The organism is Leptospira soteropolitanensis, assembly GCF_026151655.1.
Taxonomy (GTDB): Bacteria; Spirochaetota; Leptospiria; order Leptospirales; family Leptospiraceae; genus Leptospira_A; species Leptospira_A soteropolitanensis.
The window spans coordinates 1-115,343 of sequence record NZ_JAMQPN010000008.1 but is presented as its reverse complement, the minus strand read 5'-3'; the positions used below and the strand labels follow the sequence as shown (position 1 = coordinate 115,343).

106 protein-coding genes and 1 tRNA gene (1 of these 107 running past the window's edge) are annotated in these 115,343 nt (G+C 37.9%); 53 read left to right on the top strand and 54 right to left on the bottom strand.

Features of this window, described 5'->3' with window-relative positions:
- On the bottom strand, window positions 1–1,340 hold the 5' portion of the coding sequence (locus tag ND811_RS15680) for a hypothetical protein (protein ID WP_265352888.1). The gene continues 232 nt to the left of window position 1, outside the view; only the first 1,340 of its 1,572 coding nucleotides appear in the window; it begins with the start codon at window positions 1,338–1,340; its stop codon lies off the left edge, out of view.
- A complete protein-coding gene (locus ND811_RS15675) occupies window positions 1,340–3,409 on the bottom strand; it encodes a TonB-dependent receptor (protein WP_265352889.1) in 2,070 nt (689 codons plus the stop codon). The genes ND811_RS15680 and ND811_RS15675 overlap by 1 nt, the downstream gene beginning before the upstream one ends.
- Window positions 3,410–3,491: 82 nt before the next feature.
- Here ND811_RS15675 and ND811_RS15670 point away from each other — a divergent pair, with 82 nt between their 5' ends.
- Entirely contained in the window at window positions 3,492–4,493 is a 1,002-nt protein-coding gene (locus ND811_RS15670; RefSeq protein WP_265352890.1) for an adenosine kinase, read from the top strand.
- Between the two features lie 2 nt (window positions 4,494–4,495).
- Here ND811_RS15670 and ND811_RS15665 read toward each other — a convergent pair whose 3' ends face one another.
- A complete protein-coding gene (locus ND811_RS15665; RefSeq protein ID WP_265352891.1) occupies window positions 4,496–4,894 on the bottom strand; it encodes a response regulator in 399 nt (132 codons plus the stop codon).
- Entirely contained in the window at window positions 4,891–6,402 is a 1,512-nt protein-coding gene (locus ND811_RS15660) for an ATP-binding protein (protein ID WP_265352892.1), read from the bottom strand. Before ND811_RS15660 ends, ND811_RS15665 begins: the two co-directional genes overlap by 4 nt.
- 32 nt (window positions 6,403–6,434) lie before the next feature.
- On the opposite strand from ND811_RS15660, the gene ND811_RS15655 reads away from it, so the two are divergent.
- Genes ND811_RS15655 through pheS form a run of 7 tightly spaced genes read left to right on the top strand, consistent with a single transcriptional unit; the run spans window position 6,435 to window position 14,066 of the window.
- Window positions 6,435–7,364 (top strand): ABC transporter ATP-binding protein, encoded by a 930-nt coding sequence (locus ND811_RS15655; protein ID WP_265352893.1) that lies wholly within the window; start codon window positions 6,435–6,437, stop codon window positions 7,362–7,364.
- Window positions 7,361–8,092 (top strand): ABC transporter permease, encoded by a 732-nt coding sequence (locus ND811_RS15650; protein WP_265352894.1) that lies wholly within the window; start codon window positions 7,361–7,363, stop codon window positions 8,090–8,092. The genes ND811_RS15655 and ND811_RS15650 overlap by 4 nt, the downstream gene beginning before the upstream one ends.
- A 3-nt stretch (window positions 8,093–8,095) precedes the next feature.
- Window positions 8,096–9,967, top strand: coding sequence for a motility-associated ABC transporter substrate-binding family protein (locus ND811_RS15645; protein WP_265352895.1), 1,872 nt, complete (start codon window positions 8,096–8,098; stop codon window positions 9,965–9,967).
- Window positions 9,964–11,037, top strand: coding sequence for a hypothetical protein (locus ND811_RS15640; RefSeq protein ID WP_265352896.1), 1,074 nt, complete (start codon window positions 9,964–9,966; stop codon window positions 11,035–11,037). Before ND811_RS15645 ends, ND811_RS15640 begins: the two co-directional genes overlap by 4 nt.
- Window positions 11,009–11,653, top strand: a complete 645-nt coding sequence (locus ND811_RS15635; RefSeq protein WP_265352897.1) for a hypothetical protein — start codon at window positions 11,009–11,011, stop codon at window positions 11,651–11,653. The genes ND811_RS15640 and ND811_RS15635 overlap by 29 nt, the downstream gene beginning before the upstream one ends.
- The gene (locus ND811_RS15630) at window positions 11,650–13,044 is read left to right on the top strand and encodes a UDP-N-acetylmuramate--L-alanine ligase (protein WP_265352898.1); all 1,395 of its coding nucleotides are present in this window, start codon (window positions 11,650–11,652) and stop codon (window positions 13,042–13,044) included. Before ND811_RS15635 ends, ND811_RS15630 begins: the two co-directional genes overlap by 4 nt.
- Window positions 13,041–14,066, top strand: a complete 1,026-nt coding sequence (gene pheS / locus ND811_RS15625) for a phenylalanine--tRNA ligase subunit alpha (protein ID WP_265352899.1) — start codon at window positions 13,041–13,043, stop codon at window positions 14,064–14,066. Before ND811_RS15630 ends, pheS begins: the two co-directional genes overlap by 4 nt.
- 63 nt (window positions 14,067–14,129) lie before the next feature.
- Here pheS and ND811_RS15620 read toward each other — a convergent pair whose 3' ends face one another.
- Genes ND811_RS15620 through ND811_RS15605 form a run of 4 tightly spaced genes read right to left on the bottom strand, consistent with a single transcriptional unit; the run spans window position 14,130 to window position 17,883 of the window.
- Window positions 14,130–15,656, bottom strand: a complete 1,527-nt coding sequence (locus tag ND811_RS15620; protein ID WP_265352900.1) for a thiolase C-terminal domain-containing protein — start codon at window positions 15,654–15,656, stop codon at window positions 14,130–14,132.
- Between the two features lie 15 nt (window positions 15,657–15,671).
- Window positions 15,672–16,466, bottom strand: coding sequence for a hypothetical protein (locus ND811_RS15615; protein WP_265352901.1), 795 nt, complete (start codon window positions 16,464–16,466; stop codon window positions 15,672–15,674).
- Complete coding sequence (locus ND811_RS15610; RefSeq protein WP_265352902.1) at window positions 16,463–17,602, bottom strand: LIC_10450 family protein; 1,140 nt, start codon at window positions 17,600–17,602, stop codon at window positions 16,463–16,465. Before ND811_RS15610 ends, ND811_RS15615 begins: the two co-directional genes overlap by 4 nt.
- Complete coding sequence (locus tag ND811_RS15605; protein ID WP_265352903.1) at window positions 17,599–17,883, bottom strand: hypothetical protein; 285 nt, start codon at window positions 17,881–17,883, stop codon at window positions 17,599–17,601. Before ND811_RS15605 ends, ND811_RS15610 begins: the two co-directional genes overlap by 4 nt.
- A 122-nt stretch (window positions 17,884–18,005) precedes the next feature.
- Between ND811_RS15605 and rpsT the strand changes: the two genes are divergently transcribed.
- The 8 genes from rpsT to ND811_RS15565 all read left to right on the top strand — a co-directional run bounded on the left by rpsT (window position 18,006) and on the right by ND811_RS15565 (window position 25,704).
- Window positions 18,006–18,281, top strand: a complete 276-nt coding sequence (gene rpsT / locus ND811_RS15600) for a 30S ribosomal protein S20 (RefSeq protein ID WP_265352904.1) — start codon at window positions 18,006–18,008, stop codon at window positions 18,279–18,281.
- 103 nt (window positions 18,282–18,384) lie between these two features.
- Window positions 18,385–18,457: transfer RNA gene (locus tag ND811_RS15595), tRNA-Val, on the top strand.
- A 104-nt stretch (window positions 18,458–18,561) separates the two neighbouring features.
- Window positions 18,562–19,938 (top strand): phosphoglucosamine mutase, encoded by a 1,377-nt coding sequence (gene glmM / locus ND811_RS15590; RefSeq protein WP_265352905.1) that lies wholly within the window; start codon window positions 18,562–18,564, stop codon window positions 19,936–19,938.
- A complete protein-coding gene (glmS, locus tag ND811_RS15585; RefSeq protein ID WP_265352906.1) occupies window positions 19,923–21,758 on the top strand; it encodes a glutamine--fructose-6-phosphate transaminase (isomerizing) in 1,836 nt (611 codons plus the stop codon). Before glmM ends, glmS begins: the two co-directional genes overlap by 16 nt.
- 3 nt (window positions 21,759–21,761) lie before the next feature.
- A complete protein-coding gene (locus tag ND811_RS15580; protein ID WP_265352907.1) occupies window positions 21,762–22,793 on the top strand; it encodes a GlmU family protein in 1,032 nt (343 codons plus the stop codon).
- Window positions 22,794–22,795: 2 nt separating this feature from the next.
- The gene (locus ND811_RS15575) at window positions 22,796–23,701 is read left to right on the top strand and encodes an alpha/beta fold hydrolase (RefSeq protein WP_265352908.1); all 906 of its coding nucleotides are present in this window, start codon (window positions 22,796–22,798) and stop codon (window positions 23,699–23,701) included.
- Between the two features lies 1 nt (window position 23,702).
- A complete protein-coding gene (locus tag ND811_RS15570) occupies window positions 23,703–25,304 on the top strand; it encodes a carboxyl transferase domain-containing protein (protein ID WP_265352909.1) in 1,602 nt (533 codons plus the stop codon).
- 43 nt (window positions 25,305–25,347) lie between these two features.
- On the top strand, window positions 25,348–25,704 hold the full coding sequence (locus ND811_RS15565) for an STAS domain-containing protein (protein WP_265352910.1): 357 nt from the start codon (window positions 25,348–25,350) through the stop codon (window positions 25,702–25,704).
- 43 nt (window positions 25,705–25,747) lie between these two features.
- Here ND811_RS15565 and ND811_RS15560 read toward each other — a convergent pair whose 3' ends face one another.
- A complete protein-coding gene (locus ND811_RS15560) occupies window positions 25,748–26,305 on the bottom strand; it encodes a DJ-1 family glyoxalase III (protein WP_265352911.1) in 558 nt (185 codons plus the stop codon).
- Between the two features lie 123 nt (window positions 26,306–26,428).
- On the opposite strand from ND811_RS15560, the gene ND811_RS15555 reads away from it, so the two are divergent.
- The 3 genes from ND811_RS15555 to ND811_RS15545 are packed head-to-tail and all read left to right on the top strand — an operon-like array spanning window position 26,429 to window position 29,523.
- Complete coding sequence (locus ND811_RS15555) at window positions 26,429–27,598, top strand: trypsin-like peptidase domain-containing protein (RefSeq protein WP_265352912.1); 1,170 nt, start codon at window positions 26,429–26,431, stop codon at window positions 27,596–27,598.
- A 1-nt stretch (window position 27,599) separates the two neighbouring features.
- A complete protein-coding gene (gene ruvB, locus ND811_RS15550) occupies window positions 27,600–28,625 on the top strand; it encodes a Holliday junction branch migration DNA helicase RuvB (RefSeq protein ID WP_265352913.1) in 1,026 nt (341 codons plus the stop codon).
- A complete protein-coding gene (locus ND811_RS15545) occupies window positions 28,606–29,523 on the top strand; it encodes an energy transducer TonB (RefSeq protein ID WP_265352914.1) in 918 nt (305 codons plus the stop codon). The genes ruvB and ND811_RS15545 overlap by 20 nt, the downstream gene beginning before the upstream one ends.
- 8 nt (window positions 29,524–29,531) lie before the next feature.
- Here the strand turns inward: ND811_RS15545 and ND811_RS15540 are convergent, their stop codons facing one another.
- The 5 genes from ND811_RS15540 to ND811_RS15520 form a co-directional block, all read right to left on the bottom strand.
- Window positions 29,532–29,843 (bottom strand): hypothetical protein, encoded by a 312-nt coding sequence (locus ND811_RS15540; RefSeq protein ID WP_265352915.1) that lies wholly within the window; start codon window positions 29,841–29,843, stop codon window positions 29,532–29,534.
- A 4-nt stretch (window positions 29,844–29,847) separates the two neighbouring features.
- A complete protein-coding gene (locus ND811_RS15535) occupies window positions 29,848–31,029 on the bottom strand; it encodes a serine hydrolase domain-containing protein (RefSeq protein ID WP_265352916.1) in 1,182 nt (393 codons plus the stop codon).
- Between the two features lie 73 nt (window positions 31,030–31,102).
- Entirely contained in the window at window positions 31,103–31,516 is a 414-nt protein-coding gene (locus tag ND811_RS15530) for a SufE family protein (RefSeq protein WP_265352917.1), read from the bottom strand.
- On the bottom strand, window positions 31,509–31,928 hold the full coding sequence (locus ND811_RS15525; protein WP_407658914.1) for a hypothetical protein: 420 nt from the start codon (window positions 31,926–31,928) through the stop codon (window positions 31,509–31,511). Before ND811_RS15525 ends, ND811_RS15530 begins: the two co-directional genes overlap by 8 nt.
- Window positions 31,925–32,854, bottom strand: a complete 930-nt coding sequence (locus ND811_RS15520; RefSeq protein WP_322113481.1) for a hypothetical protein — start codon at window positions 32,852–32,854, stop codon at window positions 31,925–31,927. Before ND811_RS15520 ends, ND811_RS15525 begins: the two co-directional genes overlap by 4 nt.
- A gap of 157 nt (window positions 32,855–33,011) precedes the next feature.
- Here ND811_RS15520 and ND811_RS15515 point away from each other — a divergent pair, with 157 nt between their 5' ends.
- The 7 genes from ND811_RS15515 to ND811_RS15485 are packed head-to-tail and all read left to right on the top strand — an operon-like array spanning window position 33,012 to window position 39,299.
- Complete coding sequence (locus ND811_RS15515) at window positions 33,012–33,191, top strand: hypothetical protein (protein WP_004787310.1); 180 nt, start codon at window positions 33,012–33,014, stop codon at window positions 33,189–33,191.
- Between the two features lies 1 nt (window position 33,192).
- On the top strand, window positions 33,193–33,720 hold the full coding sequence (locus ND811_RS15510) for a hypothetical protein (RefSeq protein WP_265361198.1): 528 nt from the start codon (window positions 33,193–33,195) through the stop codon (window positions 33,718–33,720).
- Window positions 33,721–34,335 (top strand): RsmD family RNA methyltransferase, encoded by a 615-nt coding sequence (locus ND811_RS15505; protein WP_265352920.1) that lies wholly within the window; start codon window positions 33,721–33,723, stop codon window positions 34,333–34,335.
- Complete coding sequence (pbpC, locus tag ND811_RS15500; RefSeq protein WP_407658916.1) at window positions 34,313–36,454, top strand: penicillin-binding protein 1C; 2,142 nt, start codon at window positions 34,313–34,315, stop codon at window positions 36,452–36,454. The genes ND811_RS15505 and pbpC overlap by 23 nt, the downstream gene beginning before the upstream one ends.
- A 6-nt stretch (window positions 36,455–36,460) precedes the next feature.
- Window positions 36,461–36,886, top strand: coding sequence for an acyl-CoA thioesterase (locus ND811_RS15495; RefSeq protein ID WP_265352922.1), 426 nt, complete (start codon window positions 36,461–36,463; stop codon window positions 36,884–36,886).
- Window positions 36,883–38,166, top strand: coding sequence for a PP2C family protein-serine/threonine phosphatase (locus tag ND811_RS15490; RefSeq protein WP_265352923.1), 1,284 nt, complete (start codon window positions 36,883–36,885; stop codon window positions 38,164–38,166). Before ND811_RS15495 ends, ND811_RS15490 begins: the two co-directional genes overlap by 4 nt.
- Window positions 38,163–39,299, top strand: a complete 1,137-nt coding sequence (locus ND811_RS15485; protein WP_265352924.1) for an LptF/LptG family permease — start codon at window positions 38,163–38,165, stop codon at window positions 39,297–39,299. The genes ND811_RS15490 and ND811_RS15485 overlap by 4 nt, the downstream gene beginning before the upstream one ends.
- A 132-nt stretch (window positions 39,300–39,431) precedes the next feature.
- Here the strand turns inward: ND811_RS15485 and ND811_RS15480 are convergent, their stop codons facing one another.
- Entirely contained in the window at window positions 39,432–40,877 is a 1,446-nt protein-coding gene (locus tag ND811_RS15480; RefSeq protein WP_265352925.1) for an FAD-binding oxidoreductase, read from the bottom strand.
- 1 nt (window position 40,878) lies between these two features.
- A complete protein-coding gene (locus ND811_RS15475; protein WP_265352926.1) occupies window positions 40,879–41,631 on the bottom strand; it encodes an SDR family NAD(P)-dependent oxidoreductase in 753 nt (250 codons plus the stop codon).
- 51 nt (window positions 41,632–41,682) lie between these two features.
- On the opposite strand from ND811_RS15475, the gene ND811_RS15470 reads away from it, so the two are divergent.
- From ND811_RS15470 to ND811_RS15460, 3 genes are read left to right on the top strand one after another with little or no spacing between them, the layout of a single operon-like run.
- Window positions 41,683–42,183, top strand: a complete 501-nt coding sequence (locus ND811_RS15470) for an NYN domain-containing protein (RefSeq protein WP_265352927.1) — start codon at window positions 41,683–41,685, stop codon at window positions 42,181–42,183.
- A gap of 1 nt (window position 42,184) precedes the next feature.
- Window positions 42,185–43,663: an MBOAT family O-acyltransferase gene (locus ND811_RS15465; RefSeq protein ID WP_265352928.1), complete on the top strand. Its 1,479-nt coding sequence runs from the start codon at window positions 42,185–42,187 to the stop codon at window positions 43,661–43,663.
- 8 nt (window positions 43,664–43,671) lie between these two features.
- Entirely contained in the window at window positions 43,672–44,769 is a 1,098-nt protein-coding gene (locus ND811_RS15460) for a DUF1574 domain-containing protein (protein ID WP_265352929.1), read from the top strand.
- Here the strand turns inward: ND811_RS15460 and ND811_RS15455 are convergent.
- From ND811_RS15455 to ND811_RS15420, 8 genes are all read right to left on the bottom strand, one after another.
- Window positions 44,742–45,338, bottom strand: coding sequence for a hypothetical protein (locus ND811_RS15455; protein WP_265352930.1), 597 nt, complete (start codon window positions 45,336–45,338; stop codon window positions 44,742–44,744). The two genes, ND811_RS15460 and ND811_RS15455, sit on opposite strands and share 28 nt — an antisense overlap.
- Before the next feature lie 52 nt (window positions 45,339–45,390).
- A complete protein-coding gene (locus ND811_RS15450; protein ID WP_265352931.1) occupies window positions 45,391–46,401 on the bottom strand; it encodes a hypothetical protein in 1,011 nt (336 codons plus the stop codon).
- Window positions 46,398–48,299, bottom strand: coding sequence for a FecR domain-containing protein (locus ND811_RS15445; RefSeq protein ID WP_265352932.1), 1,902 nt, complete (start codon window positions 48,297–48,299; stop codon window positions 46,398–46,400). The genes ND811_RS15450 and ND811_RS15445 overlap by 4 nt, the downstream gene beginning before the upstream one ends.
- On the bottom strand, window positions 48,296–50,146 hold the full coding sequence (locus ND811_RS15440) for an adenylate/guanylate cyclase domain-containing protein (protein WP_265352933.1): 1,851 nt from the start codon (window positions 50,144–50,146) through the stop codon (window positions 48,296–48,298). The genes ND811_RS15445 and ND811_RS15440 overlap by 4 nt, the downstream gene beginning before the upstream one ends.
- A 78-nt stretch (window positions 50,147–50,224) precedes the next feature.
- A complete protein-coding gene (locus ND811_RS15435) occupies window positions 50,225–51,532 on the bottom strand; it encodes an LIC11270 family surface protein (RefSeq protein ID WP_265352934.1) in 1,308 nt (435 codons plus the stop codon).
- A gap of 1 nt (window position 51,533) precedes the next feature.
- A complete protein-coding gene (locus ND811_RS15430) occupies window positions 51,534–52,172 on the bottom strand; it encodes a hypothetical protein (protein ID WP_265352935.1) in 639 nt (212 codons plus the stop codon).
- On the bottom strand, window positions 52,144–52,938 hold the full coding sequence (gene truA, locus ND811_RS15425) for a tRNA pseudouridine(38-40) synthase TruA (protein ID WP_265352936.1): 795 nt from the start codon (window positions 52,936–52,938) through the stop codon (window positions 52,144–52,146). Before truA ends, ND811_RS15430 begins: the two co-directional genes overlap by 29 nt.
- Window positions 52,939–52,942: 4 nt before the next feature.
- On the bottom strand, window positions 52,943–53,821 hold the full coding sequence (locus ND811_RS15420; protein ID WP_265352937.1) for a DUF2225 domain-containing protein: 879 nt from the start codon (window positions 53,819–53,821) through the stop codon (window positions 52,943–52,945).
- Window positions 53,822–53,957: 136 nt separating this feature from the next.
- On the opposite strand from ND811_RS15420, the gene ND811_RS15415 reads away from it, so the two are divergent.
- The 3 genes from ND811_RS15415 (at window position 53,958) to ND811_RS15405 (ending at window position 56,402) form a co-directional block, all read left to right on the top strand.
- Entirely contained in the window at window positions 53,958–55,076 is a 1,119-nt protein-coding gene (locus tag ND811_RS15415) for an LIC11274 family protein (RefSeq protein WP_265352938.1), read from the top strand.
- Window positions 55,077–55,252: 176 nt separating this feature from the next.
- The gene (locus ND811_RS15410) at window positions 55,253–55,972 is read left to right on the top strand and encodes a lysophospholipid acyltransferase family protein (protein ID WP_265352988.1); all 720 of its coding nucleotides are present in this window, start codon (window positions 55,253–55,255) and stop codon (window positions 55,970–55,972) included.
- A 115-nt stretch (window positions 55,973–56,087) separates the two neighbouring features.
- Window positions 56,088–56,402 (top strand): 7(1) septoil knot domain-containing protein, encoded by a 315-nt coding sequence (locus tag ND811_RS15405; protein ID WP_135747378.1) that lies wholly within the window; start codon window positions 56,088–56,090, stop codon window positions 56,400–56,402.
- Here the strand turns inward: ND811_RS15405 and ND811_RS15400 are convergent.
- Window positions 56,382–58,382 (bottom strand): LTA synthase family protein, encoded by a 2,001-nt coding sequence (locus ND811_RS15400; RefSeq protein WP_265352939.1) that lies wholly within the window; start codon window positions 58,380–58,382, stop codon window positions 56,382–56,384. The two genes, ND811_RS15405 and ND811_RS15400, sit on opposite strands and share 21 nt — an antisense overlap.
- A 94-nt stretch (window positions 58,383–58,476) precedes the next feature.
- Here ND811_RS15400 and ND811_RS15395 point away from each other — a divergent pair, with 94 nt between their 5' ends.
- From ND811_RS15395 to ND811_RS15375, 5 genes are all read left to right on the top strand, one after another.
- Window positions 58,477–59,922: an acetyl-CoA carboxylase biotin carboxylase subunit gene (locus ND811_RS15395; protein ID WP_265352940.1), complete on the top strand. Its 1,446-nt coding sequence runs from the start codon at window positions 58,477–58,479 to the stop codon at window positions 59,920–59,922.
- A 1-nt stretch (window position 59,923) separates the two neighbouring features.
- Window positions 59,924–60,439 carry an acyl-CoA carboxylase biotin carboxyl carrier protein subunit gene (locus ND811_RS15390; RefSeq protein WP_135744761.1) on the top strand — a complete coding sequence of 172 codons (516 nt, stop codon included), beginning with the start codon at window positions 59,924–59,926 and terminating at the stop codon, window positions 60,437–60,439.
- A 72-nt stretch (window positions 60,440–60,511) separates the two neighbouring features.
- Window positions 60,512–61,999: an Omp85 family outer membrane protein gene (omp85, locus tag ND811_RS15385; RefSeq protein ID WP_265352941.1), complete on the top strand. Its 1,488-nt coding sequence runs from the start codon at window positions 60,512–60,514 to the stop codon at window positions 61,997–61,999.
- A gap of 13 nt (window positions 62,000–62,012) precedes the next feature.
- Entirely contained in the window at window positions 62,013–62,693 is a 681-nt protein-coding gene (gene lsa25, locus ND811_RS15380) for a surface adhesin Lsa25 (protein WP_265352942.1), read from the top strand.
- Between the two features lie 129 nt (window positions 62,694–62,822).
- Entirely contained in the window at window positions 62,823–63,536 is a 714-nt protein-coding gene (locus ND811_RS15375) for a hypothetical protein (protein WP_265368961.1), read from the top strand.
- Here the strand turns inward: ND811_RS15375 and yihA are convergent.
- Genes yihA through ND811_RS15355 form a run of 4 tightly spaced genes read right to left on the bottom strand, consistent with a single transcriptional unit; the run spans window position 63,515 to window position 67,378 of the window.
- Window positions 63,515–64,147 (bottom strand): ribosome biogenesis GTP-binding protein YihA/YsxC, encoded by a 633-nt coding sequence (gene yihA, locus ND811_RS15370; protein ID WP_265352944.1) that lies wholly within the window; start codon window positions 64,145–64,147, stop codon window positions 63,515–63,517. The two genes, ND811_RS15375 and yihA, sit on opposite strands and share 22 nt — an antisense overlap.
- A gap of 5 nt (window positions 64,148–64,152) precedes the next feature.
- Window positions 64,153–65,154: a tRNA lysidine(34) synthetase gene (locus tag ND811_RS15365; protein ID WP_265365536.1), complete on the bottom strand. Its 1,002-nt coding sequence runs from the start codon at window positions 65,152–65,154 to the stop codon at window positions 64,153–64,155.
- The gene (locus ND811_RS15360; RefSeq protein ID WP_265352945.1) at window positions 65,130–65,453 is read right to left on the bottom strand and encodes a tRNA lysidine(34) synthetase; all 324 of its coding nucleotides are present in this window, start codon (window positions 65,451–65,453) and stop codon (window positions 65,130–65,132) included. Before ND811_RS15360 ends, ND811_RS15365 begins: the two co-directional genes overlap by 25 nt.
- Window positions 65,450–67,378 (bottom strand): GAF domain-containing SpoIIE family protein phosphatase, encoded by a 1,929-nt coding sequence (locus ND811_RS15355; protein WP_265352946.1) that lies wholly within the window; start codon window positions 67,376–67,378, stop codon window positions 65,450–65,452. Before ND811_RS15355 ends, ND811_RS15360 begins: the two co-directional genes overlap by 4 nt.
- 246 nt (window positions 67,379–67,624) lie before the next feature.
- On the opposite strand from ND811_RS15355, the gene ND811_RS15350 reads away from it, so the two are divergent.
- Window positions 67,625–69,742: a sigma-54-dependent Fis family transcriptional regulator gene (locus tag ND811_RS15350; RefSeq protein WP_407658913.1), complete on the top strand. Its 2,118-nt coding sequence runs from the start codon at window positions 67,625–67,627 to the stop codon at window positions 69,740–69,742.
- Here the strand turns inward: ND811_RS15350 and thiD are convergent.
- Window positions 69,739–70,539, bottom strand: a complete 801-nt coding sequence (gene thiD / locus ND811_RS15345) for a bifunctional hydroxymethylpyrimidine kinase/phosphomethylpyrimidine kinase (protein ID WP_265352947.1) — start codon at window positions 70,537–70,539, stop codon at window positions 69,739–69,741. The genes ND811_RS15350 and thiD overlap by 4 nt on opposite strands.
- A 1-nt stretch (window position 70,540) precedes the next feature.
- On the bottom strand, window positions 70,541–70,879 hold the full coding sequence (locus ND811_RS15340) for an MGMT family protein (RefSeq protein WP_265352948.1): 339 nt from the start codon (window positions 70,877–70,879) through the stop codon (window positions 70,541–70,543).
- A gap of 73 nt (window positions 70,880–70,952) precedes the next feature.
- On the opposite strand from ND811_RS15340, the gene ND811_RS15335 reads away from it, so the two are divergent.
- From ND811_RS15335 to ND811_RS15325, 3 genes are read left to right on the top strand one after another with little or no spacing between them, the layout of a single operon-like run.
- Window positions 70,953–71,816: a DUF455 family protein gene (locus ND811_RS15335; protein WP_265352949.1), complete on the top strand. Its 864-nt coding sequence runs from the start codon at window positions 70,953–70,955 to the stop codon at window positions 71,814–71,816.
- Between the two features lie 35 nt (window positions 71,817–71,851).
- Window positions 71,852–72,253: a hypothetical protein gene (locus tag ND811_RS15330; RefSeq protein WP_265352950.1), complete on the top strand. Its 402-nt coding sequence runs from the start codon at window positions 71,852–71,854 to the stop codon at window positions 72,251–72,253.
- A 40-nt stretch (window positions 72,254–72,293) separates the two neighbouring features.
- Window positions 72,294–73,505: a porin gene (locus ND811_RS15325; RefSeq protein ID WP_265352951.1), complete on the top strand. Its 1,212-nt coding sequence runs from the start codon at window positions 72,294–72,296 to the stop codon at window positions 73,503–73,505.
- 85 nt (window positions 73,506–73,590) lie between these two features.
- On the opposite strand, the gene ND811_RS15320 is transcribed toward ND811_RS15325, so the two are convergent.
- The 8 genes from ND811_RS15320 to ppk1 all read right to left on the bottom strand — a co-directional run bounded on the left by ND811_RS15320 (window position 73,591) and on the right by ppk1 (window position 84,835).
- Window positions 73,591–76,902: an efflux RND transporter permease subunit gene (locus ND811_RS15320; protein WP_265352952.1), complete on the bottom strand. Its 3,312-nt coding sequence runs from the start codon at window positions 76,900–76,902 to the stop codon at window positions 73,591–73,593.
- Window positions 76,895–77,644 (bottom strand): hypothetical protein, encoded by a 750-nt coding sequence (locus ND811_RS15315; RefSeq protein ID WP_265352953.1) that lies wholly within the window; start codon window positions 77,642–77,644, stop codon window positions 76,895–76,897. Before ND811_RS15315 ends, ND811_RS15320 begins: the two co-directional genes overlap by 8 nt.
- A gap of 1 nt (window position 77,645) precedes the next feature.
- Window positions 77,646–78,653, bottom strand: a complete 1,008-nt coding sequence (locus ND811_RS15310; protein ID WP_265352954.1) for an efflux RND transporter periplasmic adaptor subunit — start codon at window positions 78,651–78,653, stop codon at window positions 77,646–77,648.
- A 1-nt stretch (window position 78,654) separates the two neighbouring features.
- A complete protein-coding gene (locus ND811_RS15305; RefSeq protein WP_265352955.1) occupies window positions 78,655–80,073 on the bottom strand; it encodes a TolC family protein in 1,419 nt (472 codons plus the stop codon).
- Window positions 80,074–80,175: 102 nt separating this feature from the next.
- Window positions 80,176–80,553, bottom strand: a complete 378-nt coding sequence (locus ND811_RS15300; RefSeq protein WP_265352956.1) for a hypothetical protein — start codon at window positions 80,551–80,553, stop codon at window positions 80,176–80,178.
- 264 nt (window positions 80,554–80,817) lie between these two features.
- Window positions 80,818–81,147: a hypothetical protein gene (locus tag ND811_RS15295; RefSeq protein ID WP_265352957.1), complete on the bottom strand. Its 330-nt coding sequence runs from the start codon at window positions 81,145–81,147 to the stop codon at window positions 80,818–80,820.
- 120 nt (window positions 81,148–81,267) lie between these two features.
- Complete coding sequence (locus ND811_RS15290; protein WP_265352958.1) at window positions 81,268–82,680, bottom strand: FAD-binding oxidoreductase; 1,413 nt, start codon at window positions 82,678–82,680, stop codon at window positions 81,268–81,270.
- A gap of 10 nt (window positions 82,681–82,690) precedes the next feature.
- The gene (ppk1, locus tag ND811_RS15285) at window positions 82,691–84,835 is read right to left on the bottom strand and encodes a polyphosphate kinase 1 (protein ID WP_322113480.1); all 2,145 of its coding nucleotides are present in this window, start codon (window positions 84,833–84,835) and stop codon (window positions 82,691–82,693) included.
- 25 nt (window positions 84,836–84,860) lie between these two features.
- Between ppk1 and fliD the strand changes: the two genes are divergently transcribed.
- Window positions 84,861–86,783: a flagellar filament capping protein FliD gene (gene fliD, locus ND811_RS15280; RefSeq protein ID WP_265352960.1), complete on the top strand. Its 1,923-nt coding sequence runs from the start codon at window positions 84,861–84,863 to the stop codon at window positions 86,781–86,783.
- Window positions 86,780–87,742 (top strand): hypothetical protein, encoded by a 963-nt coding sequence (locus tag ND811_RS15275; protein ID WP_265352961.1) that lies wholly within the window; start codon window positions 86,780–86,782, stop codon window positions 87,740–87,742. The genes fliD and ND811_RS15275 overlap by 4 nt, the downstream gene beginning before the upstream one ends.
- On the opposite strand, the gene ND811_RS15270 is transcribed toward ND811_RS15275, so the two are convergent.
- Window positions 87,739–87,954, bottom strand: a complete 216-nt coding sequence (locus ND811_RS15270) for a hypothetical protein (protein ID WP_265352962.1) — start codon at window positions 87,952–87,954, stop codon at window positions 87,739–87,741. The genes ND811_RS15275 and ND811_RS15270 overlap by 4 nt on opposite strands.
- A gap of 75 nt (window positions 87,955–88,029) precedes the next feature.
- Here ND811_RS15270 and ND811_RS15265 point away from each other — a divergent pair, with 75 nt between their 5' ends.
- Window positions 88,030–88,851 carry an HAD family hydrolase gene (locus ND811_RS15265; RefSeq protein ID WP_265352963.1) on the top strand — a complete coding sequence of 274 codons (822 nt, stop codon included), beginning with the start codon at window positions 88,030–88,032 and terminating at the stop codon, window positions 88,849–88,851.
- Here ND811_RS15265 and ND811_RS15260 read toward each other — a convergent pair.
- Window positions 88,825–89,676 carry a class I SAM-dependent methyltransferase gene (locus tag ND811_RS15260; RefSeq protein ID WP_265352964.1) on the bottom strand — a complete coding sequence of 284 codons (852 nt, stop codon included), beginning with the start codon at window positions 89,674–89,676 and terminating at the stop codon, window positions 88,825–88,827. The two genes, ND811_RS15265 and ND811_RS15260, sit on opposite strands and share 27 nt — an antisense overlap.
- Before the next feature lie 112 nt (window positions 89,677–89,788).
- Here ND811_RS15260 and dapF point away from each other — a divergent pair, with 112 nt between their 5' ends.
- Window positions 89,789–90,631 (top strand): diaminopimelate epimerase, encoded by an 843-nt coding sequence (dapF, locus tag ND811_RS15255; protein ID WP_265352965.1) that lies wholly within the window; start codon window positions 89,789–89,791, stop codon window positions 90,629–90,631.
- 116 nt (window positions 90,632–90,747) lie between these two features.
- Here dapF and ND811_RS15250 read toward each other — a convergent pair whose 3' ends face one another.
- Together ND811_RS15250 and ND811_RS15245 are read right to left on the bottom strand one after the other, a co-directional pair.
- Window positions 90,748–91,470 carry a lysophospholipid acyltransferase family protein gene (locus ND811_RS15250; protein ID WP_265352966.1) on the bottom strand — a complete coding sequence of 241 codons (723 nt, stop codon included), beginning with the start codon at window positions 91,468–91,470 and terminating at the stop codon, window positions 90,748–90,750.
- A 1-nt stretch (window position 91,471) separates the two neighbouring features.
- A complete protein-coding gene (locus ND811_RS15245; protein WP_265352991.1) occupies window positions 91,472–91,762 on the bottom strand; it encodes a hypothetical protein in 291 nt (96 codons plus the stop codon).
- Between the two features lie 261 nt (window positions 91,763–92,023).
- On the opposite strand from ND811_RS15245, the gene ND811_RS15240 reads away from it, so the two are divergent.
- Window positions 92,024–92,509, top strand: coding sequence for a DUF4468 domain-containing protein (locus tag ND811_RS15240; RefSeq protein ID WP_265352967.1), 486 nt, complete (start codon window positions 92,024–92,026; stop codon window positions 92,507–92,509).
- Between the two features lie 15 nt (window positions 92,510–92,524).
- On the opposite strand, the gene ND811_RS15235 is transcribed toward ND811_RS15240, so the two are convergent.
- The 4 genes from ND811_RS15235 to ND811_RS15220 form a co-directional block, all read right to left on the bottom strand.
- Window positions 92,525–92,800, bottom strand: coding sequence for a hypothetical protein (locus tag ND811_RS15235; RefSeq protein ID WP_265352968.1), 276 nt, complete (start codon window positions 92,798–92,800; stop codon window positions 92,525–92,527).
- Between the two features lie 43 nt (window positions 92,801–92,843).
- Window positions 92,844–94,412, bottom strand: a complete 1,569-nt coding sequence (locus ND811_RS15230) for an adenylate/guanylate cyclase domain-containing protein (RefSeq protein WP_265352969.1) — start codon at window positions 94,410–94,412, stop codon at window positions 92,844–92,846.
- 13 nt (window positions 94,413–94,425) lie between these two features.
- Complete coding sequence (locus ND811_RS15225; RefSeq protein ID WP_265352970.1) at window positions 94,426–95,811, bottom strand: MFS transporter; 1,386 nt, start codon at window positions 95,809–95,811, stop codon at window positions 94,426–94,428.
- Window positions 95,812–95,878: 67 nt separating this feature from the next.
- Window positions 95,879–97,681 (bottom strand): SpoIIE family protein phosphatase, encoded by a 1,803-nt coding sequence (locus ND811_RS15220; protein WP_265352971.1) that lies wholly within the window; start codon window positions 97,679–97,681, stop codon window positions 95,879–95,881.
- Between the two features lie 409 nt (window positions 97,682–98,090).
- Between ND811_RS15220 and ND811_RS15215 the strand changes: the two genes are divergently transcribed.
- Together ND811_RS15215 and ND811_RS15210 are read left to right on the top strand one after the other, a co-directional pair.
- Entirely contained in the window at window positions 98,091–99,782 is a 1,692-nt protein-coding gene (locus ND811_RS15215) for a methyl-accepting chemotaxis protein (RefSeq protein WP_265352972.1), read from the top strand.
- A gap of 30 nt (window positions 99,783–99,812) precedes the next feature.
- Complete coding sequence (locus ND811_RS15210) at window positions 99,813–100,244, top strand: OsmC family protein (RefSeq protein ID WP_265352973.1); 432 nt, start codon at window positions 99,813–99,815, stop codon at window positions 100,242–100,244.
- Window positions 100,245–100,345: 101 nt separating this feature from the next.
- On the opposite strand, the gene ND811_RS15205 is transcribed toward ND811_RS15210, so the two are convergent.
- Genes ND811_RS15205 through ND811_RS15195 form a run of 3 tightly spaced genes read right to left on the bottom strand, consistent with a single transcriptional unit; the run spans window position 100,346 to window position 103,377 of the window.
- A complete protein-coding gene (locus tag ND811_RS15205) occupies window positions 100,346–100,783 on the bottom strand; it encodes a hypothetical protein (RefSeq protein ID WP_265352974.1) in 438 nt (145 codons plus the stop codon).
- Between the two features lie 4 nt (window positions 100,784–100,787).
- Window positions 100,788–102,053 carry an acetyl-CoA acetyltransferase gene (locus ND811_RS15200; RefSeq protein ID WP_265352975.1) on the bottom strand — a complete coding sequence of 422 codons (1,266 nt, stop codon included), beginning with the start codon at window positions 102,051–102,053 and terminating at the stop codon, window positions 100,788–100,790.
- Between the two features lie 13 nt (window positions 102,054–102,066).
- A complete protein-coding gene (locus ND811_RS15195; protein WP_265352976.1) occupies window positions 102,067–103,377 on the bottom strand; it encodes a 3-hydroxyacyl-CoA dehydrogenase NAD-binding domain-containing protein in 1,311 nt (436 codons plus the stop codon).
- A gap of 608 nt (window positions 103,378–103,985) precedes the next feature.
- Between ND811_RS15195 and ND811_RS15190 the strand changes: the two genes are divergently transcribed.
- Window positions 103,986–104,597: a hypothetical protein gene (locus tag ND811_RS15190; protein WP_265352977.1), complete on the top strand. Its 612-nt coding sequence runs from the start codon at window positions 103,986–103,988 to the stop codon at window positions 104,595–104,597.
- Window positions 104,594–105,097, top strand: a complete 504-nt coding sequence (locus ND811_RS15185; RefSeq protein ID WP_265352978.1) for a hypothetical protein — start codon at window positions 104,594–104,596, stop codon at window positions 105,095–105,097. Before ND811_RS15190 ends, ND811_RS15185 begins: the two co-directional genes overlap by 4 nt.
- Before the next feature lie 211 nt (window positions 105,098–105,308).
- On the opposite strand, the gene ND811_RS15180 is transcribed toward ND811_RS15185, so the two are convergent.
- The 4 genes from ND811_RS15180 to ND811_RS15165 all read right to left on the bottom strand — a co-directional run bounded on the left by ND811_RS15180 (window position 105,309) and on the right by ND811_RS15165 (window position 110,496).
- Window positions 105,309–105,797: a DUF2721 domain-containing protein gene (locus ND811_RS15180; RefSeq protein WP_265352979.1), complete on the bottom strand. Its 489-nt coding sequence runs from the start codon at window positions 105,795–105,797 to the stop codon at window positions 105,309–105,311.
- 342 nt (window positions 105,798–106,139) lie between these two features.
- Window positions 106,140–107,075 (bottom strand): tRNA dihydrouridine synthase, encoded by a 936-nt coding sequence (locus ND811_RS15175; protein ID WP_265352980.1) that lies wholly within the window; start codon window positions 107,073–107,075, stop codon window positions 106,140–106,142.
- Window positions 107,076–107,087: 12 nt separating this feature from the next.
- A complete protein-coding gene (locus ND811_RS15170; RefSeq protein ID WP_265352981.1) occupies window positions 107,088–108,851 on the bottom strand; it encodes a thiamine pyrophosphate-binding protein in 1,764 nt (587 codons plus the stop codon).
- Window positions 108,852–108,879: 28 nt separating this feature from the next.
- Window positions 108,880–110,496 (bottom strand): FAD-binding dehydrogenase, encoded by a 1,617-nt coding sequence (locus ND811_RS15165; RefSeq protein WP_265352982.1) that lies wholly within the window; start codon window positions 110,494–110,496, stop codon window positions 108,880–108,882.
- Between the two features lie 611 nt (window positions 110,497–111,107).
- On the opposite strand from ND811_RS15165, the gene ND811_RS15160 reads away from it, so the two are divergent.
- From ND811_RS15160 to ND811_RS15150, 3 genes are all read left to right on the top strand, one after another.
- The gene (locus tag ND811_RS15160; RefSeq protein WP_265352983.1) at window positions 111,108–111,968 is read left to right on the top strand and encodes a hypothetical protein; all 861 of its coding nucleotides are present in this window, start codon (window positions 111,108–111,110) and stop codon (window positions 111,966–111,968) included.
- Between the two features lie 86 nt (window positions 111,969–112,054).
- Window positions 112,055–114,469, top strand: a complete 2,415-nt coding sequence (locus tag ND811_RS15155; RefSeq protein WP_407658915.1) for an LA_1737 family protein — start codon at window positions 112,055–112,057, stop codon at window positions 114,467–114,469.
- A gap of 6 nt (window positions 114,470–114,475) precedes the next feature.
- On the top strand, window positions 114,476–115,015 hold the full coding sequence (locus tag ND811_RS15150; protein WP_265352984.1) for an NADPH-dependent FMN reductase: 540 nt from the start codon (window positions 114,476–114,478) through the stop codon (window positions 115,013–115,015).
- The last annotated feature ends 328 nt before the right edge of the window (window positions 115,016–115,343 follow it).

The following is a 115,343-nucleotide window of genomic DNA, read 5'->3' as shown; positions in this document are numbered from 1 at the left end:
GGACGAAAGGCTTGGATCGTCTTTGTAAACTTAGAATCCAGAACAGCAGCAAAGCCTAATTCGTCATTTTTAATTTGGAAAGCAAGGATATCGCCGCCAGCAGTTTCTTCTGCAAATAAACGGTTCGGATGAAATTGTCTAGTGGTTAAACGAAAAGCTATGATTCCAGCATCAATTTGTGAAATAAAACCAACTCGGCCTACACAAGAAAAAACCAAGTGAGGTTCTCCAAACAGATTTAGTTTTTGGATTTTGGAACTTGGGTTTCTAAAAGGGAGGGTATAAACTGTTCTAATTTGATTCAAATCCATATCGACTTCAACTAAATAAGAATCTGAGTTAGGTGGTAAATAACCTGATGCATCGTTTCTATCTAATCGTTGTAATAATACAAATAAACTTGATCCTTCTTGAATCATATAGGATGCTTCCACTGAGCTATCAGGAACTCCAGATGTAGAAAATGTTTCCTTTAGGGAACTGAAAGAAACACCACCCACTTTTGTTGCATTGGATCTCGAATAAATAGCCAATTCATCTGAATTGTATAAACTGATAAAATATTTATCGTTCCATACGGAAATGTCTTGTGGGTTCTTCCCTTGTCCTACACTAAATTCCTGTTCAGTTGTAAAGCCAAATTGTGGGTTTAATACTTGGATGTTATCACGATTCAAACGATTGACTATAAACACTCTATCATTGGAATATCGTCCTACTGCATCAGAATGAATTGGGATCGAAGCAGGAAAGGTTGTAAATGAGTTTGGTTCAAACGTTTTGAACCTCCCTCCACTGGCAAAATCAGAAGTCACAACACCTACTGAAGTTGGAGAAGCGGACAAAAACAAAAATTGAAAAAGGTTTGGTTTTTCAATTTCCAATTGCGAACAATGAAGATGAAGAAATAATATGGGAAATATTCGCACTGCATTTAACACCCGCGAAGATTTGTAAATCCAACATCGTTTGGCGAGTAACCGTAATTCGTATAACAACCGCGAAACTTTATGTGTCCAACATCGTTTGGTGAGTAACTGTAATTCGTATAACACCCGCGAAACTTTATGTGTCCAACATCGTTTGGTGAGTAACTGTAATTCGTATAACACCCGCGAAATTTTATGTATCCAACATTGTTTGGTGAATAACCGTAATTCGTATAACACCCTCGAAAGTTTATGTATCCAACATCGTTTGGTGAATAACCGTAATTCGTATAACAACCACGAAAGTTTACGTATCCAACATCGTTTGGCGAGTAACCGTAATTCGTATAACACCCGCGAGGTGGTATATTTTAGCCTTAATTTCAGAAAGCGATGGATTTTGATCAACATTAGAATCGGTAACTCCCTGTAAAATAATAACTGCGACCAGGCAATGGGTATCCCACCAGATCCTCTACGCGTTTGTCCGTTAAATTGCGAACCTCGAATCCCAAAACTAATTCGTTACCTGTTTCTAAGTTTTTATAAGGAATGTATTGAAGATACAAATTCCAAAATTGTCGTGCTGGAAGATATCCTAAATATTCGTTGGTTCTATCTCGAAAATTAGCACCAATGTATTGGTATTCCAATCCAATTTCTCCAAATTCTTTAAAAAGTGCAAGTAGGGCACTACCTTGGCTTTTTGATCGAAGAGGTAGATACTTTCCATTTAATGCCGGTGACTCAGAATAGTTTTTTGCATCTTGGTATGTATAATTAAAGTTAAATTTGATTCCTTTGTTCCAAATCATATTGTGGCTTGTTTCTAGACCCCGAATGAGAGCTTGGTCAACATTTTCAGGCCTAAGAGTAAATTGAGAATTCGGTAAAAACAAAATCATATCATAAATTCGTTTTTGAAAAATGGAAATATCTGATTGGAATTTCCAATTTGTGAATGGTTTCGTGTTAAGATAAAACCCAAAATCTCCGTTTCTACTTTGTTCTGGCCTTAGTTTTGTATTACCTACAATACTGCCTCTTTCTCCAAATAACTCTAAGAAGGTGGGGATACGAAAGTCTTTGCTAATGTTGCCCAAAGTTCCAAATTCTAAATTTTCTTTTTTAATCCAAATGATTTTAATCCCGAAACTTGGGTTGGTAAAAGCTTGTCTAACATAAAAAACATCTGTTAGTAGATCTAGAAGTTGGTTTCGGACACTTGTTTCATCTTTACCAAATCGATCCGTATACCGCTCAAAACGAACTTGAGGGACTAAAAATAATCTGTTGGAAAAAAGCCTGATTTCATCTTGGAAGGTAGCACTTAAAGTGTCGCGACGTTTCTTGGGTTCTTTTCTTTCCGTTTCATGGTTGTATCGTTTTTCATATCGCGTAAAAAATTCTTGCTCTGTTTGGAAAGACGTTCGGAAAATCTGATTGTATTCTAGTAAATATAAAGTGGGTGAGAGTTGAAAACCGTATTGGTTTGTTTTGGTATACGCATTTGGGGTTCCAAAACTAAACTCTGATTTAGGATCAAAAAAATCATCTTTTGAAAAGTTTCCATAGGTTTTTGTTTCTAATGTTAGATTTTGTAGCAGAAATTCATTCGTTTCTGTAGTGATTGCAGAAGAAAGTTTGCTGAATACTCGTTCTACTGCAACAGTTTGTCTGTTTCCCGGTCCAGGTAACCCTTGTTTTCTGTGAATGTAATCATTCAGTAGGTTGATTTTTGTTTTTCCAAATTCAAGAGAGAGATTCCCTGTAAATCCAGTTTTGCGGAATTGGGCATTTCGACGAGTGTCAATCGTATCATCGTAAGTATTAAATAAAACAGTGCCTTTGTTATTGAGATAACTAAAATTTTGGTCGGATGTTTCTTGGAGTGCCTGCACAAAATAAGAACCACTAGCAAATTGGTCCATATGAGTGACAGTTGCCTTTGCAGTTTTAAAACTCCCTCCCATCAAATTGATTCTTGTGATTGGTTTGTCTATTTTTGATTTAGATATTAAATTAATAGATCCTCCAATCGCAGATCCAGAAAAACCTGCTGGAGTTCCTGATTTATAGATTTCAATTTTTTCTAAATTATCAAAGGGAAGGTCTGCTAAATTGATTTCGCCGCCCATTGAATTGTTAATGGGAACACCATTCCAATATATTTTAGATTGGTTGGGATTGGTTCCACGTAAGGATAATGTTGAATAAGATCCAAGTCCTCCATATTGCCTCACTCGGACTCCAGCTTCCCGGTTGAGAACGTCTGCTAAGCTCATATAGCGGGTGTTTGTTTGTGTTAAATCAATTTCTTTTTGAAACCCAGTTGGGTTTTTTGCAAAATTAGAATTTTTTGATTGGGCATCAATCCCTGCTCGAATCTCCACTTCTTTTGTATCTTTGTTTTGAGCAAAAAGGGTAAGAGGGGTCAAACTAAAACAAAGCAGAATTGATAATCTGAAACTGGAAACCATTGAAGAGTATTTTCTCGGTACCTGCCAAACTGAATTAGGAAAATTGCGTGTCAATTCCCTAAAGGAAAAAAGCATTGTCCCCATGAAGCATTACGACGTATTCGGCGTAGGGAACGCCTTGGTAGATATCATTGCCTTTATCAGTCCCAATTTTTTAGAAAAACAAAATATCACTAAGGGTGTAATGACTCTTGTCGATGAATCCAGACAAGGTCAAATTCTTGCTGATCTTCATGATGAAAAGAAAGAACTTCGCTCCGGTGGGAGTGCTGCCAACACGATGATTGCCATTGCAAATTCAGGTGGAACCTGCTGTTACACGGGAAAAGTCACCCATGATACTTATGGTGAATTTTACAAAAAAGATATGGAAGACGCAGGTGTTTTATTTGAAACCAAACCAGATTCAAATGGTCATACTGGAACTTGCGTTGTATTAACTACGCCTGATGCAGAAAGAACTATGCTTACCAATCTTGCGATATCAACATCACTTGGACCAAATGACATCGATGTAGATAATTTAAAGAAAAGTAAATTTGTTTATGTGGAAGGTTATTTGTGGGACGGCGATTCTACCAAAAAAGCAAGTGAACTCACTATGAAAGTCGCTAAAGAAAACAATGTAAAGGTTTCTTTTACTTATAGTGACCCATTTTGTGTAAATCGTTCGCGGGAAGAATTTATTCACCTAACAAAGGAATATGTCGATGTGATTTTTTGTAATACAGAAGAAGGTTTAGCTATTAGCGGTGCAAAAACTGCAGAAGAAGCGGTGACCTTTATTTCCAAACTTTGTCCTTTGGTTTTTATGACTGCTGGTAAAGAAGGAGCTTATGTTGCTGAAAATGGAAAGATAACTTTGGTTCCAGGTTTTCCTGTAAAACCAATTGATACTACGGGAGCTGGTGATGCCTTTGCTGCGGGAGTATTGTATGGATTAACACAAGGTTACTCTGCACAAAAATCAGCACGTTGGGGTAACTATGTCGCTTCTCGCATTGTTTGTGAAGTAGGACCTCGATTGTCTGTTCGTTTGATGGGTAGACAAGACGAAATTTTGGAAGGCTTCAGCGACAAATAAGACTAACGATTTTTTTTTGAGTCTTCCCAGAGAATTTGAATTTTATCGGCGATCTCAAGAGGGGCAAAGGGTTTTTCGATCACTCCGATACCCCCTCTTCGCTGGTATTCCAAAATTTCATTTTTTAAAACGCGTGAAGTAATGAAAGCAACAGGAATTTCTTTGGTTTCTGGAAAAATTTTTAATTCTTCGATTAGTTCCATTCCATTCATTCCTGGCATTAAAACATCTAACAAGATTAAGTCGGGTTGTAAAATAATTGCCTTTTGTAATCCTTCTGGTCCTGTTTTGGCAAAACTTACCTGGTAATCGGAATTAAACTCCAGAGCAATTCGAAGAATTTCTACAATATCTTCTTCATCCTCAACAATTAAAACGTGTCTTAAAATTGATTCTGTCATTGGTTGTATCCAGAAGGAATAGATCCAGGTTTAATAATCGGGAACTCAATAGTAAAAACCGTTCCGTTATCATCAGAGGTAAAAAATATTTTACCTTTCATCGCTTCTACAAACCCTTTCGTGATCGAAAGTCCAAGACCTGAACCCCCCACTAGTTTATCTTTAGGTGGTGCTCCCTGAGCAAACCTATGAAATAACCTTGGTGCAAAATTGGGATCAATTCCTGGACCGTTGTCTTTAATCAATATTTTTGCATGTGTCTCTGAGGGAACTACTGTGATATAAACTTCTGAAAATTTAGGTGTGTATTTCACTGCATTAGAAATTAGATTGGTGATACAGTGATTTAATCTGTCTTCATCCACATAAACAGTAGTTGAAGGAAAGTTTTGATCATAATTAAGTAGTACATGGTATTGTTCTGCAAAAGTTCTCATTCCATCTACAGAACTTTGTAAGATTTCTTCTAATCGATAGATTCTAAATTTAAAATTAATATTACCCGAGTCAAGAGCTTCAATATCAAGTAAGTCTGTAACAAAACGAACGAGTCTTTGAGTGTTTTTGCGACAGATATTTAGAAGGGATTTAGTTTGGTTGGAAAGTTCTCCCGCTACACCTGCAAGTAGTAAATCTATTGACCCTTTAATAGATGTTAAAGGAGTCCTTAGTTCGTGACTTACTAAACTAATAAATTCATTTTTTAAGGCCTCAGCTTTTTTACGTTCGGTGATATTTCGAACGATTGCAAGGACATCTTCTTCACCTGTTTTTGTGAATCTGGCTTCAAAATATTTTTCGCCATCATAATCTTCGATCGAATATTCGTAAGTTTTTGTACCACCAACTTCTAAAACTTGCTCTAGGAGCGATTCTATTTCTGAGATTTTCCTTGTTGGGAATAAGTTTTCCACTCGGGTAAATCTGATATTGCTTTCATGAGAAGAATCCCAACCTTTAAAATCCGGGAATTCTTTGTGGTCAATCACGGTTCCATCTTTTTTAATTCCGTACAATTTGTCCGGTAGGGCACTTAGGATTGCTTTGTTTTTATTTAAAACTTGACTATAGTTATCTCGAGCGTTTTTTTCTGCAGTGATTTCTGTTGCAATGAGGATTGTAAAATTTTCTTGAGGAAAAACTTGCGTTGCAAACCATCCTTTTGATTCTAAAAAGAATTCGTCGGATTGGAAAGATTCTCGGTTTTTGATGGATTCGGATAATTTTTTACCAAATTCGGATTCATCCAAGTTTGGAAACAGATTCCAAATGTTTTGCCCTAACATTTGACTGGTGGTTTTTTCCACCATACTTTCTGCCGCGGAGTTCACGTAGGTATAATTTAGATTCTTGTCCAAAACAAAAACGGCGTTTGCGCGAGTTTCCAGGATTTTGTCGAAGTATTGAGGGACAAATTTGTGCCAATTCTGTTGCAGAAGTTGCTTTGCATCAAAAAAGCTGTCTTCATCCTTGAAAAAGCTTTTGATTTTTTCCAGAAATTCATTCATAGGTGCAGGTATACGAAAACTAAACCAGAGTTATGATTCAAGTCAGCAATTTATCAAAATTTTACGGCGAAAAACGAGCCATCTCAGGGCTTAATTTCAAATTAGAAAAAGGCGAAATCGTGGGTCTTTTGGGACTCAACGGAGCCGGGAAAACCACGACAATTCGAATCCTGACCGGGTATTTGATCCCCAGTGCTGGAGATGCTTCGATTGATGGAAAGTTTATCTTTGACTTCCCTTTGGAGGCAAAACAGAAAATCGGTTATTTACCCGAAACTCCTCCTCTCTACGAAGATATGACCATCACGGAATATCTTCAATTCGTTGGTCGGATCAAAAAGATCGAAGAATCGAAACTTGCTTCAGAAGTGGAAAAGGTTCTTGTAAAAACTAACATTACGGCTGTTAAAGATAAGTTAATCGGTACTTTGTCATTAGGATACCGGAAACGTGTGGGAATTGCCCAAGCAATCCTGGGAGATCCTGAGATTGTGATTATGGACGAACCAATTTCTGGGCTTGATCCAAAACAAATTGTAGAAATAAGAAATTTAATTCGAAGTTTGGCGGGAGATCATACTGTTTTGATCTCAAGTCATATCTTAACTGAGATATATAAAACTTGTGATAAATTTTTATTTTTACACAAAGGAAGTTTGAAACAAGAGCTTTCTTTATCAAGATTAGAGGAAGAAATGAATCGTCTAGCTGGATGGGAGGTTGGCTTATCTGGTAAAGATTCAAGCGAGCTTCTTACATTTGTGAAATCAGTGCTTGGTGGATCAGATACGGTGACCGAACTTGGAACCAACAAAGAAGAAATTCAGTTTTTGGTTCGAACAACAAATCCAAAACAATTTAAAGAATCATTGTTTTCCAAAGCACTCAGTATTGGAATTCAAATTGAATCTTTAAAAAAACAAGAAGTGTCTTTAGAACAGATTTTTATGGAGAAAATATGAACTGGCAAACGGCTGTTTGGATCTATAAAAAAGAATTACGATTATTTTTTGGAACTTATATGGGACCATTGGTCCTCGGAGGAACGGCATTTCTCAATGCACTCTTCGTGATGATTTTAAATTTTAATGGTACTGCCAATTATGAGATAGCAACCTATATTACTTTTATTTCCTTTATGACAACAATACTTATTGCAATGGTCATCATTTCAATGGGTTCCATTGTGGAAGAAAGAAACAAAGGAACTTTGGAATTACTTTTTACATCTCCAGTCACAGATTTGGAAATTGTTTTTGGTAAATTTCTTTTTGGTGTTACTGTTTGTGGAATCATTACCATCTTTATCAACGGACTCTTTCCTTTGTTGTTATACTCTTTTTGGAAAGCTCCGTTTTATATGGTAGCTGCAGGTAGTGTCGGCGTGTTTTTGTTAGGTGTTTTTACCTTCACGATTGGAATGTTTGGATCAAGTCTTGGCAAAAACCAAATGATATCGCTGTTGATTTCGGTGCTCATCATTTTGACACTTTGGGTTGTGGGATATTTTTCACACCTATTTCAGGCAACAACGAGAAAGGTTCTTTTCCACCTACATATTTTTTCACACTTTGCCGCTTTTGCTAAAGGGGTTGTCCCATTGACTGGGATTGTTTTTTTCTTAAGTGGAACATTTTTGTTTTTATATCTTACCGTAAAGGTTTTGGAATCCAGGAGATGGAGGGGTTAGAACATGTTTTTAACAGCAGATAGAATTTTACCTTTCGTAAGTTTATTTTCTCTTTTCGCCTACTTCTTGTTTGATGGTATGGTCGTAGATCCTAAAAGAAGAATTATTTTTTTAGGAGTGATCTTTTTATTTTTGGCTTCCGATACCATTGTTCGTGCCTTTTCTAAGGGCTTACGAAAGGAAGATCAAAATCGTTATATTGCTGCCAGTTTTGGAATCGGAGCTTTTTTGTTTTCCGTTTTGCGGGATTTTTTAGATTTAAAACCGATTTCGGGTTTTAATGAAGAGGTTAGTGCGATTCCAAAAGTAAGGGAGTTTTTACTCCTTTGTGTAGTTTTATTTTCTATCGTATTCCTTCTCCAAATCATCTTACTCGAGATTGGGAAGTCTTCCTTAGAGGCACAAAGTAATTTAGCAAAATCAAAAAGCTCACTTTTACAAAATGCTGTTTTAGGATTTCTATTTGTTCTTCCCATTTTAGTTGCTGTTAACTATTTTGCAATCAAACGAAACTATAACTTCGATTTGAGTAGTCAGGGAAAATTTTCCCTTTCCCAAATTTCCAGAAACCTAATCAAACCAATCGCAAAAGATGTTACTATCACTGCATTTTACCCTCGTCCGTTAGAAGCAGATGGACCCGCAAATGGTGATAAGTTGTCCGCGTTTGCGCTCACTCGAGTTCGCCCCGATATAGAAATACTTTTGGACCAAATTAAAGCCGAAAACTCTCATATCACTGTTCAATTTATTAATGCGGATGTAGAAGTTGATTTATTAAAAGAGTTTGGTCAGGTTTCCAATGGAACCATCTTTGTTCGTTCGAAGAAACAATCTTTACTCTCATCTGGTACTCCTTTTGTGGAAGAGCGTGTTATTGCAAAAGAACCTAAAGATTTAGAGGATCTAGAGCGGAAGTTAGTTGGTGCACTTCTAAACGTCACGACCGAACAGAAAAAGGTTTATTTTACCGTTTCCAATGGGGAAAGATACGGAATGTCTTTTAAAGCTCTGCCGAACGAACAAGTAAACCGATTTGTTTCATCGTTGCAGTTTTTAAATTTTAAAGTAGCAGAGTGGGGATTTGCGCAAGGTTGGCCTTCTAAATTACCAGAAGATGCAGAAATGTTGGTGATTCTTGGCCCAACAGTTCCTTTTTCCAAGGAAGCTAAGGAAGAACTAACCAAATTTGTTCTAGAGAAAAATGGAAAACTTCTTATTACAATGGAGCCGAAAGGCAACGAAGACTTTAGTTGGTTGTTGGCAAGTGCAGGCCTCAAGTTTAAATCTTCACCGCTCATTGAAAGAGATGAAAAACCAGGGTTTGTAGTGGCAAAACGTTTTCCAGACCACAGACTCACTGATTTATTACAAAAAAAAGATATGGGAATTTTATTCCCTTACAGTGGTTATTTGGAAACCGATGCGACTGCCCCATCTCCTCATTCGTATAAGTCTGAAACTTTACTGGAATCTGGTTACGAAGCTTATTCAGATGAAAATAAAAATGGAAAATTAGATCCAAATGAAAAAAGAGAAAGTAAAATTCTCTCTATCGTTCTAACTCCAATGTCCTTAACCAATGATAAAACAGGAAAAATCATTCTTCATACGGGAACTTCTTGGATTACTGATCAGTTCATCCCATATGCCATGAACTCTCAGTTTTCAACTGTATCGATCACAGGTTTATTCCAAGACACGGCTGTTGCAGAAATTCCTCTCAAAAAAGAAGAACTAGATACCATTTCACTTTCCGACAATCAAAAGTTAGTTGCTTGGGTGATTGGTGTATTTTTGTTTCCAGGATTTATTTTGGCAGTTGGATCTTACTTTGTGTATGCTAGACGAAAGAGTTCTATGATTGAAGTATGAAACAGAAAATTAGTTTAGTCATTATTGCTTTTGTTGGATTGTTTTTGCTTTTCTACTGGATGGAAGACCATCCAGAAAATATTTCAGAAACAAATTTTTGGAAAGAAGATTGGAAAGCCATTCGGTTTATCCCACCAAAAGAAGATTGGTGTGGAGTTTTGGAGCCAAAGTTTGCAGAGGAGGAAATGGTTTTACGCAAAATCTCTCGTGGATGGAACTTAGCACCACTATACACAGTAACTTCTACAAAAGACGGAAATAAGGTTTCTTATGAAGCAAATTATAACGTAAAAAATAGTTTTTCAGAATTAAGTGTTCTTAAAACGAAATTGATTGAAAAGTCGACTCCTGAGATCCAAAAATCTTATTGTTTGGGTATGAGTTCCCCTTCTTTATCATTGGCGGAGGAGAATGGTAACGATATTGAATTTCCTAAAGACAAACAGTTGTTTTTCGGTAAAAAGATTGGAGCCGACGAAGGTCGTGTTTCTGTTTTGGTGAATGAAGAAGTCATAGCTCCTTATAACTATTTGATAGAAAAGTTTCGAGCACCTTCCACCAGTTTCCGTGAAAAAATGTATGTTACATTTAACGAAGGTTACCTGAAAGAACTTTCTTTTTCTGGCCAAGTGATCAATGTAAAGGCCGAAAATCGTGCCAAAAAGAACCAATACAATGTGTATGTTAATGATTGGAGTCGAACGACAGGGGAACGCATTGTTCTGCCGCCGGACGTGGGAAACCAATGGGAATCTGTAGTCAAAGGACTAAAAGTTGAGTTTTATTCTGATGAGGTTGGCGCTCCTCAGTTTCCAGAACTCTCCTCTAACCCAGTTCCCGAAGCAGTATTGGATGTAACCCAATCAGAAGGAATCAAATATCGACTTTCCTTTTACCCACTTTGGGAATCTGATTCGGGAAAGTGGAGGCCGGTTCGTAGGGAGCTTGTTCCATATTTTTCAGAATCTATTACTTGGATGAAAGAAGAGTCCTTCCAAAATTTGGTGAATGCCGTCATGAAAGTGAAAAGTGCTTCCCGGTATGAGCGTCCCAACCAGAAAATCCAATAAGGTGCAAAAAGTTTCTACAATCGCATCTCGGATGGAAATGATCCGAGATTTATTCTATTCCCCAATGTCTGCCTTCGAATCCTATTACCATAAAACGGATTTGGGTGGGCGTGATTTGTGGTTGGCTCATCTCCAGCTCATCCTGCTTGCACCGATTGCAAAGTTTTTTGGGAATTTAATCCAAATCCTTTTGTTCAAAGTTTCCACGGTGGATGAAGAAACAAAATTAACCTACACACAGGGGATGTTGACCTTATTCTTTTTTTATTTAGGCTTCTATCTTGTGATTCGGTTGGTTGATAGTTTTCGAATGTACCACCAAATGCGAGATCGAACCAAAGATTGGGAAGGCCCAGAACCGCATGTGTTTATGATTTCCTTTCTTCCTTTTAGTGCCACTGCCATCTTTTGGATTTTTCCTGCACCAATCCCCTTACTCGGATTAGGTGTCGGTTTTTTGTATTCCTTACATTTAGCGTATTATTATCTTTCGCACCGAAGAGAATGGACCTCTTTAGATTTTCTTTTTTTTCTTATGAAAGTGGTTTTGTTTTTTTTGGTTCTTGTTTCAGTTCCTCTATTTATTTACAATCTGGTTAGGACGGTACTCTTTTGAAAATCTTTTTGGTAGGCATTGGTGGAATTGCTATGGGAAATTTGGCCTATATGCTAAAAAATCAAGGTCATGATGTATCTGGTTCCGATCAAAATCTTTACCCACCTATGTCTGATAAATTGATAGAATGGGGTTTGTCACCTAAATCTGGTTATCGTAAAGAAAATGTAAAGGGTGCTGATTTAGTAATCATTGGGAATGCGATCTCTCGTGGAAATCCAGAAGTGGAAGAAGTTCTAAATACTGGAATGGAATACATGAGTATGGCAGAGGCCATCGGAACTTTTTTTCTCAAAGGAAAAAAACCCATCGTGATTTCGGGAACTCACGGAAAAACAACGACTACATTTTTAACTCACTGGATTTTAGAATCCATTGGTCTGAAACCCGGCCTTTTTGTTGGTGGGATTCGTAAAGATGGATTCCCTGGATTTGCTCTTGGAGAAGGAGATTATTTTGTCATTGAAGGGGATGAATACGATTCCGCTTTCTTTGACAAAAGTTCTAAATTTTTACATTACAGACCATATTATTTAGCAATGAATGCTCTCGACTTTGATCATGCGGATATTTTTGCCGATCTTGGTGCCATTAAAACTATGTTCAAACGTCTGTTAAATTTAGTTCCTGGGCGTGGTAAAGTATTCTATTGGAAAGGTTCTCGGAATCTAGTGGAGATCACCAAAGATTACAAACATGCACCTGTGGAATCTTTTGAATTAGGGGATAAAAATTCCATTTTTAAATATGAAAAAGGCATTTTGTCTGAGATAAGGACGAAAACCAAATTAAAGCCAAACTTGATTGGATCACATAATTTTCGCAATGTGGAAGTTGCGGTTCGAATTTGTCTAGAAATTGCTCCGCAAAAAAGAAAAGAAATATTAGAAGCAGTGGAATCATTCCCCGGTGTCAAACGAAGACAAGAAAATCTATTTGTTTCTGATAAAAGCTTGCTTGTGGAAGATTTTGCCCACCATCCCGTGGCCATTCAAGAAACCATAAAGGCTCACAAAGAGGCTTACCCTGGATACAAAATCATTTCCCTTTTCGAACCAAGAAGTGCTACTTCGCATAGAAATATATTTCAAGACGATTTTGCCAAATGTTTTAAAGGAAGTGATGTGAGTATTGTTACTGAAGTCTACCAAGTAGATAAAGTAAACAAATCCCTTCGATTGAATGTCAAAAAATTAGTAAAAGACATCGCAAAGAATACAAAGAAAGAAGCTTTGTATGCGAAAGACCCAAAAGAAATACCTGCCCATTTAAAAAAGATTCTTCCAAAGTTCCAAAAGGAAAAAGTAATCATCCTTGCGATGTCGAATGGGGCTTTTGGAGGAATTTATCCTGAATTAAAATCATTAATCGAATTACGAGAATCTGTATGAGCCTATCCCAAGAAATCGAAGCCTTAGTCAAAGAAGCGGAATCTGTTTTATCTTCTGCCACATCCGAACAAGATTTGGATTCTCTTAAAAACCAATTCATTGGTAAAAAAGGAAAACTCACTTCTGTATTAAAAGGCCTTGCTTCATTATCTGTAGAAGAGAAAAAAACAGTGGGGAAACAGGCCAACGAAGCGCAAAGCCGACTCGAAAGTTTTGTGGAAACCAAAAGAAATTCTTTAAAAGAAAGTTTTTATGAAAACCAACTCAGCCAAGAATTCTTTGATAGTTTACGACCATTGGCAAACAAAGAAAGAGGGAGCCTTCATCCTATTTCTCAAATCCAATATGAAATCGAAGATATTTTTACCTCTATGGGTTTTTCTGTGATGGATGGACCCGAAGTAGAAACCGATGAAAACAATTTTGGTGCTCTGAATTTTACCGAAGACCATCCTGCCCGAGATATGCAAGATACGTTTTATACGGCCGATGGAAACTTACTTAGAACCCATACTTCCGCAATCCAAGTTCGCGCCCTTCGCAAACTAAAACCTCCTTTTCGGATCATTGCCCCTGGTCGTGTGTTTCGGTATGAAGAAGTAGATGCATCTCATGAAAATACTTTTTACCAAGTGGAAGGTATGGTAGTTGGAGAAAATATTTCGGTCGCTCATTTGATTTATACAATGGAAACACTTCTTTCTCGTGTTTTTCGTAAAGAAATTAAAACAAGACTTCGCCCCGGTTACTTCCCGTTTGTGGAACCAGGTTTTGAACTCGATATCAACTGTTTAGTTTGTGGTGGGGATGGTTGCAGTGTTTGCAAACATTCTGGTTGGTTGGAATTACTTCCTTGTGGGCTTGTGCATCCCAATGTTTTGGAAGCGGCAGGACTCGACTCTAAAAAATGGACTGGATTTGCCTTTGGTCTCGGCCTAGACCGTCTTGTCATGATGCGTTATGGAATTCACGACATCCGATATTTCCAATCAGGGAATTTACGGTTTCTAAAACAGTTTTAGTATAGTTAGGTGATAGTTGTCTGAAAGGCTCAAGGTATTAATCCTTGGCCTTTCATATCAATATTAGTCCAAAAGAACCGCTTGGATTTTTCCTTCGATCTCCTGAAATTCTACTTTAGATTTTCCAAGTTCCAATCCTTCTTTGGATAGAATTTCTTTCCCGTCCTTCCCATATAGATTGGTAAGAACCATCTCTCCATTCTCTTTAGTGGAACATACAATGAGATAAGGTGGTTTTTTCTCTCCACCTGGATTGAAATAGATAGTGCTAACGGTAAGGATGGATGCCTTTTCTCCCACTTTGGGGTTTGGAACATTGACTTCCAGAGGTTTTAAAGCTAAAGGTTCTCTCTGTGGTTTTGGTTTTTCTTTAGAAAATAAAACCACCGAATTGATACTATCAATCCCACCATTTCCTCCCAGTAAACTTACGTTAGGTATTTCTTTTAGTTTTTCTGGAATCGGATCAACGGCAAGACCATATTGGCTCGCAATATCAATAAGACCTGTGGCTCCAGAAAGAGCCATCGCCGCTTGGTAGTTTAAAATTCCTCCACCCAGATTGATCGGAATCTCTTTTGTTCCATTAGAAATTTTTCCACTTCTCAGGGCGGTTGCAGTTTCTTTGGGCGAAACTCCAAAATACAATCCTGCTTCATGGATGATCATTCCTGTAAAACAATCGTAAATCCAAGCATATTCAATATCGGATCGGTTGAATCCAGAAGAAGCGACCGCTCTTTCACAAGCAAGAGCGGCAGGACTTTTTAAATCCTTTTTTTGGATGAAGTATTCTGCATGAGCGCTATGGCCAGAACCTGCTAAGTAAATATGTTCGGCATCTTTTTTGATGATATTATTTTCAATTAACTTCTGTTTCATGAAATCAGAAGTGATAAGAGTGGCAAATCCATGATCGGTGACAATAGCGATCATCGGTGTACTGTAAACTCCCGAAAGAGGTTTCTTTAATTGTTTTTCGGTCAGTGGTTTTTGGAATTGGAAAGCTCGTGGATTGGATTCAGCCAAAGTCCGGAAGTATTTTGTGATTTCTTCCAAATCTTCACTAGTCACACCCGTATCAAACATCATTCTTTCACATAACAAAGAATAAAGACCAATCAGCGTGGCTCCGTAAGGCATTTCCCAATCTTTATGGCAAACTGTGGCAGTAAGTCGTTTTAAGTCTGATACTTGTTTGAATACTGATTTGGGAACATCGGCGGCCGCCACAAGGACAACTGCATAAGGATTTGCTTTGACGATGGTGTGTGCCTCGGCAATGGCTCCGCCGACACTAGCCCCACCCAAATCCACTGTATGGCAAGCAAGCCCACCAAACCCCATATCGTTAGCGTCCTTAACGGTAAATCCATACCCTTCTCGGCCAAGAGACTGGGCTTCGATAGAAACAAAATCAGTTAAATAAGGTGCAATTTTTGCGCGATCCGTTCCTAGAAAACCAAAGAGTTTGTCTACAGAACGAAACAGTAAGGAGTGGTATTTTTCTAAAGGAGAGAAATTTTTATAAACTTCCGAATCAAATTCAGATTCGATGGTGTCTGCGACACCGAGTAGAATTGGGTCCATGATGGCACATTAGAATTAACCTTCCATATTCATCAACGCATTCATTCGAAAATCTTGTATGATTTGTTTGCAGCGTTCAGTAATTCGAGTGAGGCTTTCTCCAAATTTTTTACCGCCAAAGTTATTATGCGCATTCGGATATTCCTTTTCATTTACTAGGACAATTAGATCGGGATTGATTCTGTTTTTAGAAACTAGGTCCTGCACCGCGACGATGATATTTTTTAAGGCAATACATCCGTCTTTCAAAAGATTTTGGGAAGCTTTTTCTATGACGATATTGTTCCCATTAGCATCGAGTAAGGTTTTAATGAACTCTTGCATTTTCATGGAAGGTAGGCCACGTCTTGTCATTCCAATTCGTTCCACTTGTAAAACTGCATCTTGTAAAAAAGAATATTCGGGAGTTCCTTTAAAGATATAAATAAGAACAGGAAGTTCTGTTTCTGTAAAATCCAACATCGCTCCGTAAAAATAACGTGTTTCTACTTTGGCGAGAGGATGGAAATCCACCTTCTTGTAATTTGCCAACTTTTCAATAGATTCATCCATGATTCGATTTAAAGTTTGTGCTTTGGCTGCTTCTTTTTTCGCAGCTAGTTCTTGGAACTTTGATTTTAATTGTTCGAGGAATGTTACTTCTTCCGTTAAAAATTTCGTGATGTTGCCACGGAGTTTGAGTATTTGTAAATATCTTTGTTCAAACCCTGATTGGTCGAAGGCTTTTGGATTTAGTTTCCCATGTTCTTTATATTCTGATCTGATTTTTTCTAATATTGCTTTTGTTTCTGCTTCCGACAGTTCTTTCATTTCGATTGTTTCCAGTTCTCTATATCAAGTATGGTTTTATCCAAATCTTGCGCAAAATAAAGGGATGCGTTTTTAGCATCAACATACATCAACTGATTTGCATATTGTAATTGTTTGACCTGAATGTCATTTTTCAGATTTAAAATATTCAATAATTGCAAACTAAGTTTTTTGAAGTCTTTAACTATTGTATCGGAAAGTCTTTGCATTTCAAACAGATGAAGTCTGTTTAATTTTTCTTTATCCGATTCAATAAATTTCATTTCTTCTCTTTTTTCTGCAGGTGCTTTGGAGATATAATACGTAATAGGACGAGGATATGATGTCATTTCTTTGTGAAGATCCACCATTTTGTCAATGGCTTCGAAAACTTGTGCTTCCATTTCACGAGCAAAGTTCCCAACAATATTTTTATTTTCTGAAGGATCTCCAGTAAGTTCAAAAATTCTTGAGGATTGTAAGTTCCGAATGATGGCAGTGACCCTTTCTCGATAGGTAGTTAATAATTTGATGAAATCTTCTATTTGTTGGAAAGCGGTTTTGTCGTTTGACTCTTCTCCCAATGCCACATTTGGTTCCGGGATCGTTTTTTCTTCCGGTTCTTCAGGGGTTGGTAAATCCGGAGTATTGAGTAAACCCGCATGGGAGAAAGTTTCCTGAACGGGAGGTGGTTCCTCTCCTTCGAAAATATTCAAATCCACATCTTCTCTCATTAAATTTTCTTCAGAAGGTAATCCTGTTTTTTCGCTTGGAGCTTCTGAATTTTTTTCAGTGGGACTTGCCTGTGTTTGTGATTGAGAACTAACTAACTTTCCTAAGATTGGATTCGATTTTAAGCCTTCAGAAATTTGTGTCGTAGGATGACTCGCCGCAGAAGTACTTTGGTTCGGAGAAGGTTTGGAAACATCGGTTGAATGAGAATGGGGAGAAGAAGTATGTGGAATTACTTCAAAATGATTGCCGATGAGTTTTAAAATCTCGATTCTACGTGTGTCTTTGTTGAAACGTAGCGCATAGCGATTGTTATCTTTATCGATATATCTTTGTTGGATTTGGGAAATTGATAATTTTATAGGATCGATGTCTGAAATGGACTCAATTTTGATATAATGATATTTTGATTTTTCAGGAGTCACAGTCGCAAAATTTCCAACAAAGCTTCTGTGAAAGCATACGAGAGTAATAGGTTCGGGTCAACTTCCTTCTCCCTAGAAATTAAACTTAAAGTAAAAAAATCATACCGGCTGAGTTCCATACGTTCGTAATGACCAGATTCGCCTTTTTCAAAGGTTCCCGGTTCCATTCCCTCTACTTTTAGCGATAATATAGCCATTTTTGTGACAAGGCCCAAATCCAAATGCCTTTGTTTTAGGATTTCATAGAGTTCCGAATCGATCCAAATGAGAATGGGGAACATAGGTTTCTCCTAGGGATTTGGGTCCTGTAAGGGTAAAATTGGTTCTTATTTTTTTCTCTTTCGCCTTGACCGGCAGAGTGGTACTCAAAAGATAAGTAAAAATTCCTCGTAGGGGACATTCCTTGGCTAATTTAAGATCATCTAAAAAAGACATTCGTAGAACCGCTCGTAGAAAAGAGCGAAATGGTGAAGATCGCACTGAATTGCGCACATACGCACGCCTTCTTCTCAAAGCTATTAAATCTGGAAACAAAACAGAAGCACTTACAGTATTTTCTAAACTTTCTTCCAAGTTGGACAGAGCTGCTAAAACAAAACTGATCCATAAGAAAAATGCGGATCGTAAAAAATCTCGTATGGCTCTTCGTATTAACTCCATCGAGACAAAAGCCGCCTAACAATCGCTTTTAGCTAGAAGGAATGAGGCCACCGATGGTGGCCTTTTTTATTTCTAAATCTTATTTACAAAAATCACAACTCCGGTTTACTGGTCATTACAACGGGCGATTAGCTCAGCTGGGAGAGCAGCTGCCTTACAAGCAGCGGGTCGGCAGTTCAATCCTGTCATCGCCCAAACCGTTTTTCTTCAATCTTCATTTTTATTCCACTTCGTTGACACATTCCAAAAAGCAAAAAGATAGACTTGCAGTGGGAATCCGCGAGCTTTGATAGTATTGTATGCGATTTACGAAAGAGTATGATCTGTCCTCCCTGATGATTTCTATTTCCGGTGTTCGGGGTAAAATTGGACAAGGGTTTGGCTTAGACGAAGCACTGGCATTTTCAAAGTCTTTTGCTTCTATGATGAATGGCGGAACGGCTGTTATTGGACGGGACTCAAGACCAAGTGGCCCTTATTTAGAATCACTTCTCACATCTGCATTGTTAGCTTCCGGGAATTCAGTTTTAACATTAGGTTTGGTTCCAACACCGACTACAAAAGCGGTTGTGAATCTTTCCCGGGCAAATGGCGGAATAATGATATCCGCTTCACACAATCCTATGGATTGGAATGCATTTAAATTCATTTCTAAAAAAGGTTTTTTCTTTTCTGCCGAGGAAAATAAAAAACTTTTATCCATCATTCAAAATGGAACTTATCCCAAAGAACAAATTTTCCCAAAAGGTTATATCGATTCTGGTGAAGATTATATTGATCTACATTTATCTTCTGTTTTAAAACGAGTGAATGTAGCCAAAATCAAAAAGAAAAAATTTACTGTATTTGTGGACGCCGTAGGTGGTGCTGGCTCTTATGTAGTGCCAAAATTTTTACAGATGTTAGGTTGCAAAGTTGTGGCGCATAATTGTAACCCAAATGGTACTTTTCCAAGACCACCAGAACCAACTGCCGCTGCTTTAAAATCGGTAGAACCTTATTTCAAAAAATCCAAAGCAGACATCGGTTTTGCATTAGATCCAGATGCAGACAGATTAGTTTTATTTTCACCTAAAAGAGGTGCTGTCTCGGAAGAATTTACTTTGCCACTAGCACTCATGAATGTTTTATCCACTGTCAAAAAAAAGTCAAAGGTTGTGGTGAACTTATCTACTTCTTTTTTAAACGAAGAAGTAGGATCACGATTTGGAGCCGAAGTCATTCGCAGTAAAGTTGGAGAAGCAAACGTAGTGGAAGAGATGCTTAAAACCAAAGCAGTGTTCGGTGGAGAAGGGAACGGTGGCGTGATTGATCCAACGATTCCCTCTTTTGGTCGGGACACTTTGTCCGGTATTGCACATATCCTAAATTTGATGGCAGAAACTGGGAAAACATTGGATGTTCTCCTCGATGAGTTGCCTTTGCTTTATATGGACAAACAATCTTTTCCTTTGGCAAAGGGTATGTCATTAGAAAGTCTTTATGAAAAATTTCAGTCTGAATTTTCTCCGAAAGTGATTTCTGAGAAAGACGGACTTTGGATGTATGTATCGGATTCTTGGATTCATATACGTCCTTCGAATACAGAACCAATTTTTCGAGTTATTACTGAAACTAAATCCAAATCTGATTTGGAAACTACCTTAAAGAGGGTAAAACAATGTGTGGAATCGTAGGTTATTTAGGAAAAAGAGAGGCGCTCCCTCTCATCATCAAAGGTCTCAAACGACTAGAGTACCGTGGTTATGATAGTGCCGGTGTAGCATTGTTAAATGGCGGTCTTGAGATTGTAAAAAAGAAAGGAAAAGTCGCTGATTTAGAAAAAGAAATTGGTGACAGAACACTCCTTGCGACCTTGGGAATTGGCCATACACGTTGGGCTACTCATGGAGAACCCAACGATAAAAATGCTCACCCGCATACAAGTTCTGATGGAAAACTAGCCATCATTCATAATGGAATTATTGAAAATTACGGTTCTATCAAAAAAGAATTAGAAGGCAACGGGCATAAGTTTAAATCTGATACAGATTCCGAAGTTCTAATCCATTTAATTGAAGAAATTAAAAAACAAAACAATTGTCCTATTGAAGAAGCAGTTCGTCTGGCTTTGAATGAGGTTGTCGGTGCCTATGCGATTGTGATCCTTTCTAAAGATAACGAAAGAACTATGATTGCGGCTAGAAAAGGTTCTCCTCTTGTGATCGGAATCGGTGAAGATGAATACTTTGTTGCTTCTGATGCCACACCTATCATAGAATATACGAACAACGTAACTTATCTAAATGACCAAGAGATGGCTATCATTAAAGACGGAAGTCTTGTGGTAAAAAACTTAGAAAACGTAACTAAAACTCCGTTCATTCAAAAACTAGAGTTGGATTTGGAAGACATAGAAAAGGGTGGATATCCACACTTTATGTTAAAAGAAATCTTTGAGCAACCCAAGTCTGTGCGTGATGCTATGCGAGGTCGACTCGTGTCTCGGGAACATCATTTATTCCTAAGTGGCATTGATCAATACTTGAATCGTTTTTTAAATGCAGATCGTTTGATCCTTGTTGGTTGTGGAACTTCTTGGCATGCAGGCCTTATTGGTGAGTATCTATTTGAAGACCTTGCTCGGATTCCTACAGAAGTAGAATACGCATCCGAGTTTCGTTACCGTAACCCAATAGTTACGGAAAGGGATGTTGTCATTGCAGTTTCTCAATCTGGTGAAACTGCGGATACACTTGCCGCGATTGAACTGGCAAAGTCGAAAGGTGCCCTTATCTTTGGAGTTTGTAACGTAGTGGGTTCTTCTATCGCGCGTGCTTCTCATGCAGGTGCTTACCTCCATGCCGGTCCAGAGATTGGAGTGGCTTCTACAAAGGCATTCACCTCCCAAGTAACGATTCTTACGATGATGGCTTTATATTTAGGATTAAAAAAAGGTTCTATATCGTTATCCGATTACCAAACATTACTTTTGGAATTGGATTCGATTCCAGATAAAGTTTCAAAAATTTTAACTAAAGACGATGACATCCGTAATATTTCGGAACATTTTTACCGTGCATCTAACTTCCTTTATTTGGGGCGTGGGTTCAATTTTCCTGTAGCTCTCGAAGGTGCATTAAAATTAAAAGAAATTTCCTACATTCATGCGGAAGGTTATCCTGCGGCAGAAATGAAACATGGACCAATCGCACTAATTGATGAAGATATGCCTGTAGTGTTTATCGCAACAAAAGATGGTTCTTATGAAAAAGTGATTTCCAATATCCAGGAAGTCAAAGCAAGAAAAGGAAAGGTGATTGCCATTGTAACGGAAGGGGATACGGATATAAAATCAATGTCAGATTTTACGTTTGAAATTCCAAAAACAGCAGATGCATTAGTGCCGCTGCTTGCTGTCATTCCTTTGCAGTTATTATCTTACCATATAGCAATCCTTAGGGGATGTAATGTGGATCAGCCAAGGAATTTAGCAAAATCTGTAACTGTGGAGTAAACAGTGAATCTCTTATTTGACGATTCGAAAAGAAACCCGTCTCTTGAGCCTCTATCGAGATTTCATTCTTTTTTTGAATGGAATCTTGGTGGTGTCAGTTTACTTGAAAAACTAGAGCGCAAATATCCGGGAGCTAAGATTTTTTATAAAGGACCAAATCCGTTCTTTGAGAAATTAATTTTTCAAAGATACCCTCATATTTTACCAGCCAACCTTGATACATACGATTCAATTTATAGTTCTGATTCTTATTTACCTTGGGAACTTTTGGGTACAGTCACTTCTATCATTGAGGACACTCTCAATTTAGAAAAAGATTGGAAGCGATTTCGCCAAAAGTATAAAGCAAAACAAGCAGGGTTTCATATTGTAGGAAAGGATAAACATCTTTATATCCATCCTGGAGCTACCATCTATCCTGGTGTTGTTTTTGATACAACTCATGGACCTATCTTAATAGAAGACGGAGCCAAAATTTCATCGTTTAGTTTTTTAGAGGGCCCACTCTTTGTTGGAAAAAATACTCAAATTGACAATGCTCGTATTACTGGTGGCTGCCTCATTGGAAATCAGTGTCGCATTGGTGGAGAAGTAGAAAATTCGATTTTACTTGATTATACCAACAAACACCATGAAGGTTTCCTCGGACATAGTTTTGTTTCTACATGGGTAAATCTTGGTGCTTTGTCTACGACGAGTGATTTAAAAAATAATTATGGAATTGTGAAATTAAAGATCGGTGATTCGGTAGTCAATACTGGAACCATTAAGTTTGGATCTTTGATAGGACCTTTTACAAAACTTGCTATTGGAGTGATGTCGAATACAGGAACCGTATTTGATATTGCTAGTAACATTGTTGAATCTAGAATACAAGGTTACGTTTCTGCTTTTACTTGGATAAAACACGGCGGACGTTACCGCTTAGAAGAATTTCTTTTTGATACAAAAAAAATCATGGCACGTCGTGGTATGAATCTTTTTGAATTTGAAGAAGAGTATTTAAGAAAATTATACGGAAGTCTTACGGAGTGAACATGACACCCAGTTTGTTAGAACATATCAATTCTGGAAAAACAGTAGAAATTGATGACTTACGTTTTTTTTATTTGGATGAAGGGAAAGGGGAAGAGACGATTCTTCTTTTGCCTGGTTTTCTAACTACTTCATATAACTACCGTAAATTGGTGAATTTGTTATCCACACATTACCGGGTGATTGCACTCGATTTTTTAGGTACTGGATTTAGTGCAAGACCGGACGGGCCTCTATCACATCGTCTCCAAGCTCATTATTTGGCTCCATTTTTGGAAAAGGTAGTTGGTGACAAAAAGGTTCATGTTGTGGCTTTTGATTATGCACTTCCTATTCTCTGTTTTACCTTTAAAGAACATGCAAATCAATATAAGTCTTTATCCATTTTAGGTGGATTTATGAATTTGCCAAAGTTTCGTTTTTATTTCCCACTTCATTTTTTACGTTTACCCCTGCTAGGCGAAGTGTTATCCTTTTTGTTTCGTCCACCGCTGCTTCGGTTAATTTATAAATTGTTTCTTGTGAATAAGGCTCATCAGCTGACTTATGAATGGGAAAAAACCATGTATCACTTGTTATTTGAGGGAAAAACGCGCAAAAACACTTTGGAATTTGTTCGTAACGTAGATCGTTCGACACACGCTCTTCGTGAGATAGAAGAAGGTGCAAAAAATTTTGTAGGTTTACGCCAAATTTATATTGGGGAAGAAGATTTCCGAATTTCTCCAAACCAAACTGAATACATGAAAGAAACACTTAGAACAAGTAGTCTTGTTTTTTTGCCAGCGAAACACCTTCCTATGGAAGAATGTCCTGAAGTGATTTTTGAAAAACTCCATTACTTTGTAGATTCCTTCTCACATAAAAAAACAAAAACCTTTCATTTTAACAAACAGAATAAGGATTAATATGGAACGAATCATCTCCAAGACAAACCCGCAATCTTCAGAATTTGTGTCAAACCGTACTGCATATTTAGAAACCATAGTTCCTATTCGCAAAATTATCGATGACGTGAAGTTAGGTGGCGGGAAGAAAGCTCTCGAAAAACATAAGTCTCGCGGAAAACTAACGGCAAGAGAAAGGATTGCTGAACTTATTGATTCAGGAACCGAGTTTATGGAGATTTGTGGTCTTGCCGGGGAAGGAGTTTATTCTGATCCAGTTCCTTCTGCCGGAATCATCACTGGCATTGGTAAGGTAGAAGGTGTGGACTGTATGATCGTTGCCAATGATGCAACGGTTAAAGGCGGAACTTATTATCCTCTCACAGTAAAAAAACATGTTCGCGCTCAGGAAATTGCTGAGAACAATTCCCTTCCTTGTATTTATTTAGTAGATTCTGGCGGGGCTTTTTTACCCATGCAAGACGAAGTGTTTCCAGATAAAGACCACTTTGGTCGTATTTTTTTCAACCAAGCAAGGATGAGTGCTAAAGGAATTTCTCAGATAGCGGTCGTTATGGGGTCTTGTACGGCAGGTGGAGCCTATATTCCTGCCATGTCTGACGAGTCTGTGATTGTTAAAGGGAATGGGACGATTTTTCTTGGGGGACCACCACTAGTGAAGGCAGCAACAGGTGAAGTTGTCACAGGTGAAGAGTTAGGTGGGGCAGATGTACATTGTCGTATATCTGGTGTAACAGACCATTATGCAGAAGACGACTTTCATGCTTTGGAAATCACTCGTTCTATCATTAAAAACCTAAATTCTAAAAAAGAATCACAACCAAAAGAAACGGAAGAGCCTCTTTATCCCATAGAAGAAATATACGGGATCATTGAAAGAGATTCAAAAAAGTCTTATGATCCAAGAGAAATCATTGCAAGGATTGTGGATGGATCCAGATTTCATGAATTCAAAAAACTATATGCTACAACCATTGTAACTGGGTTTGCCGAAGTATATGGATATCCCGTTGGTATCATTGCAAACCACGGAGTTCTTTTTTCAGAATCAGCGCTTAAAGCATCTCATTTTATTGAACTTTGTGATCAAAGAAGAATTCCACTTTTATTCCTTCAAAACATAACAGGGTTTATGGTGGGAAAAAAATACGAAAATAACGGAATTGCCCGTGACGGTGCTAAGATGGTCAACGCTGTTTCCACTACTACTGTTCCGAAGCTAACAATTGTTACTGGTGGTTCATATGGTGCCGGAAATTACGGAATGTGTGGTCGAGCCTTTGCTCCTGAATTTTTATGGATGTGGCCTAACGCGCGGATTTCGGTGATGGGTGGAGAACAAGCAGCCAATGTACTTTGGACAGTCAAAAAAGACCAAAAGGAAGCCGCCGGAGAACCCATCCAACCAGAGGAAGAATCCATTTTTAAAAAACCAATTTTAGAAGACTATGAAAAGAAGTCTTCAGCAGTGTATAGTTCCGCACGCCTTTGGGATGACGGGATCATTGATCCTGCCGAGACAAGGAAAGTTTTGGGAAGGGCATTGTCAATTCTCAGCAGAAGGAAAGAAGAAAGAAAACCTTTTGGTGTATTTCGAATGTAATTTTTGTCTTTTCATTTCCTTTTGGGGTGCAAACTAATTGCAAATGGTCATCCACGAGAAGTCATCCAATCAAGTCGCGATCATATCCATTGAGGGTGAGGTTGATTTGTACAATGCAAAAGAATTGAAAGACATTCTGGATGAAAAAATACGTAAACACCAATATGAAATTGTTGTGAACTTGGAAAAGGTTCCCTTTATGGATAGTTCCGGAATTGGGACTTTGGTGACTGCCATGTACAAACTAAAAAAATACCACGGAAATCTAAAGGTATGCAGCGTTCATGGATCAGTGGCAAAAGTATTTAAACTTACAGGAATGGAAAGTCATTTAGAGGTATTTGATTCGGAGGAGAAAGCGGTTCTTTCTCTTGTAGAGGAACGAGAGTCCACCGACTAACTAAGATTTTATTTTTTTCCTAGTTATGGAATTAATTTTCATCTTACGGGAGTTGCAAACCAGCCTTAACTTTTTCCATTATCTCTTTTCCTTCTAGTTTCTCAAGAATATACAAAGAAAATTCAAATGCAGAACCAGGGCCGATACTCGTATGAATATTGTTATGTGATTCGATCCTTTTCCCTGTATACATTCCGCCTTTTCCTTTTGCCAAATCGTCTGCAGAGGGGAATGCCGTGTATAAATCTTCTCCTGTAATGATGTCTAAGTGGCGAAGGACATTCGGAGCGGCACAAATGGCACCGATCATTTTCTTAGTAACCTGAAACGATTTTAGAATAGAACTAATTTCCGGATCTTTCATGAGTTGTTTGGTTCCTTCCAATCCACCAGGAAGAAGGATGGCATCGAATTCGTTTGGCACGATTTCTGAAAAAGTTTGGTCAGCCAAGTGGAGAGTCTTTCTTGCCGCAAGGATTGGTTCTTTGGATTTTCCAGCAGTAACCACTTCGACATTTCCTCTTCTCAAAACATCAATCATAATGATGGCTTCCATTTCTTCGAAGCCTGGACAGAGAGGGATAAATACTCGTTTTGCCATAAAAAGACTAGTGCACCTTGGTACAAAATGTTCAAGTTTTTTTGTAAAAAAACGATTCCAAGAAATGAGAACTTTCCTGGAACTTTTGGGGTCTCATATAGTAGGAGAGAGTGTTAATTGTCTATGACTTTAAAAAAAACGAATCCTTTACGTTACTTAGCAGTTGCTTTTAGTTTTTTACTTTTGGGAACATTTTTGTCTCCCATTCTGACTTGCGGAAATTCCTCCGAAAATCCTCTGCAATTGAAAGCAGATGGTGGTGAAAAATTATCCCCAGCCCAAACGCAAGCTGTGGCATTGGAAGATGCCTTCCAAGAAGTTTTTGATAAAGTATCTCCGAGTGTGGTTTCGATTGCCACAGAGAGAACCGTCAATATCCAACAACATCCATTTTCGGGTGATCCTTATTTTGATCATTTTTTTGGACGCCCTGGTGGTGGATCAGGTCGTGTGATGAAACAAAAACAAACGGGACTTGGTTCGGGGATTGTTCTGAACGAAGAAGGTTATATTATGACCAACCACCATGTGATCAAAGACATGGATAAACTCACAGTGAAGTTTAAAAATCAAAAAACCTATGAAGCAAAACTGATTGGCTCTGATGAAACAATGGATATCGCCTTACTTAAGATAGATGCGCCCAAGGGATCTCTTCGTCCCATTGTCCTTGCAGATTCCAATAAAGTCAAAGTAGGAAACTGGGCCATCGCCATTGGGGCTCCACTTGGATTTGAACATTCATTTACTGTGGGAGTTGTTTCCGCGGTGCAAAGAGGAGGAATCGATTCCTCTGGTTTGTCTTATATCCAAACAGATGCTGCCATCAACCAAGGAAATAGTGGAGGTCCACTTCTCAACATCCGAGGCGAAGTGATTGGAATCAATCGTATGATTGCTTCTCAATCGGGTGGGTCCGTGGGGATCGGATTTACCATTCCGATCAACGAAGCGCGTAGGGTTGCTGAAGAAATTAAAACCAATGGGAAAGTCACTCGCCCTTGGATTGGCGTTGGTCTCGATGCCGTCAATGAAGAAGATGTGGACCAACTCAAACTCAAAGACACAAAAGGCGCCATTGTTCGCCAGATCATCAAAGGGTCTCCAGCAGACAAAGCCGGATTAAAACTTTTTGATGTGATTGTGGAGATGGGTGGAAAAGAAATCCAAACACCAGAAGAACTCATTGGTTTTGTCAGATCTTCAAAGATTGGGAAGCGAATTGAGATAAAAATCATTCGAAATAAAAATGAAATCTTGACTTCCATCACTCCAGAGCAGAAACCCAATTGAGGTGAGTTTAAGAGAAGATTGGATACAACCGGGCGAAGATGAACCTAGCCTTCGCCCTACCAAATTATCCGAATTTATAGGACAAAAAGAGGTTTTAGCCAATCTCTCGGTTTATGTGGAGGCGGCTCGGAAACGAAAGAGTCCCCTGGACCACGTTTTAATTTCCGGCCCTCCTGGCCTTGGTAAAACCACACTTGCCAATATCATAGCCAATGAACTTGCCGTGGCATTCACACCCACTTCGGCTCCTGCCATCTCCAAGGGTGCAGATCTAGTTCGGTTCTTAACCTTACTCAAAACCAACGAAGTCCTTTTTATCGACGAAATCCACGGCTTTATCAAAAAACAAGAAGAGTTACTGTATCCAGCGATGGAGAACTTCTTTGTGGATCTTGTGGTGGGGGAAGGAGTGACTGCCAATGCCCTCCAGATCCAACTCCAGCCCTTTACGCTCGTCGGTGCCACGACTCGTTCTGGTCTTGTCAGTGAACCTTTGAAGACAAGGTTTGGAATCCATCTGAAACTTGATTTTTACACTGATGGGGAAATGCAAATCATCGTGGATCGTTCCGCAAAACTTCTCGGTGTTTCTCTTGGGGAAGGGGTTGCCTTGGAGATTGGAAAACGGAGCCGCAAAACTCCAAGGATTGCCAACCATCTCCTCAAACGAGTACGGGATTTTGCAGAAGTGAGAAATGAAACCTCTGTTAGTTTAGCAACATGCCGGTTTGCTTTTGATAGGATGGGTGTGGATCATTTAGGACTCGATGTCGTGGACCGTCAAATTTTAGACATCCTCATCAACCGTTACGGTGGTGGGCCTGTGGGAATTAAACCCATCGCTGTAGTGCTCGGAGAAGAAGAGCGTACTTTGGAAGATACTTACGAACCGTTTCTCGTTCGAGTGGGTCTCATTGACCGGACACCCCAAGGTAGGGTGGCAACGAAAAAAGCTTACGAACATTTGGGAATTGTGTATACTGGAAATATCGGGGAAAATCGCGAAAATGGCCCAACTCTCTTTTGATTTCCGGTTACCTGAAAAAGAAGAAGGGGAACGCAGACTTTTCTTTGCTTTCACCTTTGTTATACTCATAACCTCACTTGTACTCGCACACCTCATCACAAGGAATATGCTTTGGAAGATGTTAGCAGAGGAACAAGCTTCCGAAATGTTAGGGCCAAAAGAACAAGAAAAAATTTACGAAGTTCTTGTGGAACAGCAGTTCATCAATCCAGATAAAAAAGACGAGTACAAAGCTCTCTCTAACAAAGATTCGTCGGGTGGCGGTGGCCTCACGGAAAAACAAGGATTTCATACTCTCACACAATTTCGTGAATTCATTATGGGAAGTTCTGCTTCCACTCCAAGCAAAGCCCAACCCAAATCAGAACAATCTAAGGAAGAAGAACTTTTTGAAGTAGGAATTTTTAAAGCCGATCCAAAAACCAATTCTAATTCCGAAGAAAGTCCGAACCAATCTGCAAGTTCTGGGCAAATGACAAAAATTCCTTTTAACTATCGGTTCCAACAAGACTTTTTATTTCGATGGGATGGGGCTAAAGCTCTGACAATTCCCACCAAACAATTAGCAGGTTATTATTATTTCAAAAACATGTTGAAACGAATTGAAGAATCTTTTGCCCCTCCTGGTGGTGGAAACTATGCATACCGAGATATGGCAGGTGTTGTAGCAAGAGAAGGAATTAAAGAAGGCGAAACTAAAGTTTTATTTATGTTAAGCGAACAAGGCCAAGTGTTGGATGTAAGACTTGTGACTTCACAAGGCCAGGTTGTTGTGGATCAAGCCTGTATGGATTCTATCCGAGGCCAAAATTTTGGCCCCGTCCCAGAAGAAGTCAAAGCCAAAGGACTTATCTTTGGAATTAACTTCATTTTTCCTGGAATTAGATACTACCGTTAGTATTGAGTTTAATCAGTCACAAGAGTACAACCATATTCTTTCGAAAGATATTTGGCTGTATTGGTTCGTCCAAGTCCCTTAACAGTTACTGACATATTTTCTTTGTCGAGTTTGAATTCACTAATGGGAACCCATTGCCGAGCAAAGTTATGGCATTGTTCTTCGGAAAGTTGCATCACAAAGTAACAGCTACAATATTCTTTCGAATAAAAACTAGATATGATGGATGGAAAACTGGATAGATGTTTCCAATTCCATTGTGCCCAAAACAAGATAAATAGAAATAACAAAGAAAGTATTACAGAAATTTTTCTTTTCATAGGGTTACCTAATTACAGACTCTTTCACTAATTTTAAAAAATCATTTTTGATGAAAGCTTTTTCGCGATCATCTCCAAACCGAACAATGATTAAATCAAGGCTTGGAATTACATACAACATTTGTCCCCAATGACCAATACCCGCAAAGGTATCTTTGGGTGCATCGGGCCAAGGTTCGTGAATTCCTCTTTCAGGAACACCTGTATTGGCATACCAGTGCGCTGTATAATTATCTTGGTCTAAATCTTCGGAATAAGGTGTAGTTTTATATCCAGGCGCAGGAGTTCTTGTGAACTGAACCCATCCTTCAGGTAACAAACGTTCACCGTTCCAAACTCCATCATTCAAATATAAGTATCCAATTTTTGCTAAGTCTTTGGCGCTCATATAAAGATAGGAAGAACCAACGTAAGTTCCAGAACCATCTCTTTCGAAGGTTACATTTGTGATCCCAAGAGGTTTGAAGATTTTTTCAAAGGGAAGTTTATCGTATTCTTCAACTCCATAAACTTTTTTAAGAATAGCGGAAAGGATATTGGTATCGCAACTAGAATAGTATACTTGAGTTCCTGGCTCTGCACGAAGAGGAAGATTGGCACAGAAAGCACCCATGTCTTTACGTCCTCTGGTATACAACATCGCAATCACAGAAGATTTTAAGGGGCCACTTTCGTATCCTTCCTCTGCCGCAAGTCCTGATGACATATTGAGAAGGTGTCTAATGGTAATTTTTTTATGAGCTTCATCACGACTAAGTGGTTCGTAGTGATAATAACCAGGATCGTCTAATTTGATAAGACCTTGTTTGACAGCGATTCCATACATGGTTTGTAAGATACTTTTCGATACTGACCAAGTTAAATGGACTTTGTCTTCAGAGAAGTTTCTCGCATATTTTTCATAAATGAGTTTTCCGTTTCTTAAAATAACTAGTGCATCGGTTCGTCTTCCTTTTCGATCAGTTTCATCGCCGGTTCTTGCGAAAGCGTATTCTTCCACTAATCCTAGTTTGTCGGAAGAAACTCCAACGGATTCTGGAGATACAACTTTCCAATGGGGGTTTGGCCATTCTGGTTTTAATCGGGGTTTTAGTGTAGTTATTTCTGGTTCGCCACCAAAAGGGGATAGGTCTTTGCCACAGTGTACAAAGGTTAATAAGATTAGAAAGATCAAACTTCGTTTCATAGAATTCCTGATTCAGATTCGTTTCAGAATTCTATGCGAGTCTTAAAAGATTGCAAAGGAAAAAAGAAAATGCTTATGCTTTTTCTGCGTATCCCTTTAGTTTTTGTACCATAGAGAAGAGTCCGTTTCTTCTTGAGATGGAAAGAAACTTAGCAAGACCTACTTCTTCTATAAAACCCAGTGAGGCATCCGCTATATCTTTCGGAGATTGTCCTGAAAACACCCTTATCAAAATGGCGATAAGACCTTTTGTGAGAGCTGTATCACTATCAGCATCAAATTCTAATCGTCCTGATTCTAATTTTGGTGCAACCCAAACTCGGGATTGGCAACCTGGGACTATATATTCTTCTGTTCGTTTTTCATCAGGATAAGGGGGAAGTTCTTCACCTAGCTCAATGAGATATTGGAACTTTTCTTCCCAGTCTGTGAGGTCAGCAAACTCTGCTATAATTTCTTTTTGAATTTCCTCAATCGTCTTACTCATGTTTTGTACTACCAGATACTGGGATTTCTGCAAACTTATCTTTTTTTCTCATATAAAATTTGTTAAAGTTTGCAGTTGTTAGATTTTTTAACTCTACTCGATTGACAGTAGAAACGGTAAGTTCGAACAATTCGCCGTTGGATTTAAAAAAATAATCCATTCGGAGTTTTTCTTCTAATTTATACTCTACATCATTCCAAATTAGTTTTTTGGATTCAAAATCAACATATAAACATTCCGGAGGTTTGACTAAAACATAACAAAATTCACCGGCTTTAGGAACTCCTTTATAAAACAAACCACAGTTTGAAAAAGAAATAGAAGTAAAAGCCGTTAACAAAATAACGGGCATTAGACGTTTTTTGAAAGATTTAGAAAAAGAATCGGTAAATGAAAAGCAGAGAACTTTCATTCTTTTTTTTCCGGTGTTAAATCTAGTTTGGTTTTGGTTCCTGGTTTTTCGGAAACCATCTTGGCGATAAGGAGAGGAATCTCAGGATTCCTTTTTCCAGAAGAAAGATAAAATTCTTCTAAGAGATCGATTCCTTTTTGCGAAAGATTTTGTAAGTGAAAGATGGTAGCTTCCGTAATGATGGAAGTTTCTGTAATGCGGTCTGGGTTATTTGACTTAGCTTGCCTGAGTAGAGACAATGCTCCCACATAATCTTTTTTATAGAACTTACCAAGTCCTCGTAAAAAATTTTCTTCTCTTGGGGTAAATTGGATACCGGCTTTGTAAGTTGGATCTTTTGTGATGGTGATGAGTTTATCGAGACCACCTGCATCACCAGCTAACATCGTGTTGAAGGTGAGTAACCAAATATAAACGGTTTGGAATTCGGGGGAAAGTTTAGAACGATCCAAATTTCCATATTCGTTAATCAAAACTTGTGGTCGTTTGACTTGGCGGTGAGTTTCCCCTAGGAACAACAAAACTTTGTTATTTTCCCAATCGGAAAATGGGGAGGAACAAAAAGACTCGGCAGTCCTTGCATTCCAAAATATCGAATCCAAAGTGGAATCAGCCAAAACAGAAGATCCAATAAAGTCTTTGAACTCCGATCCTAAATGCAAAATCAAACTATCATGGTCAAAATAAATTCCAATTCGATATAAGTTCCAAAACAAACTCCGTGCAATCAAATGAAAGGCAACAGGATCTGTTGGATCTTTCTCTGAATAGGTTGTCGCAATGGATTGGAAATCTTCTATATCTTTTTCTTTTAGATTTCCTGATTTCCAAAGCTCAATTGTTTTTTCTTTGGTTTTTTCCGCTCTGACACTTTGGTCTTTTGCAAAAAGAAAATAAATTTCTTTTCTATAGGTAAACCCTAACACGGATAAACCAAGCGCTAAAACCAATAGAAATAGCGGTGCCTTTGATTTCTTCTTTCTGTGCGGTTCGTACCGGGAGTAAATCGCCATCGTTTGTTCCCATTTTTTTTTGCCCTCCCCACTTGACACGGCTTTTTCTTTGTGATTTAGTGTGAAGGGTATGGAAGATGACTTTTTAGATGATGACGAATTCGATGCAGATAGCCTCAACGAAGACGTCGTAACGTATGCTTGTGAGGATTGTGACCACCGTTGGGAAGCCGAGGGGGAGGACGAATACCTCGATTCTTGGGAATTGATCTGTCCTATGTGCGGATCTTCGAATATCACCGAACTGTAATTTGTCTTATTTTCAGTATATTTTTGGTTTTTTGATTCTACCTTCGTTCCTTTGGGGCGAAGCCTCTGGTTTTTCAACCCTCTATATAGAATTTAAAAAAGGAAATTACGCCACTGTCTCCAAACAGTCCTTACAATATTTAAATGGATCGGATGCAGAGAAGGATCCCCGGATTTTTTTTCTCTACGTTTCCACAGAAGAGAATTGGGCCCAGCTCAAGGCAAAGGTGGTTCGTGATCCTCCACCTAATTTTCGATTGTCGGTTCACTATTGGAACGCCATTTATTTATTTATGGAACGTGCTCTTGTATTTGGAGAGTCAGATTTACTCATTGAGTGGGGAAAGGATTTCCAAAAATCGGGGAAACAAAGTCCCAAATACAATGATGCCCTCCTTTTATACGGACTTGGTCTTTTGGATTTAAAAAATGAATCAGAAGCTAGAAAGGTCTTTGCAGAAATTGAGTCGAACTCTCCCTCCAAACATGTGTTATCGCAATTGGAAGAACTTAAATCTTCGGGGAAATAAATGAAAGGGTTACGAGTATCACAAGGTAAGTGGAAGGGGAAAGAAATTCCAACGCCTCCCGATGTATCGGGACATTTGAATTTCACCAATAGCCTCGTAAAAAAAGCTATATTTTCTCTCATGGATTCTCGCCTGCTTTCTTGGGGCCTAGGTTTTGATTCAGTTTTATTCTGTGATTATTTTGCGGGTAGTGGACAAATTTCTGCGGAAGCTTATAGCCTTTCCGTGAAAAGACTACTCACTTATGAATTAGACCAAACTCGATTTAGACAACTTCATTCTCTTTTTCGAGGACTTGCCGAAGTCCAATTATTTAGAAAAGATGCAACCAAACATGCGCTAAAGTGGGATTTGGGAGAAGAATTAGCTTATATCTTTTATCTGGATCCACCTTATACATATTGGTCGGAAACACCCGCTAGAATGAAAGAGATGTTAGAAGGTTTATACGCCTTTTGTTTATCCTTACAAAAACCGTTTTTAATTTTATGCCAAATACCGGAACACCAACCCACTGCTAAAATTTGGACAGATCTCCCGCATAAAGTAAGAGAGTATGGTAGTCACTTTATCATTGAAACTGGTTATGAAGATGCCGAGACTTCTGATCGGTAAAACAAAAAATTCCTTTTTTGGATTCATAAGAAATAGACTCATTTCTTTTTTATTCAGCATAGGATTTCTTTTTTGTAGTTCCACTCTTTGGTCTTTGCCAACTTACAAGGATGTCAAGTCGGCGTATCTTCCTTCCGACATACAAGTGTTTGATCGGAGTGGAGAGCTCATTCAAAGATACAGAATTCGAAATGATTACCGGTCAGAAGAGTGGACAGAATACGAGAGACTACCCAAGTTTCTAATCGATTCGGTAGTTCATGCAGAGGACAAACGATTCTTTGAACATAAAGGAATTGATTCCAATGCGCTAATTTCATCATTTTGGGAAAACCTTACGGGACCTTCTTTACGTGGCGCATCCACTATTACCATGCAACTAGTTTCTCTTTTGGATCCAGACCTAAAATCCTCTGCTTCCAAACGAAAGACGGTCTTTCAGAAATTAAAACAGATCCAGAGAGCAGTGGAATTAGAAGATTCTTGGACCAAAGAAGAGATATTTACCGCTTATATCAATTTGATTTATTTCAGAGGAGAATTAAAAGGAATCTCTTCAGCAAGTAAGGGACTATTTCGAAAATCTGCTGAAGCACTTACACCTAACGAATCCTATTTGCTTGCGGCACTCATTCGTTCCCCCCAAAGCTCTATTGAAAGAATTGTGAAACGAGTTTGTTTGTTAAAAAAAGAAAGAGACGGTGCCAGTGATTGTGAATCTATATCCCTATTTGTCAGGGAAAGTTTATTTCGAAATTTAGATTATCCCCAATTCCCATCTTTTGTTCCTCTGTTTACTAAAACAATTTTGGATTTTTCTTTTGAGAAAAAAATTAATGAAGATGTTAATTTAAGTTCACAATTTAATTCATCTTTATCCTTACACTTTCAAAGAAAAGTAGAAGAGATTCTAAAACGCAACGTAAAAACCCTAACAAATAAAAATGTAAAAGATGGGTCTGTGATTGTGATCGATAATCGCACGGGTCAAGTTTTAGTTTATGTTCCCAATATTGGGGAAGAAAGTTCTGTATCCAAACTAGATCTCATTCGAAGCAAAAGACAAGTTGGTTCTACCTTAAAACCTTTTGTTTATGCGGAGAACTTTGAAGAAAATAAACTGACACCCGAATCTATTCTTTCCGATTCTCCTGTGGGCATTCCTGTTTACCAAGGAATCTATCGGCCGTTAAACTATGACAAATCGTATAAGGGCAATGTGACAGTTCGCGAAAGTCTTGGTTCTTCTTTAAATATTCCTGCTATTCGTGCTTTGTCCTTTCTTGATATCAATGAGTTCATTCTGGTATTAGAACGACTTGGAATCACCGGCCTTCGGTATCCAGAGTTTTATGGACCCTCTTTGGCACTTGGTACGGCTGATATCTCTCTTTTGGAATTGACGAATGCGTATCGAACCTTAGCCAATGGTGGTAATTATTCTGAATTAAAATTTGATCTTTCAGATGTTTCCTCAAACTCTAGACGAATTTTTTCACCTAAAACAAGTTACATGGTGTCCGAAATCCTTTCGGATAGGGAAGCTAGGTCACTTGGATTTGGTTGGGATAATTTTTTATCTACTGCATATTATACATCTGTCAAAACGGGAACTAGTCAAGACATGAGGGACAATTGGTGTATTGGTTATTCGGAAGTTTTTACCGTAGGAGTTTGGGTAGGAAATCCTACGGGAGCTCCAATGCTCGATGTATCGGGGATTACAGGTGCCGCTCCTGTTTGGCGAGAGACTATGGATTTATTACATGAAACTATTGGTTCCAAATTAAAAAAGCCCGATGGAGGAATTTCATCAGATACAATCTCCCTTTCTCCCTTGTCTAAGGAGAGTGGAATTGAGAAAACAAAGGCGACAAGAATTCTTACACCTGTGAATGGAAGTATCTTTGCATTGGATCCTGATATTCCTTTGGGGCATCAAAAAATCCTCTTTACTTTCAGTTCTTACGATGTTTCGTATTTTTATTATTTAAATGATGAAAAGATTGGGTCTGCCGGAGGTCCTTACCTCTGGGAACCAAAGAAGGGAGAATATCGTTTGCAAGTAAAAGATAGAGATAATAAAGTTTTATCTCTTTCTTTATTTGAAGTTCGGTAACAAAACATGCCAAAACCAATCAAATATAAACACAAATTCATCCAACAAGTTGTTTGGGGTGAGATGGATGCTTTCGGTCACGTAAACAATGTTACGTATGTTAGATATTTTGAATCTGCAAGAGCGGATTATTTTACAAAAGAAGGATTGTGGGACTCTCCATTAAAACCAGTGAAAGCTGGCCCTGTACTAACACATCTCGATATGGATTATCGCAAACAAGTAGTTTTTCCGGCTACTTTAGAAATCACCTTAGAGGTGGAATCCATTTCTTCTCGGGCTTTCACAGTGATTTGTTCTATGTGGAATGAGAATGAAGAATGCGTATTAACAGGAAATGCTGCTTTTGTTTGGTTTGATTTCGAATTACAAAAACCATCGGCCCTTCCTGAACATTTTAAAACAAAATTTGGATCTAATAATTTAGTATGATCAAACAATCAATTCAAGATCGATTCAAACTAGATGATGAGGTAATGAAAATTTCAAGAATTTGCCTCATTGTTTTTTTTAGTTTTATAGGTTTTGGAATTTTTGCACCTACTGTTGAGTTAGGATTGTATGATCCTAAATGGATTCGCATTTTACATGCATCTGTTACTTTGGGATTTTTCATTGCAACTTATTTCTCAGATTGGGTTCGGAACCGAATCCAATCTATTATGCTATATTTCTTTTACTCAATGAGTGCACATTCTCTCATTCTTTTGTATTGGAATTCGCTTTATATTGGTTATCTGGTAGGAATGATTTTAGTTCTTTCTTGTATTGGAGTAAGTTTTGTTGATCGTCGCTCTCTTGTCTCTTATTTAGGAACAGTCACTTCTGCAGGTATCATTATCGGTATTTATACAAAAGAACCTCAAGTGGATTTATCTTTATACCTTTCTGCTATTATTACACCGGCTCTTGTTTCTTATTTAACACTCAATATTCGGCTGAGTTCTGTTGAAAAACTTAGAATTTCAGAATCTCAGCTCAAAGGGTTTCAGGATCGTATGTTAAATGAACTCGATTTAGCAAATGAAACCCAATCTAATTTAGTAACTACTGAGTGGCCAAAAACAAAAGCAGTTCGCTTACATTCTTTTTTTCGATCCTTTGGACAAGTAGGTGGCGATGCCATTAGTTATTTAGAAAGAACAGATGGGAAATTAGCTCTTTTTTTTGCCGATGTTTCTGGACATGGAATTGCTTCCGCAATGGTTTCGGCAATGGCAGTTCTTGCATTTAAAATTCACGGAAACCAAAGTGAGCCCTCTCACTGCTTAAAATCAATTCATACCGACTTGCAAGCGCTAGTTCCAGGAAATCATATTAGTGCTTGTGTATTATTTTTGGATACTGATACTAAAGAAATTCGTTATTCCATTGCGGGCCATCCACCCCTTGTCAGAATAGAAAAAAATTCTGATCCAAAGTTTATGGAAGGGATGGGGACTTTGATTGTTTCCTATTTAAAACCTAATTTAAAAGATTTTACGATCACACCTAATTCTGGAGACCGTATTTTACTCTATTCTGATGGAATTTTAGAAGTTTTTAATGAGGCTGGAGAAATATACGGAGACGAACATTTACTCTCTTCCATAAAAAATCATTCTGACAAAAAAGGTGAAGATTTTTTAAATGCTCTATATGAGGACTCCATGTCATTTTCGGCAAAACGAATTTCCGACGATATGAGTATGTTACTTTTGGAAATTTTATGAATTTGTTCTTAACTCCATTTATTTGGTTCAAAAAGGAATTCATCCCTTTTAGAACATTAGACCGCTATTTATTTTTAGATTTTTTCAAAACCTTTATTGGAACTCTCATCATGTTAACATCTATGATTGTGATTTATAAATTCACAGATGTGATGAAGTATTTGGTGTCTTCCAAAGTTAATCAAGCTCATGTGTATTTACATGTATTGTATTCCTTACCATCGATGGTGGACCAGGTTGTTGCACCGGCACTTATGTTTTCGGTTTGTTTTGTCATTGGTCAATTTAGCGTAAACAAAGAGCTTGTGGCGATGATGGTGGCAGGCGTTTCGTTCATTCGCATCATTACCCCCATTTTGTTTTTTGGAATTTCTATGTGGCTCATTATGACTTTGTTTGGACAATCTATAGTGATACCTGCAAACAAAAAGGCCCAAATCGAATATAGCATTATGGCAAAGGGTTCTAATCGTTTGATCGATTTTGTCTACCAATTGCATATCAAAGGAAAAAAAGGATTTTATTACGTCTATTGGATCGATGAAAAAGAAAACACTGTGAAAGGTGGATTCAATTATATCGAAATTACGCCGGATGGACATCCCACATATACAGTATCATCGCAAAAGGCAAAGTTCATTCCATCCCCGCATAGTTGGGTATTGTATGATGCAGAAGAAGTTCGGTTCAATGAAAACTTGGAACTTGTGTCCCGGATTAAATACCCAGAAAAAACTTATGACTTCCCTGAGGATTTAGCTTACTTTTCTAAACCAATTCGCAATCCAGAAGAGATGAATTTTTTTGAATTGGCTGATGAAATACAATCTAGAATCACAAAAGGAATTCCCTTCCGCAATGTCATAGTCCAACAACATATGGCTTTTGCAATGCCGCTTATGTCTTTTGTTGTTGTGGCACTAGGTGCCCTAGCCGGTGCTATCACAAAACGTTCGGCAGGTGTGGCAAGCCTTGGTCTAACCATTGCCGTTGTATTGTTATACTATATTTTGAATTCGACTGCTAAAACTTTGGCAGAGAACGGAGCATTACCGATTTGGATTGGTATGTGGATGACTCCAGTGATTTTTACTTCTGCTGCTTATTTTTTATACCGACGGATGAATATTTAGTGGAATGAACATATACAATTGGTTATTTGTTTTTTCACATAATGTTCGTTTAAATGTTAGCGAGGAGTGGTAAAATTCCTCGCATCAAAATCTAAAAAAATTAGTTTTTATTTTTTAAGGTCTGTTCGTAATTTAATTTTCTGTTAAAAACACTCGTTTGTAAAGATCGGTTTGTAAGATTCCTTTTGGATCATACTTTTTCTTAAGAGAATAGAAACGTTTGAGATTGTCTTTAGGAAAATAGGATTCCATCACTCGTTTGCGAAGAGTGGAGTCTTTTGCAAAATAAAATCTTCCTTTGTGTTTTAAAACAATCTCATCCATTTCTCTACAAAGTGCCCAGAGTTTTTCTCTGTTTCCTTTGGTGACAGGGAAGTCCATTGCCATAGAAAATCCATCCACAGCGTGGGTAAGTAAAAATGGATCTGGTTTGTGTTTTTTGAAAACTGAAAGATAATTCACGATCCCACGTTCTTGGCAAATGGTAAAAATCTCACGAAATGCTTGTTTGGCGTTTTCTTTTGGAATAAACACTTGGTATTGGATCATCGCACCAGGTTTGTAAACAAACTTCCAATTAGGAACATAGTCTAAAAGGAATGCATATTCTGCATGGCCTTGGTAATAGGCTTTATTGTTCACAAGAATACTTGCAATACACTTTGCCAAATTGATGAGCCTCATCCCAAAATTAAAGCTAAAGGGACGCATAAGGATCCACATCCATTTTTTGGGAATTACATAGAATAGGCGAGAGGGCAGGTGTTGTCTTTCGAGTAAACAGTTGCCAGGAAAGTCAGGATCTTCTCCTTCTTTTAGATTGGTAGCTTTGTGGATTTGGCCTCTACCCATAGATTTTCCAGAAGCAAAGGCATCAATCCAACCAACTAAATAATCAGAAGTTTTGTAATGTTCTTCGAAATAAGTGAATAATTCATCGAAGTTTCTTACGTACACTGGATCAATTTTCATTTTTCCTGCATAAATTGGTTTCATTTTGATTTGAACCGTTAAAAAACAACCTAACATTCCAAAGCCGGAAATAGCCGAATAAAACAGATCTGTATTTTTTTTAGGAGAACAAACTAAAATATCACCTTTGGCAGTTAGGAAAGTAAACTCTTTGATGTGTTCGCCAATCGTACCCACCTTGAAGTTGTTTTTTCCGTGAATATTCATCGAAAGTGCGCCGCCAAGAGTTGGCATCATAGTTCCAGAAACCACTGGTGGCCAAAAACCATTTTCGATTCCGGTTTCCCAAAGATCTTTGATCCTTGCACCAGATTGTACAGTCATTACACCCGTTTTCAAATTAAAATCTAAAACTTTATTGAAACGAGTAAGATCTAAAACAACTCCCTCTGTGTTTGTAGAAGCGTCACCATAACTGCAACCGCCGCCGCGTAACGCAATCTTTGTGCCAGTCTGATTAGCCCAAACAAATAGTTCCTTAATTTCCTCTTCTGATTCTGGACGGAAAACAGGTGACAGAGAATAAGAACTCATTCCCCATGCTTCTACTTTTTCCTTTTTAGGAACTTTAATCTCAGGAATGGATTTTGTTTTTTTTGCGACCATATTATATACTCAGTTTTTTAAAAATGAAATTCGGAATGTTACGAATGATAATACCGACAAGGGCCCAAATTCCAGGAACAAAAGCTTCATCTTTACCGCTAGCTACGATATTGCGAATCCTCTCTGCGGCTTCTTCTGCGGTAATAGCCTTTAGTAATCCTTTTTCTGGGAGTTTGAGACCTTTTGTCATTTCTGTTAGAACGAATCCTGGTTTAATCGTTGTTACTTGCACATTTGACTCAGACAACCGATTGCGAAGTGCTTCTAGGTAAGTATTAAGTGCAGCTTTAGAAGTATTATATACAGGATTTCCTTTTCTGCCACGTTCTCCTGCAATGGAAGAAATTCCGATTATTTTACCTGACTTTTGTTTTGTGAAATAAGTGGCAACTGGATTTAAAAAAGCAACTGCCCCTAATAAATTCACGTTTAACATTTCCAAGTCTTTGGTCGTATTGTATTCGTTAGGAGAAATTTCTGGCATTACACCAGAAGCAAAATACACTTCGTCCACTCCACCGAGTAAACTCACTGCCTTACTAAAAGTTTTTTCTGCTGTGGAAAACTTTGTCACATCAAATACCAAAGGGTAGGCTCTTTTCTCTTTTCCTGAATTGGCTTTTTTGGATATGGATTCGAGGGATTTTTCCCTTCTGGCTAAAAGGACTACAGAATTCCCTGCATTCAATTCAGCTTCTGCTATGGCTTTTCCGATCCCACTAGAGGCACCGACGATGATTATTTTTTTCCCCATGTTTACGTTTTTTTGGTTTAAGCGAATCTGGCAAGTGGTTTCAATAGAGTTGTGCCCGTAATTGAGAGAATCCTGATCGACGGGATGAATCTAATGTATAAATTTCCTGATTTGGCTTTTTGTTTGGGGGAATACCGTCTACAAGATGCCAGGGATGGCTTACTTCTGCATCTAAAACGCTACTTTATTAAGAATAAACATTCTAAAATTTTAGTATTTTTTGACGGAAAAAAGGATATTACCTCTGATTGTTATTCAGAAGATTGGGGTGAGTTTTCTATCCATTACAGTCATGAAAAAAAAGCAGATGACTTGATCATTGGATATCTAAACTTATGTCCAATACCTTCGCAATGTTTGGTGGTATCTTCTGATAAGGAGATCATAAGCTTTGCCAGAAGACTTCGAGCCAAACGAATGACTTCGGAGGAATTTTACACAGACTGGCTAAAACAGGAAGCGGAAGAGGACGAATCGGAGTTTAACCACTTGAAAGAAGGATTGACACCAAGTTCGGAAACCGATTACTGGGAGAGACAATTCCTTCCTTGATATGTTGTTCAACTCAATCCCATTCTTAATCTTTTTTTCCGTCGTATATTTGCTCTATTGGGCCATTCCCAGAGTATTTCGAAAGTATTTCCTTTTACTTGCAGGGATTAGTTTTTACGCCTACTTTTCTTTGGCTTTGACATTCCACTTTTTGACCGTCATTGCCATCAACTATCTGCTTTACCGAAAAATTAGATCCACTCCCACAAAGTTTTGGATAGGGCTTACCGTATCTCTCAACCTAATCAATTTAGGGTTTTTTAAATATATATATTTTTTTAGCAAGGTTCTTGCTGATTTAACTAATTATCCGTTTTTCAAACAGGTTCCTGACCTCATTCATATTGCCCTGCCGCTTGCGATCAGTTTTTATACTTTTCAAGTCATAGCTGCTGCTGTTGATACATATCGCGATTCTTCTAAACCAATTGTAAAGGTAGAAGACTACTTTTTGTTTGTTGCATTTTTTCCTGTTCTCATTGCTGGACCGATCATGAGAATGACTGATTTTTTTCCTAACTTGGAAAAGTTAACTCCGAGCAAAGAAAAGATGTATCGTGCTTCTTATTTGCTCATGTCCGGCCTTGTAAAAAAAGTTCTCGTAGCAGATCCGATGTCACTCACCATCTCACCTGTGTTTGGTTCTCCTGCTGAATACGATTCTTTTTCTTTATTCATTGCAGGAGTTTGTTATTCCATCCAAGTTTATAGTGATTTTTCTGGACTCACTGACATGGCAAGGTCAGTTGCATTATTTTTAGGATTTGAAACTCCTGAAAACTTTAAGGCTCCTTTTTTCTCAACCTCTGGACGGGAGCTTTGGAAACGTTGGCATATTACCTTATCTTTTTGGTTAAGGGATTATATATATTTTCCACTCGGTGGTTCTCGCAAAGGCGAACTTCGTACTTACTTAAATCTCATCATCATTATGACTCTTGGGGGGTTCTGGCATGGTGCTGATTATACCTTTATTTGTTGGGGTTTTTATTGGGGTGTGATTCTTGCGGGGGAAAGATACTTTGAAGACAATCTTGGTTGGAAACTAACCCCACAAAAAAATAAATTCTTGATAGTGATGAAAGCCGTCATCGTTTTCATTTTGTTTTCGATTTCCGGGTTAATGTTTCGTTCGAATAATGCTACAAATATGGTGGATCATTTTTACGGAATTTTTACTCACTTTTCTCATAGTTTGGAGAATATGTTTATTGGTGGATCAAACGAATGGTTACTTCCTGCTACATCTTTATTTGGGCAGGGATCTTCTTTTCGATTCCAACATATTGAGAATTTGGAACGAATTTTTTATACATCCATTGCTTTGTTATTTTTCCACCATATACAATATGTTCCAGAGTTTTGGGAACGAATTCGCAAACATGATGTTTGGCTTGTTCCAGTTCTTGGTATTATTACAATTTTCCTTCTCGCCACTCTTTCACAAGATGGCGGAGAATTTATCTATTATCGTTTTTAGGAGACATTGTGGATTTAATTCGTAACAGATATTTACTTGTCCCGTTTGTTGTTGTATTCCTTACATTTTGTTTGGATAAACTTTTGCTTCTTGAAAATGTTCATACTTACTTTTCAAAATCTCTTTCTGATATTAATTATATACAAAAACGCCAGTTATATGAAGATTTAAAGGTTTATCTTTCCAATAAGGAGAGAGACAAGGTATTAGTATACTTTGGTAATTCTCGTGCTTTGTTGTTTGATAATGAATACATCCATAAAAAGTATCCAGGTTGGGTGATGTTTAATTTTTCTGTTCCCGGCGGTAAACCCGATTATGTATTACAATGGATGGAAGAGTTCCACAAAGACAACGTTAGGCCAGATTTCTTTTTGTTCGATCATTCCGTGGAAATGTATAATTCGGCAGCTACTTTAAAGGTAGATGAAACTTTAACGAATGGCCTTAACGTATCTTTCGTATTAAAACATTTTTCCCTATTTTCGACAGATGATATTTCTACATTAATCGCAAAACGTATGTTTCGTGCGTATCAATATCGTCCTAAATTAGAGGTAATCATTACTAGGGCTAAAAATAAAGAATCATTTTTATACCCCTATCGTGAATTACGTAATAGTTTAATGGCTAATTTGAATAGGGGAAAGGGTTCTGCTATGACACCAGGAACTCACCAGTCTGTACTCCCGCTTGAGTTATTGAAAAAATCTGCCATTGGAGACTTCCATTCTTATTTGGTTCCCTTTAGATTTTCTGAGAACATTTTAAGTTTTACAAATCAATCCTTAGAACTGGCAAAACAATTAGGCGTTCCTTCTGCGGTGATTTGGGTACGCTTATCTTTACCTTATATGGACCATATTCGAAATCTAAAAGTATCTGTGGGTGATGGAAAGGAAGATACGGTGTATCACGATTGGTATCCTAGAATAGTCGAATACCATAAACAAAACGGAGTGCCTTTTTGGAATATGAACGATGACCCAAATTATACCTGCAACAATTTCAGCGATGCAGGACATATGTCACCGACTTGTTACGATGAATATACGGATTTTATCTTTAAGAATTTACTTCAGTCCTTTGTAAAAGGAGCTCGATAAAATTCTGTCCGATTCTGTACATCGTTAGGTGAAAGTTTTTCAGGGTCTGTCGGATTAGGTTTTGTTGGATTTTGTGGTTGTGGTTTGGTATTGTTTTCTTTATCCACTGAGTATCCGTAATAATATCCGTGTACAATTTCCACTACAGTGACCGGAGAATCTGAATTTAGATTTTGAATTTCCACTGTGATTTCTTCCGGTGGAGCCAACAGTTCGAAAACCCATTGCGACTCACCTTCGATCTTTTCTTTTCTTAAGATGGCAGGATTTTCGTTTTGACCGTTACCGGAATAAACAGTCAGCACCCACTCTTTTAATTTTCCATCGGTGGCAATCCCAATTCCGATTGATTGTGGCGAGGATTCTCCTGCCCTTAAATCAAATCGAATGGCACCACCTTTAGAAACGGCACCGTAGAGTCTTTTTTTAGAAAGAGTAGGATAAAGAGCCAAATCTTGGATTCTTGTTGTGACTTCTTTCACATTTTGGCTCAGAACGGATGGTTCGGAATGGAGGGCTTGCATTGTGACAAGCGTAATTCCAACCGAGGCAATCAAAGAGTATCTCATTCTCCTAATGGGACTAAAAAATGGGATTCCTTACAAGCAAAAGAAAAAGAATTTATCTAGTACAATTTCGAAATTTCGCCAATTCTTGGGTTAAGGTTTGTTTTTCCTCTGGGTCCAAATTCCTCTGATTTTTCAATTGTAGCTCCATTCTTTCGAACGCTGGCCTAAATTTCGGAGAACAGTTTTTTGCAAAGTATTGGTAAGCACTGATTCGATCAGATTCATTTTCGTTAATTAGTTTGTAGAATTCGAATACCGATTGATTGTCTTCACTAGTAAAGTTTAATATAACATAAGTTTTGTGGCATTCGCTGAGAGTTAACGCCGGTACTTTTGTGTTTTTGCAGTTTACTGCAACATCTGTTTCGAGGAATGCTAACATCTCCTCGTAAGAATAGTCTCGAAATGGTTTTCCTTTGGGAACAGATATTTTAGATTTTTTGGAATCATCATCTTCACTATGTTTTGGTTCTTCTACCTTAACAAAATTTGTAACCACCTTTGGCTTTTGGTAGGGGTTGGTCACTGTTAAATCATAGGGACCTGATTTTGCATCAGTCGTATCTACTTTCAAATCAATTCGTTCCGATGATTTAACTTCCTTACTTAAAATGGGAAGAGCCACATTTTTCTTTGTTAAATCTACCTTGGTAGCATCTAAAAAATGTTCCCCTTCAATTGTGACATTCGCAATAGTTTTTTCTGTTTTAGATTCCGATTTAGGAAGGATGATTGGTTTTTCTTCTTCAGTCACAACTTTAGGTGGTTCAGAAAGAATCACTTCCAAATCCTTCCAAGCTGACCAAACCGCCGGTTTTTTAAATAAGTTTAACGGTGCTGTCCTTACGAGATATACTCCCGATGGTAGGTCTTCAATGGATTGGTAAGGAGTATCTATCTTTTTATCGATAACAATTTTCCCAGTTTTTTCTTTGATCTGGATTTGGTAACCACTAGCATCTGGAATTGGTTTCCAAGCGATCAATTTGGTCCCGTCTTGTGCTCCGATAGAAAAAGAGAGTAATCCAAATATTATAAAAACACGTTTCAAATTTAATTTCATCTTTTTTCTTTATACAACCGTTTCGGAGAAATGAATTCAATATCAGATGGTTTTAAAGATTTTAATTGATCCAGTGCCAGAATAAAACTTCCTTTTCTCGAAAGTAATAAACTTGAATCTTTATACACACTGAGATCCCAAGAAAAAGATCCTTCATCTAAGATACTTAAATCTTTTAAGGAGTGTTTAAAATCCTTTGTCGAAATTTTATATATGGCTGTTTTTTTATCTCCTGAGTGTTGGTATAAAACTAAATCATACCTTTCACCTGTCACACCAGATACTTTCCATTGGAAATCTAAACTAGTTTTCCCTTTCATTTGTACAATGGTTCCATTGGGAGACATCATTTCTAATTTAGGTTCCGATTTTGTTAATTTATTGTCTTTAGGTTCAACTTCTGGTTCTGGAATTTTCTTTTTGTCCACCAAGGTAAAACTTAATACAGTCGAGGATTCTGTTTCTTTTCCTTCTTTGGATTTACCGATCACAGTAGCGTAAAGTGTTCCTTTTCCTAATAGGTTCCAATTTGGTACAAGGAAATTAGAAGCTGTCTCTTCAGAAAAAACAACATTTCCCAATTTTGGGTCTTTAAAGATTTTCAATTGGTAAGATTTTAATTCTGCATTTCCATCCCAAATCAAAATGGCTTGGTTTTGTTTAATTTCATCCGCAGAAATTTCTGAGTTTGGAGTTGGTCGTAACCATTTCGGTGCAGGTATTGAATTCTGTTTTTTGATTGTAAAGGAAAGAGTCTGGCTTTCTCGGTCTTTTGTGTCAGGAAAAGATGATTTGCCTATGACCTTCCAGTAGTAAGTACCTTCTTTTAAATCGTCATAGGAGATTTGGTTTGCTGTAGTTTCTAATTCTTTTACTGGGTTTGTTAGTTTTGGGGAATTAGATATCACCAACTTATAGGAGTTGGTAGTAGAAAGTTTAGTCCAAGTAAGAGTGACTAAGGGAAAAGTTTGGACATAGGGAATTATCGTTCCTTGCTCTGGAGATTCTCCCTGGAACGATTCCATTTTTGCTACAAAGAATTTATTAACCTCACTAAATTCATTACCATTTCCTGATTTACTTTTTACTTTTATTCTCCAGTAAAAAGTACCCTCTTTTAGTCGTAGGTCCGCTTGGGTTCCTTCTACTTTTTCATTAATGAACGTCAGTTGGAAATTAGGTGACCTGGAGATTTCCAAAACAGGATCTTCGTATCCGGATTCTACTTTCCATCGGAAGTGGACTGTTACTTCTTCTGGTTCTGCATAAAATAGTTTTTGAGATGTTGGTGCTACCAAAGCTACAGGAATTTTTTTGATTTCAATTCCTGTCTTTTTGAATTCAGCTTTTTTCCCTTCTTCTACAGAAACTGATTTACCATCTTTTTCTTTGATGGTCGTTTTTCCTTTTTCGACAAATAGACTGAGATCTCTTTCTTTGGAACGTTCTATTTTAACATTTCCTGAATCAACGTTAATTTCACTTCCAGAACTTGTGATTTTGATTTGGCTTTTTTGTGAATCGTTCTTTTTGACTTCTAGAGATCCTTGGGTGAATTCTAAGTTTGGTTCTTCACCCGTCAAATCCAAGTTAAACATTGAATTTTCGTCGATGTTAATTTCTGTTCCGTCTTTTAGTCGTATGAGTGCGTCAGAAAAAGCTTCGGATCGAATCGTATCTTTATTTGTAAGAGCACTGTTATTTTCTAGTTTTTCCCAAATGACTTCGTCTTCAAATTTCCGTTGCACAATGTTGTTTTTGAAAAAGATGGTTCCAACTACTTCTCGATCTCCAATGCTAATCTTACGATTTAGATCTAAATAAAATAAAATTGTAAAAAGGATCGCGACACTTAAAAGGGTGAAGAGTACGAGACGATCACGTTTATCTAAATTCATTTTTTCCCCTTTTTCGTCACAGTTATTCCAACTAACTTTTGTAACTCACCTAAGTTTTTGGGACAATTTGGATCAGATTTTCTTCCTAGTATTGCATAAACCTTTTGGGGTTTTGATTTACCTTTTAATTCGATCTCACCCATACTCATCACGTTATAATCTGCTTTTACTTCTTGGTAAGTGGTTTCTGTGATGAGAATATCGGTATGAGTTTCTTTGTTTAAAGACTCCACTCTTGATGCGAGGTTCACAGAATCTCCAATTACAGTGTATTCCATTTTGTCCGAACTTCCAATTTGTCCTGCAATCACAAATCCAGTATTAATACCGCAACCAATTTGAATGATTGGTTTTTTTACAGTACCTCTTCCCTGATTGAATTCAATGAGTTTGTCTCGCATCCGAAGTGCTGCTTCTACGGTTTGTTTGGCATGGTTTTTTGAATCTCGGAGTGCACCCCATGTCGCCATGATGGCATCACCAATAAACTTATCTACAGTACCACCCGTCTCTTGAACACATTTCACCATTTCTGTCATGTATTGGTTTAAAAATTCAACCACTTCTTCTGGTTGCAGTTTCTCTGAAATGGCTGTAAAACTTCTAATGTCAGAAAAAAATATAGTGCAGTATTTTCTTTGTCCACCAAGAGATAATTTCCCTTTAGCAGCCATTTCTGCAATGTCTTGGTTGACAAATCGTCCAAAGGAATCTTTTAATTTTTCTCGTTCTTCCAAACCCCGCCCCATACTTACGAATGATTTGGTCAAAGTCCCGATTTCATCATGAGTTGTAGCATGGAGTTCAATATGATAATTTCCTCTCCTAATTTCTTCAGAAGCATCCACTAGTTTCAGAATGGGTGTTGAAAGAGATTTCGCAAAAATATAAACTACGATAAATGAAAGAGCAAGTGAAACAATTAGGATATAAACATTCCTTTTTTGGATATTATTGACTTCTTCAAAGATTTTGGCTTCCCGTACTTGTGAGATAACGCCTACACCACCGAGTCCTAATTTTTTGAAAGATCCTAAATAGGAAACACCGTCTTTTGATTCGTAACGGAACTGACCATTGTCAACGGTTGATTTTTTCATTCGTTCCACAATGGGTAGATCATTTAAATTAATACCGGATAATACTACTTTTGCATCTGGATGTGCGAGTACACTTCCGTCTTCACTGACAAGGAAGGTTTCTACAGGACCTGATGTTTGGAAGGCATCTAACAAACTATCAAGTTTAACCAAGGTAACAAGAATAGTTTGTGTATCTTTTGATTCAGAAAGTGGAAAACTCAAACAAAGGATTGGATGACGAAAACGAGGACTTGCATTCCAAATCACAGTTGTTCCGCTAAATGATTTTTTTAATTTAGGTTGGATACTCCGAAGTAATTCTTTTACTTCGGATTTTTGGTAATCATATTTTTGAAGAAACTGATCATTAAGTGCTTCAAATTTTGGATTCAGACTCGCATCATAAGCCCCAACTAAAAGAAAGTTTTGATCCTCATCAAACAATTCCTTTGCGATGGCATTGGCTGAATTAGGGTTTCTTAGAATCGCAGATGCAGTGATATGAACATCTTGTTTCATCGAATGTAAATCCGATTTAACTTTTAAAGAAAGAATTTCATTGATCTTGATATTGTTTTCTTTTACTCGAACCTCACTATCCTTTCTGAAAAAGTAGGAAGCAAGAAAGATGATTCCTGACATGGAGATTAGCAGTACAACTGAGGTAATAAGAAGGAGTTTGTATCGAATAGGAAACTGCAATTCACCGTGAGGGAGGGAATCCTTGGTTAGTAGAGTACGGAGTTTTAGCAATATCGTTTTCATATCATTGGTACTTTTACCAATATCACAAAAAACGGTACTAAAAAAAAAGTAAAATTGAGAAAGGAAACTAATTTTTTACTAAGGGCAAGTCAAATCAACGTTATACGTCTGTCGGAAAGGGTATTCCGGGATATTAAATGTAGTCTCTCGTACTACAGTATCAGGAAAGCCGTCCTGTTTCACAAGGTCTCCTAAACAAACCGCCTTATAAGTACCTGGGTTTAGGTATTTGATTTTGGCACCTTGTTTGGCTGGTGTAGCAGCAAGAGGCAAAACGTTTAAAAAATCAGTTTCTTGTTCTCTAAAGATTCCAAAGTAATGCAACAAAGAGTTTCCGCCGCCTGATATTGTTAAACTAGATGCGGTTTCCGGATAAATAATCCTTGCTCTAGTCAATAAATTTCCACCTGCGTCCCCTTCACCTTTATGGTCATAGAAGATGTCACTGATTCCTACATAAGTGACTGTGGTAGCACGACTTGTCACATAAGAGTGTAACATTAAGTTCTCTTTTAAATTGACTCGTACTTCCAGGATATAAGGGTCAAATCCATCTCGAACTTGCATATCAGACTGGACAGACTGGCTAGGAAGTTGGCTATAAAGTGCAGGAAATAATTTTGGGACAATTGTACTTTTCGCAGATGTTGAGGTTCCCGCAATATAATTGTTACGTGGAACAATATTGAGTCCATTCACAATCGGTCTGTTATCGAATCGACCGGTAACAGGAGCTCCCGCATCCAAAGCGTATCCAGTCACAAGAGAACGAAAATAAATGGCAGCGTAATAGTATTCCCGCCCAAACCAAGATCTTCCAGCAGAATAGGAACTTTCCCAACCAATGGTTTCAGAAGATGGATCGTTAGAAGGGAACTGGGCTCCAATACCTGTAAAAAAATCACTGGCTTTCATGATTCCATTACTCTCTGTACATGTATTGTTATCGAATGAGTAAGTCACGGTACAAAATACTTGTCTGTTTGGGGCAATATAGTCCCAAAATTTATTAGAATCCACAGTATCTCGAATTTGTGTCAGGTCGTTTAAACCTTTTACGTACTTACTAGAGATCCTAACTTCTCCAATATCCAAAAAGATTGGTAAATTTCCGACTTTTGGTCTGTTCACCAAAGTCATGGTTGGATCAAGACCTTCCCCTTGGGAATCCATATACAATTCTCCGGTTCCGTTATTCAGCTCGTTCCAATCCAGTGGATTGTCTGTGGCATAGGTTCCTTTTAGAAGTAATAACATTCTGTTATTAAAGAGAGTGGAGATAACCGGAAGTTTTGATTCATCACCTAAATCTAGTTTGGTTTTACAATCGATGAATAAGATTATATGTGAAAAAAATACAAAAATAGGTATTATGAAGGATTTCATATTAAAATAAAACTCCCACTGTTAGACCGAAATAGAAAAAATCTACGTTCTGCAAAGTATAATTAGCCGGATTTTGTAGCCTTGGGTCATCATAAGGACTGGAAAGTGGGTATCTATATTGATTAGGAACATCCATTTGTGTTTCAAAGATCTTATGATAATCCAATCTAACACCGATGCGAATTCTACGACCAGCAATAAAACTAGCTTCTAACCCGGCATAGGCGGATGGATCCCAACGAGCCGTATCAGCAGGACGAGCGACAACATAAGCAGAACCTCCTCCACCTTTGATAAAAAATTGGATAGGAAGTTCTACTGGAATTTTATAGGCAAGAGCGGCATAGAGTGGGATCGCAGTGAGTGCCCGTTCAGATCTTGATAAAAACACGGCATAAGATCCACCCACTTCTGTATAAAAAATCCAAGGCCAAGGCATTCTCGCATAGAACCCACCTCCAAGCGTAGTTTCTAAAACGCGAACAGTGGGAGTTCCGGGCATCGGGTTTGCCGCACCGACCCAGCCCCCGATTTCATACCGGCGTTTGTTGTATTCTTCTAGAGTTTGTGCGGAAAGTAGTCCAGAAAACAGTGTAATTGCAAGAAAAAGGCTAAGGAAGAGTGATTTTATACAATTCATGAATTTCCGGATAATCTTCGTAATATGCGCGGACAAAATAGAGACCATCCGGCGGGAGCGTGATTCCTGCGGTCGAACGGTTTTTCTCTTCCAAAATGGAGCCGATGGATCTAGATTTCCAACGTCCCTTTCCAATGTCTAGTAAAGTTCCTACCGTAATACGAACCATATTGTGCATAAATCCATTGGCTCGAATGCGGATTTGGATCCAATCTGGTGTCAATCGTTCCAATCGGATGTCAAAAATTTCCCTAACGGCACGTTTGCCTGCCATTGACTTTGCTTTGGTTAGGGATCGAAAGTCTTTCTCGCCGATTAGATTTTGGAGTTGGTTTTCCACATAGTCCCAATCCACATGATGTTTCTCCCAGAAGGCTCTGCCCTCAACGAAACTACTTTCATATTTACTGTAATAAATTTTATAGATGTATTCTCTTCCTGTACAACTAAACCGTGAATGAAACTCCGGAGGAACTTCCATTGCGTTTTTGACAGAAACTCCTTTAGGAGTGAGTGCGTTGATGGAGACAAGTAATTTATGAAAGTTAGGGATTGGATACTCTGTTTTAAAATTACATACCATTCCTAGAGCATGAACACCAGTGTCCGTTCGACCAGCTACTGACAAACGTGATGCGGGGTTTTTTCTTAGAATAATGGATAGAGCAGATTCAATGGATGCTTGTACAGTCGGTAATTCTTTTTGTTTTTGCCAGCCGTAAAAATCATTACCGTCGTATTCGACGAGGAGAGCGTAATTGGGCAAACCCTTACTTCTCGCCGCCCATTGCTTCTAAAATTGCATTATATTCATCATACAACTCGCGTGTCATTTCGACAATGGGACCTGGCTTTCCTTTGGAAGCTTTACCTGATCCGTAGAGCCTTGCTAGCGTACGTTTGGCGCGCGATAAAAGTAACACTTGGTCTTCTGGTTTTGGAGCCATCTGGTCTTTGAATTTCTTCGTAAGAAAAGCATTGAGATAAATAACGCCATCAAATCCCCAGTTATTATCTGTATCGGGTCCGAGCATTCCTGCTGCCTGGTCCACAGGTTCGTTTCCATTTTGCATAAGTTCTAAGGTGTAACCGTAGATCACGGCCGCTTTTTGGTAGAGAAAGTCCCGAATTTTATCATAACCAATATGAGGAAACTCATCATGTAAATCTGAGAAATACCAGGCAGCTCGGATGGCACAAACTGCTTTTTTAGGAGTAGGGGCCACACTGGCACCACGAAGTTGGTAACAATCCATTCCCAGTAAATACGATGCAGCACCTAACACAATTTGACGATCCTGTGTAAAGTCCAAAGGCCCAAGAATTTTTTCAATATAACTTCTGCGGGAATCTGTGGCCATGCGGATGGCTTCATTGTCAGCGGGGTTTAAGGAATTCCAATCTTTAGGAAAAGAGGAATATAAACAACGCGGACAAACGGACATGACATAATCCAAAGGACTGACACGACCAAATTTTCTATTTTTTTCGTATAAACGACGTAAATCCTGAGCCAACTTCCCGGCAATCAGCCTCCCACCCCCTTGGAACATTTGTTCCTTTTGGTGATTTTCATCACAAATAGGGCAGACTGTAGACTCTTTGGCGCGAAAAGATACTTTTTTGGACTGGGCAGCAGCTTGGGACATAGGAAAAATCTAGGAAAAGGCTCAATTTTAAAATACAATCTGTCAATCCAATATCAGAAATCTCCGATAATACTCACAGGGGTCTCCCCGAAATTACTTGTAAGATTCTTTCAAGGAAGGAAAGTACGGAAACGGAATGAATGGCAGCGCAATGAAACAATCCCTTCTTATTCTCATGATGAGTCTTTTGATGCAGGCACCAATGTTTGCAGAATCAGTCTCTAGTAAATCATACCACAAACGCATTGAACTACTGACTTACTTACGTGAGTTAGAGCCAATTGTAAAAAATTTCCGTGGAGAAGATCCAGAAGGAAAACCAACGGAACTCAATGCTCCCGAAGGAAAAGAAGGCTTCCGTATGAAGAAATACAACGAAGCTAAACGTATCTACCAAGAAGGTTTACAATACCACTTCGAAGGTAACTATTCTTCGGCTTACCAACGTTTTCTCGAATGCCAGTTAGGTATTGAAAAAATGACAGAAGAGCTTTCTCAACTTTATATCCTTCGAGCAGAAGAGATGATGAAAACAGCGATGGAAAGAAAAAATCCAAACAACCCAATGGATAAAGCCCTACTTGATATTTCCATTGAATACGGAAAAGGATCTTACTTCCGCCAGGACGTGATGGACATTCCGAGAGAAGCTCCCTATTCACGCCGTATGTATGATCCGAAAGAAGCTCATTACAGTTACAACAAATACGACATTGAGAAAAACTTGGAGTTGGGATATAAACACTTAGGTCTTGCGAAAGAAGCAAGAGCAAATGCGTTAAAAGTGGAGAAGAATTTGGAAAAACACCAAAAACTCCAACCTTCTCACAGAAAGTATCGTATTGACTTATATTTTGGTGCGATCAATCTTGCTCGTGATTCCAAGGCAAATGCAATTAACATCTATAAGTTGAAATATCCTTATGACAACTATTACCTGAACAATGCCCAAGCAAAATCAGAATCAACCAAAGATGAAAACGGTGCCACAGTAGAAGGCCAACCCGTTAAAGTTGATGGTGTTACTTATGATTTTTCAAAAAATCCGTATGTAAAGTTTGATCAACGAATCCAAGCTATGTTCGATGTTCGCGTGCCAGAAGAATACCGTGTGGACCATGCTGATGTAAGAGGTCGTGTGTATGATTTGGACTCCAATAATATGGTGTTCATGAAGTATGACCAAGAACGCAAAAAAGCATTAAATGTGCCTGCAAAACCTGCTGCAGGAACCACTGCCAACCCACAGCAATAAGAAACGTTAGCTAACACCGTTTCCGAATCTTGAAGCCCAAGGAATTTTCTTGGGCTTTTTTATTTCCATAGAATGGCCTCTTTTGTCTAATTGTTGCTATGGCGAAAATTCCGGTCGTTGATGATCTCATAAAAAAAAATTTACATGGACTGAGTGTCCACTACGGGCGTTTGGTGATGAAGGTTTACTTAAGAATCACCCTTCTTGTTTTTGGTAAAGCAAGCCCTTATTTGATCAGAGGGATCTATCGTTCAGTCACAGGAAATAAAGAAGCACGGATCAAAGAGTTTTTGGAAGGAACCAAAATTTGGGCAGAGGATGTCTTAAAAATTACCAAAACGAGGCTCATTGTATTTAACGAAATCGATGTTCCGCAAAAAGGTCACATGATTTTTTTAAACCATGTTAACGAGATGGATTTTCCTTATGATTGTTATGTGATACGTAAACCTTTTTTAGCAAATCAGGTCATTAAAAAAGCATGGTTTGCCTATTGGTGGATGACTGCAATGGGCTCACAAGTATTTGATAATTCCAAAGCCATGTCTGTTGCAGTTTCTGTAAAAAACTTAATCGAAGGTTTAAAAACTACTTCGTACATTGTATACCCAGAAGGGAAAAATACGTATTCGGAAGAAATTCTCCCTTTAAAAAAAGGTATGGTGAAAATTGCTTTTGATCAAAAAATCCCTGTGTTTGTGGCTCTGAAATCAGGAATTACAACCTACCAGGACTACCAAAAGGGCAATATAGTTGGTTATTTGGGTCTCGGTTCCCACGATCCTACTGATTTTTCTTCTTGGGAAGAGTTCCAAACTTATTTATATAATTTAATGCATACCAAAAAACAAGAGTTAGATGTTATGACAGAGGCAGAGCGGACAAAACTAAGTTAAGGATCTCTATTTTATTTGGATTTAACTAGGTGATTAGATTCCAAATCATCAAACAAAAGAATTGACAGACCCATTTTTAAATCGAAAATTAATTTCTCAAAAATGGGGAGAGTGTATGAATAAAATTGTTGGTTCGATGATCGTTGTTTTGTTTTCCACTGGTCTTTGGGCGGGGGAAGTTGGTTCCGATTGCACATTTAAAGGGAAAAAATTAGCCGGTAAGGTTCAGTTTGTGACTAGTTTCCCCGATTTCAAAGTGCAAATTGTGGACAGTTTTCCTGACTTAAAAGTACAAAAGGTGAGTAGTTTTCCTTCCGACTGCGGTAAGTGGCAGGAAGTTACCTCTTTCCCAGATTTTAAAGTGCAGATTGTCACTAGTTTTCCCGACTTCAAAGTGAAGTATGTGGATTCATTTCCTGGTGTACCGTAAAGAACCTTCTAAAGGAAATACAGCATTTCGGTTCATTAATTCCAAAGACAAATTAAAGAAAGCCCGTGCCTTAATCGTTTGGCGGAAGCAGTTTTTGCGATTAGGGTTACAGGCTGGATCTTCTCCATAAGGTGGAATCATTTGAAAAATAAACTGTGTATCTCCATCTACACTTTGGTAGAGAATTTTCTCTTCATCGATCCAACCGCAAGCACTACCATAAGCAAAATATGTGCTTCCCGATTTTACGTTTGGCGCACGCATATCTTTTCCAAAACCAGCAAAGTATGTTTCTTTTCCGACCACTCCCAAAATTGTCGGTAGTACATCCAATTGAGATGCGATTCTTTCATCTAACTTTGGTTTGATGTATTTAGGTGAAAATAATAAAAAAGGAACCATTCTGTCTTCGTAATAGGATAAATACCTATGATGAGTATGGTCTCCCACAAATACAAAAAGAGTGTCCTCATAGTATTTTCGTTTTTGGACTTCCTTCATAAACGTTTCTAAAGCAGAATCGGAATAATGATACGTATTCAGATAATCAAAATCCGTGACTGAAGAATCATAAATTTCATATTTTGAACTTGGCACCTTATAGGGGTAATGCGTTGTCATCGTGAGAATTGTCATTAAAAATGGTTTGTTTTCTTTTTGATAAAGATCCATTTCTTCCAGTGCTTTCGAGTAAAGGTGTTCATCGTCATATCCCCATGCACCAATCTTATACATACCGGATTTTCGAAAGTCTTCTTTTCCAATGAGAGTCTGGAATCCAAAGTGCGGTAAGATAGTGGCCAAACTATCGAATTTTAAATCATCACCGGTAATGAAACTGGTTTGATATCCAAACTCTGTGAATAGATTACCAATCGCAGAGAAATGGCTGAGAATTTGTGGAGTGCGTATGGCCGTAAGACCAGGTCTGTCGGGAACGCTGGTAAGGACGGAAAGTAAGGCATTACTTGTCCTTCCCCCGTTAGCATAAAATTTTCGAAAACTATGACCTTTTTTCGCCAAACTATTGTAAAAAGGTGTTACTTCTTTACCTAACCAGATTCCATCGGAGATTGGCCAGACGTATTTTCCTGTCCAAGATTCTTGGATGATGAGAACTACATTGATGGGATTTCTGCCAGAGATTTTTTCAATCTTTCGAACTAATGGAAACTCAGGATCATTGACAAAACTGGCACCTTCATAAGAAATTTCTTCCTTTACCACGGCCAACATATCTTCATTTGACATTTTTAAGTGTTTGGGAATCGATTGGCTCTTAAAATCGTTAATGGTTGTGTAAATGCCATTTAAAGCTAGTTGATTGATGAGGGCATCATCGGAAATAATCGCTTCGCTTGCCCTTAAGGGTGATTCTTGCGGGCCACCACGAAGTCCTATAAAGAAAAAAAGAATCCAAAGAATGGTTTTGAGAATATTGGGACGAAAGGATTCGTTTTCATTCCTTTTCTTATAAATATTAAATTTGATAAACCAAAATCGAATCCCATAGGCATACAACCCAATACAAATCAGAAATGAGAGGATTTTGAAAGGGGCCTCTTGGAATGCGGAGGTAATCAAAACATCTATATCACCTAAAAAAACGATCGCTTCGTATCCGATATGTTTGTTTGCGTTCTCAAAATATAATAAGTCAACAAATAAGTGAATCAAACAAACCGGATATAATATCAGAGGTGTGGTAAGCCAAAAATATCTATACCATTTCAAACGGGATGCTTTATCCCAAAGGGATAGTAGGTAAAATCCAACTAACAAGATCGAAACGGTAACCCAATCAAATCGAAACCCTAATAAAAATGCTTTTAGAAGAACTAAAAATGGAAATTCCTCCAAACGATAAGAATAAACTAAAAAGAATAAAATGCGGTGCAGGAAGAGGGTGAGGAATCCAAAGGAAAAATAAGTTAGGAAAATTCGGTCTGAAAACCTAGGATTAAAAAACTGTTTCACCATAAAAAAAGAATTTGTTATGGAAGACGACGGTCAATCGACTTCCGATCTTTCTGTTGATTTATTTTCATAGCTCTTTAGTTTTGATCCTACTTATATGAAGCCGATCCAAAAAATACTCATCGCCAATCGCGGTGAAATTGCCGTACGTGTCATTCGAACCGCAAAAAAAATGGGAATAAAAACGGTAGCGATTTATTCCGATCCAGATGCCAGGAGTTTGTTTGTTCAGTCTGCGGACGAGGCGTTCTCTTTAGGGGGAACGGATGCTAGATCTTCCTACTTAAATGTGGATAAGGTAATTCAAGCTTGTTTAGAAACTGGAGCTGATGCCGTTCATCCGGGATATGGTTTTTTATCAGAAAATACTGATTTTGCTACAAAATTGGAAAAACATGGAATTCGGTTTATAGGTCCAAAACCTCATTCAATCGAAGCAATGGGTGATAAAATCGGCTCACGTCTGTTAGTTGCAAAAAGTGGAGTTCCTGTGGTTCCAGGTTATGAAGGTGCTTCTCAGGAAATGTCAGTGTTCAAAAAAGAAGCTGATAAAATTGGTTATCCTATCATGGCAAAAGCAAGTGCCGGTGGTGGGGGAAAAGGAATGCGGCGGATCAATACACCAGAAGAACTAGAACCTGGAATTCTTTCTGCAAAACGGGAAGCACTTTCTGCCTTTGGTGATGATCGCATTTTATTAGAAAAATACATTATAAATCCTCGGCACGTGGAGTTTCAAATTTTTGGAGATACCAAAGGAAATATCATCCACTTACACGAAAGGGATTGTTCTTTACAAAGACGACACCAAAAAGTCGTAGAAGAAACTCCAGCTCCCAATTATCCATCAAACTTAAAATCAAAAATGTCAGAAGCGGCAGTAATGGCTGCAAAATCTGTACAATATGAAGGAGCAGGAACCGTCGAATTCATATTAGGTGAAAGTGGAGAGTTTTATTTTTTAGAAATGAATACTCGTTTACAAGTAGAACATCCAGTTACAGAAATGACAACGGGTCTTGATTTGGTGGAATGGCAAATTCGTGTTTGCCAAGGTGAATCATTACCACAAATACAAACTCCTCCGCAAAAAGGACATGCATTAGAAGTACGTATTTATGCAGAAGATCCCAAAGAAGGTTTTTTACCATCTACGGGACGAATCCATCATCTTTCCTTTCCCAAAAGAGATTATTTAAGGATAGACTCCGGTGTTATTTCTGGATCTGAAATTACAATGTATTACGATCCAATGATTGCAAAACTCATTGTATGGGGCGAAGATCGAATCACTGCCATACATCGCCTAATCGAATGTTTGTCAGAAACAATTGTTTTTGGTCCAAAAACCAATTTGCAGTTTTTACAAAAACTAGTTTCCTCAAAAGAATTTGCAGAAGGGAAGGTATCCACTCACTTTATTGCAGACAATGAACAAGAACTTTTATCAGACAAAACTAATGAAGAGTTAAAACTAGCTTTAGCAGGTGCTGTATTTGCATCGAAAGAACCGCGAAACCCTTGGATCAAGGAGACCACCTAATATGGATTATTTATTCGAAACTAAAACTGGTCCAACCTCAGTCCATGTAAGCGGTAGAGAGGTTCGAGTTCGCAAAGGAACCAATTCCATTATTTATCAAATGAATGATTTTATCGCCAAAGAAATTCAGGCATCGAACCCAGAACAGATGGCAACCTTAACCATGAAAGATGGATCTATATTACAATATCTTAAAGTAAGGAATGAAGTATTTTTGCATTGGAAAGGCGAAATCTGGACTGCGAAACTAGCAGAACGATCTTATGAAGGTTCCGGTCAGACAACTCCCGAAATCAAAAGTCCAATGCCTGGAAAAGTAGTGCAAATCTCTACGGAAGTCGGACGGGAACACAAACAAGGGGAGACTCTACTCATTTTGGAAGCCATGAAAATGGAGAACGCCGTTAAGGCACCTTATCCATGCCGAGTGGAAGAGATACGAAAATCGCAAGGTGAACTTGTCCAACAAGACGAGGTGCTGATGATTTTACACAGAATAGATTCGGAAAAAACATAAATTTTCGAATCTATTTGACATATTTTGCAAATTTCCCACCATAAGGCAGTTTCTTTGGCGAATAGGTAGAGAATGTATAATCATATTGTAAGAAGTTTGACACTTCTTTTGTTTTTTTCCTTTTTTCATGGGGTACTCGGTCAGGAACGGGCACCTCGTACGGACCTTCCGTTTGAAATCTCTGAAAAAAAGAGGCTCAGCGAACGGGATTTTAAGATCAAAAAAGAGGGGGGATACTTCACCGGTCTTCCACTCATTAACTCTGATCCAAACGTAGGGATTGGGTATGGCGCTCGTGTTCTTTATTTTTACAACGGAACGAAATCGTCTCCTTTGTTTGAATACACTCCGTATCGTTATCGTATTTTTGCTCAGTATTTTAATACAACTAAACAAGCTCCTTACCACATGTTGAGTTTGGATGCACCATTTATCTTCGATACCAAATGGAGACTTCGTGCCGACTTAGTTTATGATAGAAACCCGAACTCCCTATATTTTGGAATCGGTCAGGATACTCTCCAACCTTTGTCTTATTTAGAAAGAAATGATCCGAATGGAAGGATCAGAAGGAACGCACCTTTTTCTGACTATGAAGATAATTTGAGTTATCGCCGTCCAGGGGATGCGGGATACGGAGAGGCTCCGGTTGTCAGTGATCATAGATACAATCGTTACGATATCGAAAATCCTAACTTTAGTACTTCCGGTGAATATTCCTTTTTCGGAGGTACACTCCGTACAGTAACGGGCGTTCGTCTTTCCAAACAAATCATTCGTAGATATGACGGAAAGTATAATGATGCTCAGTTTGGTTCTGCTGACGGTATTTTAGGTCTTCTGGGTGTGGACAATACAGTAGGTACTCCGCAAGGGGAAACTAAATTAACTCGTGATGATAAAGATGGAAAAATCAACGGAATTAACGGTGGTTATACAAACACAATTCGAGCCGGGATTGTTTATGATACCCGTGACTTCGAGCCGGATCCTAACCGTGGATTATTCTTAGAATATACTCATGAACGTTCGACTAAGGCGATTGGTTCAACATCAGAATTCAATAAAAACTTAGTATCTGGTCGTGTTTTCCTCAGTCCTGTTCAATGGTTTACAAACAAACCTCCGGAAATTTTGGAGAAGTTTGTGATTGCGGCTCGCGGAACTATGATTCAAACCAATGGAGATGCACCGTTTTATGAATACCGCAATATGTGGGGAACAGAATCTAACCAATCTGGTTTAGGTGGTAGAACTACCATTCGTGGTTACAAACAAGATCGTTTTGTTGGACAAACAATGGCTTTTGCTAACTTTGAAATTCGTTGGAAGTTCGCGGAAGCCGAGTTTGGTGGTCAACACTTTGACTTTCAATTGGTACCCTTTTATGATGTAGGGCGAGTTTGGGATCGTACAGAGGATGCAAACTTAAAGAATTACAAACACTCTAGAGGTCTTGGTCTAAGAATTCCTTGGAACCAAGCAACTGTTATCTACGTTGATTATGCAATTTCAAACGAAGATAGACAAGCATTCATTAACTTTAACCATATATTTTAGGAGGGCAGAGCTTATGAAAAAAATTCAATATTGTTTCGCTCTTTTGGTCTTATCTTTTTTCATGAACTGTGAAATGAAGCCTGTAGAAGATACCTTTGGCTTAAGTCCAGAAGAAACCAACTTGCTCATTGCAGGGATCCTGTCCAACCAGAGTCTACGAGACAACGGGAATGGAACTATCACTGATCCTGTTGCCAATTTAGTATGGCAAAAGTGTACGCATGGACAAATTTATCGTCCTGGAAATAACGACTGTTTAGGGGCACAAGGTTCCATTTTTAATCCTGGTGATGTGTCTCGAGCAGGAGCGACTCAGGTTGCGTATTGCGATTCTAAAACGCATGCTTGTAACTCAATTGCTTTCCCTCAGGTGCTCCAAGGTTTTTCTTCGATTTCTATTTCTGGTTCGAGTGAGTTGTATGCAGCCTGCCAAAATAGTAACTTTTTGGGAGCTACTTGGCGAGTTCCGACGGTGGTAGAATACCAAAGATTGGTGGTTCCTGGTCGTGCGGCTACCCTTCAGTTCTTTCCCTCCACTCAGGAAGAAGACTATTGGACGGCTTGGTCAAACAACGAGGACATTCCTGGCGAAACTGCCTATGCGATTTCGTTCGATCGGCAATCCTATGGAGTCCAGAGAAATGTTGTAAAAACACAAAGGAACTTTGTCCGTTGTGTTCGCACCGGTCCATAAACGTCCCTAAAGAATCATTTTTAAAAACTCTCCTAAGCATTTAGGAGAGTTTTTACTTTCCAAAAATCTAATTTCTTACTAATATTTTCTTAAGACAAACCGAAGTACCCATTAGGTGGTGAGGTTTACATGAGAATCGACGAGTCCCCATTCAAAAGCATGAATGTAGATCTTTTAAAAGATCGCCGGGTGAACTATGTTGGGCATGGTCAATTGGAAAGTGCTCCTGAATCTCTTTCTGCCTTACATGTGATATCTCATGAACTCGGGCATGCGGCTGAATTCAAAAATGAAGCTTTTCGAGAAGGTCGAGACGTTCAGTCGGTTCAAGTAAAAATCAATTATGAGTTAAGAGATGGTAGGATGGTGGCAGTGAGTGGTGAAACACATGCTGTCACTCGCCCAAAATCACAATCGGAAGAAGATCCCGCTCTCACTCCTTATTCGGATGGAAAATCGATAAAAGACTTATTTCGGTTGAAAGAGGAGGAAGAGAACAAATCCAATTCGAATGAAAAAACTAAATTGAATCCAAAAGAGTTAATACAAAAAACACATGAAAAAGAGTTGGAATCTAAAATTAAAGAACTCGAAACAAAACTAGAATCGGAAAAAACCAAAAAAACAGATTCTGATATTCGTTCTGAAGAACGTTTGAAAGAAATTGAGTCAGAAAAAAAGAGATTGGAAGAAGAAGTGAGACTTCTTCGAATCAAAGAACAACTAAAAGAAACTTTTGCTTTACTTACAGACTTTCGTAAGATGATGACTTCTAATTTATTTGGAATGATAAATATACAATCAGAATCTAACTCAGGTAATTATTTAGATACTTTTGTTTGATTTACCATATTTTCTACAATAAACTCCCTTAACTCTCCAATTCCGCGTCCAGTTGTTGACGAAATATAAAAGACTCGAAAGGGGATACCAATTTCATTCATAGCGGATTCCATTTCTGTTCGGACACGATGTTGCTCGCTTTGATTGAGTTTATCTATTTTGGTTCGAATCACAACGGGTTTGATTTTTTTTTCCATAGCAACTTCTATTGTGGAAAGTTCTTCTTCAGGAAATTCTCTTTGAGAGTCACAAAGGATAAATAAAATTTTTAATTTTGTCCATGTATTTAAGAAACCTTCCAAAAGTTTCATCATATCTTTGTGTTCTTTGTGAGAGGCTTTTGAATAACCAAATCCAGGTAAGTCGATTAGATTAAATCCTTCTTTGGTTTTAAAAATATTGATTAGTTTTGTTTTTCCTGGAGTTCTTGAAACTTTTGCAAGACCCTTATGATTTGAGAGAGCATTTAGTAAACTTGATTTCCCTGAATTGGATCTACCCATAAAAGCAACAGAAGGAATGGAATCTAATTCCTCTTTTTCGTTTAAGTTGGCAATGGATGTGAAGAATTTGGTTTCAGGAAACGGAATTTCTTTAGAATACTTGTGCATCTAGCTCATCTTTCCAAATAGATTCGTTTCGGATAATTCTTTTCACTTTTTGAAAAGAGAGAAAACAAAATTTGAATAGGTTCCCCATCAAAATAGAGGATTGGGATAAAGGTTCTTAGGAAAAAAGGAATTCCGTTTTCCCGCATACATTCCGAAATTTCCTTATTTCCTGAACGGATTTGTATTTTTTGACCGTGATGCCAAGAACCAAGACTGTATTTTCCCTGAGGATCGGATATCTTAAACCTATTTTGATTCCACTCAATACAAAGGTTCTCCCCGTCTCGGTAGGAAATTGCTTTTTTAAATGCTGGTGATTTTTTATCAATAATGAAAAGGTCACCAAACTTTGATTTGTATAGAAAACAGTTTTTGTTTTCTAAAAAAGCTCTTTCACCTTCTGATTGTAACCGGAAATTGTCAAACCCTGATTTGTATAGAGGATAATGCCCAAGTAACTTCAAATGAAAATCGATAAGATCTTTTTTTGCAGTCAAATTAAGACTTGTCCATGTTTCATGAGGGATACGAAAAATATGTGGACCTTGTTTTGAAATGGGTTCCCTTTTTAAATTAAACTGTAGATTGAGTTGGGACCGATCGTGGAAGTTCCAATAAATTTTATGGAAGTTCCAATTCTCTTTTTCTAATATGGGTAATAAGTCCATACGGATACGGTTGCGTTTATAAATAGGGTCTTTGTTCGATTCGTCTTCGAACACCTGCATATGATTCAATACATAATCATAAAGCACAGCTAACTCTTTATCTTCAAAAAAAACCAAAGGCAAAAATCGTTCTCCGTCAAAAGGAGGAAGTGTATAAAATGCTTTTTTCCCACCACCCCTGGTTAAATGCAGGAAAATAGATTCTGTATAGTCATAACAATGGTGGCCGGTTAGAATTATGGATGGAAGTTTATTGGTGATTTTTTTCAGTTCGTGATAACGAACGAGTCTTCCTGTTTCTTCTAAGCCCTTTTTTAGTTTAAGAGAAAGTTTTGGGATTTTTTTTTTACGAATTGATAAGGAAATCCAGTGGATCGTAAAAAACCTAATAATTCTTTTTCTTCTGTTTCGATAGACCGAATGCCGTGAGACAAATAAAAAAGCGAAGGAGTTTGGATATGATAGGTTTCCTTTAAATAGTTGAAAAACAAAACTAATATAGAGGAATCTTTTCCGCCAGAGTATGCGATGAGAAATTGTGTTTTTTGTTCCGCCCAATATTTTGGTAGATTGTTTCCCATTCTGGTTAGCGCAGATTCAAAAATTTTTGCAATTGAAGTCGGAATTTCCGCGATCATATCTTTCTCACTGCCACCATTGTGATATCATCATGTTGTTCTTGTTCTTTGACAAATTCTTTTAGTTCCGAATAGATCTTCTCTAGTATGTTTTTTGGCTCTAAAGAGATAAAGGAAAAAAAATTAGATTTTAATTCAGATTCTCCAAATTCGATTCCATCGGCATTCCGTGCTTCTGTAACTCCATCTGTGTACAAAAGAATGGTATCTCCTGAATCAAATCGCAACTTAGACTCATTTCGGAAAGCCGAAATATCGGGTTGGATTCCTAGGATCACACCTTCTGTTTCTATCACCGAGAGAGATTTTGAATCGGCATGGTAGTGGTAAAAATTTCCATGTCCCGCACCAGAATATTGTACTTCACCAGTGATCAAATTCCATCTGAGTAAAATCATACTCATAAACCTAGGGGTCATTGCTTCTTTATAACTGGCATAAAGATAGTTATTAATGTCGTTTAAAATTTCCCAAGGGGAGTCTTTGACGCGAACAAGGGAATGGAGAATGGTTCGGACCGTAGCCATAACGAGTCCTGCCGCAACACCTTTTCCACTAACATCTCCAATACATATAAAAAGTTCATTTCTATTGGGTGATAAAATAAAATCATAGTAGTCTCCACCAATACCACGAGCCGGCACCATAAAACCACCAAACGAAAAACCTTCGGCTTCAGGTGAATTCCTCGGTAAGAGAGTGCTTTGGATTTCCTTTGCGATTTCAATTTCTTTTTCTAATCTTTCTTTATTCGAAAGGTTTTGGTATAAATTGGCATTTTCCATTGTGATTCTAGCCAAAGAAACAAAAGCATTGAGTGCTTCAATTTCATCATTGGGAAATCGGCTTTCTTGTTTGGTGAGAATAAAAACGCAATTGGTTCCATTTTCCAAAGTAAGTGGAAATAACATAGACTCCTTCCCTTCTATCCCAAGGGATTCTACATAAGCACTTGTGGAAGGATCAATCGTAATGGTTTCTTTGATTTGTAAAAGAGGATCAATTAGTTCCACTTCTATCATTGTTGTGTTTGTATTGATTTGGTAATTCTCCAAATCGCGATAAAGTCTAAATATTTTAGCCTTAGATGATTCGGATGTTCTTTCTATTAGGCAAGTTAAGGAAGACTCCACAATTCCCGACAGAGTCAATAAAATCATACGAATCATTTCATCATGATTGTTTAAATAAAGTTGGCTTAGTGTTAGAGCCGCTGTATGTAAACTTCGGAAGTTTTTAGATTGGTTTTCCGATTTAGAAAATATTAATGAATTGCGGAGAGAAACCGCAAATTGGCCCACTACTAGCTGTAAAATTTCTTGGTCTTCGAAATAGTCGGAGTAATCTTCTTCATCATAATCAATAGTTAGCATACCGACGGCAGTATTGGCGTAAAGAATGGGAATAACTAGTTGTGATTTTGTCCCTGTGAGCTTCGAATAAAAATCGTAAAAAGGATGGCTTTGGTCAGCAAATTTATAAAAGCGAGGTTCGCCTTTCGCCATAGTTTCCACTAAGATACCATAACTTAAATCATAATCTAATGTAATTCGTTTGATGGCTCGTTGTAATGTTTTTTGCCTGCTCGAATAATAGGCTAGTTTAATTTCACCTAACTCTAAGTTTGTGACAAATATTGCGATTTTATCTCGCTTCAGACGGACCGATATAAGTTCAGCAAACCTTTGCATCAATTCGTCAAGACCCATCGAAGAATTGAAAATAGAAAGATTATCCAAAAGGAATTCTGTTTTCTCTTTTGAGCTGAGAATGTTCTTTCCGATACGAGCAATTTTTCGTTTCTCTAAAATCCATTCCCGATCGCAGGTTTGGCAGAAGAACCGACCGTTCCTTGTGATCCCATTCGGGAGTTGCTGTTCGGCGCAGAGCAAACAGATTCGATCCTCAGCGGGCTCAGAGTTCATCCTAGCCAAGGTACTTGATTTCTTTTTTCATAAGCTACAAGAATTTCCTCACCTGCTGAGAAACCTGGTACGATTCATGCTTAATCTATAAGCAAATGTTGTTTTTTCTGCAGAAAACGGAAGGATGTCGGCAAATATGATTAAAAAATGGTTTATTTGTTCGTTAAATAAGCATATTGTTTTTGTCATCGGCATTCCCTTTCTGCGTTTTTACAAGGCAGAGCGTAATACTAAAGAGCAAGAACTATGACCGTGAAAAAATTTAATCCCATCCAATCCATTCATGAAGTGGCCACGGCCATGAATTCCACGCAAGATCCGGACGGATTACTCGAATTGATTTTGGATCGTTGTATCCAGATCTGTGGGGTTGAATCGGGATCCCTGATGCTCATCGATGAAAAACACGGGGTTTTAGATGCGGTGACATCTCGGGGGATGAACCAGCAGTTACTCCGAGAGACCAAACTAAAAATTGGGCAAGGGATCACGGGAATGGCAGCATCTACGGGAAAAGCAAAACTCGTTAACGATGTTTCCAAAGATCCTGACTACATTCAAGTAAAAGAGGAAATCAAATCAGAGTTAGTTGCTCCAATGATTGTAGAAGATGATATTATCGGAGTTATATCACTCGACTCAAATCGTTTGAATGCTTTTACCGCTGAGATGTTAGAAATTGTAAGCGTTCTTGCAAATCAAGCGGGGCAAATTTTTAAAAACTTACAAACCATCCGGAGTTTAGAGCAAAGGACTAAAATCCAAGCAACTCTCATTGAAATTTCCAAAGTAGTTAGTTCCACATTAGACCAAAATGAAGTTTTTGATTCCATAATGGTAACTATGGAAAAATCTCTGCGTCTCGAGAAAGGAAGTATTGTATTATTTAATAAAGATGAAGGTTTACTTCGAATTGTAGCGGCTTCAGGCCTTTCACCTGAAGAAATTGATAAAGGTACATACCAACCAGGCGAAGGGATTACTGGAAAAGTATATGAATCAGGAGAACCTATCATTATCGAATCTGTGGCTAGCCATCCAGATTTTTTGAATCGAGTCGGATACCTTTCACATTTTAAACATGATCCACATAATGTAAGTTTACTTTGCGCACCAATATTAAGTGAACAAACTATGCTTGGTGTTGTGAATGCTTTTATAGTTCAAAATAAACATACGGATTTAAAATCTTTTTTAGACTTTCTTCAAGTGGTTGCATCCATCATCTCTCAATCGATTAAAATCCAAAATTTAGTCGAAGAAGCAAAAAAGGAAATCTCTCGCGAAAATATACAACTGAAAAGAGAATTAAAAAATAAATATAAGTTTGGTTCACTTATCGGAAAAGCGGCTAGTATGGAGAAGATGTTTGAAAAAATCCAACTAGTTGCCGATTCCAGAGCTTCCGTTTTGATTACTGGAGAATCAGGAACCGGTAAAGAGATGATAGCAAATGCAATTCACTACAATAGTTCCCGTTCTGAAAATCCATTTATAAAAATCAACTGCGCGGCGATTCCAGAGAATTTGCTTGAGAGTGAACTTTTTGGACACAAAAAAGGATCCTTTACTGGAGCTGTTACAGATAAAAAAGGAAAGTTTGAGTTAGCGGATACAGGAACGATTTTTTTAGATGAAATTGGAGAAATGGATTTAAACTTACAGTCAAAATTACTGCGAGTTTTGCAGGAAAGAGAGATTGAAGCCATTGGTTCAACAAAAGCAAAAAAAGTTGATGTAAGGATCATAGCTGCTACGAATGCCGAGTTAGAACAACTTGTTGCAGAAAAAAAATTCCGCGCAGATCTTTTTTACCGTTTGAATGTAGTAAAAATAAACACGCCACCGTTACGCGATCGAGTGGAAGACATTCCACTTCTTATGAATCATTTTTTAGAAAAGTATACAAAAGATAATAATAAAGTAGTTAAGGGAATATCTAGGGAAGCTTCTAAACTTTTGTTGAAATATCGATGGCCAGGTAACGTTCGTGAGTTGGAAAATGTGATCGAACGTGCAGTGGTTCTTGCTCAAGATGAAATATTAAATGAGGAAGATTTTTCGGACATTCTTGCAAGTTTAGAAGATTTACCAGAGCATACAACCGAGGTGACACAACTCAATCATGTGGAAACCACAGCAGGATCAGAACCTTTGGATTTGGGTTCAGGTCGTCTTACCCCTGGCCAACTTGATGGCTTAGATGGTCGTGCTATGGAAATCGTAGTGAGCGAAGTGGAATCAAGGCTAATTCAATATGCAATGAAAAAGTTTCGTTATACCAAAACTCGAGTTGCAAAATTTTTGGGAATCAATCGTAACACATTAGATAAAAAAATCAAAGAACTCAATATCGAATATTAGTTTGTTGGTTCGGGGAAGTGATTTAGATGATAAATTGGTCCAGTTTTGATTTCATCTTCTAGTGTTAGGTGGAGGTATTCTTTTGCTGATCCGACCGCTTCTGGAAGACTTTTCCCGTGCGCAAGAAAAGACGTAATGGCAGCAGAATAAGTACATCCTGTTCCATGAGTGTTTTTCCCCTTTAAAAAAGGTTTTGAGAATACGTAAGAAGATTTTCCATCAAATAAAATATCAGTAGCTTCTGTTGCGTTTGGTAAATGTCCTCCTTTTAATAGAATCGGTACATTATACTTCTGAAATAATTTTTCAGCCATCGGAACAAGTTGGTCATATTGGTTTATTTTTTCACCTAACAATAAAGATGCTTCATCAAGATTGGGTGTGATTAGTTTTGCAAGTGGTAAAAGATCTTTGGTTAGGGATTGGATTGCATCGTCCTTTAGGAGTTTTGCACCACTGGTGGCAACCATCACTGGATCAACGACCAGTTGTATCTCAGGGTTTTCGTAAAAAAACTCTGCAACAGTTTGTATGATATTTGCAGAATATAACATACCTGTTTTTGCTGATTTGACTTGGAAATATCCAGCCACAGCTTTTAATTGAGCAGAAACAAAGTCTGGTGAAATTTCAGAAATGCCACTGACTCCATCTGGATTTTGAGCTGTCAAACAGGTGAAAACTGTGGTCCCAAAAGTAGCTAATGAAGAAAAGGTTTTAAGATCTGCCTGTACTCCGGCACCACCTCCTGAATCAGAACCTGCAATTGTTAAGGTAATGGGAAAATCTTTCTTCATTTTATGGAAACCATCCGTACTTGTCAAAATTTAAGCGATCTTCGTTTAAATCAAAGACAACACCTTCTGATTGAAGAATTTTTTTCTGTAAAGTAGCACGGAAAGTATCCCCACGAAATGAAATCTGACCTTGGGCGTTAATTACCCGCTGCCAGGGAATTTTTTGTTCCACTTCCTTTTTCAGTGCGTTCAAAGCATATCCCACCGCTCTTGCAGCTCTCGGGTTTCCCAAAAGTAGAGCGATATGCCCATAGGTGGTAACTTTTCCCTTGGGTATTTTTTTTACAATCGCGTAGACAGATTCGTAAAAATTCGTACTTTTAGTTTTAGCCTTACTCATTGAAATTGGATTTATATCCTATCTATTTACTTTTTGTAAATTCCTTTTTTTGAAGTTTTAAAAAACGATATAAATGAAAGTTTCAGAATACGCAAAACATTTGTTACTTGCTAGTAGTTTAGAAGATAAACTATTGCCTCCAAGTCGTCATTGGGATGAAGAGACTGAATTTACTGCTATTCATATTGAAGCACCTAGTCGTTCTTCAAAATTTCAATTTTCTGACAAAAAAGTAAAAATCCCGCGTTTGGAACATCTTAACTTGGAGTCCAATCGAGGGCTAAGCCTTCATCATTTTGCAAACCATGAACTTATGGCAATAGAGTTATTCGCTTGGGCTCTTTTGGCTTTTCCTGATGCACCTCGATCTATTCGGAATGGATTTTTAAAAACCATTGAAGAGGAACAAACTCATTTTAAGTTATATTTGAATCGCATGCGAGACTTTGGTATTGATTTTGGTGATATTCCTTTAAATTATATCTTCTGGAAACAATTAGGACAATTTAAAACCGTCGAATCATTTACTGCAATTATGTCTATTTCGTTTGAAGGGGCAAATTTAGATTATGCGCAGATATATGCTCAAGTTTTTTCCTATTTTGAAGACCACCTAACTTCGGATATAATGCTCACTATTTTTGAAGATGAGGTGAAACATGTAAAAAGAGGACTTCGTGCTTTTGAACGATCCGTCCCTGAAAATGTGAAACATTGGGATCATTACCTATCGCTCATTCATTTTCCTTTCACTCCGAGAAGAGCCAAAGGGTATCTTTATCTACCTGAAACAAGGTTACTAGCAGGAATGAACCCTGAGTTTATTCATTCATTAGGAGAATACCAGGATGAATATACAGGAAGAGTGAACTTGGAATCGGTTAAAAAATTTGGGTTGGGAGAGAGAATCCTTCGTAAAAACAGGCTTGATTCTTAGGTCGTAAATCATTAGCATTCATCAGGAAGGTGAATATGAAATTGAAACTTTTGTTGAGTTTATTAATATTTTTATCAGCACTCGGAGTTGTACTCAATGCCGAAAAAAAAGCCAAATCTTCTGTCGAAATGAATCTTCATGATTTTATGGAAGAGTATACAAAGCCTGCGACGAAGTTATATGACAAAAAGGAAAATGCAGACTATCTCAATAAAATTTTAGAAAAAGTTCCTGACATGGCACCAGAGGATCAAAAGGCAGAGTGGAAAGAAATTATTGATGCTAAGTTAGCGTTAGGAAAACCTGATGAAACGTGTAAGGCTTGCCATACAAAATTTAAAAAAGAATACAAAGCCAAATATAGAAAAAAATTAATCCCCATCCCAGAAGACCTACTCGGATTTCCTAAGGAAATCAAAGAGTTATTAAAAAAGTAAATTGCTATTTCCGTTCCTGTTTTTGCGGGAACGGATCCACGTGACAAAAATCAGTAATTTCAAATTTCCAATACTTTTTTTTGGATTGTTCTTTTGTTTTTCTCGGTTAGGTGCCGAAGAAACAAAATTACAGACCACAGAACCGCCAGTTCCCGTACAAAATCCTTTACCTGCAAGTTTAAAGTTCGGTGCCTTTGTTGATACTTATTATTCACATAATACGAATCATCCGATCTCAAAAGAACGTCAATATGCAACGCAAGCAGTTCGTAATGATGAATTTAATATTAATCTTGGTTTTGTTGATGCCAAATGGCAAGAAGAGAAGGTGCGAGGTCGTATTGCTCTTCAATTTGGTACATCAGTAAATACGAATTATGCGGCGGAAGCAAATCGCGATGTTAGTTCCAATCAAAATTCGGTGAAACATATCCAGGAAGCTTATGTTGGATTTAAATTAGCAAAAGACACTTGGGTAGATGGTGGAATTTATTTTGGACATATCGGTCATGAATCTTGGATATCTTCAGATAATTGGAATTATACGAGGGCACTTGCTCTGGATTACGTACCTTATTATTCTTCAGGTGTAAGGCTTACTACAAAGTTTACAGATAAGTTTCAGTTTCAGTTTCATATTATGAATGGTTGGCAAAATATAACCGATCAGAATAAAGATAAATCTCTCGGTTCCCAGTTTAAGTTTTTCATAACTCCGAATTTTACTATTACAGCAAATCAATTTGCTGGGAATGAAGCTCCCGACAATGAGCGAAAACAAACAAGATTTTATAACAATACAATTTTAGAATGGAAAGCTCTAGATTGGTTGTCCTTTGCTGTATCTGGAGATGTTGGAGCTCAAAAAGCCAAGGAATCGTTTCAATATGAACCTTGGTGGAAAGAAGTGAATCCTATATTAGGAATTTATACAAATCGTGAATCAAAAGTATACAACCAATGGTATCATGGTACTTTTTGGACAAGTTTTCGCTATCATGATTTGTACCGATTAAGTTTGCGAATCGAGAGATTTTATGATCCTAAGCAAGTGTTGGCAACTACATATACGCGTAATGGATTTATGACCAATGGTTATACCGTCACTTTTGATTTGTTACACTGGAACCCTGGACTAATCCGTTTTGAGGCGACTCAAAAAGAATCTATGGATGCTGTTTTTGAAACTGATAAAAATAAACATACTCGCGTAGAGCGATTGTTTATTGTTGCAGCTTCGGTTCGGTATTAATTTAAAGAAAAACAGTCCAAACCAATACACTGGTTTGGACTGTAAAATAGGAGAAACGGGTATTTACTAAATATATGAAAAGAATTTAAGTTCCTCTCTTTTTCTTAGCAGGTTTTTTCTTTTTCGTTGAGGTATTTTCAGCCTCGTCATCATCTTCTTCCAAAGGTTCTTCGCTTAGTTCGCTTACAAAATCGAGGAAAGGGATATGTTTTTTGTGACTCATCTCCTCTAGTTCTTTTGCATTTGGTTTTCTTTCACCCACAACAACCAAATATAAAGAAGGAAGGATTGTTAAAACAAGGCACATAGCAGAAAACAATCCTCCAACTATAACCGTTGCAAGTGGTCTTTGAACGTCGGATCCAACTCCAGTTCCAAGTGTAGCTGGAATTAATCCTAACAATGCTAATAACATAGTCATAAGCATCGGTCTAAGCTGAATGACTGCTGCTTTTTTTACAGCGGCCTTTGTTGTAATATCCGGTTCTTCAATGAGTAGATGGTTGGTTCTGGAAACAAACAATACACCGGCCATCGTTGCAATTCCAAATAGAGAAATAAAACCCACTCCACCTGAAACGTTAAAGTAATATCCCCTCAATAACAACGCATAAATTCCACCTAACAAGGAAAGCGGAATGCATGCTAATGCAACATAGACATATTTAAGGTTTCTATAGAGCATATAGAGAACACCGAAAATTATTAAGATTGTGATTGGTATAACAAGTGCTAATTTTTTTCCAACACGTGATAAGTTTTCGTATTGCCCGCCGAATCTAATTTCATAGCCATCAGGAAGTTTGATTTTTTTCTTTACTCGTTTTTGAAGTTCGGAAACAAAACCCCCTTGGTCACGTCCGCGAATGTTAGTTCGTACGGTTACGACCCTACGTCCCTCTTGCCGAAAAATCATAGTAGGTCCATCAATTACTTCGATATCGGCCAATTGCGATAAAGGAATTCGTTCTCCTTTTGGTGAAATGATCGGCATGTTCTCTATAGCTTGTTTAGAAGCGCGGTAGTCTTTTGAAAATCGAACAACAATTCCAAATCGTGCTGGTGTTTTGGGAGGAATATCGGAAGGACCTTCATACAAGGTGCTCACTCGTTGCATTCCAATCGCAGCTTCAATCATTTGTTGGATATCGATTACGTTAATTCCAAATCTTGCTGCGGCTTCGCGATTGATGTTGATGGTTAACTGAGGGCTTTCTGCTTCTTGTTCAATACCATATTCACTAGCTCCCTTCATTTCCTTAATTTCTTTAAGAACTTGGTTTCCAATTCCGCGCATAATTTTTAGGTCATTTCCGGATACAAATACGGCAAGGTCGGCTATGGTACCCATAATGGCTTCTGAAAGGTTGTCCATAATTGGTTGGGAGAAGCTGACTCGCGCCCCTGGAAGTGTTGCTTCCAAATCATTTCTCATCCTGAGAAGTAATTCCTGTTTGGTGATTTTTTCCTTCCATTTGTTGTAATCTTTTAAACCAATTAAAACTTCTAGCCGGTTTGGAGGAAGAGGGTCTGTTCCATCATCGTTTCTTCCTAGCTGCGAAATAACAACGCTCACTTGTTCATTTTTATAAATCGTTTGTCTGATTTTTGGCATGAACTTTCTTGCTTCCGGTAAGGAGATACCTACTGGAAAGAAAATACGGATATTAAATCCTCCTTCGTCCATCTCAGGAAGAAATTCTGTTCCTAGGGAAAACATACCAATGGCAAGAAAAATGGTTACTACACTGAATGTGTATCTAACTGCCTTTTTTGATCTATTTACTATAAATTCGATAATGCGTTTGTACCGAACTTCAATCCAATCATAAACAGGGTTATGCCATTCAATAGGGCCTGGATTTTTTGATTCAAAATAAGTTTTGTAAATGATGGACATGAGTACAGGTATCACTGCCATCGCAAAAATTAACGCACCTAAGATGGCAAAGGAAATAGTGAAAGCCATCGGTTTAAACAATCGACCTTCAATCCTTTCAAAAGAAAAAATTGGTAGGTATGCTAAAATGATGATCAATATCGAAAATAGGATTTCAGTTCCTACCTCGGATGCTGCATCACGTGTAAATGCTAAGATACCGTGTGATTTTTCTTCAGGTGTAGCATCTCTGTATCTCCTCATGATGTTCTCCACCATGATGACGGCCCCATCCACAATGATACCAAAGTCGATTGCACCTAGTGAAAGTAAACTTGCCGGAATCCCGGTCATATTCATTAAGAGAAAAGCAAACAACATTGCAAAGGGAATGGTCGCTACAACTACAAGAGATGCTTTTACGCTTCCAATAAAGAAAATCAATACCAAACTTACGACAACTACACCTTCTACTAATGTTTTACCAATCGTGCGAAGAGTATAGTTTACTAAATCAGTTCGGTCATATGTATTACGGAGTTGGACACCTTTGGGGAGATAGTTTTCGTTAATTTCTTTTACTTTTTCACGAATTCTTTCACCCATTTCGTTAGGATCGCCCCAACGACGCATGGCCACCAAACCTTGAACAGACGAATCGACATCAATTAGTCCTTCTTCATCGTTCTGTATCGTATAACCTAAGACGCCACTAGGAATCGGATGTGAAATTTCAACCGAACCTAAATCTCGAATAAAAACAGGTACTCCATTTACTGTCTTAACAACAATGTTTTCAATATGTTTTGGTTCTCTAATGGCACCAAGAGAACGAATCGGAAATCCTTGTTCCCCTTGAAGGAGCAAGTTACCTCCCGTGTTCAAGTTGTTTTCTTGAATTGCTTTAATAACATCACCGATGGTTAACTTATAACGAATTAATTTATCGGGGGAAGTGACCACATGGTATTGTTTTGGTAAACCTCCAAATGTTACTACATCGGCAATTCCTGGAATTTGTAACATCTTCGGCATTACAATCCAATCTTGGATGGTTCGCAGTTCCATAGGTGTATGGTTTTCTGATGATTCTACAACATAACGATAGATTTCACCAACGGGTGAACTCATTGGTCCAAGTGCCGGATGAACATCTTCAGGGATATCTGCATCGGCAACTCTTTCCATAAGTCGCATACGAGCAAAATAATCATCTGTTCCATCTTCGAATACAAACTGAAATACCACTAAACCATTGATGGTTCTTGATCGCCTTACAGCAACTTTAGGAATTGCATTTAATACCCGTTCAATGGGAAGAGTGACTCGCTCTTCTACTTCTACCGCAGCTTTTCCAGGGAATTTTGCAATGAGCCGAACTTGAGTGTCTGCGATATCTGAATATGCTTCTTTGCGTATATCAACCCATGCCCAAATTCCAAATAAAACGGCTACTGCTGCCGCGATGAGTGTGGTGATACGATTTTTTAATGCTGTTTCAATAAAATCTTTAATCATGATATTCCCTCGTATTGAAGAGGTAACCCATTTGTAGTAATAACTGAGGGTTTTTATAGTCGCCTTGTCCAACACCTCCACCTACTTGCAAAAAGAAGTTTCCAAGTAAGAAGTCGTAAGTCAGACCAATATATCTTTGTGATAGGTGAACTCTTTGTCTTTCTCGACTTTCATATTCTAAGAAAGTACCAATGTTGCTATCGATGGAGTTTACATAAGATCGAATGAGCAAATCTTCCTGAGAAGGATCTCTCCTGTTGTATCCTGGTATATTTACACCGGTTGGATAAGAAGACTGACCTCCACGGCCAACCTCAGGCGCAAATGGATTTACTTCAAAGTATCCGCCAACAATAGAAATACTATGTGCAATGACAGGTGTTTTCCAAAAAGTATAACCTAAATCTACTTGACCACCATACCAATGAGGTCCCCAAGCACCACCTGATCCACGTAAGACGATATCTTTGAAGTAGTAACCTAAGTTAAAATTTATACTTGCAGGAGAGCCAATAGACGCGCCGTAAACCCAGAAATTGGTAGATTTTGGAAGTCTTTTTGCGTCTAAACTATCTGCTTTTAATTTTTCGTCTTCACCAAAGGCTGACTGGTCCGATTTTGTTGGTGTCCACTCCGGTTTGATATCATTTCCCTCTCTATCTTTTGGGTAAGGAGTGGTTTGTGCGAACAGTGAAAAACCGAATAAAAAAACGGCGATAGATAAAAAGATAAGTTTTTTCATATTAAAATCCAAAACTTAAACCTTTCAAAAGGATGGAGCCTTGAATGGCTACTTTTTCACCAGGAGAAAGACCTTCGATAATGTTTACTCTTTCTTTTGTTGAAATTCCTAGAACTACTTCTCGCCTTTTGAATGTTAGTGGTTGCTCTTCAACAAAGACATAGTTTTTTCCTTCAACAGTAACGATTGCAGTATAAGGAAGTACAACACTGTCACCGCCAGTTTGCTCAGGGAATTTTACAACTCCAAACATACCTGGCTTTAATCTGTACTTTTCGTTGACTACGATGATTCTCATTTTTGCCGTTCTGGTTAGAGGATCTACGTTATCTCCAATTGCTTCTGCTGTTCCGACAAACTCTTCATCTGGAAAAGAAGCAAATACAACTTTCACTTTTTTCCCCTTACGTAATGTAGAAATTTGAGATTCAGGAACATCAGTAATGATCCATGCTTTTAAACTTCCCGCTGTACTTAGTTCACTTGGGTTCAAACCCTGTGCTCTAAGTTTACCTTCAAATTCTGCAAGTTCAGCTGCGTCGTTACCAGCATCCGTTTCTGATTCGACCAAATCTTTTTCAGTTGCGACACGATGAACAAACATGTCTTTGATCCTGCTTAAGTTTTTATTGGATCTATGGAGTTTGTTTTTTGCATGAACATAACCTACGTAAAGATCATTCAATTCCGCCGATTCAAAAAGTATGATACGAGCTCCATTACTAACTGAAGGAGAAGTTGATGCTATCAATCTTGCGGGAGCTTCTAAACTGACAAATTCTCCACCGCCTCCAATGGCCGTTGATTTTACGATGTCTAGGCCCGGACTACCTGGTTTAAATACGATACGAAGACCATCGTCAAAAACTTCTGCTTTCTCTGGATGTTTGTGAATTGGCTTTGCTGGTTTGGAAAAAATCATAAAAATGACAGCAATGACTACAAGAGCTACCCCTGAAATTAGGAGGATTTTAGCCTTTTGGTTCAAAGATTTTATGGTGATTAACATTTTATTCCTCAGATTTAGGATTAGTTTGATTTTCAGTTTTAGGGATAAAGATTCCTTTACCCACAGCATAGTTTACATTTTCAATGGCTTCCATTCGGTCTGTTTGGAGTTTTAACATCTCAACAATACTGGAGCGATAAGTTTCAAAGAAATCAGCGAATTCCAAAATGGTTATGTATTTCTTTTCATAACTCATGATCATATCTAAAGATAAGCTTCCGTAATCTTTAATATATGCGTTACTAAAACGTTTATAAAGTGCATCTTTGATACGCGCAGACTGGTAAGCTACTGCAACTTCGTTTTCTACTTCAAGAATATTGTTCTTTAACTCTTGTTTGCGGACAAGGATAGCTTTTTCAGCAGCTTGAATATTACCTTGGTTTCTGTCAAAGAGAGGAACGTTTAGCTGAGCTGTGACTCCCCAATAATTTTGGAAAGCAGTTCCACCTCGGTTATAAACTGGTCCAAATGATAAATCAGGAATGGCATTTGCGTATTGAAGTTCCAAGTTTGCTTCTTCGAAACGTAATGTTTGTAATGATTTTTTTAGGTCAGGTCGATTCTCGCGAGCAATCTCCACTAAGTCTTCTAATTTTACTTGATTAGGAACAATTTTATCTAATTGGGTTTCGTTAACATTTGGATTAAATTCTACTCTTGCATCACGATACAAGTCATCGTTCAAAAGAACTTTTAAATCTGCTTCCTTTTCGTAAACTTTGATGGCAAGGTCTTCTCTTTCTTTTTTCAGAAAGAATAAGAGAGCTTTCAAACGTAAATGTTCTGCTTGGAGGAGTGCTCTTCTCTTGTAAGCGAGTTCCGAAGAATCGACCGTTTTTTCAATTGAGGCAATACTTTGGTCGTAAAATACAACAGCTTTTTTATAAAAGTATATTGTATAAAACGTTCTTCTCAGTTTCGTAATGACCGCGCGAGCTAAATCATAAAACTCTTGTTCGGATATCTTTGCATTGAGTTCTGCTACTTTGACTCGTTTATCAATTTTTCCACCGAGTAAGAATACTTGTTGGATTTGAACAACAGACTGTCCTGATCTTGTTGTATCAAAATACCTTTGCGTTGGTTCTGCAAAAATACTTTGATCGATGGCAATGTTAGGATTTGCATAGAGTCCCGCTTGTAAAATGCCTGCTTTTTTTACATCAATTTGGAAGCGAGATGCAATGAGTAAAAGATTGTTTTTCCAAAGCAATGTTTCTGCAGATTCCAAGTCAATGTCACGAATCAACTTTTGATCATCAGGATAAAGACTAGATCCCAAGGACGATCTTGGATTTTCATCCGAGAGTTGCCTTTTAAGCGCTTCACTTGCCTGTGCGACGCTCTCTTCCCCCCATAAATAGGTGGTAGAGAACACAAGAAAGAGGTAGATACCGATTCTTTTACGAAAACTCATAAATTACCAAACATTAAAAAATTAAGAAAATGAAAACATAGGTATGGCTCTATCCTTTCGAACTAAGGACATACCTTGATCCTCAGCTAAAGCTGAAGTAGATTAAAGTAAAGAAACAGGGGGAGGAATATTTAAGAGGAGTGAGGAAAGTAAGCTAGGAACGTAAGTTCCCTCTGAAATCAAATCAACATAACTAACCAAAAGCGATTCGGAAAATAAATCGGATTTGCTTTCGTTAAAAAAATCTAAAAAGTCCGCTCTAGTACGACTTAGTGTAGCAGAATCATCAATAGAAGAAATCTTTTGATTATCGATTGCTGTATCTTCAGGGGTTTCAAGAGAGGAGGAATAAGACTTTTTAATTTGGTGGAGATTTGCTTCCAAATATTCGGAAACTGTGTCTGATGTACCATCTAACGGGAAACCTACGGTTACCGTTAAAAGTAGAGCTATCAGTTTTGCCGACCAGTTTGCCGTCATATTGTCCACTCATTCATTTTGGCTTAGATACTCAATTCTAAAATATTTCTAATGTTTCAGACAAATCCTAAACATTGAACATATTGGCTAGAATATAGGAAATGAGACGGAGGAGTTTTCAAAAAAAAGACTGTCCAGAGTCAGGAATTCCCTGGAACAGCCGCAAGAATCTTTGGCAAATGAGAAACAAATCTTAGGAAACGTTGAAAATATAAAAACATCCTGTGTCCCTCACGGGACACAGGTTTAAGCGGTAGAGAGGAGTTAAACGGGTGGAGGTAAACTTAGGTAATGAGAGGCTAAAAGGCCTGAAACAAAAGAGGAGTGGAGATTGTGGTTATGTGTTAAGTGAAGGGTCGAAAGTGTAGTCTGACCTTTCCCATTCCAAGTAAGCACATCTTCTAAATCTTTTGTACCTGAAGTTTCTTCAGAAGAAGATTTTTGAACCGCTGCAGTAAGAGAACTTGAAAGTTGGCCCTTTCCGCTCACTCGACTGGATTTGGCTCCGCGAGTCCGAACGAGAACATTTTCTTCTGAAAGAAATGCGCTGCTCAGGGAAATTGTGAGTAGGGATATCCCAAATATTTTGATCACATTCCTGAACATAGTTACAGTATAGACCGTCTCTGATTAAAATCTAGCTTTTTTTTGGTGTGTGCCTATAAAATAAGCAGATCGACCAGGATTTTTCGGAAGATCTGCCTTTGCTTGCAATTAAAGCACTTTTCCAGGGTTGAGGATTCCTTTGGGGTCAAAGGCTAATTTGATGGCCCTCATCGTCTGAATTTCTGACTCGGAACGCGAAAAGTTCAAATAGTCCTTTTTCAAAAGTCCAATTCCGTGTTCTGCAGAAATAGATCCTTTGAATTTTTGGATGAGGTTAAACATTTCTGGATCCACTTGTTTGCATTGGGCAAAAAATTCCGTATCGGATAGATCTTTTGGTTTAACGATGTTTAGGTGAAGGTTTCCATCCCCGATATGTCCAAAAAGAGCAATATGAAACCCTTGGTATTTTTTTGTCAAAAGGGAAGTCATCTCATCTAGGAAAGCTTCCATGTTGCGAAGTGGAAGAGAGATATCATTTTTGTGAACTGTATATGCGAGGGACAGAGATTCTGAAATCCCTTCGCGATACTTCCAGAACGTTTCATTTTGGCGAGAGTTTTGCGCAATGGAGCCATCGGTGATGAATTCTTTTTCGGTGATGGACTCTAAAATGGAATAAAGTTTTTCTTCGTCCGTTTCACCCCCCACTTCGAATTCCATTAAAACATAGTACTTGCTAGATATTTGAAAAGGGTCAGGAACTCCTAAATGTTCTTTTACTTTTTCTAAACAATAATCGGTTAAAAACTCAAAAGCAAGGAGCGGTAAATCGAAGTTATGTGTTTCTCGAAAAATTTCTAAAATGTTTTTGTATTCCGGAACCGCAAGAAAAATCACTCGAATGTCTTTGGGTGGTTTGGTTAGTTTCACTACTGCTTCGGTAATAATTCCTAACGTCCCTTCCGAACCAATAAACAGATGTTTGAGGTCATATCCAGTATTGTTTTTTAAGATCTCTCCATTGAATCTATAGATTTCACCTTTCCCATTCACAACAGTAAGACCAAGAACCCAATCTCGAATCAGTCCGTAGTGAACCACACGCACACCACCGGCATTGGTGGCAATATTCCCTCCGATATGGCTTGAACCAGTAGCTGCAAAATCAACAGGGAAATAAAAGCCACGTTCTTCCGCTTCTTTGTGTAGGTTTTTTGTGATCATTCCAGCTTGCACATGTAAGGTGCCTAGAAAAGGGTCAAAATCAACTACTTGGTTCATTTTTGCTAACGATAAAACTATTTCGCCATTTTTAGCAACAGCGCCGCCAGCGTAACCCGTTCGTCCGCCAGAAGGAACTATAGAAATTTCGTTTTTGTAAGCATAAGTAACAACTGCCGCGACATCTTCTGTAGTTTCTGGAAAGACAAGAACTTGGTAGTTCGGAGGATAAACTTTAGTCCTATCTGTTCCATAGGAATTGAACAATGCCTCATCCATAGTTCCGTCATTTTTTTGTATGACTTTTTTTTCGCCAATGAGTCCAGCTAAATCAGTTTTCGTTTTCGTAAAATCCATTCATTATCCTTTAGATATCAACCATATCAATTTGAGAGTTTACCGCTGGGTCATCATCCCCTGGAGTCAAACGTGTGTATGTTCCGTCTGATTCTAAAACCCTCGCTTGCGTGTTATCGCGGAGAAGAAGTTCTAGAATTTTTGCGATTCTTTTCCTATGTTTGTCTTGTAAGATGGGAAACATAACTTCAATTCGGCGAAGAAAGTTTCTTGGCATACAATCCGCAGATGCCAAATACACTTCTGGTTTCCCACCGTTTTCAAAACTATAAATCCTAGAGTGTTCCAAATACCGTCCTACAATGGAGCGAACATTGATCCTATCCGAAACCCCCGGAATTCCGGGCCTTAAACAACAAATCCCGCGAATGATTAAGTCAATTTTGACTCCAGCTTGCGAAGCTTCATAGAGTTTTAATATTACATCTGGATCCACAAGAGAGTTCATTTTAAAAATCACACGAGCTTGTTTTCCGTTCTTTGCATTGTCCGTTTCCCTTTGAATGAGGTGAAGGAATTCCTCTTTTAGAAAAGTAGGAGCTGCATAGATTTTGGATAACCTGGGCATTTTGCCGGAACTTGTGATCGTGTTAAAAAGAATCGCCACATCTTCTGTGATCTCAGGATTTGCCGTAAATAAACTTAAATCTGTATAAAATCTTGCAGTGGTGGAGTTATAGTTTCCTGTTCCTAAGTGGACATATCGATTGAGTTTATCATCTTCACGTCTAACAATGAGTAACATTTTGCAATGGATTTTGAGTCCAACTACACCATAAACAACATGTACACCGCTATCTTCTAATTTCTTTGCCCAACGAATATTTCTTTCTTCATCAAACCTAGCTTTGAGTTCCACAAGAACAGTTACCTGTTTTCCATTCTCTGCCGCTTCTCCCAGAAATTGAATAATGGGTGAATCTCCAGAAGTTCTGTACAAAGTCATCTTAATTGCAAGGACCTTAGGGTCTTGGCTTGCGATCTTTAACATATCTTCAATGGATTTAAAACTTTCGTACGGGTGGTGGAGCAGGTGGTCGTTTTTGCGAATTTCAGAAAAGATAGATTCACTTTTTTTGGCAGCAAATCCAGATTTGGGAACAGGATAGGAATATTTCAGATGGCTTGTTTTTTCTAAACTTTGAAAAAACATCATATCGTTTAAACTGAGTAAGGTGGGAATTTCCATCACTTGGTATTCTTCTAGTTCTAAAAGTCCGCGTAATAGTTCTTTGATATGGCCTGCACCTGCATGAACATCCAAACGAACAGCATCTCCCCACATCCGATTTTTTAATTCGTTTTTCATCGTTGTGAGAAGGTCGCCGATGTTTTGTTCTTCATTGATCGAGATGTCCGCATCCCGAACAATTTTGAAAGTATGGATTTGTTTTACATTCATTCCATAAAAAAGATCACCTAAGTGCAGTTTTATGATCTCTTCTAGTGGAAAATATCTTCTTACATCAGTGTCTTTATTTGGAGGTAATTGTAAAAAACGTGGAAGTACACTCGGTACTTGTACAATTGCGAAAAGTTCTTTTGCTTTGTTTTTATCATCATCAGAATATAATGTGATTCCTAAATTCAATGTCCTATTTAGAATATGTGGGAAGGGATGCGATGGATCGATGGCAAGAGGTGTGAGAATGGAAGATACTTCCCTTTTGTAATAATTTTTTACAAACTGAATGTCATCACCAGCAAGCTCACTTGGGTCCTGTACAACTACGATTTTGTTTTCTTTAAGTTCGACAAGGATTTCGTCTAAGGATTCATATTGCCTTTTGACAAATTGTCCCACTTTAGAATAAAGTTCAGCTATCGTTTCGGAAGTTCGTTTACCGTTTAGGCTTCGTTCTTCTATTCCCGCATTTTTTAAGTTGAGTAGGCCCGCCACACGAACCATAAAAAACTCGTCCAAATTGGATTCTGTGATACAAAGAAATTTAAGACGTTCGAGGAGAGGGTTTTCTTTGTCAAAGGACTCTTCCAAGACACGATGGTTGAAGTCGACCCAAGAAAGTTCGCGGTCGAAGAAGATATTTTGGTTCCCCAGTTCTATTTTTTCTGTAGGGCTAGCAGTCATAATTCTAGGATTTGGGAAGGAAAAAATTCTGTAAATTCCTAATCCTTTTGTAGATTTCGACGACATTAGATTCAGAGGAATTGGGGACGATATGCCAGCTTACACCATGCCGGGTCTAATGACTGGGCAAAATACAAACGATATCGTTAAAAAACTGGTCGAACTCGAACGCCGACCCATAAGAAGGTGGGAAACCGAAAATGAGTATGCCAAGGCTCAGATGCAAATCTGGGGAGAAGTGAAAAATCTTTCCACGAACCTGCAAACCAAAACCCGAGCCCTTGTCTCTTTTACGGCCCCCTTTGCTACAAAATCGGTTTCCTCTTCGGAAGAAGGGGTAATTACCGGTGAGGCTTCTCGGGCTGCAAAATCTGGAGACAGAGCCTTAGAAATTATCGAGATGGCAAGCAAACATCAGTTATCTGGTGTTGCAGTCGATACCGACATTCGTTTGCCAGAAGGTAGTTTTACTATTTTTTCTGGAAAATCAAAAGAAACAGTGACCTTCCCTGGTGGTTCTCTCGGTGAACTCACAAATGCAATTAAGAATATGGCTGGGTCGCTTGCAGAAACTTCCATTATCAAAATTGATAAGGATTCCTCCATCCTCACGGTAACTTCTGTAAAAACCGGTAAAAAAAATGAACTTCAGTTTTCGGATCCCAATGGAATTTTGAAATTGGCCGGCCTTGTTGGTGAAAACAAAGCAAGTTTAGAAAATACAAATCAATTATTATCTTTAGATGTAATAGGATCCAAAGTTTGGGACCAAACCAAATTTAAAAAGTCGGATTTAGAAACAGAAAAATTATTACAAACAGAAGAAGGGATTACGATTAAACCTGATACTGCTTTCTCGATTCCTCTTGCTGTAACAGAAATCAAAGAAAGAGCTTTTGTTGAGGTAGAAATCGTTGGTGAAGCTCCAGCGGTAATGGAAATGGGAATTGGATTTGAAAAGGAGGGAAGTGTTCGTAACAAATTCCTTCCTATTACCAAAACAGAATCTAAGTATATTTTCCCAGCTGGTGATTTTGCTTCAGATAAAAATTTAACAAATATTATTTTATCAAATGCGGCAACTACTCCTGTTCTTATTAAATCAGTCACTCTTGTGACACCGCCTGCACCTGGTACTGCTGAACCATTAAAAATATTACAAGAAGGAAAAGATCTAAAAATCAAAATTGATGGTGTGGAAATCACTCGTGAAACAAATGATTCCATTGCTGATGTTTTGGAAGGTATTTCTTTCAATGTTCACAAAGTTACAGAGAAGCCGGTAACTCTAAAAATTCATGTGGATCATGCTAAAGGTTCTCTTCTCATCAAAGAATGGGTGGATGCATATAATGAACTCATGAGGTTTTCGAAGGAAGTTACTTCTGTTGAAAAAAATGGCAAAATTTCTGATAAAAAAGAAAGTGATGATTCTAAATCGGCAGACATCTCAAAAGATTTTTGGGACAACAAATCGAAATCAGGAATCCTTGCTGGTGAAAATGCCATCTTAAGACTCATTGCTTCTTTGAAAACAACAGCAAACTCGTATTATCCGGCGACAAAAGAAAATGGATTTAGAGTATTAACGGACATCGGTATCTCTACGGGAGCAGTTGGATCTAACTGGGAAAAAATCCAAGATGGACTTTTACAAATTGATCAGGAACGTTTGATTTCCGTCCTCTCTGAAAATCCAGATGGGGTAAGGGACTTATTTGCCTCTGATCCAAATAACGATGCAAAGATGGAAGAAGGGGTTGGGATTCGCCTTCTCGAAATTCTAAAACCTTATAATCAATATGCTTCTGGGATTGTCACAAGCAAAGTAAAACTTCTGGAAGAAAGTGTTGCAGGCAATAATAAAAAAATCAAAGAACATGAGTCACATCTCATTAGTTTTGAAGCCAAACTGAAACAAAGATTTCTCTATATGGAACAAGGTGTGGGGAAAAACAAATCAGTGGGGAACTATTTACAGAATAATATGTTTAGAGGGAACGGTGGGGAATGATGAATATTTATATCAACGAACAACAATTAGATACTAAACTAGATGGCGAAACAAACCTCGGCCAAGTGTTGGATGAAATTCAGAAGTGGATTGAATCCAATGGGAAGTATCTACGTCATTTCACGGTCAATGGGAAAGAACTAAATCGTTCCGATCTAAATGCAGTGGGTGTGGATGAAACCGAACGTTTGGATTTATTTGTGGGTGAAGAACTAGATGTAATTGAAGACAGTCTTTGGGAAGTCGACAACTACGTTGATAAGGTGGGAAGCACCCTTGTGGGTCGTGATTCTCTGACGGAAAAGGAAACAGAGGATTTAAAAGAAGGAATTCCTTGGATCATTTCTATGATTCGTACCACTACGAAACTTTTGAATTTAAACTTAAACCTCATCCAACCAATGGGGAAAGGTAAAAACGTAGAGGAAATTTTGGAATCTTTGCAAAATGGATCCGAAGTTTTAGATTCCACAAAAGCAATTGAAACTTTTTTGGAAGACCTTCGAGATGTAAAACTTTTCCTTATGGATCTAAGCACTCGCCTTGCTGTGATGCGTATGGATGAAAGTGAACTGATTGAAATCATTTCTAGATTTGTGGATGATAAAGAAAAGGTCATCAAAGACTTTATGTTGGTAAATGAAAACTTCCAATCAGGAAAAGACCATTTGGCATCTGAGATTTTAAATGATGCGGTTGGTCGTTTAACGGGTCTTATGTCGGCACTTGTGTCGATTCAAACTCGTCATGCGGAACTTGATTGGCAATCCCTAGCCATTGAGGATAAAAAACTTACCGATGTGATAACAAGTTTGAATGAGACTTTGTCAAACATTGCCTCTGCAATGGAGAAAAATGATATTGTTTATGCTGGAGATATTTTGGAATACGAACTTCCTGAACTTCTCAGTGATTTCATTCCTTTCCTTTCTCTTGTTTTAGAAAGAGTCAAAGTTTAAGGATTTGGTTCTTTGGGGAATCGGGTGGCAATCCGGTTCCCAATTCCAAACAAAACTCCCACAGAGAACACCACTCCTCCCCAAATCAAATTAAGATTCCAACCCAGGGATTTTTCATACATAGAATCAGACCAAGTCCAAACTCCATAGAGAGATAAGATAAGTCCAAGAATTAAGAATAACACTGCCAAAATGGAGGAGAGGGAGATCATGGCGAAACTCTATCGGAAGAAGCAATAGAATACAAGTAAATATTAAAAACCAAACCGTTGACAGAAAGTTTGTCTATGGTTTTCTTTTCTGATATGGCTTTGTTTTTGGACTTAGACAATACCCTTTTACCTTCGAAACCGGCATATGAATTTGCCATTGGCGAATGTGCCAAAGATTGGAAAGAGCGAGGATTAGGTGGTGATTTTGTTTCTTTATACGATTCTGCTAGAAAAAAAGTAAAAATCCAACTAGAAGGCCATAGTTCGAACCGTTTACGGTTACTTTGTTTTAAGTTGATGTTAGATGTTGTGAAAAATCAATCCAACGTAAAACAAGAACCAAGTGATACAAACCCGACGGCCCTAAACGGATTCCAAACAAAAGACATCGTTGACGTTTTGTGGATGGAAGAAAGATATCATTTCCATTTTTTGACTTATTTACAAACGGAAGCAAAAAAGGAAATCTACCAAACTAAATTATTTCCAAAACTTGTGGCTTTATCCGAAAGATTTCCAATTTTTCTAACCACCAATGAAACTTTGAGAACTCAATTACTAAAAGTATCTTCTTTTTTACCGGAAGTTTTTCGTTTTACACTGATTACTTCCGAAGAAGTGGGATTTGAAAAACCATCCACAAAATTTTTCTCTTACGTATTAGAAGCAGCCAAAGAAAATCCAGAGGATTGTATTTTACTTGGAGATAATTGGGAAGATGATGTTCTGGGAGCCAACCGCCACGGAATCGCAAGCATTCACATTCCTACAATGTGGGGAACGGGTGCGGGTGTGGCAGAGTATCCTTTTGAATCTTCGGCACCGATTTGGACAGCACCGAATACAGTTTTTGCCTTAGATTTCGCTGAATTATGGCTTCTTAAGCGTCAAAAATAATGTATTGTTCCAGTTGATGGTACTAAAACTCAGAGTAAAGATTAATTTGGTAAAATAATAGTAACCTAACTTTAAATAAACGGCAAGTTTACTTTTGCTACCTGATACCGAAAGAATGGGCATAAGTACTTTGTACTTTGGTTCAATAAACCCGCATTGTTTTCCCAGTTCCGCTAAAGTGTGCATCTTGTAATTGTTTACATGGTCTTTGGCTTCTAGGTAATGAACACCTTCCTTCATCCCTTTTAGTTTTACCTTTAAGTTTGCTTTGGCAAGTTGGATCGGAAAGTTTGGAGTTTGTAAAAAAAGGATCCCACCAGGTTTCAGTAGACCATGTAGGTAAGTGAGTAAAGAATGTGGTTTGGGAATGTGTTCGATCACATCCCATAAAGTGATGATATCAAAACTTTCTTTGGGAAGTTTGGAATCCTGAACAAGGCCGGCATAAACCGTTTTCATTCCATTTTGTTCGTTGGCAAATTTGACAGCTTGTTTGGAAATCTCATAACCAACGGCAGACCAACCTGGCTTTTTGGTTAGCACTGCCTTCACAAAAAATCCAAGGCCACAACCTACATCGAGAAGGTTTCCTTTATCCGATTTTAAGTATGTGGAAATAAAATCGGAATACACTGCGCGGTGTGCATCATCCCACCATTTTAAATCATAGGTTTGTTCTGCCCCGTTCCAATAACCTTCGTAATGTTCTTCTTGTTCATAAGAGGAATAAACATGACCGCAGTTTTTACATTCTAAAATGGGGGTTCCATTTTCATTGAAAACGGTTTTGGACTCGGAAGATTGGCAAAGGATACAAGATTTCATGCTCTATTGAGTCAGTCTAACTACTGAGAACAAGGGTCAAACTAAAAAACCTTGATCTGGCTTGCCAACATTCATAGTGAAAAAAACATGGGGTGAGATAAGAGAGGAACCGATGAAAATTAACTTCACCAAAATGGAAGGAATTGGAAATGACTACGTGTATATCGATGCCACGAAAAATGATATCCGTCTGAGTCCAGAACAAATCCAAAAACTATCCGATCGCAATTTTGGAATTGGTGGAGATGGGGTGATTTTTATTCGTAATTCAAAAACCGGTGAATTCCAAATGGACATGTACAACTCCGATGGAAGTTCCTCTGAGATGTGTGGGAATGGAGTTCGTTGTGTGGGAAAATTTGTTTTTGACCACGGCCTTACTAAAAACCAAAAGCCAACCATTGAAACAGGAAAGGGAGTCCTCACCCTCGACTTAAAAACGGGAAACAACGGAAAAGTAGAAATGGTGACTGTGGATATGGGGGAACCCATCCTCAAACCATCACTAGTTCCCATTGTATGGGCAGGTAACGATCCAGTCATCAACCAAGTATTAGAAGTCCAAGGAAAGCAGTATCATTTTACGGCTGTTAGCATGGGAAATCCACATTGTGTGATTTATGTGGATGATGCCGATGCCTTCCCGGTTCGGGAAATTGGCCCTCTGATTGAAAACCATCCATTATTTCCACGAAGGGTGAACGTGGAATTTGTTTCTGTTCGAGGAAAAGACCATCTCTACCAAAGGACCTGGGAAAGAGGAGCTGGGGAAACCTTAGCTTGCGGGACTGGAGCTTGTGCTGTAACCGTTGCTTCTATCTTAAATGGAAAAACGGGACGATCCGTACAAATTGATCTGAGAGGGGGAACCCTTCATATAGAATGGAAAGAAAACGGATCAGTGATGATGACAGGACCTGCAAAGGAAGTGTTTTCTGGAGAGGTAGAAGTTTAGATAGAATATACCTTGAATGTAAATCGGCCATAGTGCCGATTTTATAGTTGAACATCAATTAACAAAGATATTGTGGATTTGGGGTCAATACTCGGCCAATTTGAATTGGCATTCGATTATTTTTTCAGATAATCTACTTTTTGCAATTCACCCATTCTACGTTTGGTCTCGTTCGAAACCTCCACCATACCCTTGTCAAGAGGCAGGTGGGCGTAAGTGTCGTATTTGATCACTTCCCCAAACACCACATTGATTTTTTTATAAACCACTCGGCGTTTGATATCACAAACTTCTTTGGGCATCCCCATAAAGGCACGAACCAAGGGAGGGATTGGGTAATCGGTGACTGTTTCTTCTTCTGGGATGATCACAGTGGGAAGGATGTCCACTTTATTGCGAAGGCTAAAGGCGGCAAATCCAGAATGGAAATTGGCAAGTGGTGCAGAAAAATCGTTTTGCACCATATAGTCATGGCCTTCTGGAAAAATCCCAAGCACGTCTCCGTTTTTAAAGACTTGTTGTACCTTTTTGATACTGGCCATAGAGATATTACCATCGATGGCCATAGGAATGGTTCCTGTTTTTTCTACCAGGTCTTTGAAGAGAGGAATGCGAGTGGTATACTCTGCAGCAATCCAAGAAATAAATCTTGGGAACACAGAACCAATTACGAAAGGATCCATATCGCTTCTATGATTGCACGTGAGAATGAGTTTGCCATTCGGCACAATGTTATGGTAACCGTAGACTGTTGTGTTTACTGCCAAATTGAAGAACGGAGTTACAAACTTTTTGATGTTCTCAACATTCTTTTTGACTTGGTCTACGGTGTTTTCCATTTCAATCTCCTAAGATTTTTTGCCACCAAGATTTGGTAGAAGATTCCCCGGTGGGAGTTCTGACGTCTTGGTTCATTCCGCTACTAGTATTCGAATCTCTCGGATCAGTGGCGAGAGGCTCTCTACGTTTTTTTCCGACGTGGGGGCTCGGAACAGTTCTTTTAATCTCTTCTAGCTCTTTTTGAGCAGATACATTCGTTTTTAAAAATGCACGGATTTCATCCCATTGGGGATCAAAATCATTTCCGTACATGGCATAATTCATAAGATCAATACGATCAAAATCGGGCATGTTCAAGATTGAAAGTGATGCCCCGACAAATTCAATCCAATTTTTATTTGAGCACTGTAGAATGGGGGAGGGCAATTCCGAAAATATAAAGGTGAGAGATAGAATCGAGTCCAAGAGACATAAGATCAAAAAAACAAACCAGAACACATCCCTTTTGCCTCCGAATGTAGTGCCCTTCCCTGTACTTCCCAATAAAGAGAAAATTTTTCATCTTTATGAAGATTTGTTTTGCGAGCCGGGTGACGAAAGGGAAGCATTGAAATGATGCCAAAAAGACTCCTCTTCGTTGCTTTCTTTTTCCTTATCTTTCAGAACTCTATGTGTTTGAAACTTTGGATTGTATCATCCAAATACCGAACCACAGAAGACTCAAGAGACAACAAATCCTATCAAAAAACCCGCAGTTATCTAAAAGCCAAACAATGGTTGGAATACAAATTAGATCCGGAACTTTCTAAAATTGAATCGGAAAACCAAGAGACGGGAGAGCTGAAAGGCATCGGTCTTATCAAATGTTACGTTCCCTATGGAATAGGGGAAGTAGACGCTAACGAACACGAATTTGAGTATGTGATTAAGGTGCAGGACGGACATGCTGATTTTCAGGTGAATAAGATCTTTTCCTTCATTCGGGATCCGAATGATATCATTTTGAATTATGGGCCTAAAAATGAAAAGGTGGCCAAAATCACTATTCGTTCTTGTTTTAGGCCTCTCATGGATGATTTTTTTGAGTTTATCAAATAGGAAAAAAATCTGTGATTAATATCCGAGAGGGTTTCCCACAGTGGAACCCGTAGAACCGTAAGTATTGGTTCCAGTTGCTGAATCAGTCATTCCATGATAGTTTAAATTGTTCGAATTGCCATTGTCAGTGGATGATCTGGAAGATGAATTGGAAGATCCAGAGGATGTATATCCATTCTGTGTCCCATCTCCTTCTAAAAGATCTAAAATATCTTGCCGATTGACCAACTTAATTTCGTTACACGAAACTAAGAAAAGTCCAAACACAAATATACTCAGAACAACCTTCATTCCCTTTCCATTTTGTGAGTTTTAAGAAGGAAGTTCAATCATTTTATTCTGCTCCAGAAAAAGAATAAATCCTTTCTTTCGATTCCCTTCCTTTGAGCTCGTATTCTCCTTCAGAATGTAGTTGGGATCGAATCCTTTCCGGTAAAAGTGCTGTTGTATTTTCTGTAAGGAGGAGGTTTTTTTTCAGACCTTTGCAGAGACCCTCCACGCGAGAAGCAGTGTTGACGGTATCACCAATGACTGTAAATTCCATTCGATTGGCAGATCCAATATTTCCCACAAGAAGGCTGCCTGTGTGGATTCCAATTCCCATTTTTAGTTCTGCAAGCCCTTCTTTGAGAAACTGTGCATTGAGTGCATCTAGATTCTTTTGCATTTGCAGGGCAGTTGCAAACGCTCGTTCGGCGTGGTCTGACATTGGCATAGGAGTTCCAAAAACCGCAAGAATTGCATCCCCAATAAATTTATTGATAAATCCACCGTGGATTTCAATGGCATTACTCATTTCCTGAAAATAACGATTGAGGATATATAACACTTCTTCTGGTTTTCGTTTTTCTGAAAGTTTTGTAAAGTCTCTCAGGTCAGAAAACAGAATGGAAGCTTCTACCACCTTACCACCTAAACTATGTTCATTGGAGAGGAGGTAATCTCTTACTCTTGGGTCTACAATCCTACCAAAAGTATCTTTAATCCTTTCTCTTTCGGCAAGACCTTCTGCCATTTCGTTTACTGCGTCACCAAGAAGCCCCAATTCATCGGAACTAAAAATTTTAACTCTAGTATCGAATTTTTGTTCTTTGATAAGTTCTGTTGCTTTTTCGATTTGGTTCAGCGGGTGTTGTAAACTGGATGCGAAGGACATTGCAAAGGCAAAAGAAAAAACAAGCATGATTGCAATGACTTCAAAGAGAACATCATTATGTATAAGTTCGTGAAGATTCAGAATATTTTGGTTTGTTCGAAGTAATAAACCGAATATGAGAAGAACTATTGGAAAAAGGGTAGATGCTGCCCAAAAAATAAATTGTTTTGTGACAATGGAGAATTGTTTTCCATGAGCATATTTCCCGAGGCCTCCTTCAGGAAAAACACAGGGAATGATTAGAAGTTTATTTAAATAGGTTGTTGTGGCATAAGAAAAAGCAAAAGCAAAAAGTCCCCAAAATCCAAATAAAATAGAGACAGTAATGATACTTTGTTGGGGAGCCTCAGGAAAGAGTGTATCGATACGACAAACACTGAGGAAATTAGAAAGTTCCCAACCTATAAATCCTAAAATACTAATCGTCAATGGTGAGTGGACGATTCTGTGACGAGCTCTTTCTTCTGAAATAAAGTTACAACTTTTGGTAGAAAAAAGAAATTTGGCAATTGGCAAACTATAAAAAAACAAAATGAGCGTTATGATCGGGAATGGAGCCCAAGTGAATACGGATAATGTTAAATCATTTTTGATTTGTGTAGCTTCAAATAATGCCAAGAACTTATCCGGTAAAAATGCCGAGGCTGTATAATTAGCAAATAATAAAGTGAACAAACAGGCGCAAAAAGGGACAATGAAGTAGATCAATAAAAATGCGATGAATTGTAAGGTGCGGCCAGGTTTCATATAGATATCTTCTTTATACCTTGGATCTCTTTTTATTACGTTTCAATAAGATTCTTTGGACTTGCATGTGTTTTGTATCGCTTAATGGGAAAAATAAAAAAAGTAAGGAACCCAAAATAAAAAAGAACCCTACACCTGGTCCAAAAATTATGGCAAGGCGGAATCCAACTTCCTCCGATTGTGTAACTGCTCCGTTTTGAAATCCAATCATATCTAGCAAAAATCCAGTGATTGCAATTCCGAATGCTTGTGAAAATTTAACACCCATCTTCCAAATTCCAAAATACAAACCTTCCCTTTTTTCGCCAGTTTTGAATTCATCGTAATCTACAACATCTGTTAGGATAGAATCCATAATGAGTATTGAACCTGCACAGATTCCACCAACAAATGCTGCGATGAGAGGAGGGCGTAATTCTCCATAAGGGAACAGAGGATAGACGATGACAGTAAGAACCCCTAATCCAAAAACTCCAAGAAAAGCAGGGATCTTTTTACCAATTTTTTTTGCGATCCAAACCCAGAATCCAATAGAGAGAAGGAGCACTAGGAAAAAAGGCAGAAGTATATTGATTACTACAAGTGATTCTTTGAGGCCTAGTCTATATTCATAGTAATAGAGAGCGATGGCTGAATTGAATGTTCTTCCGATTGTTGCAATGATAAAGGCAAAAAGTAAAATTAGAAACATTTTGTTTTTTAAAACAGATATAAACGCTTTAAAAAATGGAATTTTTTGTTCTGGTTTTTCTTCGGTTTGATCTTTCCCTTTTGTTACAAGAAAGGTAATGATGGAGGAAAGCAAAATGACTAGAGATACTATTTCTCCTGCAGTTGTGCGTGAGAGAATAATGTTTTCTTTTGAGAATTCATCACCTAAGGTTTGTAAAATAGCCGCGGGTACAATCATCCCAATAAGCATTCCAATATTACTAAAGAACAGTCTCCATCCAAACACAGAAGTCCTTTCATTTCGTTCGAAACTAAGTTCACCGCCTAAGGCAATATGTGGAACAGAAATAATGGTCATGGCAGTATTTACAAAAAGATAAACGGATAAAAGATAGGAAAACTTCCCAATTTGTGTAGTTAGGTGGGGAGGGGAAAAGAGAAGGAGAACTGCTAAAGAAAGTAAGATTCCACCTAAAAGTATATAAGGCCTTCTGCGGCCCCATTTTGTATGGGTATGATCTGATATTCTTCCCATAAGCGGGTCACTCACTGCATCCCAGATCACCGAAATGGAAAGGGCAATGCCTGCCAAACTTGAGTTTAGACCTATTATTTCTGTGTAGTATTTTAAGAGGTAAATTTGGGTAAAAAGTTGAACGGCTGTTATACCTGTTTCGGCGAGTCCATATCCCATTTTTATCGGGAGTTTTAGTTTTGTTTGGTTCATTTTAGAATCAAGTATTGGACTATCGGAACTCGGAGTCTGGAGTTAGAATTTGACAGTCACCTTTGGATTATGGAATCGTTTTGGGCAGGTAACTGATTCGGATTAACGAAATGTCGTCTATAATTTGACCTAGGGATTCAATTTGTTTTGTAATCGCAAGTAGGTTCCCTTGTGTCGACTCAACCATTCGGAGAAAATTCTCTTCATCAGAGTGGACCTCCCATTTTCCAGACGTATCCAAATGTAAAATGTCATCCTTTCCGTCAGACCCAATGATCAGTACATCTCCAGGTTGCAGTTGGAATTCTTTGATATTTTGAATGGGTGCGGCTCCTAATGTGCCGAGTTTTCTATACGATACATCAGCTTGTAAGTATTCAGCCTTTCTATTTCTGTATAAAACGATAGGGGGATGCTCTGCATTTAAAAAATACAGTTTCCCGGTATCCTCTTCTAATAAACCCATTGTAAGTGAAACGAGCATAGTTCCATCAAAGGCTTCAAAGATCATATGCATTTCTTGGAGATTGTTTTTTAGCCAATCTTCAGGTCCCAAGGCTTGGTAACCCTGATCCGATTTTGTCCTTTGGACGATGGATTGAAAAACAGCACCAAACACCAAAGCTCCACCAGCACCTTGCATAGACTTACCCATAGCATCTGCATTGGCAAATAATAAGAATCTTCTCTTCTGTAAGGTAATGGAATGGGAAATATTAATGTCTCCCCCTATGTCATACCTTTGGTTTTTGTATTCGAATACTTTTTTCTGCCGGACTAAATGATCCACTTCCAGTTGGTTACTCTCTATATCTTTAATAGCAAGAGGATTTAATAGTTGATAGGTGAGAAAATAATCACCATCTTGTTGGATTTTTAAATTGCTAATATCTTGTAAGGACTTATTGAGCTCATTGGTTCGCTGTTTGACTTTTTCTTCCAACCCTTCATTTAAATTTCTGATTTCCTCATACATTCCTTTTAGTTTGCCAATGACTGAATTTAAGTAAAAGGCTTGTTTGGCAAAATCATCACTAGATTTCGGAGTGACAACCACATCAAAATTTCCTTTTGCGAGTTCTCCCAAAGACCCGCTTGTTTCGTTTAAACCTTCGTTTACAGACTTTGCTACTACATAGGAACAAACAATCAGTGGAATGATGAAAATAAAGGAAACAGTGACAATAGGAATCATTGGATCCTGGACTGCGATTTCACCCATCGCCAGCGAATAGAGAATGTAAGAAAAAATGACAAAGGGAAGAGTTGCCAAACTGAAAAAAGCAACAAGGATCCTTGTGAAATAATTGAACTTTGGAATATCTTTTTCTTGTAGTTCAATGTTTTTGATTTGGGGAAGGTCGAAGAGAGGGCGAATACAACTTTCCGATATGAAATAATACGTTACGAATGATATTGGAGTAATCATTACAAACGTAAAAATTGCTGAACGAAGTACTGATGGCATATAAGCCACTAAATAAAAGAATAAAAAACTAATTGGTATTACACCAGATAACCAACGTATTACGATAATAATTGCTTCTAATAGAGGGTATCGGAATAATAATATTTTTACGGATTTAGCATAATCCATTTCTTCTTTGGTTAAAGTGGAAACTCCTGGTGTTGCGATGGGTATTCTTTCTATTTTTGCGAAGACAAATTTAACAAGGAGGTGGCGAACAAAGGTACCAAGTAAACCTATTCCTGTTGCAAATACCACACAAAGGGCAATGAAGATTTTCCAATGTTCTGGCTCCATTTTTTGAGTGATGATGGCATAATATACTGCAAAAGGTACAGGAACCGTGTGAGTGAACGCTTCGAGTTTTAGGGTGAGGTCCCAGAATATAGTTTCTCGTTTCACTTTGCCACCTGGCCTAACCTTCCCGCCTTCCTCCATAGAATGGAGGACCAATACATAAAAGTCAAGTCGAAGGGATGGATTTCTAAATAATCTTGTGTGTGGTCTGTTGTTTCAAAGTTGTCCTTTCTTTTGATTGAAACTTGTTTATCAATGGATAGTTTGAGATTTTTAACTTAAACTATAGAATACAGATGGTGCGTTCATTCTGAGCAATAAAATATAAACTAATGGATGTTATGTATTTATGGTTTGAAATGGAAAATCATTTTCGGTTTAAGGCCTTCAAAAAAGAACAATGTTAACTTGCCGTCTATTGTTTGGATATTGGAAAATCCTAAATTCCGTATTTGGATTGCCTATCTTCTAAATAGTACTTTGACGGCAAAATGCGCTAGAATACAAAGAAATCATGCGCAAGAATCTGCCCATTACTGATACAGAAATCGAATTCCAAGAAGGAACCAAGATCACTTCCAAAACAGATCTAAAAGGGATCATCACCTATGTGAATGAGGATTTTTTGCGCATTAGTGGGTATACTGAAAAAGAGCTCATTGGGCAACCTCATAATTTGATTCGTCATCCCGATATGCCAAAGGCTGCTTTTCAAGATATGTGGGATACCATTAAGACCCAACATTCTTGGGTAGGCATTGTTAAAAACCGATGCAAAAACGGTGATTATTATTGGGTTGATGCAAACGTTTCACCGATCTATCAAGATGGACAACATGTAGGTTTTATGTCTGTCCGTACTAAAGCTACAAAAGAACAAATCCATAAAGCGGAAAATCTTTACGCTAAATTGAACGCTGCCAATGGGAAACCAGAAACCAAAGACCAAACAAAAGTCGGTTTATCGTTGTCTTCAATTTTTATTATACAAACTATTGTTAGTGGTCTTTTACTCGTTTTATTTTCCTTAAAAACACATACTAGTTTTGTTTTTCTTAATAACCCAATCATTTCAATCTTTGGGTTTAGTTTATTTCTTTTGATCGTAACTTTTGGTTTTTTATCCATTCGCAAAAATAAAAAATCTTTTTTAAAAGTGAAAGAATATCTTGAGAATTTATACAACGGAAAACTTAAGTTTGATGTAGTTTTTGAAAATGAAGGAGAATATGCTCCCATATTTCCAATGATCAAAAAAACACAATTTGAATTTCGAGGAATGATTTCTCAATTGATTGGGAACGCCGAAATTGTGAAAACACAAATTAGATCTCTGACTTATGCTGTGGAACATATTCATATTGCATTTCAAGAATTGTCTAAGGCTATGTTTTCCTTGGCTGATTCTAGCATTGTGACTCGTGAAAGTTCTGATAGTATCTTTCTAGAATTAGATTCCTTAAACCAACTAATTTGCAATATACGAACAGAAGCGAATGTGGTACAATCAGAATCCACAGAGTCATATCATTTTTCCTTAGTGGGGAAAGATTGTTCTGATAAAGCAATGACACAGTTTCAAAAAGCGAGAAAACAAATTCTCAAAACGTCTGAAGTCATTAAGGAACTTGGTGAAAAAACGAAGGCGATACGAAAGATTACAGAGACGATCACAGCAATTTCTGAAAAAACAAATTTACTCTCTTTAAATGCTTCCATTGAATCGGCAAGGGCCGGGGAAGCTGGAAGAGGATTTGCAGTAGTCGCAGGGGAAGTGGGGAAATTGGCAGAACAGTCCAATCAATCAGCCAAAGAAATTTCTACATTCATAGCTGAGTTGACATCAAAAATTTTACAAACGGTCTCTGATATACAAGAAGGACTTGGTGAAGTAGAGGTGGGATCATTAGAGTTTGAAACGGTCCAAATGGAAATGAGTAAAATTTTAAAGAATGCTGAAGAAACAAAAATCAGTGCAGAAAAAATTAATGGATCAACAGAAGGCACAGAATCGATGTCAGGAAATGTTTTAGGAAATATGGAGAAAATTCAAACGCAATTGATCAACACTTCCGCCATTGTAGAAGAGTTATCTGCTGCAGCAAACGAACAAAAACATACCATCGGAGCCATTGAAGAATCCATCACAAATTTAGGATTGGTTGCGGATAGATTGGACTCAGTTGCTTTCCGTTTTCAGTTCTAAGGATTTGAATTTATTATATAGGAAATTGTGATGACTAACCTTGACCAAATTGCAAAATCAAAAATGGAATTTCATGTGGAAACTTTACGTGTTGATTCCCATACGAGTCTTTCTCGTTGTAAATCGGCAGAAATTATTTTAGATACGGATATGGCGGGAAATCCAAATGCATTTAATCCAGCGGAGTTGTTACTTTCTGCCCTTTCTGCCTGCATCATTAAAGGAGTGGAAAGAGTCTCTCCCATCCTTCATTTTCAATGGAAAGGGATACAAGTCATCGTAGATGGAATTCGCCAAGATGTACCACCTAAAATGGAATCGATACGCTACCAAGTCATTGTGGATACAGAGGAATCGGAGGAACGCCTGCATTTGTTACACGAAAATATAAAAAAATATGGAACTGTGTTTAACACCATTGCACCAGGTACTCATTTGGTTGGAGAAATTCGAAGAAAATAAAAAACCCAAAGTTTCCTTTGGGTTCAATGATTCAAATTTCAGTTTGAATTAAATCAGAAGGAACTAGTTGAAACTTTTTCCTTCCAAAAACTTGAATTGTTTTAGTCTTCCGTATTCCAACCTACCGAATAAATCACAGCAGTGGATATAGTAAAAATGGAGTAGTAGGCTACCCAAACCCAAACAAGAGCCGTTGGTGCAAAGTTTGTAAGTGATAAGGTCCACAACATAGGGGAAACAAATCCAATGATGGATACTAGAATTCCAACAAGGAAACCACCCACAAGACCTTGTGGCAGAGACTCTTTCACGAGTGAATAAAGGAGTCCAAAGGAAAGTGTGAATACTAAATCGCTGAACACAGGTCCAAGCCAGAAAACATCTGTTATAGGAATAAACATAGTTTTGAAAGTTGGATCAAAGTAAAACTTTGAAAAAAACAACATTCTAACTGGAATGGAAACAGCTTCCCAAAATGAAAAGGCAAGAAGGAACCGGATTAAAATCCGATTCCATTTTTCTGTATTCAGCGAATTCACTGGATTACTTACCTAAGATGAACACAAAGTTCGTCGTAGCTGATCCACCAATGTTGAGCATAAGACCGTTCTTTGCTCCTTTCACTTGGTAATCACCTGCGGTGTTTGTAACTTGTTTGTAAAGGTCAAGCATCATACGAACTCCGGACGCACCAACAGGGTGACCCACACCGATAAGACCACCGGATGGATTGATTGGTTTTTTACCACCAAAGTCAATCGTTCCTTCTTCGATCGCGATGTGTTCTTTTCCTGGTTCTGAGATTCCAAAAGCAGAAATCGCAGCATATTCCGAAGAAGTAAAACAGTCATGTGTTTCGAACACATCGATGTTCTTTACATCTAGGTCAGCACGTTTGTAAGCATCTTTTACCGTTTGGCGAGTCCAAGGAAGGATGTATTTGTCTCCAACGGATTCTTGTTTTTTTGCTTCAAAAGTAATTGGTGCGACTCGGTGACCCCAACCTTTTACGCGTGGGATGTCATCAATTTTGCGACCAGTTTTTTTAGCGTATTCTTTTGTGTAATCTTTGGAAGCTAAGATCGTAACCGCAGCACCATCTGTTACTTGTGAACAGTCAGTGATACAAAGTCTTCCACCCACTGCCATATTGTTTGCACCACCACGAGCCATTGCATGTTCTTTGTTCATGAACCATGTACGAGTTTGTGCTTTTGGATTTCGTTTTGCGTTTGCGTAATTGATACGAGAAATTTCAGCAAGTGCGTCCATAAAACGTTCTTCTTTGAGTTCGTATCTTTCTAAGATCACATCTGCAAGTTTTCCGAAAAGTTTAGGGAAAGGAAATTGAACCCCTTTCGCTTCTTTTTCGTAATAGGCAGCAGTTCCAAGAAAGTCACCACCCACAGAAGAAGAAACTGTTTTCATCACTTCCACACCAAGTACAATCGCTAGATCGTAATCTTCAGCGCGGATATGTGTGATGGCAGCATCAAGAGCAACGGAACCAGAAGCACAAGCGGCTTCGTAACGTGCACCAGGAACACCAAAAAGAGCAGGGTTTACTTCTGTTAAAAAAGCACCCAAGTGACCTTGGTTGGCATATTGTTCTGCATCAAAGTTTCCAACAAAAACAGCCACGCGGTTTTCTTTGTTCAATCTTTTGATTTCATCATAACTAATGCCAACTTTTTCAAGAGCATCATCTAATACTTCACGCATCATGGACATGAAGGTTTTTCCTTCTTTGGTCCAGTTTCTTTGGAAGTCGGTTTGTTCTCCGCCTAATACGAATACTTTTTCACTCATATGATACTCCTAATTAACCTTTGAAGAGAGACCTTGCATCAAGTTTGTCGCCAAGTTCGTAGAACTTTTTGCCTTCTTTTGCATCTTTTAAAAGTTTTGGAACTGGTATTTTAGACGCTTCCATTAGCTTAATTGTTTCTTTAGGTCCACCAAGGAAATCAACAAAAGCAGAAGCAGGAACCCAGTTAAAACCGAAACCCATAGCGCCATCAGTGTTTTCTTTTGTATCAACCACTTCTCCTACAAGGGAGAGCGAATAACTGATGTAACGTGAAATGAAGTAACGAGCAATGTCTGCTTCAAAACCGGATGCTTTTTTAACTACATCCATCGCACCTTTGTAATCAGACTCTTTGATTTTTTGGCGAGCTTCTTTGATAAAAGGTATATCAAATTTTGGATACGGATCGTACTCACCAGTTTTGATATTGTAAACAAACTTCTCACGTTTTCCATCTGCGTGTTTCACAACTTTAGTGAGACCGCCACCAGATTTCATACCAAGTTTACCGGCATCGATTAACTTTTGGAAGTAACCAGGAAGTTTGAATGTTTCGTGTGCTTCGTCTTTTGTATTGTCGTAGATATTGTCTACGATGGCTTTGTGAACATCAAGTCCTACGAAGTCAGCAGTTGCAAGTGGTCCCATCGCTCGTCCCGTGTAACCAGACATGATTTCGTCCATAAGGGCGATTCCACCTTTGTCAGCATACTTTTCTGCAAAGTGAGCCACTTCGTTCATCAACTGAAATCCTATACGGTTTCCAGCGAAAGCAGGAGTGTCGTTTGTATACACCACAGCACGGCCGAGTACTTTTTCTAAGTATTCACCTAACGCTTGTGTGACTTTTTTATCATTTCCTGCGTGAGTGACGAGTTCACAAAGGATCATTTTATAAGGAGGGTTAAAAAAATGCGTACCGTAGTAGTGTTTTTGGCCATCTTCATCGTAAGCTTTAGCCAAACGACCGATAGAAAGTCCAGAGGACACAGTGGAAACGATGGTTCCCGGACGGCGAGCCTTGGCAATACGAGCATTGATCGGTTCTTTGACTTCGTAACTTTCCGCCACGAGTTCGAATACCCAATCTGACTCTGCGACAGCTTTTTCCAGATCCGCATCGTAGGAACCAGGGATCATTCTTGCGCGAATAGTATCCGTTTTTACGGATGCGACAGCGGCTTCGATACCCTGTTTTGCTTTTTCAACATCTCTAGCGAGCATATGGACTTTAGCACCACCGAAGGCAGCAATGACGCCCGCACTTCCGGAACCCATGGCTCCGTTGGCACCTAAAATCGTGACAGTTTTGATTTCTCTCATGAAGGAATTTCCGAATCTAATTTTTACTTACCGTTCTAGAAAGCCAAGGTGACAGGAAAATCGTTTTTTTTTGTCAGATTTGTTACAAAAGAGGGTCGAAGGGGCTGGGTGGTGGATTTGGTCTCCCCGCCCTGATCTCTGGGTGGGGAACTAGACCCGCCACCCAATGGTTTCCTTCTATCACGACCCGCTTTCTTTGGCACGCCACTTCCCAAAATCTCCCATTTTAATTCTGATAAGTTCATAGTTTTAGCTCTGGGCGCCCGGGCGGGCCCATTCGGGGTCCGCTTACGCTCCCGTCCTCGGTTGCATTCGCCTCCTCGGACCAAGCCCTTCAGGTCCCTGGCGCAGTGAGGATGGTTATCAATTGAGAACTAAAATTTCGAGTATGAATTATTTAGAATATGATCCTTCCTTTTTTAAGAAACGTAAACTTTTGCAGATTTAAAGAATTAGAGTCAAAATCATTTAAGGATAGCATGATATTATAATGTTTTTTGATGTACAGGTTGGAGTAATCCTAAATTTAACCTTTAATATTTGAATTAATATCTGTTATTTTTTGAAATAAATTTGACCTAACTATTGTTTATTTCTACATTTGGCCAATGAATTGGAAAGAAAAACAATCTCTTAATTTGTTCGTATTGATTTCAGTTTTTTGTCTAGGAATTCTATTACATTGCGCTTCCTTTGTGCATTATGAGAATCCAACGTTAAAAAATCAGCCAAAACCTGAAATATTGGAAAAGAAAACTATATTAATAAAGTATTATGGAGATTTCTATGAAAAAGGTCAATTTTCAAAGCATCCTCAAGCAATACCCGAGATAAATGAAAATATAGCTGACATTCTAAAAGAATCTAACATGTTCAAAAAAGTTGTTACAAACGAAAATGAACCTCATGATTTGATCATGTACGTAGAGACGAATATTGATGAAAAAGCTAGTAAGATATTCGCAGTGATTTCTGGTTTAACGGTTCTTGCGATTCCACTGAAAATGGATCAAGATTATCATATGAAAATCTCTTTACTCGATTCTAAAAAAAAGCTATTAGCTTTCAACGAAGAGCGTTTTAACATAGATATATTCGTAGGTTGGATCATTATACCTATTTCGCCATTTTTTTTTACACCAGTTGTTCACTCTAATGCAAATCGAAATGTCATCTATTCGTCCCTAAATCAATGGAAATCAAAAGGAATCATTAAATGAATATTAAATATATTTTTGTTATACTCATTTTGTTAAATTTACATTCTTGTGCGGAATTACCGTCATTTCAGCAAAAGGAACCGAAACAAGGATTGTTAAATCAATCATTAGAGGTGTTAGAACCTGAAACATCCCGAGCAAATTTTAACAAAGGAATTTCTCAGATAGGAATGCGTACGATGATAAGAAAAGGTCTTATCGAATTTGGGCTATTTAAATCAATAGTCAATTTTAATGGGGATCTTCAGCTTATAGTAATTAATAATGAGAAAGATGAAATTCAAGAATTGAATTTTTTAAGCGTTCGACATAAAATAAAGTTAACTTTTACTATATTGAAAGATAAAAGAGAAGTATATAAAAAAGATTTTGACGCTGATGAGGTTGCCACTGGTACTGAAAAGTTCATTTATATAGAAAGAGTAAGGTACGCAACTGAAAAAGCTACCCATCGTTGTTTAGAACAATTTTTAGAGGATATCTCCAAACAAAAACTTTGAACTCACAGGTAAGTTTCCAAAAGTTTTGTATAAAATTTAGAATAAAATCCCTGCGCCAGCGGTAGTAGCGGAAATCCTTTCGCAACGCGAAAGATTGGAGCGGATAACGCGGTCGATTTTGGAAAAATTAAAAGTCAACTAACGGATTCGAGGCGCCCAAAAGGAAATTAAAAAATCCTTTTGGGGAATTGTTTTTCGGTTATTTTTTGCTTTATTTTTCCCGCACTTCTCTTTCCAAAAACTCTGTAAACTCAATTTGTCGGTTAATGAAAGTTAGATTGTATCTACTTTCGTAAAAAAGAAGGGCACTGGCAAGAAATAAACAAATTCCACCTGATAATGCAACCACAGTAGGAATCCAATTTAGATGTTTAGCAAAGGCAAGGGTGAAAGCCAAAGTTAAACTGGAGATAATAAATAAGGATGTCGCCAAATACAAAAATGCCATCGAACGTTGGATGAGCACTGCCCTTTTTTTCTGAACAGAAAGTTGGTGTCTCATGTAAACCATTCGTTCTTTCTGAAAACCTCTTTTGCCCTCTAATAGAATTTCTACTTCCGATTTCAATAGGTTCACTCGATCAAAGATCCTTCCCAGTCTATTGGCTGTAGAAAATATCAAACTGGCACAAGCAGATACAAGGACTGCCGGAGTAATCATACCTGATAGGATTTCAGAGTTGGAAAAAGATTCAAACATAAGGAATAACTTGGCGAGGTTGATTCGTTTTGAAAGGAAAAAAGAGTTTTTGAATGGTTTGATAGGGAAGTTTTTTTGCCTTTCTCCATTCTTGATTTAGAGGCTTGCGATCTAAAATCTAAACTTTTATAAAATACCATATTTCGATCATGGGATTCACTGGGAAAAAATATTGACTAAAGTCTTGGGGGACACTACACCTAACATTGAATAAATACTGGCATCTACATCCGAATAATAAAAAAAATTTCCCTATGTATGGAATGAAACTTTTTTGAAAAAAATGACAAACAAAAACCAATTCAAGAATTGAACGAAAATCAAGCAGAAAAATTTTAAGAATTATCTGCCTTGTTTCCAATAAAAGGTAAATTCATCTAGGTTTGTAAATCGTTTTACAATTTCAAAATCTCTTTTTGCTTCTTGGTATTCGCGAGAAAGGTAGTGTAACCACTGTTTGATTCTTCCGCCTCGACTTCTGGTATCCACTGTTTTTTCCAAATTCAGCCAATACAGATATAGAATCTCTTTGATTTCATCCCAAGATAGGTTTTGGTTTCTTTTCCCTCGGATCATTAGGGCTAGTGCTGGGTTGGCAACAGCACCACGACCAATCATTATATCCCGGCAACCAGAAACTTCCTGACATCTTTTTGCATCTTCTGCGGTCCAAATTTCTCCATTGGCCACCACGGGAACATTGACAGTGGATCTGATTTTACTAATCCAATCCCAGTAGGCGGGTGGTTTGTATCCATCCGTTTTGGTCCTGGCATGGACTACAATTTCTTCAGCTCCGCCTTCTTCCAACGCTTTTGCACAAACAAGCGCTTGTTCGGTGGAGTCGTAACCTAACCTCATCTTAGCTGTGACCGGGATATTTGCAGTGACGGCTTTTCTAATGGCTTTCACTATCGCGAACATTAAATCGGGTTCTTTGAGTAGAGCCGCTCCCCCACGGTTTCTATTTACTGTGGGTGCCGGACATCCAAAATTGATATCGATTCCGTAAGCTCCTAAGGAGGCAACCTTACTGGCGTTCTCTGCCATACAGTTAATATCTGAACCTAATAATTGCACTTTGACTGGTACACCAGATCTAGTTCTACAATTTTCATGAAGTTCAGGTACATACCGATAGAACCTATGTGATGGAAGAAGTGTATTGTTTACTCGAATGAACTCACTAACGCACTCGTCAAATCCACCTACGCGTGTGAGTGTATCGCGCAGGCGAAAATCGAGAAGTCCTTCCATGGGTGCCAGTAAGATTCGCAAAACAAAATAGTCCTATCCAGTCACTTTTCGCACAAGGGCCCGGCCAATCATTCGAATTTTTGCAGCGAATGGCAAACGTTTCAAATTGGTGCCAACGATCCCCTGGGTGAATCGAGTTTTTTTGCTGTAATCAATATGCACATCCAAAATCACAGGACGACCTTCTTGGGTTAGGTTCCATGCATTTTTTAAATTTTCAAAAATATCCTCGTTGGTTTCTATACGCAAATATTCTGCACCAGTTGCTAGAGCAATCCCTTCAAATCGTGTGACTCCAAGAACGGTACAAGTTTTGCGATTGTAGGGAACCTGTTGTGCTTGAGCAATTTGGGATAACTCACCATCATTGAAGACGGCAAAAATAACACCAATCTGGTTTCTTTTCGCAGTGCTAATCTCCATACAAGTCATAAGAAAAGCTCCATCGCCGATGATTCCGATAACGGCTTTATCTGGGTTTGCCATCTTTGTTGCAATCGTTGCTGGTACTGCATAACCCATACAATTAAAATCTGTGGGAGAAATCATATGTCTAGGATTATGGATGGGCATGAGTTCTGCTGTTAAAAAAGTATGATTACCATCGTCAACAACAACAAAGCCGTCATCTGGTAATGTGCTACGCAAGGCACTGAAAAACTTTGCCGGATTCACACGATCTTTACTATCATGTTGAAACCATTCTTCTGTATAAGCTAGTTTGTTTTTCGCAATTTCTGATTTGATTTTTTGTTTTCGATCCTCCCGATTTTGTTTCGTTTCTTCTAACTTTGCTTTTAGTCTTTTTACTAACTCGGGTAGGATTAATTTAGCATCACCTGTGATTCCAACTTTAGCAGGGTAATTAGCACTGAGAACTTCGGGATTGATATCAATATGAATTAGGTTTTTGGGTACAGTGACTCCGAAACTGGCAGTAGCAATTTCCGCAAACCGAGTTCCTACTGCGAGTAAACAATCGCATTCAGAAAAAGCTTTCGTAGCGACAGGAACTGCTGCGGCCCCGAAACTCATTCCACAATGTAAAGGATGGTTTCCTGGGAAAGAGCTTAATCCTTGTAAGGTGGTAGAAACAGGGGCACCTAGCAGTTCTGCAATTTGGATTGTGGAGGAAGTAACATCGACCGCACCCCAACCTAAAAATAAACCAGGTGATTTCGCTTGGACTAGTAGTTTCACAGCTTCATCTAAACTGGCAAATGGAAAAGGTACGAGTGTTACAGTTTGTAATTTGCAGTATTCTTTATATGTTAGAAGTTCTTCAACGGATCCCGTATAAAGTTGGATATTCACAGGGATTTCAATAAATACTGGCCCAGGTTCACCCGTTGTGGCAATTTGATAAGCTTTATAAATTGTTTCGATGATTTCTGCTTGTGAATTTATCTTAAAGGTTTGTTTCGTAATAGGCTTTAAAAGAGCATGTTGGTCCATATCGTGCAACTGGTATTTAAACTGTGAATCACTTCGAACACCACCTGCGATGACCAACATAGGAATTCCGTCCAAAAAGGCTTCGCCAATTCCGCTGGCTGCATGAGTCACTCCTGCTGCCGGAACAATCAGTATTGTCCCAATTGATTTGCTAGTTCGACTGATGGCATCAGCCATAAAGGCTCCACATCCTTCGTGAGTAACGAGTATTGGCTGGATAGATTCGGAACTATTTAGTTCATCATAAATTTCTGTATTATGCACACCAGGAATTCCAAAAGTATAACGAACTCCGATTTGTTCTAAAGCATATCTGACTAACCAAGCGCCTGTTTTTTTCATCTACTTATTCTCCCTTATACCTTTAATCTTACTGTGAAATGTTATTCTTAATTGATTTTGCGGCGGCTCTTGCCGTAAGTATACAACCCGATAAAAAAGTTCCTTCTAAAGATTTGAATCCACTTGCGCCACCTCCACCAAATCCAGCTGCCTCACCAATGGCATAAAGTCCTGGAATATGAGCACCTAATGTATCTAATGCGCGACTTTGTAAATCAGTTTGGATTCCACCAAGGCTCTTTCGTGTAATCAATCTAAGTTTGATAGCAATGAGTGGGCCTGCACCTGGATGAAGAATGGGTTTGGGAGAACAAGTGCGTACACGATCGGAACGCCATGATCTTGCATGTTGAATGCGACGTAACTGATCGTCGTTCCAGAGTCCTTTTCCGCGACGTATGACATCATCATACTGGGTGACCTCTTTCTTTAATACTTCATAATCAATTGATTGATCCCCATTTAACTGATTCATTTTATCAGTTAATTCCTGTAAGTTGTTTGCTACGATAAAATGATCACTTTCTTTTTGGAGTTGTCGCACGAGACGGTGATTTCCAAGTAAAACTTCTCTTAAGAAAGATACAAGTTTTCGATCTCGGATCATTGGATTGTGTTCGGAACCAGAAACTGCCAGTTCTTTTGCAGCAATTCGCCAATTCAGAAGTTGCCAAGTGTAGGGTTTTTCTAATCTAGAGATGCGCCGACAAAGTTCGTTGGTATCAAAACCAGTCATCATTGGTTCAGGTCCAATCCTACGCCCCGAATGGTCGAGCCAAAGAGCAGATTTGCAAGGGATTAGGCTTAAACCATGTCCTTCAAATTCTGGATTTGGATTGGGAATCCCCGCAGCATAATTCCACATTTTATCTAAATGGGTGAGATTTCCCCCATGTTTTTTTACGGCATCATGAACTAATCCGTCCGCAAAGGGATGAGAACCATTCAACATTTCTTTTGGTGCCTCACCCCAAGGTTTATACCAATGTTCACGAACCTTCTTTAAACATCCGGTAATGCCACCTGTTGCAACCATCACGTGATCAGCATAAAAACTTAATTCTTTGTTCCCCGTTTTTTCTTGTTCGGCGATACATCCTACAATCCTTCCGTTTTCTTTGATTAAATCGGTAACCTTGTGTTCAAAGATAATTTTTAGATTTTTAGCATGTTTGTGTTTCTTTAATAATTCAACAAAACGTTCCACCAAACGATAACCAGTTCCCCAAAGAACATGATAACGTGGAACAGAATTTCCTCGTTTATACAATCCTCTTTCTACCCAATTGACTACAGGGAAAAAATGCAAGTTTAGACTTCCAAGCCAGTGGAATACCTGTCCAAGACTTTCGTTTACATATTGTTCGGCCCATAGCTTAGGATAAAGATCATTTGGTCCAAAGTCTGCAAAGGAATGCCAATCATCCAAAGCAATCTCGGGAGTATCTTTGATTCCTAAACGTTTTTGTAACGGAGTGCCTACTAGTGCCATACCGCCAAATGATAGTTTTGCGAGTCCGCCTAAATGTTCCTCTGTGTTTCTATCTAGAATTAAAACAGATTTTTCTTGGTTTAAACATTCATATGCTGCCACCAAACCTGCGATTCCTGCTCCGATGATTATGACATCGCTTTTTACGATCACTGAAGTTCCTCCTTCTTACGTTTTAATTACTTAAGAAATGTTCAATGTCGGCTATCGAATGGATCACTTTCCTTGGAATTTTGTGACACATGGGTAACGCAATCTGCATAATATCATTTTAAAATAAACAATTGCGACTCAAATTTTGGAAAAGTGATGAAATTCAGATATTAGAATGAATTTAACAGCTAACAATGAATGTTGTAATTTATAATTATTACTAGAATAGTTCTAGAATGTAATAAAATATTTTCCCTTTGGAATTATCACTTATTTCAATAAGTTAATGGTTTTTTGTTATTTGGTTTGTTATGTTCGTATGTTATACGATAACATAGCAGTTGTTAATCTATATTTTAAAATAGATGGGTGTCCTTTGTGAAAATTTTTAAACGAAGTTCTAAAAATAAGCATTAGTGGTTCAGTGCAGAGTCGCTCTTTTTCTAATCTTTAAAAAAAAGAATTTTCGACATCTCTGGAAGGGAAGGTAAACAATTCTTCATTTTAACATATTTTCATGTGCAAACGGTGGTTAAAACTTATTAATATTAAAATAAAAAATTGATTGTTTTTGATGGTAGGATAATCCTATGTATTGATTGAATCATTCAATGAAATCAAAATTATTATATATTTGTACATTGGTTCTGCTGTTATCTTTTTTTTCTTGTTCTACGCAGACGGTTTATATTCCAAAAGAAAATTTAAATGCTACTTTGATGCCAGCAGAGTTCGTAGAAAAATTAGAATTTTCCGAATTACTTTTGCCTGTTGTTTCGGAATCGATAGAAAGACCAGATGATCATGGCATCATTTATTACGGGATTCTTCGTGATAAGGAAAATAAACGCATTGTAAGGAGTATTACTATCCTTGTGGATTCAAAAGATATGGATTTGCAACCAGAAGAGTATCTCTACTATCCAGTGTACTATGCGATCAATGTATCAAAAAATCTTTCCATTAGTCAGACTCTTCGGAGCGAATATGATATTCGAAGAGCTAATGAAAAATCGCCCGTTTATATGCCTGTATATGCTACTTCCAGTGTGGTTGCTTTAGCTGCCCTTGGAATTGTTTACATTGCTTTTACTGGAACAGCATTGATCTTTGGGATGGGAAAAGGAACCTATGAATTCACGGAAGATGTGATGGAAGGTATTGTAGTATCTAAGGAAGAAATTGTATTAGGCTTTAATGATTATCAATATGATAAAGAAGGACGTTTGGTTAATGTATCGACATATCTTCCTTATCGTTCTATTTCAAAATCGGTAATTCCTTTGTATGATCGTACTGGAAAAAAACAAATTGGTCAAATGTATCCTTCTTCGAAACCTATTTTATTATCAGAAATAAATTACAAATACTCAAATAACAAAGCCACCTCAAAAATTCCCAAAGCGGTGGAAATTATAGAATATATTCCTAAGAGAAATAAAAAGTGGATGAGGCTCCCCATCAAAGATTGATTTAAATTAATCAAGTTATTTCTTTGCGTAAAAGTAATTACTATTACAATGGCCTCATTGTTAAAGGTGTTCTTGTTTGTATGGTTATTAAATTCTATCGATTTGTTTTAGTTTTTCTTTTTATTACCTTTCCACTTGGAATTTTCCCTAAAACTTGGCCTGATCTTGAAGCGGAGAAAGAAATCAAAGTTTATGGGAGTGAGAGGAGTGCTAAGTTTACAGCGAGTAACATTTTTTATGACGTAGAAAATTGGACAAACCACTATTCGGTTCGGGCGTTTGGCTTCTATCGTTATTATGATTACCCAAAAGCAAAAACAAAATCTCTATTTCCATTTTATTACCATATCCAAAGTAAATCCGATAACCGTGAATACAAACGAATCCTAAATATAAATATAACAAAAGAAAGAGATGCAATTGACCAATCCTTTTATCCATTCGTTTTTTGGGGTAAAGACAGCAATAAATCCTACCTAACAACAATTCCTTTTTTCTTTTCTAGTTCTAGTGGTACAAATAATAAATTTGGATTTCCCGTGATACCTTTGTTATATTATCAAAATCGAGAAACTTCAGGCGAAAATAAAAACATATATTTTCGTTTGTTGACTTTCTTGCATTTTGAAACCAATGAGAATCAAGGATTACATGAATTTTCTCTTTTTCCTTTTGTCTATTATTCCAAAAATAATTATTTGTTTTTGCCAATTCTTCTTTATTATCAAAACCAAAGGTCAAACGAAAATGAATATTGGATGGGCCCAATCTATTATGCAAATAACAAAGCCAAGGAAGAAAACCTGTTTGTGGCCTTCCCAATCTTTGGAAGATACCGGAAACCTGGGAAGGAGATTGATTTTATTTTTCCTGTTTATCTAAATTATGCGAATGAGGAAGAAGATTATCATATCAACTTATTATGGTATACAAAAACAAATTCAGCAAATGTGAATTTTGCAGCGAACGATGGAAATGTGTATCTTGATTTTGATTTTGGAGTTTTGTATAATTTGTTTGGATATTCACAAAGAACTAAAGTTTTGAGTGGAGGTTCTCTATCTAAAAAAACAAATCCTATAGAATTGAATGATCCAAAACTTGTAAAAAAAAGAGAATTCAATCGTGACAATAGTGATAGTTTTATCGGATATCAATTGCTCTTTGGAATTTTTTCGTATGAGAGAGCAGATTCTAAAAGACACATTCGTTTGTTGCCACTTGCTTGGTTTACTTGGGACGAAGCCTCTAATGATAACGTAGTTTTATTACCACCTTTTTTCCCCATTTGGTTTAGTTACCAAGCCGATGATTTAGAATATAAGATACTCTTTCCGCTCTATGGTAAACAGAAAGACAAGGATTCCGAATTTCGTGCTTATCTTTTGAATGTTTATCTAACGGAAGAAGTCAAAGAAAATAATCGTAAGGAAAGTTCCTATTTTTGGCCTTTCGTGAATACTTATGAATCGGATGTTGGTTCAGGACATCGTATTCTTCCCTTTTACGTCCATAAAAAGGAAATAAAAGAAAAATATAAAATTAATAGTACTTACACTTTGTTTTCTATTTATCAACAAACAACAGGTGTCTCTTCTACTCGGACAGAGTTTTTATTTTGGCCCTTATGGCTTTCTTATGAGGACCGGCAATCATCTCAGTCAGAAAGAGAACACACCGTTTGGATAACTCCTTTTTTTTATAGAAATGCGAGAGAAAGCAGAACAAGAACCAACGTATTATGGTTTATCGATTGGGAATGGTATCAAGAACGAGATATTACTTTTAAGACAAAAACGAAACCTGCGATTCCAATAGAGCAGGATAAAAAACTTTCTCATCTCTTGATTTTTCCTTTTTATAAAACAAATACAAGTTTTTCGGTGATCCCTTTGTCTTTTAATGATTGGAGTGGCGAAGATTTTGCTACTTTTACATTGTTAAATTATTATAGGTGGAATAGGAAAGGTCATTATTATAATTTTTTATATTTAATGGAATCGGAGAATACAGACGATAGTTATCGGTTCCGAAGTTTGGGCGGTTTGTTGTGGGGTTTTGATAAAGGAAAATCGGAGATTAATAGAATTACCTTTTTGTGGTTAGGTTATGATGATAGATCCTATAAAACTACTATCAATTTTTTTCCGATTTTAAGAGTCGCAGACGCAGACAAAGAAAAGTCTCGATTGTATGGACCGTTTTTTTATTACCTTTTTGATTCAGAAGAAGAAAAAACGGAATTGTTACTTGCTGGTCTTGGTTACTATCATAATAAAACTAAATCAGACAATCAATACTCCACCTATGTATTGCTTGGTGCTTTGTATCAGGAAAAAACAGAAATAGAACGAGGTTATATAAAAAGAGGAAGTTTGTGGGGTTGGCTTTGGGAATACCAAACCGAAGACAACGGTTATGAAAAGTTTTCTATCTTAAAATTGTTTTCCTATACCAAAGAGGTAGACGGAACTAAAAAAATTATGGGGATATCTATTTAATCAATTATGTTACAATCAAAACCAAAAATTCTAGCAATATCAGGCGGAATTAGTTCCACCTCTTATAATAAAAAAATCCTTCAGACTTTAAAGGTTAATTATACAAAAGACTGTGAAATCCTAATCTATGATCAGATTGCCAATTTTCCTTTTTTTACTTCTGGAATTTCTGATGAAGAAACTCCAGAGATAGTGAAAGATTTTTTAAAGGAAGTGGAAAAGGCTGATGGAATTTTAATTTGTTCCCCCGAATATGTATTTAGCATTCCTGGCGTCTTGAAAAATGCCATTGAATGGGCAGTTTCTTCTGTTGTCTTTACTGACAAACCAGTCGCATTAATCACAGCTGCTTCCGTTGGTGAAAAAGCGCATGAATCTTTATTATTGGTCTTAAAAACAATCGGTGCTAAGTTATCGGAAAAAACCAATTTATTGATTACTGGAGTGAAAGGAAAGGTTTCTGTTGTTGGTGAAATCATTGATGAGCCAACAGGCATTGCGGTTCATAACTTGATGAATTTCTTTCTGAATTCCCTAAGAAAATAAGTTGAGTAGAGATTATATCTAAATGGCACAATTATTGTAACGGAATAGATTATACCAACTAACTAGGATTCATGTGTATTCGAGTTAGAGAGTGAAATTTTAGAAAAATAAATTATTTCCTTTGTCACTGTAAATAAAATCCTGGATTTGGTTTTTTTATGCCAAGAGTTTGCGCGATATTTGTGTTTCGTTATTTTTATGTATTTTTTTTTATAATTTCCTGTAATGAAAAATTATTAAACAATGCCTGTGATATCAATTCGGAAACTTACAAAAATTCTGTTATAATTTATAATCTATTAGGTCTACAAATTAGTAATTGTTCTGC

Coding starts and splice junctions, on each gene's coding strand:
- ND811_RS15675 (WP_265352889.1), bottom strand. CDS start 3,409: ATGGTTTCCAGTTTCAGATTATCAATTCTGCTTTGTTTTAGTTTGACC.
- ND811_RS15670 (WP_265352890.1), top strand. CDS start 3,492: ATGAAGCATTACGACGTATTCGGCGTAGGGAACGCCTTGGTAGATATC.
- ND811_RS15665 (WP_265352891.1), bottom strand. CDS start 4,894: ATGACAGAATCAATTTTAAGACACGTTTTAATTGTTGAGGATGAAGAA.
- ND811_RS15660 (WP_265352892.1), bottom strand. CDS start 6,402: ATGAATGAATTTCTGGAAAAAATCAAAAGCTTTTTCAAGGATGAAGAC.
- ND811_RS15655 (WP_265352893.1), top strand. CDS start 6,435: ATGATTCAAGTCAGCAATTTATCAAAATTTTACGGCGAAAAACGAGCC.
- ND811_RS15650 (WP_265352894.1), top strand. CDS start 7,361: ATGAACTGGCAAACGGCTGTTTGGATCTATAAAAAAGAATTACGATTA.
- ND811_RS15645 (WP_265352895.1), top strand. CDS start 8,096: ATGTTTTTAACAGCAGATAGAATTTTACCTTTCGTAAGTTTATTTTCT.
- ND811_RS15640 (WP_265352896.1), top strand. CDS start 9,964: ATGAAACAGAAAATTAGTTTAGTCATTATTGCTTTTGTTGGATTGTTT.
- ND811_RS15635 (WP_265352897.1), top strand. CDS start 11,009: ATGAGCGTCCCAACCAGAAAATCCAATAAGGTGCAAAAAGTTTCTACA.
- pheS (WP_265352899.1), top strand. CDS start 13,041: ATGAGCCTATCCCAAGAAATCGAAGCCTTAGTCAAAGAAGCGGAATCT.
- ND811_RS15620 (WP_265352900.1), bottom strand. CDS start 15,656: ATGGACCCAATTCTACTCGGTGTCGCAGACACCATCGAATCTGAATTT.
- ND811_RS15615 (WP_265352901.1), bottom strand. CDS start 16,466: ATGAAAGAACTGTCGGAAGCAGAAACAAAAGCAATATTAGAAAAAATC.
- ND811_RS15605 (WP_265352903.1), bottom strand. CDS start 17,883: ATGTTCCCCATTCTCATTTGGATCGATTCGGAACTCTATGAAATCCTA.
- glmM (WP_265352905.1), top strand. CDS start 18,562: ATGCGATTTACGAAAGAGTATGATCTGTCCTCCCTGATGATTTCTATT.
- glmS (WP_265352906.1), top strand. CDS start 19,923: ATGTGTGGAATCGTAGGTTATTTAGGAAAAAGAGAGGCGCTCCCTCTC.
- ND811_RS15575 (WP_265352908.1), top strand. CDS start 22,796: ATGACACCCAGTTTGTTAGAACATATCAATTCTGGAAAAACAGTAGAA.
- ND811_RS15570 (WP_265352909.1), top strand. CDS start 23,703: ATGGAACGAATCATCTCCAAGACAAACCCGCAATCTTCAGAATTTGTG.
- ND811_RS15565 (WP_265352910.1), top strand. CDS start 25,348: ATGGTCATCCACGAGAAGTCATCCAATCAAGTCGCGATCATATCCATT.
- ND811_RS15560 (WP_265352911.1), bottom strand. CDS start 26,305: ATGGCAAAACGAGTATTTATCCCTCTCTGTCCAGGCTTCGAAGAAATG.
- ND811_RS15555 (WP_265352912.1), top strand. CDS start 26,429: ATGACTTTAAAAAAAACGAATCCTTTACGTTACTTAGCAGTTGCTTTT.
- ND811_RS15545 (WP_265352914.1), top strand. CDS start 28,606: ATGGCCCAACTCTCTTTTGATTTCCGGTTACCTGAAAAAGAAGAAGGG.
- ND811_RS15540 (WP_265352915.1), bottom strand. CDS start 29,843: ATGAAAAGAAAAATTTCTGTAATACTTTCTTTGTTATTTCTATTTATC.
- ND811_RS15535 (WP_265352916.1), bottom strand. CDS start 31,029: ATGAAACGAAGTTTGATCTTTCTAATCTTATTAACCTTTGTACACTGT.
- ND811_RS15530 (WP_265352917.1), bottom strand. CDS start 31,516: ATGAGTAAGACGATTGAGGAAATTCAAAAAGAAATTATAGCAGAGTTT.
- ND811_RS15525 (WP_407658914.1), bottom strand. CDS start 31,928: ATGAAAGTTCTCTGCTTTTCATTTACCGATTCTTTTTCTAAATCTTTC.
- ND811_RS15515 (WP_004787310.1), top strand. CDS start 33,012: ATGGAAGATGACTTTTTAGATGATGACGAATTCGATGCAGATAGCCTC.
- ND811_RS15505 (WP_265352920.1), top strand. CDS start 33,721: ATGAAAGGGTTACGAGTATCACAAGGTAAGTGGAAGGGGAAAGAAATT.
- pbpC (WP_407658916.1), top strand. CDS start 34,313: ATGCCGAGACTTCTGATCGGTAAAACAAAAAATTCCTTTTTTGGATTC.
- ND811_RS15495 (WP_265352922.1), top strand. CDS start 36,461: ATGCCAAAACCAATCAAATATAAACACAAATTCATCCAACAAGTTGTT.
- ND811_RS15490 (WP_265352923.1), top strand. CDS start 36,883: ATGATCAAACAATCAATTCAAGATCGATTCAAACTAGATGATGAGGTA.
- ND811_RS15485 (WP_265352924.1), top strand. CDS start 38,163: ATGAATTTGTTCTTAACTCCATTTATTTGGTTCAAAAAGGAATTCATC.
- ND811_RS15480 (WP_265352925.1), bottom strand. CDS start 40,877: ATGGTCGCAAAAAAAACAAAATCCATTCCTGAGATTAAAGTTCCTAAA.
- ND811_RS15475 (WP_265352926.1), bottom strand. CDS start 41,631: ATGGGGAAAAAAATAATCATCGTCGGTGCCTCTAGTGGGATCGGAAAA.
- ND811_RS15465 (WP_265352928.1), top strand. CDS start 42,185: ATGTTGTTCAACTCAATCCCATTCTTAATCTTTTTTTCCGTCGTATAT.
- ND811_RS15455 (WP_265352930.1), bottom strand. CDS start 45,338: ATGAGATACTCTTTGATTGCCTCGGTTGGAATTACGCTTGTCACAATG.
- ND811_RS15450 (WP_265352931.1), bottom strand. CDS start 46,401: ATGAAATTAAATTTGAAACGTGTTTTTATAATATTTGGATTACTCTCT.
- ND811_RS15445 (WP_265352932.1), bottom strand. CDS start 48,299: ATGAATTTAGATAAACGTGATCGTCTCGTACTCTTCACCCTTTTAAGT.
- ND811_RS15440 (WP_265352933.1), bottom strand. CDS start 50,146: ATGAAAACGATATTGCTAAAACTCCGTACTCTACTAACCAAGGATTCC.
- ND811_RS15435 (WP_265352934.1), bottom strand. CDS start 51,532: ATGAAATCCTTCATAATACCTATTTTTGTATTTTTTTCACATATAATC.
- ND811_RS15430 (WP_265352935.1), bottom strand. CDS start 52,172: ATGAATTGTATAAAATCACTCTTCCTTAGCCTTTTTCTTGCAATTACA.
- ND811_RS15420 (WP_265352937.1), bottom strand. CDS start 53,821: ATGTCCCAAGCTGCTGCCCAGTCCAAAAAAGTATCTTTTCGCGCCAAA.
- ND811_RS15415 (WP_265352938.1), top strand. CDS start 53,958: ATGAATGGCAGCGCAATGAAACAATCCCTTCTTATTCTCATGATGAGT.
- ND811_RS15410 (WP_265352988.1), top strand. CDS start 55,253: ATGAAGGTTTACTTAAGAATCACCCTTCTTGTTTTTGGTAAAGCAAGC.
- ND811_RS15405 (WP_135747378.1), top strand. CDS start 56,088: ATGAATAAAATTGTTGGTTCGATGATCGTTGTTTTGTTTTCCACTGGT.
- ND811_RS15400 (WP_265352939.1), bottom strand. CDS start 58,382: ATGGTGAAACAGTTTTTTAATCCTAGGTTTTCAGACCGAATTTTCCTA.
- ND811_RS15395 (WP_265352940.1), top strand. CDS start 58,477: ATGAAGCCGATCCAAAAAATACTCATCGCCAATCGCGGTGAAATTGCC.
- ND811_RS15390 (WP_135744761.1), top strand. CDS start 59,924: ATGGATTATTTATTCGAAACTAAAACTGGTCCAACCTCAGTCCATGTA.
- omp85 (WP_265352941.1), top strand. CDS start 60,512: ATGTATAATCATATTGTAAGAAGTTTGACACTTCTTTTGTTTTTTTCC.
- lsa25 (WP_265352942.1), top strand. CDS start 62,013: ATGAAAAAAATTCAATATTGTTTCGCTCTTTTGGTCTTATCTTTTTTC.
- ND811_RS15375 (WP_265368961.1), top strand. CDS start 62,823: ATGAGAATCGACGAGTCCCCATTCAAAAGCATGAATGTAGATCTTTTA.
- yihA (WP_265352944.1), bottom strand. CDS start 64,147: ATGCACAAGTATTCTAAAGAAATTCCGTTTCCTGAAACCAAATTCTTC.
- ND811_RS15360 (WP_265352945.1), bottom strand. CDS start 65,453: ATGATCGCGGAAATTCCGACTTCAATTGCAAAAATTTTTGAATCTGCG.
- ND811_RS15355 (WP_265352946.1), bottom strand. CDS start 67,378: ATGAACTCTGAGCCCGCTGAGGATCGAATCTGTTTGCTCTGCGCCGAA.
- ND811_RS15350 (WP_407658913.1), top strand. CDS start 67,625: ATGACCGTGAAAAAATTTAATCCCATCCAATCCATTCATGAAGTGGCC.
- thiD (WP_265352947.1), bottom strand. CDS start 70,539: ATGAAGAAAGATTTTCCCATTACCTTAACAATTGCAGGTTCTGATTCA.
- ND811_RS15340 (WP_265352948.1), bottom strand. CDS start 70,879: ATGAGTAAGGCTAAAACTAAAAGTACGAATTTTTACGAATCTGTCTAC.
- ND811_RS15335 (WP_265352949.1), top strand. CDS start 70,953: ATGAAAGTTTCAGAATACGCAAAACATTTGTTACTTGCTAGTAGTTTA.
- ND811_RS15330 (WP_265352950.1), top strand. CDS start 71,852: ATGAAATTGAAACTTTTGTTGAGTTTATTAATATTTTTATCAGCACTC.
- ND811_RS15320 (WP_265352952.1), bottom strand. CDS start 76,902: ATGATTAAAGATTTTATTGAAACAGCATTAAAAAATCGTATCACCACA.
- ND811_RS15315 (WP_265352953.1), bottom strand. CDS start 77,644: ATGAAAAAACTTATCTTTTTATCTATCGCCGTTTTTTTATTCGGTTTT.
- ND811_RS15310 (WP_265352954.1), bottom strand. CDS start 78,653: ATGTTAATCACCATAAAATCTTTGAACCAAAAGGCTAAAATCCTCCTA.
- ND811_RS15305 (WP_265352955.1), bottom strand. CDS start 80,073: ATGAGTTTTCGTAAAAGAATCGGTATCTACCTCTTTCTTGTGTTCTCT.
- ND811_RS15300 (WP_265352956.1), bottom strand. CDS start 80,553: ATGACGGCAAACTGGTCGGCAAAACTGATAGCTCTACTTTTAACGGTA.
- ND811_RS15290 (WP_265352958.1), bottom strand. CDS start 82,680: ATGGATTTTACGAAAACGAAAACTGATTTAGCTGGACTCATTGGCGAA.
- ppk1 (WP_322113480.1), bottom strand. CDS start 84,835: ATGTCGTCGAAATCTACAAAAGGATTAGGAATTTACAGAATTTTTTCC.
- fliD (WP_265352960.1), top strand. CDS start 84,861: ATGCCAGCTTACACCATGCCGGGTCTAATGACTGGGCAAAATACAAAC.
- ND811_RS15275 (WP_265352961.1), top strand. CDS start 86,780: ATGATGAATATTTATATCAACGAACAACAATTAGATACTAAACTAGAT.
- ND811_RS15270 (WP_265352962.1), bottom strand. CDS start 87,954: ATGATCTCCCTCTCCTCCATTTTGGCAGTGTTATTCTTAATTCTTGGA.
- ND811_RS15265 (WP_265352963.1), top strand. CDS start 88,030: ATGGTTTTCTTTTCTGATATGGCTTTGTTTTTGGACTTAGACAATACC.
- ND811_RS15260 (WP_265352964.1), bottom strand. CDS start 89,676: ATGAAATCTTGTATCCTTTGCCAATCTTCCGAGTCCAAAACCGTTTTC.
- dapF (WP_265352965.1), top strand. CDS start 89,789: ATGAAAATTAACTTCACCAAAATGGAAGGAATTGGAAATGACTACGTG.
- ND811_RS15250 (WP_265352966.1), bottom strand. CDS start 91,470: ATGGAAAACACCGTAGACCAAGTCAAAAAGAATGTTGAGAACATCAAA.
- ND811_RS15245 (WP_265352991.1), bottom strand. CDS start 91,762: ATGCCCGATTTTGATCGTATTGATCTTATGAATTATGCCATGTACGGA.
- ND811_RS15240 (WP_265352967.1), top strand. CDS start 92,024: ATGATGCCAAAAAGACTCCTCTTCGTTGCTTTCTTTTTCCTTATCTTT.
- ND811_RS15235 (WP_265352968.1), bottom strand. CDS start 92,800: ATGAAGGTTGTTCTGAGTATATTTGTGTTTGGACTTTTCTTAGTTTCG.
- ND811_RS15230 (WP_265352969.1), bottom strand. CDS start 94,412: ATGAAACCTGGCCGCACCTTACAATTCATCGCATTTTTATTGATCTAC.
- ND811_RS15225 (WP_265352970.1), bottom strand. CDS start 95,811: ATGAACCAAACAAAACTAAAACTCCCGATAAAAATGGGATATGGACTC.
- ND811_RS15215 (WP_265352972.1), top strand. CDS start 98,091: ATGCGCAAGAATCTGCCCATTACTGATACAGAAATCGAATTCCAAGAA.
- ND811_RS15210 (WP_265352973.1), top strand. CDS start 99,813: ATGACTAACCTTGACCAAATTGCAAAATCAAAAATGGAATTTCATGTG.
- ND811_RS15200 (WP_265352975.1), bottom strand. CDS start 102,053: ATGAGTGAAAAAGTATTCGTATTAGGCGGAGAACAAACCGACTTCCAA.
- ND811_RS15195 (WP_265352976.1), bottom strand. CDS start 103,377: ATGAGAGAAATCAAAACTGTCACGATTTTAGGTGCCAACGGAGCCATG.
- ND811_RS15190 (WP_265352977.1), top strand. CDS start 103,986: ATGAATTGGAAAGAAAAACAATCTCTTAATTTGTTCGTATTGATTTCA.
- ND811_RS15185 (WP_265352978.1), top strand. CDS start 104,594: ATGAATATTAAATATATTTTTGTTATACTCATTTTGTTAAATTTACAT.
- ND811_RS15180 (WP_265352979.1), bottom strand. CDS start 105,797: ATGTTTGAATCTTTTTCCAACTCTGAAATCCTATCAGGTATGATTACT.
- ND811_RS15170 (WP_265352981.1), bottom strand. CDS start 108,851: ATGAAAAAAACAGGCGCTTGGTTAGTCAGATATGCTTTAGAACAAATC.
- ND811_RS15160 (WP_265352983.1), top strand. CDS start 111,108: ATGAAATCAAAATTATTATATATTTGTACATTGGTTCTGCTGTTATCT.
- ND811_RS15150 (WP_265352984.1), top strand. CDS start 114,476: ATGTTACAATCAAAACCAAAAATTCTAGCAATATCAGGCGGAATTAGT.